The sequence below is a fragment of the Brucella tritici genome (assembly GCF_008932285.1).
Taxonomy (GTDB): Bacteria; Pseudomonadota; Alphaproteobacteria; order Rhizobiales; family Rhizobiaceae; genus Brucella; species Brucella tritici.
In genome coordinates this window covers 112,367-225,705 of record NZ_WBVY01000001.1, presented here as the reverse complement: position 1 = coordinate 225,705, position 113,339 = coordinate 112,367, and the positions used below count along the sequence as shown (strand labels likewise).

The window sequence follows — 113,339 nt, the reverse complement described above, 5'->3', positions numbered from 1 at the left end:
GACTGTCTTACGTTCCAATAGCTGCAGTTGCTGAACGTCCATTATGGACCCCTCTATGTTCAAAGGGCTGCGTTACTGCGAATGAGAAAATATGAGCATGTTTCGATGTAATAGTACAGCCCGAAGACAGTAAAATTAGTAGGTTGTCGACCAATCGCCATCTTCCAGTTTCAGCCAGCTTGTGGAGGTGATGCTGGAACGCAGGCTGAGTTGCGCTACCAGCGCCTCGACCATCCGGTCATCTTCCTTGCCGGCAAACAGCGTGGCCTCCACTTCAACCTCATTACTTCCCTCGATGTGATGGCTCCGTATAGCGTGGAAGCGCAATTTCTTCAGATCGAGCGTCTGGATCAGCAGTGCCCTGACCGAAATTTCGCTTTCCGCAGGACATCGGAACTTGACCAGGTAGAACTGCTCTATTTCCGGCTCCACAAAGGAATAGCGGTTCACGAGCACCGCAATCCTCGGCAGGGAAACGTTGAGGCAAACGATGAAAAACGCCGTCTCCACGGCGAGAAGCCACAGCCCATAGCCTGTCAGAACGCCAACTGCGCCAGTGCTCCAGACAGTAGCAGCCGTGCTCAACCCCTTGATGCTTGCGCCGTCCTTGATAATCAGGCCCGCACCGAGAAAGCCGATCCCTGTCACAACCTGCGAACCCATTCTGAGATCGCCTTCAAGTCCAAGCGCGTAAGGCAGCGAAGCATAGGCTGCCGCGCCAAGCGCCACGAGACCATGCGTTGCAAGGCCGGAATGGCGTTGTTTGATCTGACGCTCCAACCCGATTGCAGAGCCAAGCAAAAGCGCCAGACCGAGATTGATCATGATGGATGGGATTGCAACGACTTCCGGCATGCAGGTCCTTTTATGCCTCGGACAACTAGTGTGGCGAATCCGAAATTCGTATCACTCTGGAGCGGGGTTGCGAACGAATTTCGGATTCAAAGCCACACCAGGAACCCAATGAATCTAGTGTGGTTTACGGATTTGAAGTTCCTGAACGTTGATGCCATGCAAATGACAGGAATTTCAAATCCACCACACTAGGCAAGCAATTACTTGAATGACGACCACCAAAGCCGTTGAAACGAGCAAATTGCACTATAGACATTATTTGAAGGAGTTAGGAAGTCTTCCTGTATCACCCACATCATATTTAATTATAGTACTTGAATTATGCCAACTAAAGTAGTTTCATCGACACGTTCCGGACGCATTCTTTCCTACATCGACTGAGGGGTCAGATAGCATGGGTTTGCTTGGAATACTGCTCGGACTAGCTCTACTCATGTGGTTTGCCTATCGCGGCTGGAGTGTGCTTCTGCTTTCTCCCGTCGCAGCACTGCTCGCCGCGCTTATTTCCGGTGAGCCTCTTCTGGCAAACTGGACATCGACTTTCATGGGCGGGACAGCCAGTTTCGTAGGCCGATGGTTTCCACTTTTTCTGCTTGGCGGTATTTTTGGCAAGCTGATGGACGATAGCGGCTCCATCACTTCCATCGCACGATATCTGACGGAGAAACTGGGCGTAAAGCGCACGATGCTTTCTGTCGTGCTTGCATCGGCAGTTGTCACCTATGGCGGCGTCAGCGTCTTCGTTGCCTTCTTCGTTCTGGTGCCGATGGCGCGTGAAATGTTCAAGGCCGCCAACATACCGGCGCGGCTGATGCCAGCGGCCATCGGTCTTGGCGCCTTCACCTTCACCATGTCTGCAATGCCGGGCACGCCCTCGACAAACAACGCCATTCCGATGCCCTATTTCGAAACCACGACCTTTGCGGCACCTGGGCTTGGGATCATCGCTTCCATCATCACGCTGGCCTTCGGCATGTGGTGGCTGCAACGCGCCGAAGGCAAGGCACGAACTGCGGGCGAGAACTATGTCGATGACACCGGCGATCTTGAAATTACGGAGAAAGTCAGAGAACAATCGACACTCTCGGGTGACTTCGACCCGGCTGAATTCGAACACGGCGCGCGCACCGACAACCAGCCGCCGTTTTTCTTTGCGGTACTTCCCCTACTTGTCGTCATCGTCGTCAATTTCCTGATGGCGCTCATCATCCTGCCCCGCATCGACTTCTCGTTTCTGGAACAGGAGCCATGGGGGATCGATGTCGGCTCATCAATCGGCCTGTGGGCGGTTCTGATCGCACTGGCAGCAGCCATCCTAACCCTGATAGCGGTCAATTTCGGGAGGCTGCGGGCAATCCGGGAAAGCCTCGACGCAGGCGCCAACTCCTCAGTTCTGCCGATCCTCACCATAGCAAGCCTTGTCGGCTTCGGCGCAGTTGTGGCGGCGATGCCTGCTTTTGCGGTGGTTCGCGATGCAGTGCTTGAAGTGCCAGGCGGCCCGCTTGTGTCGCTGGTCGTCGCCATGAACGCGCTGGCAGCCCTCACCGGAACGGCATCCGGCGGCATGGCCATCGCACTCAATGCGCTGGGCGAGGAATATATGCGGCTTGCCATTCAATACGGGATCAATCCCGAACTCATGCACCGTTTGACTGTCATCAGCGCCGGTACGCTGGACGCGCTACCGCATAATGGAACGGTGCTGCTACTTCTACAGATCAGCAAGCAGACCCACGCATCGAGCTATTTCGACATGGTCATGACCGTGATTGTCGGTGTGATCATATCGCTCGTCGCGGTTTTCGTGCTGGGATCAATGTTTGGTTCCTTCTGAGCATGGCCATTGTTGTTGAAAGGAAGTTGAAATGAAAAGGACTTCTCTCCTGATTGCCGTCCTGCTCTCTTTGATGGCAAGCCCTGCATTCGCGCATCTCAACCCCGCAGAACATGGTTCGTTCGCCGCCGGGTTTACGCATCCCCTCTCGGGCGCTGACCATATACTTGCAATGGTCGCCGTCGGTCTCTGGGCGTCAATGCTTGGCGGACGTGCGCTCGTCATCGTGCCGCTAAGCTTTGTGGGTGTCATGCTCCTGGGCTTCGTGGCAGCGCTTGGCGGCGTATCCCTCCCCTTTGTCGAACCGGTCATCCTTGCATCGGTGATTGTGCTTGGCCTCCTCGTCGCCATGGCATTCCGCGCATCAACCCTGACCGCAGCACTTATCGTTGGGTTCTTTGCATTCTTCCATGGCTATGCTCATGGCGGAGAAATCGGCAGCGCTGCGTTTCTTTCCTATGGTGCCGGTTTTGCTCTTGCGACAGCATTGCTCCACGCGGCAGGCATCGGTGTCGGTCTTGCAGCGGGCCGTATGCTGCAGGGACGCACGGGACAGATAGTGATGCGGATAGCTGGCGGATTTGCCGCCCTTAGCGGACTCTACCTGATGGCCGGGTGATGTGAGCATCATCTTGCTGGATCATTCGAAGAGACACGCAGAAGCTGATATTGAAAATGACGGGTCGGGGCCGGAAATGCCTGTGCATTCTCCGGCACTTCCCCTGCTGCATCTCATGCGGCTTGTCAGCCCCAGCCAGCCAGTCGGCGCATTTTCCTATTCGCGCGGCCTTGAATGGGCAGTCCATGCGGGAACGGTGACGAACGAGGAAAGCTGTGCCGGATGGGTGTTCGGCCTTCTGGAACACAGCTACGCTGCGCTAGATGGAGCGATTTTCTGGCGCATGATCGCGGCATTGAGGCGAAACGATAACACCGAATTCGGTCGCCTGAATGACTGGCTTGGAGCAAGTCGTGAAAGCAGCGAGCTTGAGCTTGAAGATCGCCGCATGGGTGAATCCTTGCTCACGTTACTGTCGGAACTTGGTGTCGAGCAGGCACGCAGCTTCGCGTTGGAACAGCGAGCCACCTATCCTGCAGCCTTCGCCATTGCAGCATGTCATTGGAATATCGAGCCTGTCGATGCGCTGCGCGGTCTCATGTGGAGTGTGGTTGAAAGCCAGATCATGGCTGCAATCCGTCTCGTCCCCCTCGGCCACACAGCAGGCCAGAGGATACTTATCGCCGGAGCGGCGAAGATCGAGCGGGCCGCCGAAAAGGCCCGGACGCTGGATGACGACGAAATCGGCAACACAGCTCCCGCACTGGCCATGGCCAGTGCCTGGCACGAAACACAATATAGCCGCCTATTCCGGTCGTGAGCGAAGCGATTCACGGTATCGCTTGAGATTGTCCTCCGCCGAAGTCGCATCGGCCGGAGCGACTGGCACCAGCGCCTTGAAAGCATACTGACCGATCAGCATGACCCAGGTGACGAGCACGAATGTCGAGGTCAGCACCGGCATTCCAATCGGTTTCAGGAATATGGCGACCGAAGCCCACAACCATGTCGCCACGATAGCGCCGAAGATAGCGTAAAGAAAACTGCTCCAGCTAAAAACAAGGAAGAAGCCGCCAAGCGCAATCGCCGTCAAGGCCGCGTTATAGCCGAAAAGCCCATCGCGAATGGCGCCTTCCGGACCACCGAATGCGGCGGCAACCACTGCGCCGGTTACCGCTCCCAGAAGGCCCATAAGAGCGCTTATTCGCGAATGGATCGCGATACCGGCAAGGATGATGTAACCGGTGATCCAGTTATCCTGAAAGAATATCTGCCCGATGGCAGTACCGATCCCCATATACCAGGTCGGAAGCACATAAGGGACAGCATAGGAAAACTGTTCCGGCGAAACCGGCTTTGCCATCGGACCGGCATCTATGGCGTCGAATTTGAGTATCGCGAACAGAAAGAGCCAGCCGACCAGAACGAATGGCATTGTCAGCGGCGCGACCTTGTGCGGCCCCAGCAACGTAGCGATGCTGGCGAAAGCCATGGTGGAGAAACCAGCGCCACAGATGAGATAGATCGTCATGGCAGGCGACGGCAGGGCGCCGCTGCGGAAATCCGCACTGGTGAAGGCAATCAGCGCAAGGGCAACCAGAGCGCCGTTGAACCCGAACAGGCCATCCCGGATCAGCCCCTTGTCAGCCTTGAGGATGATTGCCGTCAGCGTGCTGGCAACAACGCCAAGCACGCAGATAATGGCATAAATCCAGGAATTGACCAGAATGGCGAACAAAATGACCAGCCCCGACAGAGGGTTGTTCTGGAACACCACCTGCCCGATACCGCGCAGCGTCCAGTCGACAAACCCCAGAGAAGGATGATCCTGCAAGGCATTGAGCTGCATGAACGTTACCCCTTCTTCGCCGTTTAAAGCGGTTCTCACTTTCGGGAGACATGCTCTAAAACAGAAAATAGCGCTGCGCCATCGGCAGGACATCAGCCGGTTCGCACGTGATCAGCTCGCCATCCACCCGCACCTGATAACTCTGCGGATCGACCTCCAGCTTGGGCGTCAGACCGTTATGGATCATGTCCTTCTTGCGGATCGTCCGGATGCCCTTCACGGCAACCAACTGCTTGCTGAGTTTCAGCTTCTCGCCGATGCCGTCATCCAGCGCCGCTTTCGAGACGAAGGTAACGCCGGTGGAACCCAGCGCCCGCCCCAATACGCCATACATTGGCCGATAATGAACCGGCTGGGGCGTCGAGATCGATGCGTTCGGATCGCCCATTGGTGCAATCGCAATCATGCCGCCGATCATGACGAGGCTTGGCTTCACGCCGAAAAATTCCGGCTTCCACAACACCAGATCGGCCCGTTTTCCGACTTCGACTGAGCCGATTTCATGGGCAAACCCATGCGTAATTGCGGGATTGATCGTATATTTGGCGACATAACGTTTAGCGCGGAAATTGTCATTCCGGCTGCTGTCCTGACTCAGCGGACCGCGCTGCACCTTCATCTTGTGAGCGGTTTGCCAGCACCGCAGCGTCGTTTCACCGATGCGGCCCATCGCCTGAGAATCCGAGGACATCATCGAAAACACGCCGAGATCGTGGAGAATATCTTCGGCGGCGATGGTTTCACGCCGGATGCGGGATTCCGCGAATGCCACATCCTCGGGAATTTTCGGGCTGAGATGGTGGCAGACCATCAGCATATCGAGATGTTCATCGACTGTGTTGATGGTGTAGGGACGGGTCGGATTGGTCGAGGACGGCAGGATATTTTCTTCGCCCGCCGCCGTAATGATATCCGGCGCATGCCCGCCACCGGCGCCTTCCGTGTGGAAACTGTGGATGGTCCGCCCCTTCATGGCAGCAAAGGTGTCCTTGACGAACCCACTCTCGTTCAGCGTATCCGTATGGATAGCCACCTGAATGTCTTCCTCATCGGCGACGTTCAGGCAATTATCGATGGCGGCGGGTGTGGTTCCCCAGTCTTCATGCAGTTTCAGGCCGACAGCACCGGCCCTGATCTGTTCACGGAGCGGTTCGGGCTTGCTTGCATTACCCTTGCCGAGCAGTCCCACATTGATTGGAAGTGCTTCGACAGCCTCAAGCATACGATGGATGGCCCAAGGCCCCGGTGTAACCGTGGTTGCGAGCGTGCCAACCGTCGGCCCCGTTCCGCCGCCAACCAAAGTCGTTGTACCGCTGGCCAAGGCTTCTTCGGCCTGTTGCGGCGCGATGAAGTGAATATGTGTGTCGATACCGCCAGCAGTGAGAATCTTGCCTTCGCCCGCAATGACGTCGGTAGCAGGCCCGACGACGATGTTGACGCCGGGCTGAATATCGGGATTACCGGCCTTGCCGATCCCCGAAATACGACCATCCTTGATACCGACATCGGCTTTGATGATGCCCCAATAGTCCAGAATGATGACATTGGTGATAACCAGATCGACAGTTTCGGACGAGGGCCTCTGCCCCTGCCCCATACCGTCACGGATGACCTTGCCGCCGCCGAATGTTACTTCTTCGCCGTAGATACAATGATCTTCCTCGACCTCGATGATGAGCTCGGTATCCGCCAGACGCAGACGGTCACCCTTTGTCGGGCCATACAGTTCGGCATAGGCCTGTCTTGAGATCCTTCCCATCTGTCCCTCCTAGAGTTTTCCGTCGATTTTTGCGTTGAAGCCGTAGACTTCCCGGTCGCCATCCAGTGCAACCAGTTCGACTTCACGGTCCTGCCCCGGCTCGAACCGTACCGCGGTCCCGGCCGGAATATTGAGCCGGAAACCTCTCGTCCGTTCCCGGTCGAAGGCAAGCGCCTCGTTCGTTTCATAGAAATGATAATGCGATCCAACCTGTATCGGCCTGTCGCCCGTGTTCTCCACGGCGATGGTGCGCGTTTCGCGACCGTTATTGAGGTCGATCGACCCGTCTTCGATGAAATATTCACCCGGTATCATGATCGTCTCCTGAGGCACATCCCGAAAACTGTAGAATGGTTTTCGGACAAGATGCGCGTAAAAACCAAAGCCAGAGCGTTTCCAATGTTTCGGGAAATGCCCTACGGAATGGGGTTGTGAACGGTCACAAGCTTGGTGCCGTCCGGAAAGGTGGCTTCCACCTGAATGTCGTGGATCATTTCAGGCACGCCCTCCATCACCTCGTCACGGGTGAGAAGCGTGGCTCCATAAGACATGAGTTCTGCAACCGTCTTGCCGTCGCGTGCTCCCTCCAGAATTTCAGCGGAGATATAAGCCACGACTTCCGGGTAGTTCAGTTTCAGCCCTCGGGCCTTGCGTCGCTCCGCAACCAGTGCTGCGGTGAAAATCAGAAGTTTGTCCTTTTCACGTGGCAATAGTTCCATTTTTAGGCCCTCTCCAAAGTGAGTTATGTTGCCCAGATGCGTGGCGCAGCCGCCGGTTTCCCCAGTCCGGTTTCGCGCAGAACTTCCCAGGCTTTTCGAAACAATGTCTTGGCTTCCGACATGCGTCCGCCGAGATAGCGACAGACGATTACCCGCTCGAGCCGCGATACCGAAAACAGGTTTTTGGCTGCACTGCCGACCGCTTCACGAATAGCGCAAAGCGCGCTTTCATCTGCCGGACCGGCGTAAACCATCGTGGCGACAATCGGCCTGGCGCAAAAAGCGAAAGCTGCACTCATCGCCGGATCGGCGCCATGAAGGCGGAACTGCTCGAACCAGATCGGCTTTCCGTCCCTGAGTATTTCGACCCTTTGACGAACTTCTCCCTTGTCGAAACTTTCCTGACAGGCAGGCCGCCCGAGGCTGATAATGTCCCAGCCCAGATAGATCGCATCTCCGCTCAGCGAGACTTGCGTGCTTATGGAGGCCTTTGCGCCGTCAAAAACGATTGTTTCCTGCGGGAGATATTCGCATATGCCGCCCTCGCCCACCTCGATCCTGGTCGTTTGGCTGCTACGGCCCCGCTCGCTGCGATAGAATTTGGTGGCACCCGGCGTCGTCAGGACTGCCCTGGCGCTACGCCCCAAAAAGCAAGAAATATCAAGAACATCTTCACCAGCAACACCGCCCGGCGGATGAAGAAGATAGACATGCGCGCTGCCGTCTTTTTCAGGATAAAAGGGTTGTTGCACTGCAAGCGGCCCTACGTGGCGTCGCCGCATGAGCCGCGTCACTTCACGATTATGCTCGAACTGCAGTTCAAGCTCGGCATGCCAACCCGCACTCATTAGCGATTGCCACCTTTGCGTTCTCTGAGAACTACGATGCGTTATCGATAACGAACAATAAAACCAAGGCAGGATGAAATATTCAGACAGAGTAACTCGGCAAATCAACATAGACAAGTTCAAATAGAGACTTGGCTAATGTTCCCTTCACCTTGTTTCGATGCCAAGCCGGGAAAGAAGCTTATGCCGGTTATCCCCGACGGTTCATTACGAAAGACTAGCGGATTGAATTTGACGTTTGATACCCGCCCGATATCAATCCCGTTTCAAACGTCAAATTCAATCCGCTAAATTCATAAAGTTGCCAGTGGTTTTTTGCTTCCGACATTTGCTCGGCGCTCATATCCGGGGGATACAAATGTCGGAATCAGACCACCAGTTAGCGCGAACTCAACCGGTCGATAACACGGGCTGGAAGATGAAGAGCCAGTGACGCCTGCTCGAACGTACCCTGTCCAGCAGCCAGGAAAGTATCGTCCATGCCGGCATATTCGTCTGTAATAAGCCTACGAAGCAAATGGCCTGAGCCCAGAAACTTGATCAACGTATTTGAGCTCGCAAACAGACTGTGACCGCCGCTGTCGACCTGAGAAATATCAAGAACCTGAATATTCTTGTTCTGCAGGAAGGCGATATCAAATCCGCTGCCGACCCGCGGCGCTCCTCCGGCCAGCCTGCGCGAAATATCCAGAGCCCGATCGCGCCGGGATACAACAATCGTGAATGGCTGCGGCAGGTAGTCGATATCATCGACCTGCCCGCGGAAAAGATCGGGATCGAGATCAGGCGCCGCGAGCAATACCCCCTTGATACGTTTCAAAACGTCGTTGCGTTTATCGCCCGAAAGCGTTCGCAAGGCTTCCATGACGACGACTGCGCCCATTGAATGGCCGACAATAACGATGCCGTTGGCATTCGTCTGTGCTGCCATTTCAAGTATTTCCGCCAGTCCCCTGCGTGCGATGATCGCGCTGTCACGGTCGTAGAGATATCGTGTAAATGCAGCGGCAGACGCCCAGGAAAAATGAACCGGCACCGAAGAGACGTCATAATCGTGGACGATCTGCGCATTACGGAAAAGTCCTTCGGCAAAATTATTGTTATAGCCGTGGACGAAAATGAATATTTCGCGCTTCGCTGCCGGGCGGCTCGCCAAACGTCGGTTCAGTTCTGCGATCATTGCCTGCCGGTCCCGTAGCGGGGCATAGTTTGAGGCTATGAAATTCCTTCGAGGGTCAGGTTTCACCGATGCAGTCTCGACATTTCCGGGACGGTGCATTTCGGGAATATGCACGTCAATTGTCGAGAAATTCAGCACTTGAGACCTGTCGCGCGAATAGGCGATACTTGGATCGTCCACTCTCTCCCGCACTGTCGCAACCGTAAACGGAACCACCGCACCGGAATGGGCGCGATCAGCCACGTCCATTCCCAGGCCGGTGACAGCCCTGTTGCCGGCGCATCCTGTTACAACAAGCAACACAAATGCGATGGTGAAAATCTGCTTCAAATCATGCCCTCGTTCGAGAATCGAGGCATAGCGGCCACGTTGTGGCGATGGTCTCGCATTGTCGCTCCTCAGGCAACGCCATACTATGAGGTTTTTGGCAATGTTCCTTCGAGCGCCTCCTTGAGACGCTGTTCCTGTTCGAGAGACAAGGATGTCTTCAAGACCCGTCCCCGCAGGTCAGGGAAATCGGCCATAACCCTATCCCATTGGATCTTGCGCAGGAGGACGAACAAGGCCGACGAATTTTCAGGAATCGTTTCGCCAAGCGACACGATGAATTTGTCATCAATCCCATAATCGGCGAGCGAACCTGACAGCGCCCCGGCGCCTGCCCCGACCGCGCCGCCAAGCGCCATACCGGCGAGCGGATTGAGGAAAATAAGCCCTACCAATCCGCCCCAGATCGCACCGGAAAGCAGCCCCGATCCGGCGCCCATGGCGGGCAGATTGTACTTCTGCTTGAGATGAACCTTGCCCTGTTCATCCCGAACCACAATCACCGCATCCTCCAGATCGACGAGATATTCCTTCTGAAGCTGGTTGAGCTTCAGAAGAACAGCATCCGCCTCTCCCACCGTATCAAATCCAATAACAACCAGCTCCGACACAGCGGTGCTCCTTTCCTCGAAAAATCCGAAATGAAGACGGCTTCTGGATCAGCGCCGCCATCTCACCGTGCGAACGTTGGTAATTCTGCCGTCTCGGGCCCGAACGGTAATATCGTAGGTTCTGCGAGACCGATCCCCCCGGTAAAGAAAATGACTGCCGCGGCAATCCAGGGCACGAACATTGCGAAAGCCGCGCGATCTCAGCAGCCTGGTGCCATCGGAACAGCGTATCCTGTGGCCGTTGTTGATACGCACACCGACGGTAACCGAATGACTTTGGCTGAAAGCGGGGACCGTTTCCGCAACGGTTCCAATCGTAAAGATGGCAGTAAATGCAAGAATAGCGGCGACCGAATGCAGTTTCATGTTCCCCTCCAAGTCACAAAGAACCACAAGCCGAACCGGTTCACCAATCGCTCGAGCGGCGACACAGGCAGACACCACGGCGCAAAAGCGAAACGGTTCGGGAAATGCCATTAAAAAGCGTTTTCAGAGCGCCTCGCTCGACACAACCAGGTCAAAAGGCGCTCCAGATAACCAATGTATCGATGCCGCACCCAAAACTGGCGCAGCATCGCTATCTCATCATTACGAAGCAGGAAATCGGCCTGCTGGCCAACTTGGCTTCGCAAGTGTCTTAGCCTCTCACAATGCGTTCCAGTGGTCTTTTTGTTTCCGCCATTTGCTTAGTGCTCATATCAGGGGATGCAAATGTCGGAATCAGACCACTAGCGGCAACGCGCTTCAAAAACGCGGCCATGCTGATCGCGATAGCGGCAATACTGAACGCCATTGCGGGTCTGGGCAACGCCAACGAGCGTGCCTGCGGCTGCACCGATGGCTGCACCGGTGAGTGCGCCTCGCGTATCGCCACCAATGGCAGCCCCGGCAAGCCCGCCAATCGCAGCACCGCCCACACCATAACCGGCTGTTCTTCGCTCATCCGTCGTGCACCCGCTGGCGGCGGCGCCGACCACAGCCATCGTCAAGACACTGTACAGGATCATTCTCATAGAAATATCCTTCCCATTTTGTTTATGCCCTTTGTCCGACATTACATAGGCTGCATATTGAAAGGTCAAGATACTCCCGCGTGCAGCAGAATCTTTTTAGAACCGTTTTCTTCCAAGCTCTCAGATGTCAAGAAACAGGTATTTTGCTTCTCGCCGAACACCCGGAATTACAATTACAAATAGAATTTTCTGTACTTGATCTATGTTAACTTCGTCATCATTAACAGTCGATGGAAATAAATTTTATTGTAAGCCAACGGCAGCTATGATCAGATTGAAAGATAACGGCATTGTTTTTTCAAACGTATGCTTCCAGAATTCTGGAAAGGGAACTGCATGGAATTGCTTAATCCCCTTGTCAACCCTGATACAACATTCATCTCGACCGGCCGATTGCCGCCCGCTGATCGCGTCATAAAACTCGTAACTGAAGCGCACGAGCGGTTCGGCAGCGTTACGGTTGGCAAAAATTCACAAGTATACCCGGCTCTGGCAAACGTGTCTGAAAACCTGTTCGGCATATGTGTCGTCAGCGTAGACGGTCATGTATTCGCCGTGGGCGATGCCGATCATGAATTCACCATTATGAGCGTTTCCAAGCCATTTATTTTTGCGCTCATCTGCGATCTTATCGGTGCAACGGGTGCCCGTGAGCGGTTGGGCGTGAATGCGACGGGCTATACCTTCAATTCGCTTGCGGGCATCGAACGCGACAAGGATGGGCGCACCAATCCAATGGTCAATGCCGGGGCCATTGCAACCACAAGCCTGGTACCGGGCAAGACCGAAGACGAGAAATGGCGGTTCATTCAGGAAGGCTTGTCTCGTTTTGCCGGGCGCGATCTTTCCGTCAATGAAGAGGTCTATGTTTCAGCTTCGGAAACGAATTTCCGCAACCGCAGCATTGCATGGATGCTGGAGAGCACGGGACGCATCTACAGCGATCCCGTCGAGGCCGTAGAGCTCTACACGCGGCAATGTTCGCTGAACGTGAGCGCCAGAGACCTCGCAATTATGGGCGCGACATTGGCGCATGGCGGTGTCAATCCGCTGACAAAGGAACAGGTCGTCAAGCCTGATGTCTGTCACTACGCCCTCGCAGTGATGCTCACCGCCGGACTTTATGAAACGTCCGGAGACTGGCTCTACGAGATCGGGCTGCCCGGTAAAAGCGGCATCGGCGGCGGCATTGTCACTGTGTCGCCCGGCAAAGGTGGTCTTGGTACATTCGCCCCGCCGCTCGATGAAGCCGGAAACAGCGTCAGGGGACAACTGACCGCGCAATTTCTGTCACAACGGCTTGGGCTCGATCTGCTCATGTCGTCACCTGCAAACTAGAACCGGACTGAACACATTGATCTGACTCATTGCGAGAAGGGATATCGGCAATGGCAGTTTCTACTCCCGCTTCACATTCCGAAGAACGCAGTTCGTGGATTCCGATGGTGGCCATCGCTTTCGGTCAGGCCATCATGTCTTTCAATGTCGCCTCACTGCCGGTCGCAATGGGCGGCATGGTCGAGAGTTTCGGCGTTGCGCCAACGGTCGTGGCTACGGGCATCGTAGCCTATTCGATGATCGTCGCAGGCTTCGTGATGCTTGGTGCCAAACTTGTGCAACGTTTCGGTGCCTTGCAAGTCTTCCGACTGGCCGTCATCGTGTTCGGCCTTGCACAGATCTTGATGACATTCAGCCCCAACGCAACCGCCATGATTACAGCGCAAGCCCTGTGCGGTGCCGCAGGTGCCGTCATCGTTCCTGCACTCGTCGCCCTGATTGCGGAAAATTACCATGGCAATCAACAGGCAACTGCGCTCGGCGCATTGGGCTCCGCGCGGGCTGGTGCCGGTGTTTTGGCGTTCCTTATCGGTGGCGTGCTTGGAACCTATATTGGCTGGCGGCCCGTTTTCGGTATCCTCATTGCGGTATCCGCGCTGGTCCTCGTTCTCAGCTTTCGGCTGAAGCCGGATCGGGGACGACCGGACGTAAAGATCGATATGGTCGGAGTTGCGCTTGCTGCGGCAGCCATCATCTTCATCAGCTTCGGGTTCAACAATCTGAACGGCTGGGGGCTCATGCTTGCGCGCTCGACAGCTCCCTTCAATGTTCTGGGCCTCTCCCCCGCACCGATCCTCATCGTCCTCGGCATTGTATTGGGACAGGCTTTTTTTCTTTGGACGCGCCGCCGCGAAGCCAACAACAAGACTCCTTTGCTACCGCTGCAGGTTCTGGATTCACCGCAGGAACGCGCTGCGGTGTTTGCCATGTTTGCGGTCGTGGCGCTGGAAGCTGCATTGAATTTCTCGGTTCCGCTTTATATCCAGATCGTCCAGGGACGCTCGCCGCTCGCAACTGCGATCGCCATGCTTCCATTCAACCTGACGGTCTTTTTCGCCGCCATGCTGATCGTACGGACTTATGGAAAACTCACACCACGGCAGATCGGCCGTTTCGGGTTCGGGCTATGCGCTGCGGCTCTTATCTGGCTGGCCTTCGTCGTCCGCAATGACTGGAGTTCAGTTCCGGTTCTTTTCGGCCTGATCCTGTTCGGTATCGGACAAGGTTCACTGGTTACGCTTTTGTTCAACGTGCTGGTTACGGCATCGCCGAAGGAACTTGCCGGAGACGTCGGCTCCTTGCGCGGAACCACCAACAATCTTGCAGCCGCTGTAGGTACTGCCGTTGCTGGAGCCCTGCTCGTCGGCCTGCTCAGCAGCGCCGTTATGCGACAACTGGCTCAGAACCCAACCTTGCCGATAGAGATACAATCGGAAGTCAATCTCGACAGCATTACGTTTGTCAGCAACGATCAATTGGAAAGCGTCATTAACGCCACGTCTGCAACGCCGGAGCAAAAAGCCGAAGCATTGCGGATCAATACGGAGTCTCGCCTGCTCGCCCTTAAAATCGGCTTTCTCATCATGGCGGGTCTCGCCCTCGTATCGATCCTTCCGGCCAGCCGATTGCCAAATTATCGGCCCGGTGAAATCCCGGAGCCATAGAAGCAGGCAGAGCTGCTCTATCCGGCTCTTTTACCCACGCAATTCAACTAGAGCATTTCCTGTTTTGATTGAACCATTGCAAATGCTCTATCTGTTTGTTTTTACGCATGTCTCCCGAAACCGGTTCCCACTTTCGGGAGACATGCTCTAGAGCTGCTCCAGTTAAAGCGCAGTCGCTGGAACAGCCCTACTGTTCGCGGGAAAAGCCGAATATCTCAGCGAACCAGCTTGTTGCGGAATATTGCGCGCAGAAAGTCAGGGCAACGATCGTAATCGGAACGCCGATAAAGGCTCCGAAGACACCCCAGAGCGAGCCCCAGGCGAACACGGAAAAGAGCGTCGCAAACGGCGACAGGGAAATTGTCTTTCCTGTCAATCGAGGCTCTATCACGCTTCCGATGACGGACTGTATGATGTTCAGACCGACAAAGACTGCGAGCACCCATTGCCAGTTGGCAAAGTGCGTGAAGGCGAACGCGGTAATGAAAAGCGTAGCGATCAGCGGCCCGAGGAAAGGAATGAAGTTCAGGATGAACGCGACAAATCCCCAGGTTTCGGCAAATGGCAAGCCGATCAAACGGGTCAGAAGCCAGACAAGTGAGCCGGTCGCAAGGCTCATCAGGGCCCTGAGCAGCATGTAAAACCGGATTTTTGCAGCGGCTGACTGGCTTGCGCGCAGGAATGAATTCGCAGCCTCCTGATTTTTCAACTGCTTGATCCGCGCGCGAAACTCGTCCGTTTCGGCAAGCCCCAACAGAACATAGACCAGCGCCACGAGCCAGAAACTGAATGTATTGTTGAGGCGGCTTCCTATCGATTGGAGCGTCCGCAAAGTCCAGCTTACGCTGAAATTTTCCGACCACAGAACTGATGCCGCGATGCCATGCCCATCAAGCCACGTTGTAAGCTGCTCATAGAGGAGTTGATACCGAACTGCATCGATCAATATGCGGCGGCCAACCTGTCCGACTGTCCATGCGATCAGCCATCCAAAACCGAGCAGAAGGAAAACCACGAGAAGAAAAGTGACCACCAATGCCAGGTAGCGCGACATGAATGACGAAAGCCCGCGCTGAACCGGCCAGACGAGCATAATGATAAACAATGCAAAAACGACTGGTGCAAATACCGCGCCACCGTAATGGAGCAATGCAATCAGGACGCATCCCGCGATCAAGATCAGTGTTGCATTACCAGCCTTCAGCATGAAAATCCCCGTCCCCTGGCATGAAATCAACTCATGTTTTCAGGGTATTCTTGTGAATTTGACCGTCTTTCATGACGACCGCCAGCGTTTGTTCCGGCTTTTCAAGCACGTGAATATCGTCGAGCGGATTTTCATTCAGAACGAGAAGATCGGCAAAGGCACCCGGCTCTATGAGACCGAGCTTGCCGGGATAGGGATTGCGCAGATTGGAAAGTGCAAGCAATTCGGCGTTGACTGATGTGGCGGCGCGAAGCACTTCCGCATTCGAATACCACTGGCTCAAATGTGTCAGCATGAAGTTCTGGCGCGGGGTCAATGCCGGTGAAAACAGAACATCAGAACCCCAGGCGGTCTTGATCCCATATTTGCGGGCGAACTCGTAAATCCTTGGCGTACCGGCAAAAAGTTGCTGAATACGCTCGGCACCGGGGCCTGTCTGCGATGCCGCATCCTCCATCGTGAGGAAAGGCTGGGTGCTCAACCAGACCTCCTTTTCCGCGAGCATGCGCGCGGTTTCCTCATCCATCAGATGCGCATGTTCGACACATGCAACACCAGCCCTGATGGATCGCTGGACTGTATTCGAGGCATAGGCATGAACTGTGACATAGGTGTTCCAGTCCTTTGCCACATCGACCGCCGCGCGGATTTCATCCTCGCTGAATGTAGACATATCCAGCGGACTGCGCGGCGAGGACACACCACCGCCTGCGACGATCTTGATCTGCGATGCGCCCTGCAACAATTGTTCGCGCACGCGAAGCTTCAAACTGCCTGCATCATCGACGATGGCCGAAGCCCCCATCAATTCGCCGGTGCTGAGCTTTCCCCCGTCGCGCGGTATTTCGGTCGGTAGCCTGAGATCGCCATGACCGCCGGTTGTTGTTATCATCGCGCCTGCAGGAAAGATGCGTGGGCCGCTTATGATGCCCGTATCGATGGCGCGCTTGAATGAGAACGTCGGCCCACCCAGATCGCGAACCGTCGTAAAACCGCGCAAAAGCGTGCGTTCTGCCTCTGCCGTGGACGCCGCAAATATTATACCCAGATCCCCTTCCAGAAGGACCGGCAGCGGCACAGCCGCATAGACCGCATGCCAGTGAGCATCGATCAGTCCCGGCATCAATACGCGGTCGCCACAGTCGATGACCGTCGCGCCTTCAGGCGGCGCACTGTTTGTCGTGTCGACGGCGGTGATGCGATTGCCTTCGATGAGAACCTGAACACCGGATTTCAGCGCGTCAGCCTTGCCATCGAAAAGCCGCGCCCGTGTCAGAAGAATTTTGGCAGACTGCGCGAAAGAGCGATCCGCAATCATCGTCGCAGCAGCCGTCGCTGCGGCACCTGCGAGGAAGTGTCGTCGCGACAGACGATCCAGACGGCGGGAGACCTGTTGCAATATCGGGTTGGAGCAGCCGCAGCCGTCGCCATGAATGAAATGCTGATATTTTCCACCCAGTCTAAACATGGCAACTCCCAACTAGCGCGATTGCTAAAGACAGCTAGCGGATTGAATTTGACGTTTGATACCCGCCCGACATCAATCCGGCTTCAAACGTCAAATTCGAAAAATCCACTGGTTTCATAAAGTTACTAGTGGTCTTTTTGATTCCGGCATTTGCTCAGTGCTCATATCCGGGGGATACAAATGTCGGAATCAGGCCACTAGTTGACTATCTTGAAGTAGTTTACGTCGATAAATCTTCCGCGAACGTCGTTCTCGACGCGCCCCCGGATTTCAATCTTGTTCTTTGTATTTATTTCTCTGCCGCGCCAGACTTCTCTTTCGATCCGAACTCTTGTTCTGCCGGTATGATCCTGAAAGACATACTGGGCTCTTCTGACATTGCTTTTGATCGTACCGGTCAGCACCACACGGGTTCCGACTGGCGTTCGGGTTATTGCATCTGCCGTTATGGTGTTGCGGGCTTTGAATGAATCCAGAAACTGGGCATGGGAAACATCAACGAAACCCAGAGAGAAAAGGCCCAGTATCAATGCAAATTGAATCATATGCTGCTTTACCGAGGCCATAGATTTTAACCCTCATAGCAATGATCGAATTTCTTCTTCGGTATCTATTGGATTTTTCAAATTTGACGTTTGAAACAGCATCTCATTCAGTCGGGATTCAAACGTCAAATTCAATCCACTAGTCGACTTCTGATGAAGATTAACTTTATCGCGAGAAGACACAAGACATATTCCCCACAGAATTTCGAAAGCACAAGTACCCGATAATAATTCACCTTTTGCGAGCTCCGGTCTCGTCATCTCCAGAGCAATTCCAGCCCCTGTGCGGAAGAGCCAAGCCCGATGCCGATACCCCCACAGCTTCGCGCCTGAGTGTTTGCGCCCTCAAAAATCGCCAGGCGAACCATAGCCGACAATATGACGGCTGATTTCGGCAGGGTGCCTGCCAAGTCGGCATTTTACCGGATGAAGTGCGGCGGGAGATATGACAGCTTCGACGGTCAGTCGTGAGCAGAGCGGAAAAAAGCGGCCGGATCATCGAAAGGTGATGGAGACGACAAACAATGTGGGGGCGGAACTGAAAACGTTGGAATTGGCTCAGAATGAGCAAAACTATATGCGCGAATTGCGCAGGGAATTTCATAAACACCCTGAGCTTTCCCTGAACGAACGACGTACTTCTGCACGTATCAGGGAAGAACTTGATGCAATCGGCGTTCCGTATGTCTTAGTCGGCGAATTTGGAATTATTGCAACCATAACCGGATCGCAAAGCGAGCGGGTTATCGCCTTGCGCGCTGATATGGATGCTCTGCCGATAGAGGAAAACAACCCGCACCTGGAATACAGGTCTGGCACAGCTCACGTTATGCATGCCTGCGGCCACGACGGGCATGTCGCCATGCTGCTGGGAGCGGCGCGCGTTCTCATGAAAGCTCGCGACCAGCTCCACGGGACGGTCAAGCTATGCTTTCAACAAGCCGAAGAGGTTGGCGAAGGAACAGAAGACATTCTGAAAGAACTCGCAAGGCACCCCGTTGAAAGCATATTGGGCATTCATCTCTGGTCGGAGTTGGAGACCGGCAAGATCTCCATTGAATCAGGCCCCCGAATGGCTGCCGGGCAGTCCATCGATCTGACGATCCATGGCGTGGGTACGCACGGCGCCTACCCTAACAGAGGCATCGATCCTATCATCGCGACTGCGGCGATCATCATGAATTGCGCTGCACTCGTCAGTCGTGAATTTGATCCTACGGAACCAGTCGCGCTGACTTTTGGAAGTATCTGTGGTGGCAATGCAGATAACGTCATTCCGGATAGGGTCAGCGTCTCAGGCACGATGCGTGCAACGCGTTCCGAGACAATGAGCTATCTTGAAGAGGCGCTGAAGCGGACGATAACAAGCACCGCCGATGCCTATCGCACCCGAGCAGAAATCAGGTTCAGCGGCGGTGTTTCAGCAGTCACCAATGACCCCGCATGCAGCAATATTGCTCGTCGCGCCATTCAGTCTCTCGGCCTGGAAAACGACTGCACCAGTTTCAATACCGTAATGGCTTCGGAAAACTTCGCCGATTTCCTGAAACTATATCCTGGCGTCTTTGCTTTCATTGGCGTGCGGAACGAAGCGATAGGCGCCGCCTACCCCCACCACCATCCGAAATTCAACATTGATGAAGCTGTCCTTTTCAGAGGCGCAGCCCTGTATGCACAATATGCAATCGAATACTTCCAATCGGATAAATAAACAAAACACAATGATTAGTGTTCGCTCGAACACTTACTTAAGTTTCAAACAAAATGGGAGGAAACCATGAAATATTTGAAAACAGCAGCACTCACATCATCAATAACGGCGATAGCGCTTTCTATAGGAGCAGGCATTGCCCATAGCGAAGAGCCTTTGAAGCTCATCATTGGCACCGAAGGCGCCAATCCACCGATGAATTATCAATTGGCAGACGGCACGCTTGCCGGCTTCGAGGTCGACATCGCCAAGGCGCTTTGCGACCAGATGAAAGCGCAATGTGAAATTGTTGCTCAAGATTGGGATGGCGCCATCCCTGCTATTCAATCCGGAAAGTTTGATGCGTTTATCGCTTCCATGTCGATCACCGAGGAACGCAAGAAGCAGGTTGATTTCTCCGACAAGTACTTCAACCCACCTCCGGGAATGGTGGCATTGAAGGATTCAGACATCAAGGGCGTCACCAAAGACGACCTCGCTGGCAAGACTATCGGTGTGCAGGGCTCAACGACCCATGCAAATTATGCAGAGGCTTACTTTACCGACAGCACGGTAAAGGCTTATCCGACCTCTCAGGAATTCAAGCTGGATCTTGTGAACGGACGGCTTGATGCCGTTAATGACGACAGCGTATCTCTGGCAGAATGGCTCAAGACCCCGGAAGGCGCTTGCTGCAAGATGATCGGCACCTATCCGCCGGTTGCACAATATCATGGCGCTGGCGTAGGCGCTGCCATCAAGAAGGGTCGCCCGGAACTGGTTTCGAAATTCAACGAAGCGATCAAGGCGATCCGGCTCAACGGAAAGTATAAGGAAGTCAACGACAAGTACTTTGATTTCGATGCTTTCGGAAATGATGGCTAAATACCCCTGATGGCAAGGAAAGTGCCATCGGACCTAACTTGAAAGGGGATACGCGCCCCTTGAAAACGCAGCCATGCGCTATGGGCCTTTTATGGTTCATAGCGCATGGATTTCCTGGATTTCGATACTCCAGCAGAACCCGCTCATTTAGCGACCATTAACAGGATCAAAAGCTTTTTGCCGTAACCAGGCAGCCATGCTCTGGAGTAGATTTAGAAAAAGACTTCCTGCCGCCTTTTTGCTCCTGATGATGCTGGCGCAATTCAGCACCGCATCGGCTGGTGCGGCGGCATCTTCCGACATTCGCAGTTCCTGTTGGGCATCCGCCAGTCTGTCGGAGGATGTGGTCGCGATTGCACGCGAGGAAGAGCGATGGTCTTGCGGTGAGCGCAAATTCTCTATCGACGCCGAGCGCGTACTGCTTCGCTTTGACATCGCCCCTGACAAACTCCCTCCCCGTTATTTGCTCTCACGCCGAAGCGCGCTTGAAGCAATACATCTGCTTGCAACAGACCGCGACGGTGCTGTCCGGCAGACAGTCGTTCCTGCCGCCGATTTGTCCAGTTCAGTCGCTGGCGGTTACTTCAAGGCTTCCCTGCCGGATGTGACCCACGAGACTGCATCGGTCATCGTCGCATTTGATATGCCGAGCCATCGGATGACCCTGGAGAGGGCCTATCTAGCGCCGACAGATGCAGTCGACGGCATGGGGAACCCCCGGTTCCTTCTCATTCTGGCCGGACTTGCGGGAATGCTCGTCATGCCGCTGATTTTCAATGCAGCATTCTACAGGGCTTTGCGTGAACCATTTGTTCTCTGGCATTCGGCGCTTACATTCTCGCTACTGATGACCATTCTGGTTTCATCTGGCGTGTCGGTTGTACTTTTCGACCCTCCGGCAATGACGTTGAGCTGGGTGACGACTTTGATATTCGGGATAACGGTCGCATCGGGAGCGATGTTCACCTATAGCTTCATCGAGCCAGGAATGATGCATCCGCTTCTACGGCGCCTGCTCCCTTATTGTGCCATATGGGCGATACTCCTCAGTGTCTTTCATGCGGCATTCCCCTATGTCGCCCGCCCCATACAAGCGAGCGCATATACAGCTGCCTTTGCGCCGATCCTGGCTATTTTCATGCTGTCCATGATTGATGCATTGCGCCGCGGAAGCCGCGCTGCGCGATTCCAGGCAGTTGGTTACACGCCGATCATTCTGGTTGGGCTGATCCGTCTGGTGACGGGGGTGCTTCCCGGTTTGCATAGCACCGATGCTATGCTTCTATTTTTTATCGGCTGTGTGTGTGAAGTCCTTTTCACAACGCTTGGCGTGGCAGATCGCTTCGTGACTATGAAGCGCGAGCGAGACCGGGCACGCGACGAAGCCGAACTGCTCGAACGCCTATCCGAAACGGACCCATTGACGGGATTACTCAATCGGCGAGCAATCGAACGGCAGTTCGAGCAGCTTCAAAGCGAAGGCTTCGCCGCAATGGCTGTCATTGATATTGATTATTTCAAGACGATCAATGATCTGAACGGACACGGCGTCGGAGATGAGGTCCTGAAGGCCGTTGCCAGTGCGCTTCAAGCTGGCCCGGCAGTGCGCGCCTACCGACTTGGCGGAGAGGAATTCGTGCTTCTCCTGCGCGGTGCCGATGCCAATATCCAGGCTGAACTGCGACGTCAGGCCATTCCTGCGATTGTCGCTCATACTGTTTTGGGCCTCGAACGCCCGGTAACCGCGAGCATGGGCATAACAGAAATTGGTGACGGTGAAGATTTCGCAACACTTTACGACCGAGCTGACAAGCTGCTTTATGAAGCGAAGAGCGCGGGGCGAAACCGAACCCGCAGCGAAATCAAGCCGACTCCGTCGTTGAAAGCACTTGCGGGCGACAGTGCAATAATCGCCTAGACAAGAACAGTTCTTGTCCCTATCGCACCTACTATCGTCGTGTCTGGAAGCTCGGTTAAAACCGCGTTTCCGGACATTTTAGTCAGAAGATCGTGATGTCGCGAGAATGGTTTAAAGTATCGTACTCGGCTTCGGGCAAGGCATTGCCTGCCTTGATCGACGCTTATGCGAAGGTCGAGTTGGTCTGCGACATGCATGTGCCAGCAATGCCATTGACCATTTCTCGACTATCGCGACGACATTGACCGAGCCCTGTCCGCTTCAATGCCGAGACTATCGCCTGCCATAACGTCGGAACCGATGACATTCGGTCCCGTTCTGGCTTCACATCTCCAGGCCTGCCTTACGGCTTTCCAGCGTTGAGATAAGATTGAAGCCAATTGACCGGAAGGGCTCAGGTGCAATCCAACTTGCCGTACCCATTACACCAGACATTGCTGTATGCTCGCCCTTGCCCAGCATAAGTTCGGCAAGGTGTCGCCCAAGCATTGTACCTTTCGCGATACCACTGCCATTGCAGCCGCCCGATGCATAGAGGCCGTCCTCAACGCGACCCCACCACGGCGCCCCATTCATCGTGAACGCAGTCGTACCAGCCCACAAATATTCGAACTGCACATCTTTGAGATTAGACCATCGACGTTCAAAACGATCTCTGAGCTTGCTTACAGCTTCGCGCTCACCGAGTTCGGCCTCATGCGCATAAAGACTGCGCACCATAATTCGGTTACGACCAATGCGACGCAACGTCGTGCCAAGCCGATGCGAGGGCAACAATCCCCATGCCTCGGACTCGCCTAGTTCATCAACCCGGCTATCGGCAATTTCTTCAGTCACCGCAGCATAAGTATAAATGGTCGCCATACGTGATTTCAGATAGCCGAACTTTCGGATGAATGCGTTGGTCGCCAGCGCCAGATTCTTACATTTTACAACGCCACCTGGCGTCTCCAAAACCCAGCCGTCGCGCTTGGTCAATGTTGTAACCGGTGTGTTTTCATAGAGCGCAATGTCGTTTGGTAGTGCATCGGCAAGACCACGGATCAGGGCTGCGGGTTGTAGCAACCAAGTATCCTGCATGTGGATGCCAAAGCGATAATACGCGCTCCCGATACGACGATGAATGTCCTCGCACGACAGGAGAGTATGAGCAATATTATTGACGCGAGCTACTTCAGCGACTTTGCGTAAAGAGGCTTCGCCGAGTTCTGTTGCTGCACCGCGGATCGATCCCACCTGCCGCATGTCACAATCAATATTATTTTCACGGATGATCCGCATCAGCCATTCAAAAGCTTCGGTGAAGAAGCCCGACTGAAGACGTGCCTTTTCAGCCATTTCTATCGAGGCATTGCGCGGCAGCACGTCGGACCCCGTGAAACCCGAGTTTCGGGCGGAAGAACCTTCCCCCACCGTCGTCGCTTCAATCACTGCGATACTGGCGTCAGGGTCCAGTTCACGCAATCGACGTGCGATAGCGAAACCGGTGAACCCGGCTCCGACGATTGCGTAATCGACCGCAATGTCTTGATTCAGTGCAGCGCGCTGCTGGCGCGGCGGGAGCATGGCATTCCAACCGCACAGATTGGAATAGCGAGGATAGGTTAGCTTTGTCATATTGGTGCCTGAAAGATTTCGGGATAGTGCATCGCACCATCCCGATTGCTCTTATCATTCCTTGAAGTGAGCTTGTTCAGTGAGTAGCGGGCCCAGCGACATCGAACCCTTGAGTTCGAAGCCCCAGTCAAGCTTCTCGTTCCTGATCCAGACCTGTGCCGTTTCTGTCACCGGCACAGCACAAACATCAGCGACGATCAGCTTTTGTGCTTCCTGCCAGAGTTCCATCTGCTTTTTGGGATCAATCTCGGTGCGAGCGGCCTCGATCTGCTTATCGGCGACTGAGCAATGGCTGAAGTTCGTTACTTGCCCCGGAGCCCCAATCGCGCTGCTGGAATGATAGAACTGCGTCAGAAACGTATCCGCAACGGGGAAGCGTGCTGCGCCGTAATCAACAAGCGGGCTTAAATCCTTGCGGATCATCTGATGCCAGGTCGCGTGCTCAACCGGTTCAAGCTCAAGCTTGATGCCAGCCTTGGCAAGCTGCGCCTGCAAAAGCTGGTCCGTCGTCGCATAACTAGGCATCTGGCTTGAAATCATCTTGACGGTGAGACCGTTGGGATACCCCGCTTCTGCTAGCAATGCTTTGGCCTTCTCCACATCTGGCTGGATGAGGCCCGGATCGGGATTGAGCCCGAGATTGTTTGAAGGAATGACTGACTTTGCAACACGCGTGAATTCAGGCCCACGAAACTGTGCGATCTGTTCAGGATTGATCGCGTAAGCAACGGCCTGCCGCACCTTGATATCGTCAAAAGGTTTCTGATTGCGGTTGATATGCACCACTGTCAGTTCGGCGGGATCGAAGATGTCGACCTTGGCGCCGGGCGTTTCCTTCATCCGCTGCAACCAGCGCCGATCGGCATTGCCGGCGGATACATCGATTTCACCAGCGGTAAAGGCAAGATCACGGCCTGCCGCTGCATTAAGGAAACGATATGTCACCTTTTCGATCTTCGGCTTGCCACGGAAGTATTTTTCATGAGCGGTAAAATGGACCGCAACGCCGGGTTCGATTGATTCAAACTGGAAAGGCCCAAAGCCGACAGGATTGCGGGTAAAACCCTCTCCACGCTCTTCGTACGCCTTCTTGCTAATGATAAAGCCACCCGAATAGTTGGTCACCAGACCGAGCAAGCTCGGGACTTGATTTGCAAGCGTTATGCGCACAGTGTGCGGGTCTACAGCCTCGACGCTCTTGACGGCCTTATAGTCCGTTGCGAATGCAGAGCGCTTCGGATCGGCCGCCTTTTGCAGACTGAAAACGACGTCGTCGGCCGTCACTTCACCATAGCCATGTTGCCATTGCACGCCGGGCCGCAGCTTGAAAGTCCAGACCAGATTATTGTCTGTTGCTTCCCAACTCTCCGCAAGATCTCCTTCAATCGTTGCCGGATCAGTAGAGCCCGGCGCAAATCTGACCAGCCCTCCGAATATCCATGCGACAAGGGTACGGTCAGAGGTACTGGCGGCAAAATGTGGATCGAGATTGCCAATATCAGCAGCTGCCGCACCAAGCCGTAATTCGGTCTGTGTCGCGGAAGCTGAGAGCGTACCAAGTGCCGTAAAGGCCATAAGAGCGGCAAGTGCCGGTGGTCCCATGATGCTTTTCAGTTTCATGCCTGTTCCCTTCTTATTGCAGATTATTGTCTTGAGATTTGCTGAGCGCACTGAGCAGTGGGGTGAAGCCCGCTTCGTTCAGTTGGCTGATCGCGGAAATAATGCTGTCCTGACTTTGGGTACTCAGACTGACACGCCCGATATTCTTGAACTTGTGAGCGACCTGATCCCAGCTCATCGGGTTCGCCACATCGCCAAGCGGGTGGTCGATAACCAGCTCTTTTTCACCGTCGCCTTGATCGATCAGAACACGCGCCGGCGTGCGAACTGGAAACGCCGTGGCAAAATCGATCGACGTTTCAAGTTCGATCCGGTTCGCAAGGCCGAGGACCTCTATGTCTTTTAGACTGTCGGGATCGACGGGCTGAAGCGCCTCCTGCCCACGCAGCGCCGCAAGCGCGCAGCTGAAATAGAAACTATACTGGCCGCCCTCCAACGTGCTTGGGGTGCGCTCATTGGCGAGACGAAGCCCCTGCGGGAAGGTTTCGATGCGGAGCCTGTGAATGTGACGCCCATCCTGACGCATTTTCAGGATAGCATCGATGGCAGCATGCATATAACGACAGCATGCATAAGGCTTGAGATAACACTTCTGCAACTCCCACACCTCACCAAGCTGCCCCAGCAAGATTTTGGGATCATAGCGATCTTCATTGTTGAGCAGGTCTACCGGTCCGGTTGCTCCCGCCCTTGCGCGATAAGCCCCGGTGATACCGGCAACGACAGCAGGTGGGATCCCTTCTTTTACCGTGCTGCCCTGAAACTTGGAGGAGCCCGTCGGGAAAACGATAGGGCCTTCAGAGCCTGCAATCGCCAGCGCATGTGCCATTTCTTCAGCGTCAAGCCTGAGCAAGCGTCCGGCAGCTGCAGCCGCACCATAGCTGACCCACCTGCCACTGGCATAAGTTTCGATGGTGTTGGTCGGGCGTGATGTGGCAACACGCAGAGCGACATCATAGCCCAGGGCAATGGCATCCAGCATCTCCGCATCCGAGGCATTGATGGATTGGCCGACAGCAAGTGCCGCAGGAATGACGCCAGCCCCCGCATGGCCTGCCGCTCCACGATGGCCATCATCAATATCGAGCGCACTGGCCGCCGCACTATTGGCCATGGCAGCGCCCACAACGCTCAGCTTCAAATCCGTGAGCCAGACCTGAGCTACGCCTGAACCGTAGACATCGGATGCTGCTTGCCTCGCCGAAGCAGCCAGGCGTGAATGAAGGCCTGCTGCGGTTGCGCCCATCAAGTCGAGCAGCAGCAGCGAGATAGCTTCGCGCGTTTCCGATGGCAACGCGCCTTTGGGGTGGCCAGACACAAATTCAGCAAGTTGAGTTAGGGCATGCATTTCCGAAGGACTCCAATCTAGCTCGCCATACGAATGAAATGACCGTCCGCAGCCATGCTCCAGCGTGCCGCTGGTGCGCTATAACCGAGGGGTTTGAGCGGACTTCTGGGTGGACCGGCATCGGCAGCTCGCCGCCTTGTTCCCCGTTGGTCGGGATGTGTTATCGGGATCGCCGAAAGTAACCGTTGCGTATATTCGTGCCCCGGTCGTCCGATCACGTCGTCACGTGGTCCGATTTCGACGATTTCACCGAAATACATCACCGCAACGCGGTTGCAGATGCGCTCGACTGCGGACATATCGTGACTGATGAACAGATACGAAATGTCAAATTCCTTCTGAAGATCAATCATCAGATCAATAATTTGACCCTTGATGGCGACATCAAGCGCCGACACCGCTTCATCTGCGATGATCAGCCGTGGAGCCATTGCGAGAGCACGCGCAATACAGATACGCTGGCGCTGTCCGCCAGAAAATTCATGCGGCAGACTGGATGCGCGATTGGGATCCAACCCAACACGCTCCATCAACCATTCCATCTTCTGTTGTGCGGCTAGACCAGTCTCCAAACCATGAACCTTCATTGGTTCCATGATTGCCGAGCCAATGGTCTGACGTGCATCAAGAGAACCAAAGGGATCTTGGAAGATCATCTGTACTTGCCGTTTCAATGACGACAGGCTTTTGCGATCCAGATAGTCGATCGTCTCCCCACCAACTGTGATCTTGCCGTTGTGCACGGGTGCGAGATTGATAATCGCCTTACCAATGGTGGATTTTCCTGAACCGGACTCGCCAACCAGTCCAAGTGTCTCACCTTTGCCAATGCTGAACGACACATCTTCGACCGCATGCACTGCGCCTCTGGCACGGCCAAATAGGCCACCGTGGACCGGAAATCTTACCGAAAGGTCGCTCACTTCGAGAACCGGCGTTGCGGCATTTGTCATCAAGGGACTATCGACAGGTCGGGCCGGAATCGTTTTGGCCTGCAACTTGCCGGCCAAACTCGGGGCCGCTTCGATAAGGCTGCGCGTATAGGCATCTTTAGGATTGCTGAAAATTTCCATCACCGAGCCGTGCTCAATGACGCGCCCATGGCGCATCACCAGAACGTCATCAGCAACTTCGGCAACAACGCCCATGTCATGCGTTATAAATAGAACCGCCGTTCCAGTTTCCTGCTGCAACTCCTTCAGCAGTTGAAGCGTCTGAGCCTGCACAGTCACATCAAGCGCGGTTGTAGGCTCATCAGCAATGATGAGATCAGGATCGCATGCCAGTGCCATCGCAATCATCACACGCTGTCGCATTCCACCTGAAAACGTATGTGGATACTGATTGACGCGCTGCTCCGGATCGGGAATGCGCACCTTGCGCAAAAGCTCCAGAACCGCTTCCTGCAGTTTTTTCCCCTTGAGCTTCTTGTGAATTCTCAGAACTTCGGCAAGCTGTGCTCCAACAGTCTGTACCGGGTTAAGAGAGGTCATCGGTTCCTGAAAGATCATGCTGACCTTGCCGCCTCGCACGCCTCGCATGTCCGCTTCAGGCAGTTTTAGCAAGTCTTGTTGGCCAAGCATTACAGCGCCCTCGGCCATGGCGATGCGATCAGGCAGAAGACGCATGATCGCCAGGGAAGTAACGCTCTTGCCAGAGCCGGACTCTCCCACCAGAGCCAGTGTCTTGCCAGGCTCGATCTGGAAACTGATCCCATGGACAACCGGCTTTCTGGCGAATGAAATCTTGAGATCACGAACAATGATCGCAGGCTGGACAGTCATTAGCTGGCATCCTTCAGTCGTGGATCGATTGCGTCACGCAGACCGTCGCCGATCAGGTTGAGAGCGAGAACGAGCACCAGAATTGCAAGGCTCGGATAAAGAGCCAGATGGAAGGAGCTCAGAATATTGTCGAAGCCTTCGCGAACCATGCCACCCCAAGTCGGCGTCGGCGGGGCCAGCCCTAACCCAATGAATGCGAGCGACGCCTCGGTGCGAACTGCAGTGGCCATCCAAAGTGATGCCATGACCAGGATCTCAGGCAGAATGGCAGGCAGAATATGGCCGAACAGAATGCGCGTGTGGGAAAAGCCCATCGCGTGACAGGCCTGAACATATTCGCGGTCGCGCTGTGTCAGAACACCTGCACGGGCAATTCGTGCAAAGGCCGGTATAGCGGTGAATGCGATGGCAATGACAATATTCGTCAGCGTGGCCCCCATAAGGGCGACGAGTGCCAAACCAAGAATCAATGATGGAAATGCCAGTACGACATCCATGATCTGCATCACAATGATGTCGGTCTTGCGCCCCACATAACCAGCAATCATGCCCAGAAACGAGCCAATTATCAGCGCGACCAGAATGGCCAGAAATCCTATGGTTAGCGAATAACGGGCTCCATAGAGTAATCGCGAAAGAACATCACGACCGAACTGGTCCGTGCCCAGCAGATTTTCTGCACTTGGCGGCGACAGGTAAACGATGATGTTCTGTTCATTCGGATCATATGGCGCCAAGATCGGAGCAAAGGCTGCGCACAGAATGAGCGCCAGAACAATCGCTACACCCAGCCAGGTGGAGAAATTCAATCGACGTAGAAATTCCCATCGAGACTGCACGCGCGGCGCGGCAGATGAATTGGTGGTGATGGATGTCATTTGTACTGAACCCTCGGATCGAGGAAACCATAGGTCAGGTCGGTCAGCATGTTCACCGCAACAACCATAAGCGTATAAATGACGATCATCCCCTGCAGCAGGGTATAGTCACGCTGGGTCAAGGCGTTGAGAATTAGCTTACCAAGACCTGGGCGAGAGAAGACGATTTCGGTCAGAACGGAATTACCGATCAGAATACCGAGATAGAGCCCCACCACCGTCGTAATTGGGATCGTGCAGTTACCAAGCGCATGACGCCAAACAACTGCGTGATGTGAAGCGCCTTTGGCCTTCGCCGTGCGCACGAAGTCCTGATTCAAAACTTCGAGCATGGCCGAGCGGGTGACACGTGTAATATACGCCATCATGATCAGTGCCAGCGAAATGGTTGGCAGTGCCATTTGCCTCAAGCGGTCCAGCAATCCATCGCCGCCACCTGAACTAATCACAGGAAACCAGCGCAACTGGATTGCAAAAATCATGAGCAAAATGATCGCTGCAACAAACGCTGGAAGCGAAAGGCCCAACAGGGAAACAAGGCGCAGCAACAGATCAGCCGGCTTATTTCGTTTCACTGCTGCCCAAACACCTGCGGGAACACCCAACAACACCCCCAGTATGAGCGACGCGATTGTCAACTCCATCGTATAGGGCAGGACGTTCATGATCTCGGCCGTAATCGAGCGGCCGGTTATCATGGATGTCCCAAGATTGCCCTGGAGTACACCCAGCATGAAGCTCCCGTACTGGACAACGATCGGCTGATCCAGACCAAGCTTGTGATGCAGTGCAGCGATACTTGCGGGGCTGGCTTGATCGCCAAGGATCACAAGAGCCGGATCGCCCGGCAGAACACGAACGATTACGAAGACCAACGTCAACACGCTGAACAGCGTGAAGAGCGCGAAGCCCATTCGTTTGATCAGGAACGACACCATGCTGTTGTCCTCGCCTCAAACAGATGATGGGGGAGCATGACAGGGACGCGCGCCAGCAACCTGAAATCAGGTGCAAAGACAGCAATCTTTGAACGCTCCTCCCTCGGTTCAAAGACATAACGCCGTGGTTGAATGACAGCGAAAAATGTGACAGAAGTCAACCTATTCCTTTTATTGGAATGAATTTTATGAAATATTCTAATAATTAGAATTTTGGAGTTAGACGTGACTACGAACGCATCAAGCAATGCAGTACGCGCACTTGATATTCTAATAGTTCTGGGGGAAGCAGGCGCTGATGGCTTGGCTCTAGCAGAGATTGCTGAACGCATTGGCGAAGCTAAACCAGCCGTGCATCGTAGCCTCGTTTCGCTTCTTCAAAAGGGCTTCGCCGAACCGGCTGGCAAGCATGGCTGTTACCGGCTTGGACCTGCTATCCCAATGCTCGCGAGAGGGCAGGCCCGTCTTGAACCCCTGATTTCGAAGTTTCGGCCAGGGATGACCGAGTTTGCGCGGCGAAGCGGGCATACCGTTTATATGATGGTGCAGGCGGGCATTGATGCTGTCTGCGCGGAGATGGTTTCGCGATTTCCAGACCGCCAGTTTACTATGGGGGTTGGCGGACGCGTGCCTATGGGTGTCGCAGCCGGAAGCATCGCACTCATGTCCATAATGCCTGAAGCCGACTGCCTCGCACTGCTTGAAACAAATGCACCGCGTTATCTTAGTCACCCATCAGTTCAGTACGTCGATAAGAGTGTCGTAATTTCCCAGATTGAAGATGCTAGACGGCGGGGTTTTGCTGTCAATATGGCGTACTACCTGCCGGGAGAAGGCGGGCTCGGCTTACCGGTCCGCGCTACAAATCCTTATGAACTGAATGCTGCGATTTCGTTCACCGCACCGCTCGAGATGATGACGGAAGATTGGCTTCCCAAGATCATCGATGAACTGCGCGATTGCCTTGGCCACGCAATATAGTTTTCGCCTGCCTCATAAAGCCATGAAGTGAAATATTTCAACATCTTGAACCCTGAAGGAAACCAAATGCAGATTGAAAGACTTGACATAAATCACCGCCGCAGTCGTCTCGTAAAATACAATGGCATGTGTTTCTTATCGGGCCAATTTTCCGATTCTTCTGGGGATATTGCTCAGCAAACGATAGAAACACTCGCCAAGATTGACGATCTTTTGGCACGTGCCGGCACCGACAAATCTCGCCTACTTACCGCACAGATTTGGCTGAAAGACATGTCAGATTTCGCAGCGATGAATCAGGTTTGGGACAGTTGGGTAGATACAGCTAACCCGCCGACGCGATGCTGCGGGCAAGTATTCATGGCCGGCCCCGATATGCGTATCGAGATTGTGGTCTCTGCCGCGATTTAGAACGCGCTAGTCATCGACATCTAATGATTACAAAAGCAAAGATTTAACTTGTCTAGAAACAAACGCACGATGCGGAGACATATTTTGCGACTGTTAGCGGATGGACCAGTAATTCCCGATGATCTCCGCGCCGTAGGAACATGCCGTGATGTATCATGGCCTTTCTTAGGGAGCTAAGGGGCATTTGAAACCGTCAGATAGGTCTACAACTCTCGCCGCAGTCCTTTTTGTTCGGCATCTGCGGCGGCGGGTATTCTATAAACACAGCCATGACCGAACCGCCCATCGAGGCGGGCGGTATGCTACGAACCGAAAGTAATTCTTTCACCTGAGCGTTTCTGCGCAATGACGGACATCTCCGTTTGGCCGAGGATGGTCGCCTTGATCTGATTCTCATCCATCAAACTGAATGCGGTAGCCCAGGCGTCCGCTCTCGCTGCATCACGGGCCACAACAGTCAGCCAACGATAAAGTGCTGCTGAAAATCCGGTCTTTGGGTTGAGCAAATGGTTGAAGCGTCCGGATTCTTCGAATTGAAACCCATTGAAACTGGACGTCGCGAGCGCCTGATCGCGAATATCGACATGTTCTTCGGTTCTAGCTCCGGCTTCGAGATCGGCGATGCCAATGCGCCATGCCGTGCCGTCCGGCCTTGAGCCAAGCGCGCGATACTCCCCCATATCGACCAGCGCATGTTCGACCCCTTCCCTTTGCAACAAAGCCGTCACACGGTCGGTGACGTAGCCCTGCACAATACCGTTCAGGGTCAGAGCCATTGACGGCTTGGAGAAGGCAATACGGTTCTCATCAAAAAGAACGTGACCGAACCCGACCTTTGCCAGCGCTTCATCCCAAAGCTGTCGCGAGGGTCCTTCAGCAGACGGATGTTTTTGTGAAAAATGCTTCTTCAGACAGTTCCAAAGGGGCTGTACCGTCGGATCGAAAAGGCCGTCGCTGGCCTGCCAGCATTCATGACAGATACGCAAGACCTCAATCAGATCGGGCGAAGGCGACGCCAGCGCCCCATTGCGATTAAGTTTGGTGAGTTCTGAATCTGCACGATATAGGCTGAAGATGTTCTCCAGCCTTTCCGCCTCTTGAGCAGTTGCACGTAGCAGGCGTTCGGCGATCGAACGATCAGGATGATAGAGTATGATCTTGGCAGGCGCTCCCATCGCCTGGCCGCGCCAGACGATGGGCTCGGGAAGCTCAAGTGAAGCTGCACTTTTTGGAATAGCGTAGAGCATTACTCCAGCCGCACCGCCCGCAAGTACCAGGCGACGACTGACACGCCATCCACTTTCAATGCGCATGGCTTTCGGCTCCAAGATCGGTGGTCTGTACAGACTGTCCACCTAGAACGTAACTCTCCGGCATTTCGGCGAAAGTGCTGATACGCCCACCCTTTTCCGCGATGAATTTCTCTGCGGCTTCCCGTGTTGAAAACGGCACAGCCTCCTGTGCCCCCATTCCACCCACAGCAGCGCTTTCAATCACGAAAAAGGCCTTATGTGCATCGACCCAGTTTTCCGCTCCCGGTTCCCCCCAGCTTGGCGCTTTCGCCATGTCCGAAACGTAGATTGCTGCAATCCCCTTCGGCTCTTCGGGCAGCATTGTAAAGGCGAGTGTATCGCGGGCGGAAGAGAACCATACCGCCTCATTTGCCGGTTCGAGAATGATCTGGCCCTTGGGGCCAGGATGCTCCAGAACATTCATCCCGCAATAGCGGCCCATTGCGCTTTCTGTCAGGGCGAATGGAGCAACGACGGCATCTTTCTTTTCATCCGGAGAACATCCGGCAAGCAGAACAAGAAACAGAGGGGCCAGAAACAAAGCGCGTTTCATAATTCTTTCCTCGAGAAAACCAACATGGAAAGGGACAACGGCAGCATGACCCAAAGGCCGAGCGCCAGTGTCAGTGCCGGAGCCGAGAGCGTAGCGTTACCGGCTATACCGCCCATGCCGGTCAGAGATGCGGCCTGTCCGAGACCGAAATTGAGAAGCCGGTAGGAATCGGCTGGATTGAGAAGAAGCAGACCGTTGAGTACCCCGCCGCCAACAATACGGCCTTGATCGAAAACCAGCAGAGCAAGAAGTGCTGCGTCATAGATCAGCACGAAAAACAGCCAGATGCCGATGGCGATACCTGCTGCCGTGCTCCGCTCCCGCACCAGCGTACTTGCGAGAAAGCCAATGGCGATGAACACCGCTCCCAGCAGAACCGACGAGACGATGAGTTTCAATAACGAGAGCCAGCTCCCCGCATCCACGCCAGATCCGGTCACGATCAGCGCTACAGCAGCCACGCCGTAACCAAACAATGTCGCGAAAGCGAGAATGGCAAGCTGGCCGATGAACTTGCCCAGAACCAGCTGAATCCGGCTTATCGGATAGCTTAGAAGCAGCAACATCGTACCACGTTCCATCTCACCGACGATTGCATCATGCGAAATGAGAAGAGCAATGAGAGGAATGAGGAAGATGGTCAGGCTAGAGAGGCTGACGATCACCACGTCCAACCTGCTTGCTGCAACAGAACTGCCAGTGGGTGCGCTACCGAGAAAAGTCATGCTCAGAGCCAATGCTGCAAGCAGTAACGTGGTCGCCAGAACCCAGCGATTGCGCAGACCTTCCTGTATTTCCTTGGAAGCAATGATGAGAATATTGTTCATTCCGCTGCCTCCGCGCGAGCCGCCTCTCCGGCGTTGAGAAAGTGGGCGTACAGTTCGTCCAGCGTCGGCGGAACAAGATCGAGTTCCGTCAGATTGTCATTCATGGCCACGATTTCGCGGACAAGCGCCATCTTGCCTTCCGTCGGGGCTTCCGTTTCGAAGATATCCGGGCCGAGACGATGCCAGCACAATGCCGCATTGGCGGTTGTCGAAGGCAGCCGGGAAACGTCCGGCGTCTGCACGCGTATGCGAAGAGGCAGTTGTGAAATCCGGCGCAACGTATCGATGGAGCCATCGGCAATGATCTTGCCCTTGTTCGCGATGATGACGCGCCCGACCTTGGTTTCCAGTTCGGTCAAGGCATGGGACGACATGAGGATTGTCGTGCCTTTGCTCCGCAGCTCTTCGAGAATTTCATAGAAGCTCTGACGCAAGGCGGGATCGAGACCAGTCGTCGGTTCATCAAGCAGCAGAACGGATGGCTGACCGAGCAGTGCCTGAGCAAGCCCCAGTCGCTGGCGCATCCCTTTCGAATAGGTGCCAACCCGCCTGTTCGCAGCATGGGCGAGACCAACGCGTTCGAGCAGCTCAATATTTTGGGTAACCGGCATTCTCTTGAGCCGCGCATAGAAACCAAGTGTTTCCGCTCCCGTCAGCGCCAGATTGAAAGAGACGTGTTCAGGCAGATAACCAAGGCGCAATCTGGCGGCAAAAGCACCCGTCGCCGGGTCCTCACCCAGCACACGAACCGTACCCTTGGTTGGACGGATCAGCCCAAGCATGAGCTTTATCATCGTGGTCTTGCCTGCTCCATTATGGCCGACCAGCGCGATGCTTTCTCCAGCGTGAAGGCTGAAACTCGCATCGCTGATGGCGTCGAACCCGCCATAGGACTTTGTGACCTGATCAAGAATGACAGTCTCAGTCATTTGGTTTTCCTTTCGCCGGATCGGCCGGATGCGGCGGCTTCATTAGGGGATGGCTATCGACAACACCGCCCGGCAGAAGCGCCGGGAACTGGGTCTGTGCCCAGCGGATCGTCTCGATTGCTGGACTATTAATGAGAATTTTTGCCTGTGGCGCAGTCCACAATACCTTGTCGATCAGATCATTGGGTCGGTAAGGGCTGTCAGCGATACCATCGCCGTTGAGATCAAAGGCCGGATTGTCGCTCCAGTAATTGCCACGCCCATTGACCGACCAGTCGAGGTTGCGCGTGCCAACATATTTCACCTGATTGCGGTTATTGATGAAGGCATTGCCGCTCATGGCATTGCCCTCTGAACCGGCCGTAAAGTGAATGCCTATGCTGCAGTTCTCGAAACTGTTCTCGGTGAACTTGTTCTTGTTGGCATTGTAAATGAACACGCATTTTTCCGGGCCGAGCCGCGAGGTCTCGCCTGCCAGTGTCTCCGCCTGGTCTTCCGCAGGAAGGCCATGTTCAGCTTTCTGAACACCGGCATCAAGCCAACGGTCTATCGATTGCATTCGCCCGATCACGCGATTGCCGGAAATGACCGAGCTGTTTGCATAATTGAGCAACAAGCCGTGATCCCGATCGCCGTCCGACAGGTTATCCATCACCTTGAGGCGATTGGTGTACATGATCGCGAAACCGACAGAATTGTTGCGCGAAACATTGCCGATGACCTGGCTGTCGTCCGTGTACATGTAATGGACGGCGAACCTGACATCCTCCATCACATTGTCGCGGAAGACGTTTTTGCGGCTGGCATTGGTATAGATGCCGTCGCGCCCGTAGCGAATGACGTTGCCGATAACCTGTGCACCGGGGGCATTCCATATGGAAACGCCACTGCCGGTTTGCGCCATGCGCACGCCTCGACGGCCAATGATCTCATTGCCACTTGCGATGGAATTTGCAGCGCCGTGCAAATAAATCCCGTAGAGATTATCGATAAGGCGATTGTCCTCGACGCGTGCGCTCGTGGCGGTTTTTGTCACGAAAATCCCGGAATTGAGGTCGGGCATATTATCGCCCGAGCCGCGCACTTCCAGCCCACGCACGATAGCGTTCGGCGCGTTGACCGTTATGGCGTTACCCGAGCCAACTCCGTCTACAACGGCGCCCGGTTCGCCGGTCAGTTCAATGGCGCGGTCGATCGTAACCGCGCCATTGTGTTTGCCTTTCAGAAGCCGGACGACATCGCCCGGCTTCGCTTTGTCGATAGCCGCCTGTACGCCTTCGCCTGCCACGACATCGATCTGCCGTGCCTGCAAACCGTCGCACAGAACAACGGTCAGCAGCATTGCAGCGCTCAAGGACTGAAGCCGGCGGGGGAACTTCATGGCAGTCAGGCCTTCTTCGGTTCCACGAGCATCCGGCCCTTCATTTCCATGTGCATGGCATGGCAGAACCACGAGCAATAATACCACCACACACCCGGCTTGTTGGCTGTGAAGGTAACTGACGCGGTTGCCTGCGGACCCACCTCCATGTTGACACCATAGTTGATGATGGCGAAGCCGTGGGTGAGGTCTTCGATTTCATCGATGTTAGTGACATAAACCGTCACCTCATCGCCCTGCTGGACGGTGAACTCGGTGAGACCGAAGGCTGGCGCGGCAGACGTCATATAAACGCGCACCTTGTTGCCATCCCGGATCACCTCATTGGCGTCCATCAGGTCGAGACCATCGGCCTTAGCCTGAGTGACGGCATCGGCGAAGAATGGGTCCTCACGGCTCCAGAAGTTGACGGGATTGATCTTCGAGCGATGAACAATGGTCGCATCATGCGGCTCGGCAAAGCTCGGCCCGTCATGGACAATCGCCATCTTCTCACCGGAAATGTCGATGAGCTGGTCATTTTCGGGCTTGAGCGGTCCGACATTGAGATAGCGATCCTTGGAGAACTTGTTGAGTGAGATCAGCCACTGACCATCAGCTTCCTTGGTTTGCCCCATGGAAGTGTGGTTGTGACCCGGCTGATAATGCACATCGAGCTTCTGCCGGATCGGATCGACTTTCTCGCCCTTGAAGGCACGCTTGGCGTCCTCAATGTTCCATTTGCAGATCTGGCTGTCGATGAAGAGCGTCGTATAGGCGTTGCCCTTGCCATCATAAGCGGTATGCAATGGCCCAAGTCCGAGTTCCGGTTCCGCAACTACTGCATCGCGGGGCTGGATTTTGTCGTCGAAAAGTTCGTCGAACTTGCGAACGTCGAACACGGTAACGGTCGGCGACAGCTTACCGTTGGCGACCACATGGATACCGTCTGGCGCGGTGTTGATACCATGCGGGCTGTTCGGCACGGGAATGTAACGGGTATATTTGGAACCGTGACGCCCATCGATGACCGGTACGCCGTTGATTTCCTTGAAATCGCCCTTGGCAACCGCCTCTTCGATACGCTTCAGGTTGAAGATTACGATCCAATCCTGCTCGCTCGACATCATTTCGGCAAGCGTCGTACCTTCCTCCGAATTGTAGCAGGTGGCAAAAGCGTACTTGCCCTGATAATCGCAGTCGACATTGTCGAGATTGCCGTCAACCATGATCTGCCAGGCAACCTTCATCGTCTCGCCGTCAACGGCCGTGAAGATCGCGTGATATTGCTTGGTGTCGGTCAGATTGCTGCCATCGTTCGGGATCGGTGCGCGATCCTCACCATTACAGAAGACATAGCCGGTTTTCGGATATTTCTGCACGCGCAAGCCATGCACGGTATGCTGGTTCGGAAGCTGAATGATCTTGTCGCATTTCATCACATCAAGACGGATGCGGCAGACACGCGTATTGGCCTTGTCATTGGCATAGAGATAACGCCCGTCATAAGTTCCTTCGGTGAAGGACGGATGCGGGTGGTGCAAGTCACCATTCAGGAATATGCCGCCACGATCCTTGAGGAACTCCTGATCCTGCGGCAGAAGGCCCTCAGTCAGCACCTTCAGGCTCTCATTTGTCTGGCCCCAACCGGTCGCGCTATCGCGATTGAACACTGGAATGCGCATCAATTCGCGCATTGATGGCAGGCCGACGATACGGACCTCACCGCTCTGGCCGCTGGAAAAGAAGACGTAATATTCGTCCAGTTCTCCAGGCTTCACTTCCGCACTGTGACCAGCGCCGCCAGCAGCAGCCAATGCCGGCTCGGTTGAGCCTGCAAACAGCGCCCCACCTAGACCGCTTGCACCGGCGGCAGCCACAAAGGCCGACGTACCGAGCAGCTGTCTTCGACTGAGCTGCGTTTTCTTGGTTTCTTCAGACATGCTTCTCTCCTTTAGAAAAGTCAGGCAGCAGGACCGGTATCGGCAACGCCTTCAACCGGTTTTCCTTTGACTGAGATGACGGGTCTGGCCGGTCCACCGCCACGTTCGGCAGCCGCTGCGAGGGGGGCATTGCGGGCTGCGAATTTTTCACGCTTCACACGCACCTGGATCATGTGCGGGCAGCGCTGGTCGTCGTGATAGAGTTCCTGACAATGCATGCAGTAGATGCATTCATTGACGTTGATCTGGCCTTCAGGGTGGATCGCCTCAACCGGACATTCCTTGGCGCAACGGTGGCAGGGCGAACCGCATTCCGGCCAGCGTTTCAGCCATTCGAACATGCGGATGCGTCCGGGAATGGCGAGTGCCGCACCGAGCGGGCACATATAGCGGCAGTAGAAGCGCTCGATGAACAGGCCTGCTGTCAGAAGTGTCAGTGCATAAATGACAAACGGCCACTCACGTGCGAATTTGAGAATTATCGAGGTCTTGAACGGCTCGACTTCCGCAAACACTTCAGCCAGCGCAACCGAATAGAGCGACAGTCCAAACAGGCCGAGGAAGATCATATATTTGAGGGGCCAGAGGCGCTCGTGCAGTCCCCATGGCAGCTTGACTTGCGGCACCTTTAGCCATTGGGCGAGATTGTTGGTGAGTTCCTGAAGGGCGCCAAACGGGCACAGCCAGCCGCAGAACGGTCCGCGACCCCAGAACAGCAGCCCCGCCGCCACCGATGCCCACAAAATGAAGATCAGCGGCGATGTCAGGAAGAATTCCCAGTTGAAGCCGGTAATCAGGGAGTTGGTGAAGGTCAGGACATTGACCACCGACAATTGCGCATTGTTGTAGAAGCCAAGCCAGACAAGGATGAACAGGAGATAGCTACGCCGCAGCCAGGTGAAGAAGCGCGGATGCCTGACCAGACTATTCTGGAAGAAGAAAATACCGACAAGAACCGTGATGGCAAAAGCGGTGATGACCACATTGGCACGATTCATCTCCCACATCCGGACCCAGAGCGGATTGCCCTCGCCCAGAATGTCGGCTGCATTTGCTTCGCCGACCGGCTGCGGCTGACGCGGCGCATCAGCTCTTGGTGCAGCAGGCTGGACAGGCGCCGGTTCCGGTTGCTTCGCCAGATATTTATCCGGTAAACTATAACCGAGATCATAGCTGACATTGGCCTTGTCCCGCGCACCGAAGCCGCGCTGCACCAAGAGCTGCAAATCCCACGGTTCCGTTACGTCGAAGTCGAAGCCGTCCGGGACCTGAAACAGTGCTATCTCACGCAGACGCGGCGCGCCGTCGGCCATGATGTCGCCGATACGGGTGTGGTTCTTGTCACGGAAGCGTACGCCCTGCCCGTCCTGCATCAACTCGATGCGGTCAAAGATACCGCCGCGCACATATCCGGAGCCTTTGAAGGAATAGGCTCCGTCGCCAGCGACCAGGATCGCTTGACGCCCCGGCTTCAGTTGCTTTTGTAACCGTTCATAGCCATCTTTCCCGAGTAGGCTGATACCGATCGACGGTACTGAGACCGGCGCGACGTAAAGCTCAATGAATTCGTCGTCGGGATTGGTTGTTTCAGGGTTTTCGGCGGCGCGATCATGTTTGGCGTCACGAAACGCCTGCGTCACGTCACCAACCGACAGTTTCAGGCTGCGAACCGAGCCGTCGCCGGTCAATGTTTGCCAGTTGTGTTCTTCACGAATCTGCAAATCAACCGCGCGTTGCACATTGGCTGCGACAGCCTGCACAGGAGTATTTCCGAGCCTCCCACTGCGGATAAGGCCGACTGCCGAGCGTACGACGCTGTCCCCCATGACGAGCACGGTAACCGTGGCACCGCTGACGATTTCCACCTGTGGCGGCTTGCTCTGGCCAGCGGCAACAGCACTCATATCACTATCGACCAACGAGTTCAGTGCAGCCACAACCTTGGCTTCGGGAATGCCGATCAGCACGATCGGCTCTTTGTGGTCTACCAGTTTTATGCCGCGTATGACGCCTTTGGTATCGATGCCGACGACAATATGGATCGGTTTGCCGGAATAGCCGATGGAACTGGTGAAATCTGAATTCAGATAGGCATAGCCGATCACCTCGCCCCGCTTCATCAGTGGTGCGATTGGCGGCTCGCCTTGTGGCTTGCCTATAGCGTCAGCCTCTTTGAAGAGCGCGCTTGCTTCAATCTTGGGAATGTATTTTTCCAGATCGGCGGCAGATGCCGTGGTCTGCCAGCAGAGCGCCAGAGCAATCGCAGCCAATACGATGGACCTGACGGCTTCCAGTAAAAATGAAAATGGCTGCCTGACGTTTCGAAAACCCTGCTTCGGAAATCGAAAATCCGAAGCGACCATACGGCCCAATAATGCTATTTTCACGTCCAACCTGCGTTTGCTCTGCTATTAGTTGCGAGCATGTCTTTCGGTTGGAAATTATCGGATCAGGCAAAGAGTTCATTGATTTAGAACAAATAGAAGAAGAAATCGCCCCACGTTATCAACACTGGTAATCCAGAACCTCAACAATCCTGCCGACTCACCCGACAAACCGAACCATTGAACGTTTCGGTTAGATTCTCGATCCAAACGTCATCAAAACCTATGGATGCAAAGCGCGGATCGATCATGCGCAACTGATCATCCAAGGCGAGTAATTTCTGATAGTGCCGCTGCGCTATCCCTTCAATCGACATTGGATAGCGCATAGCGTTGAACGCTGTGGAGGTCGGCTTGGCGCGATTAGCTTCCGCTATTCCAATTCTCGCTTGAATGTCCGCGACAGCGCCGGAGGGTAATTTAATCGCTATGCGGCGATCTCCACATAAAGGCTCTCGCAGTTCACGCTTACCTTTATCGTCGCCTTGCAGATATTCGCGTAGGTCTAGTGGGACGGTGAGTCGCACAAAATAGCGTCGGTCCTTGGGTAGCAAACACCGGATTTTTCCCGGCCATATTGAAAGTCCATTTTGTAACGTCAAAATGGACAAAAAGGCTGGTAATGCAAGATTTATAAAGATTTCAAGGGGGATATAATGGTGGGCGATGAGAGACTCGAAAAGTCAATTCTCTCATCGCTAATCATCATAACGTATTGATAATACTGTTATATTAAGAATGTCTAATTTATTGTTTTGTGACGTTGTGAAGACCAAAATAATGGGAAATAATCTACGCTTTGCACCCCTTCAAAGCCATCAAGACTTGGCGTTTGACTGGAATTATTCTTCTGCGCACGTTTTAATTGAAAAGTCACTGATTCTTGCGCATCATTAGTGCGCTTTGGGGATTGCGGAGGGGGTATTAAATGAGAAAGACGATACACTATCGTCGAGTGGAGTGGTTTAACCAGCAGGCCAATGATAATGTAGTTGCCTTATTAGGTGACGTGCTGGCCGCGAGACAGCATATCGAGCAAACGCGATTTGCAATCGCTGATGAGACTTGTGAAATTCGCCATCGTGACCAACGAGGCAATTTAGTCTGTTTACACTTATCAACATATGTTAACGGTTCCCGTAAGGGAGTTACACCTCAAGCTCAAGGCGTGGCGAACGGCGATTTAGACGAAGCTCTTGCGCCAGACGGAGCGGAATTTACAGAGAGAGAAATTGCTCTGGTTATTGGTCAGCAAGCTGTCGCGTTTGTAACGCACGGTTTTGTTCACCCTAAATTCGTTGAACGTGCAATTCGGGGGTTAATATTTTTGGAACATGGCGCTGACGTTAGTAATCGGTTCTCTTTAGCGGCGCGTGCGGATCCTGCGGTCATAAATCGACTTCTAGAGGAAGGCGTCCAATATTTGGACATGGGTATTTCTCTCAATCAGGTGGACGCGATCAATCAAATAGAAGGCCAACCACAGCCCATCACAACTTACCTAGCCCGCACCATCAAAGACGCCATCTCGGCAAGATTTGAAGATGAGTTCTCGGAAGAGGAAGTAGACAACTTGGCAATGGCCAATGCGCATCTTGTGCTAAATTTTAAGAAAAGCGCGCCACTAGATCAAATAGAGAGCCTTACAACGCTTGCAGAAGACGTCATAGAGGGCGACGATGACTTCAAAATTAAAACAATAAAGGGAAACTATTTTACGAGAGATCAGCTTTTGCTTAAGAACAGTTACAACCAACCGGGCCGTGCAGCATATCTGAGCTATGCATTAGCATGGGATAACTCGGTTCAATTCTTGAATGACGTTGAATGACGACGAAGAAGCGAGACACGTCTTACGGAAGAATACTCTACGCCGTCATTGGCGTAGCAGTATCGCTTCTGCTTGCATATTTTTTCTCTGATCGACTGAAGAATGGTGCCGACATAATTTCCTACGTTGCTACCGTTTTTTCTATATTGGCAGGCGTTGTAATAGCTGTTGTCTCTATTCTGGGCGAGCCAAGCATGATTGCTGAGAGTTCGTGGCGGAAAGATTTTCTTGCTGCTCGGGAAACTCAAAGGAAGATTCACAGGCATACTGATCTATTCGTTGTATACATAATACTTCTTGCAACGTTGTTTTTATTCTCTCTCACCGACCCTTCAGATAAGATTTACAGATACACTCAGTTTGCCAGTTTCGCTTTGATTTGTCTCTCGTTTTGGATGTCATTAAGCCTTCCTTATTCCCTTAAACACATTCAAAAGAAAAGAATGGATAACGCTATCGACGCAAAGCGGACGGCCAAGTCGACAACTAACCAATATGACGCAACAGGAAAATAATCGAATTAGGCCTGTTATCTTCGAATGAAGATGATCTGAATATTGTCAGCCGTTACCGAGTTTAAGCTCTGAAGCTAATTGAAGGGATATTCTTCGCATTATCCGGCTCCAATTCCACACGAAAAGGAATTTCACCGAGTTTTAGTGCTTCTTTAATTCGATCACATGGCCAACGGAGGACAATTTCTCTCACGGATACGCCATCGTAGAGAGATTTTGATCTATAAACTTTCCAGCCCGCAAGTTGAAAGGCCTCATGAAGTTGCTCTGCAAGATGCGTTCCGAAAGAGCTAGTCAAATTTGTATCGATGTTGACCTCTCGCTGGTCCACTCTAAGATATTCAACAATCTTCCCAAATCTTTCGTCATCCAAGTCAAGGGCGGTCATGCGCTTTAACTTTGCTTCCATGTCTTTTAATTTTTTTGATGCCTCATCGGGCGACGCCCCATCAAGTTTTTCTTTATATAAATCCACTCTTTCCTTGAGCGTTGATATGCGCTCCCTGCAAAGAACTTGAGAAACCACATATCCGAGGACAAAGCAGATAAACGCCAGAGAAACGAAAGGGGTCGGCTGCGCTACAAATAACGCCCAATTTTCCGTAAGCCAGTTCGGTATCTGCATTGGTGAACGCCTCCCATTACTCGAAATATGATTGAGTCGAGTAAGAAGGGAAATAGAAAACCTGCCCGGCTCCACGGGGCTGTATGGCTGACGTGATTGCCCTCGCGCCAGCCATACAACGCGATCAAGTCGTCGCGTTTTATACGTCTTCACCTTCGAACATTGCCATGTCATGCTCGCGCACCATGACGATAAGCTTTTCAGCGAGATCGTATGCACTGATCGCGGGACCGGTAAGGGCTCCCGAAATTTCACCGGCAATAGAGACGGTCAGTAAGGCGTCAGCGGCCCGGGGATGAATCGGGGTAATTCCGCGCTTCACCGACATGGTTTTGGTCGTTCCGCTTACCATTGCCTTGAGTTCTGGAGATAGTGCCATTATGCGACCTCTCGCTGGCTCTTCTGGTATTCGACAAGCGACATCAAGAGGTATTCGGCAGCCGCTCGCATGGTATGGGCCATCATCTCAATATTCCACTGAAGTTCGCTGTCACCAGTCGCGCCGGGCGAAACAGCGTCAATGAGCGCCGTTGCACTCTCCGGGAAATCAAGGCCGTGATCGCCAAGCGCGCAATGAAAGTTCCCGATTTCATCATTCTTGCTATTCTGGTCGATAAGGAATTGCGCGAACGTTGCAGCGGGTGCCGGGGTCGTGGTATTCGTAGTCATATGAACCTCTTTCAGTCGTTGTTGGGGGTTTCGTTCTGCCGGGGCGGTTGCAGCCGCTTCCGGCAGTATTTCATCAAGCCGTGGGCTTGATGTTGCCCGCAAAGGGCTATTGATCGGATCGGCGCTATTCTGCCGGTCGCGTTCAATTTCGATTTGATTGCTCATGAGGTCGTCCCTTGAATGTTGCGGGACCTCCCATCTGTTCCATATCGAATTACTTTTCAATAGGATTTTATAGGTTAATACTCGCCTTTTGATTGCAATGCATGATCATACAACTTAATCGATTATCCGGTGAACGCATAAGCAGGCCAAGCGCCAAGTTCGCCCACGGCTTCAATGATACGCGTGCGTAGATCGTCGGGCGCTGCCGGATCGAACGTCCGGGCGATATTCTCAAGCTGGTCAATGACGGCTTCGTAAGTATGGGAATGAAAATAGTGGTCTGTCACTTCGGTCATGGTTTCCTCAATGGGTGATTTGCGAGGGAAGCATGACATGCGAAGAATCGCTGTGCAAGACAAATAATCCTTACTAATCAATTAGTTAGATTAAGTAAGCGCTTACTTATTTTTCGAAAAATTAAGCCCCATATCGCGACGGGATGCGATACGGGGCTTAACTTACTGACCAAGGATGCCAGCCGGAACGCCAATAACGGCTGACAATTCATTTATAGCGGGATCGCGATGCAGGCGCATACGATTGTTGAAAATATTTCCGATCAGGCTGCTTCCCTGCGAGCCAAGCGACCAACTTCGCGAGTCTTCTGTTCCGCCTGCTTCTTATCCTTCCATGCGGCGACTTTCTTGCGCTTCTGATACTCGTAAACGGTCAGACCAAGCTGCGCGGCTTTCTCTGCTTCGCTGTCGTTGAATGCCTTCTTGCGGGCGGACGCCTTCTTGCGTTCCAGATGCCCAGAGGCAAGCATCTTGGCGAGTTCAAGATCGCGAATACGGTTCTTCCGGCTCCAATAGTTTTCGCTAGGTTCGCCGGGAATTGGTTCAAACATCTTCACCGGAAGTTTCTGCTTAAACTCGCGCTCCCATTCGGCAATGAGTTCCACTTTTGCGCGAAACGGCAAATCGTCAATCTCGTTCACGAATTCAATCACTTCCGGGGAGGATGAAGTAAGTGTCGCCCGCATCCTTGCCATTTCACGCTCTTCCTTCTGCTTTTTGCGCTGGTTGCGCTTTCGGTCCGCTGCCTGCTTCCGTTTATGGTCGGCGCGTTCTTCAGGCGTCATTCCGCTTAGGTTTTGTCGCGCCATTATGGGGTCTCCAAAAGACTTTCATGCGACAGTTATAGCGGCCTGCCGGGGCAGATGCACAAAACGACAAAAGAAAGTTGAGGGTGGAAGCGTGACGGTTACTAACGTTCTAGGTAAGCGTGACCGGAAACGGCGTTCTACCACCGGAAGCGTGACTAGATTCAGCGTTCTAGGTTAGCGTGACCAATTTTAGCGTTCCTCATATAATATATATTATCTTCTAAGATAGAATTATAGAATTTAGCGGAACGCTTAAAACCGTCACGCTTGCGTTTGAATACCCTGCGGTGAACAAGGAAACTTCCTGCGGTGTATAAGGAACCGCTTCCGGTTCAAACCTACTGGTAATCGTCGGGAAATATCCCTCATCGAAAGAGAGGGTTCCGGCGCGGAACCAATCTCATATCGAACGGGGATCGTTCCGCCCTTCCGTGCTATTTTGCCCGAAATTGACTCACTGGCGCGCGTTTAGGATGCCGGAGAGGGGCAAACCACTTGCCAGCCGAGAAAACGCGCCAGTGACTCGCCATGGCGATTTTAGCGGCTGCGGCTGTTCATGTAGTTTCCGGGCCTCGTCTGGCGTCGCAATTCATCCGCAACCATGCCACGCATAGATTGCTCCATAGTGCGGGCAAGTTTGTTAGCCAAATCGTTATTCTGTTCCGGCGTGCCTGCGCTACCGTTTACGGTGATCGGGGCGGAAATGCTGATTTGCTGCACGGGTGCGTTACTGTTCGCGGCCTTCAATTCAGGATTGCGAAGCGTAGGCGTCGGGCCGACATAACCGCCTTCCGCATAACCGCGCTTGGCAGTCAGGTGAAGGCGTTCAAGGTTTTTCACGCCAAGGCGACGGGTCGCGGCTGCGGACATGACATATTCGCCCTTATGCACCACACCGGCAGGCTGGTGCTTGCCACCGGGGCCGGTATAGCCGCCTTCGGCCCATCCGAAGATAGCGCCGAAAAGCCCGCCACCACCTGCCGTGCCGAACAATCCGGCAAGCGGTCCCTGTCCCAGCAAGGAAGCCTGCAACACGGCGTCCATAAGCGAACTCGCAAGATTCCGCACGGCGTCCGTCAAACTCGTGGTGCCGGTCAGAAGGCCGGACAGCGATGACGTGAAGCTCTGCGCAAAATATTCTTGTGCCGTGCGCAAGCCCTGCGCTTCGTTCGCGGCCTGCGCCTGCGCAAGGCGAAGCTGTTCCGTCATGGTGATCTGTTCGCGGGCCTTCCTGATTTCCTCGTCAGTCAGGGTCAGGCCGTTGCGCTTGGCGTCCTGCTGATAGCGGTAAAGTTCCAGTTCGACACGCTTTTGACTTGCGGTCATGCCGGTCAGCGATTGTTCAAACCGGGCTTGGTCAAGCCCTTCCTGCACGGTCTGGTTAAGGCTCTTGCGGGCTTCATCCTGCCGTTTGATTTCGTCTATGGCCTTCTGCTGGCTTTCGGAAGGCTGCACTTTGACCGGCGCAAGATCGGTCTTGCTATAGAGGCTGCGGATCGTGTCGGGATCGACACGGCGAAGCCCTTCCCATTCGTTGCGAAGTTCTTCCACGTCATTGCCACGGCTGCGGGCCAGATAGCTTGCAATCGCGTCCTGCGTGGTCTGGTCAAACATGGTGTCGCCAGCCAAGCCAAGCGCCTTCATGGAGCCTTTCAGGGTCCGGCGCGTGATCTGGTAAGCACCAAGGGCGGACGATCCCAGCCCGTTTCCATATTTGGCGCGGTTCTCCGGGTTCGCCAGCATCTTCGATTGCAGGGCAAGGACTTGGTCAAGCGTCATGCCGGTCAGATTTTGCGGCCCGCCCGTCCACCGGCCATTGTCGAGGGTGGCATTATAGTTGCCACCAGACTCCACGCGTCGCACAAGGGAAAAGAAATCTATCTGGTCGCCGTAAGTGGCAACGGTGCGGGCGCGATCACGGATGCGGGCCGCTTCGTCAATCTCTGCCGGGTTCTTGGCGTTCCTGACTGCCTGTTGAAAAGCGGCGTCTATCTGGTCAAGCTTCGCAAGCTCGTCCAGTTCGGCTTTGAGTTCCGGCACCATGTTTTTCAGATCGGTAAGGGCCTGCTTAAAATTGGCCGCTGCGGCTGCGGTGCCGTTGAATGCACCGGACGCGCCAAGCGTGATATTCGACAACTCGCGAAGCGCTGCGGCAAATTCCTTGCTATGCGGGGTCAGGCTGGCAATCTGGTTGTCAACCGCCTCGAGATCGGCTTCCAGCCGCGACAAGGCAAGACCTTCAATAGCGTCATCGAAGTCAGGCTTGCTGCGAAGATCGTTAATGCGTTCCAGAATGTCGGCGCGGCGCTCAAGAAAGGTATTCAACCGGCCTTCATCGGAAAGGGCATAATCCCGCTTGGCTGCGATGTAGTTATTCCCGGTAATGGTATTGATTGCGTCTGCAATCTGGCGAGCATAGCCGACGCTTTGAATAGCGGCCTGCTTGGAATACACCAAGACGTTACGCCACATGGTTTCCCGTTGAGCATCAATCTTTTTTGCGGCCTCAAGCTGTTCGTCGGTGAAAAGTGCCGCTTCGCTGCGAAGCTTCTGAATTTGGTCAACAGAAAGACCAAGCACCTTGGAAAGTTCTTCCGCGCCCGTGCCGCCGAAAAGCTCGTCAAGATTGCGGGCCTGTGCGGCCTTGTCCATCTTTTGCAGCTTGGCAATAATCTCATCAAGGAAGGCGGAAGGATCACGCAAGCGTTCGGCAACATCTGCGGCAGTCAGGCCGAGCCGTTCAAAGGCTTCCTGTGCGCTACCCTTGCCAGTGCGGGCGAATTCGTCACCACGAATATTCAGTTCCTTGAGGGCGTCGGTTACGCCGTCCACGCTCGCGCCGGTCGCCTTGGCAACATAGGTCCATTGCTGCCAAACCTTGGATGATACGCGGGCCTTGTCAGCTTCGCGGCTGACTTCCGCGACCGTGGAAGCAATCTGCTTGATGCTGGTCGCAACTGCGGCAACCGCACCACCGGCAAGGAAGGGCGCGAACATGCCAGAAAGCTTGTCGCTGATACTGCCAGCGGCTTTCCCCATGGTCTTGTCCATATTGTCAGCGGCCTGCTTCGTCCGCTTTTCCATTGCGCTGGTTCCACGGTCAAGCGCCTTCTGCCCGCGTGCAATCTGCTTTTGCAACTGGTCATATTTCAGTTGCATCACAATCGCCAAGCGTTCTTCGTCAGTAACCGGGTTTGCCATTACGCGGCCTCTTTCATAGCTGCGGCTTCCGCTTCGCGGATAAGCCGTTCAAATTCTTCGGGATCGTCGTGAATAGAGCGCTGATTATCGTTCGCGGCTGCACGGAAAACCGCGAGCGCCGACGCGATAGCGCCGTCGATATGGTTGCTATGCCGGGTGCCCTTGTGCATCGTGGTCAGTTCCCCGGCATTGGTCGCCCGCTTCACCACCACGCTTTCAAAATGATTGCGCAAGATCGGGTGCGCGCCGTGCCGGATGCGCTTCCCGTTGACGACGCGCTCAAGATCGCAAATCGGGCCGTGCATGTTCTTCGGCGTCTGTGGAAGCTGCAAAACGTTAATGCCCGCGTCCGTAAGCTTCGTCATGATCGGCCCGGCAAGCGACGGGTCAAAAACCACTTCCCGCACGTCATAAGTGCCGCAAAGGTCAATAATCTGGTCGGCTATGGCGTCCGGTTCGATGACGGAACCGTCAATGACGCGCAAAAGCCCATCGTCACGCCACCGGGGATAGGGAACCTGTTCAAGCCGCGCTTTCTCGTCCAAGCCTTCAGACGGCAGGAAGAACCAAGGGTAAACCGAAATGCGACCGTCATCGTGCTTCCATGCGCCAACGATTGCAGTCAGATCGCCGGATCGGGACAGGTCAACGCCAAGGTAACAGGGAAGCGGTTCAAGGTCGGCAAGGTCAAAGTGCGGATCGTAACCGGCGTCATAAACGGCCATATCAAACAGGGGATCGCGGGAAGCGGCCTGCCAGATGTTCAAATGATATTGCTGGAAAGCGAAACGTTCGGCAGGCCGATGCTCTGCCTCTTTCGCCATGGTGCGCAAGCCGCCGAGGTCAGGAAAGCCGTGTTTCAGGCCGGGATTGGCCTTGTGCCAGATGGCTTCATCTTTCCAGTCGTCGCCGGGTTCGGCCTGAAAAATGATCGGCAGAAAAGACGGGTCGTCAATCTCGCCGGTCGCGACCTTATAGGCGTAATCGTAAAGCTCGAAACCGATGTTCTCCTGTCCCCTGCCTGCCGTGGTGGCGATAATCATTAGGGTATCAGGAACCTTCGCCATACCAGACTTGAGCGCTTCCCATAGGTCGCGGCCTTTCCAAGCGTGAATTTCATCGACAAGAACGAATGAGGGCGTCTTGCCGTGCTGCGCCGCGCCGTCGCTGGATACGGCTAGCAATTCGGCCTTGTTTGGTTTCGAAATGATCTTCTTTGCGCTGTTGTGCGCGTCATAGATGCGCGTTGCCGCTTCAAGCCGCCTGTCCTCGCGAACGATATTCGCGGCCTCTTTGAAGCCAATGCCTGCTTGCTCGCGGTCAGAGGCGGCGAATATGGCCTGTCCTGCCGAGCGAGCTTCCGGGCCGATGGTATGAAGCAAAGCCCATGCTCCGGCGATGCTGGTCTTTCGATTGCCACGCGGAAGCATAAGAAACACGGTGCGCACAATACGCGACCCGTCAGGATTACGTGGGCCGTAAATGCGGCGCGTAATACGCTCCTGAAAATCATAAAGCTGGAAACGGCCTTTCGGTGCCGTGCTTGCCGGATGCTTCAGCGCTCGAATGAAATCGACGGCTTCCTGCCCGTATCCGAAGGGGTCCGCGATCGCGGAGCCGTCATAAATCCAATGCGGGAAAGCGCTCTTGCTCAAGGGCGGCTCCTGCCGATCATAAGCGGATTGTCGTCGTCATCGTCGGCGGCTTCCATCATGGCCGCACGGGATCGGGCGGCAGGGGTAAGGCCGAGTTCGCCAGCCGCACGCAATTGCTGTTGCTGCGCCTGTAGCAGGATCGTCGAAAGCGGATTGCGTTTCCCGGCGATTAGCAGGCCAGTCGCATGAAGTTCCTTGTGTGCCTGCCGCATGGTTGCGACGGCAATCACATAGTTTTCCAGCGCCGCAAGGTCGGCTTCGGTCAAAACCTTGCGTTCGTCTATCAGGATCGGCGCCACGCGGCGCCATTCCGCCTTCGCCTCTTTCGAGAGATAAGACGGGGTTTTCGGGATCGCTGTAACCGGCGATGTTCCCGGAATGATGGTTGCGGGCTTCACGCCACGGGTCATTTCAATGCCTCCCCGCGAAGTTCCAAGCCGTCGCGGTTGCCAAGTTCCTTGATTTCCTTCAAGCCGTAGGCGCTGCCGTTGTAGGTCACGCGGTCGGCGGTCGTGATGCCAGGGCGATATCGGACACGGAAAATCATGGTGCCGGTTTCGGCCTCTCCATAGCCGGTGAAAAATTCGGTTGCCGTCTGTTGCAGGACTTCCGCCCAAACGGTTGCAAGCGGCGTCCACGTCTTCACGACACTGCCGGACGGCTTCACGATTTCGGTTTCGCGCTCAATGGCGATGCGGCGATTCAGTTTTCCGATATTCAGCATCAGACAATCCACCTGATAAGGGCTTCCACTGACAGGATGCCATGTCCGTATGCGAGGTCAGGATCACGCGGGAATATTGATTTCGTGACGCGGAAATGATCGCAATAGCCGCCTTCGATCTGGATATTTTTCTTGTCGAGCGCAGCCATAACCGCGCCTGCGATTTCCTTGACTGCATCCTGTCCGGCGTCGAGCGTCCAAATGTGCAAATCGAGATAAACCCACGCCGTGCGCTGCGCGGTATAATCGTAACCATGCAGGGCCGTGCTACCATTGCTCATTATTATTGCGGGCGTCTTGTCAGGCCGGGTGCTACCGCTGCGGATATGGTCAGCCGGAACAACCGCAACCACGTCCGACGATGAAACCAGCCGGGAACGGATAGCGGTTTGGAGGGCCAAGGTCGGCTCAATCATTGGTCGCTTCCTTTCGGCGGGGTTCCCTTGCTCCAAGTCTGGCGGATGATCTTGCGGCCCGCCCGGTTGATACGGTTCACGGCCTTCTTTTTGCCAAGCAGATAGCCGGGCCAGAAGAACGGTTGCGCTTCGGCTTTGCTGGTTCCGTATTCGACAAGGTGCGGATATCGAACTTCCTTATTGCCTGCCGTGATCATGACAGCGCCTTCCGGCACGGTATGACTACCACCCGGCTGCGAATATGGCGGGGTCTGTTCGCCGGGGCCGGTCACGGTGATGCTGTCAATGAGTGCGCCGGTATCACGGGACGTTTCCGCAAAGCCACGTTGAAGGCTGGCGATTTCTTCCGCACCCTTCATGAGTTCCGGCTTGATCTGCTGGCGAATGGCTTCCGGTATGGCGTCCAGCTTCGCGAAAATGCGCTGCAAATCTTTATTCCGTGCCATCGTGGAACCACTTCTCGCGATAGCTATCTAGAACCGAAGCGACACTTTGCGGCGCGATCTGCATAGAAAGGCCGAACGTTGCAACCGAACGGGCTTCAAAATAGAAAGAAACAAGGCGCAAAATCGCAAGTTTCACGTCTGCCGGGACGGTATCAAGGTCAGCAATCGGCTTGCCGATGTAATTCCCGCACCACGTTTCTGCCGCTTCGATGTAAAGCGAAATAAGCTCATCTTCGGCGGTTCCGTCTACCTTCATATGAGCCTTTGCGAGTTCAAGGCTAATTGCTGACATTCTGATTTCCTGAAAAACTTATATTCGGTGTCTCTTGTGCAGTGCTCCCCGCGCCGGTCCCTTTTTCTTTAGGTAAATTGAAGACTACCCCCTGTGAGCGGTTCGAATGCTTGCGAGCATGGGTGTTTTTGCTAAGGGTCAGGGCTTGCTCAACGGTCCATCCGAGATTAATCCGGTTGCGGATCGTGTTTCGTGACATGCCTGTTTCCGCTGCCCATTCCTTGAGGGTGCGCCTGTGGCCGAACGCTTCGTAAAGCTTGGCGTTTGCAGCATGGGTGCGATTTGACCTTTCAATCGCATTGCGGTGCTGTCGAGGTGTGGCAAGGCTGAACTTGTGTTTCGGTTCGGTGCGTTCAATCCATTCCCGCACGCGTTTATCGGGTCGAGGTTTAACGTTGAAACGTGCATAGGCACGCTGTCGAATAGCCGCGCATTCGGCTTCAAATTCTTCCCTATCGATCTGGCGAGCGCGTTCTGCCGGGGTCATACTAAAACCTCATCCGGCAAATGGGACGTTCGACATACGGCGATTGAATCAGATACGTATGTGCTCTCACAGAGTTGGAGGGCATGAGACAATGGATATTGAAGAACACGGCAACTTTTACATACACAGACAGACAATCGCTGATCGTGACGGACGTATTACGGAATACTTTGATGTCGGGCACATCATCGATGTGAATGGCCGACGCATCCATAAGGTGAATTCCGATGTTGGCTTCTCCAATCGAGCCGAAGCTCTCCAATGGATACAAAAGCAAAAAGCCTAGCGTCATAGGTTGCGCTCCTGCCGCTGCTTGGTTGAGTTGTGGCAGGGTTCGCAAAGCGGTTGCCAATTGGCGCGATGCCAGAAAAGGCGCTTATCGCCACGGTGCGGAATGACATGGTCAACAACGGTAGCAAGGCGGGTCAGGCCATGCCGTGCGCATTCCCGGCAATGAGGATGCATTCCCAGATATTCCTTGCGGGCCTTGCGCCATCCATAGTTATAGCCGCGTTGTGCAGCGGTCGGGCGTTGGGCGTCATGCTGTGCGCTACGCTCACGCTTTTGCTTGATCTGGCAAGAGCAAAGCTGACTATGGGGAACGATATTGCCGCAAGAGCAGATGCGGGGCGGTTTGGTGATCATGAGCCGCCCGCAATCTTCGCCTTGAGTGCGCGAAGGCCAGCGCGGTCAAATTCAGGATCAAGGCCAGCCGCGATATTACGAGCCGCCTGATCAGGATCGGGCTTGCGGGCTTCCTGCTTGTCTTTCTCGTCGTCGCTGCCGTGAATGGCCTTCAACTGTTCAATATGGGCTTGATAGGCGCGGTCGATTTCGGTCGGCGTGGCATTCCACGCCTGTTCCGGCGTCCAGCGAAGCCAGCCGGTCGCACGCTCATAAAGGGCGATATAGATTTCCTGCCACGTTGCAGGCTTGCCCTTGCCGGTTGCGGGCTTGGCTTTCGGATCGGGTGCCGGGGCGAACATAATCAGAAGTTCGGCAAGCGGCTGTCGCACGGCGCGAAAGAAGGGGGCGAGCGGCTTTCCGGGTATGCCAGCCAGAAAAGCCGCTCCATCCTGTCGAGAGGACGAACAAGACAGGATGATTTCGGAAATGATCGTGAAATTCTGTTCGTCCAGCGCCTTATAGAGCGCCGGGAAGCCATAACGGGCTTCAAGGGTGCAAGCGGCCCGCAAGGAAGGGCGAAGCGACACAGTGTTTCCACTGTGCGCAATCGTGACTTCCTCATATGCGGGCCGCTTGAAGTTCATGGCGATTAAGCTGCAATCTTCAGCTTGGTCAGGGCTTCGCCAAGGACAACGCGGCCACCTACACGGCGACGTGCATGCAGCTTGATGATGCCATTGCCTGCGCCGGTCAGTTCATCGCGAAGCGTGGAAAAACCTACGCGGTCAGCAATGGTGTAGCCGGATGCGAAGTCACCGAAGACAATGGGCGTTGCTTCAGCGGCAACGTTCGGCATGTCAATAGCTTCGTAAACCGGACGGCCAAGAAGGGTCGGCGGAACGTCTGCGGCAATCGAAGGCTGCCAGAGATAAGAGCCATCCGCGTCCTTCAGCTTGCGCACAACTGCCATCGTGCCACGGTTCATGAGCCAAGCGCCACGGGCCGAATAGCCGGTCTTGATCGAATAGAACAAATCAATGAGTGCATCGGCGTCGATCTGTTCAACTTCATGGGCCGAGACTTCTGCCGAAGTAAGAACGCCTTCGGCCTGTGACGTGCCGTTGCCCTTGACGAACCATGCGGCTTCCTTCTGGCCAAAACGGCGAGCAATATGGTTCGAAAGATAGCTTTCAAGGTCAATCTGGGCGTCTTCCAGAAGGACACGCGTGACCGGCACGACAACAGCCATTTCAAACGGCTTGAGATCAATCTGTTCGAAAGACGGTTCGCTTTCTGGGCGGTCGCCGGTTTCGGTGACTTCTTCCGGTTCCACTTCATCGACAAGGCGCGGAAGCTGCAAAAGCGGGCCGCTCATGCTGATAGACGCTGCAAGCGAGCGAACCGGCGAGAATTCGGCAAGCTTTTCCAGAATGGTCTTGGCCGTTTCATCCGGGGCTAGAATGCCGCCCGTGGAAGGGGTGCCAAATGCCAGGGCCTTTTCTTCAACGCGGCCCGTGCGCAGATAATCGGTGAATGCCTTACGCTCAAAGCCGTTATCATTGACGGCACGGGGCTGGTTATTGTTTGCTGCGGACGGACGATTGAGCTTCGCCTTGATCGTGGCAACGTCGTTTTTCAGGGCTTTGAGTTCTGCCAGTTCGTCCGGCGAGATAACCGGATCGGCCTTCGTTTCGATGTTTTCGAGTTCGTCTTCCATAAAGGTTTCCTTATTCAGTGCCGTCGCATCAGCGGCTTTGATAGAAGTGATCTGCGCGCCCGGATGCGACGGGACGGCGACAACGGAAATTTCGTGAAGGTCTAGGGCCGTGATCATGCGCCCGCGCTGGCGTGGCTTTGCGGACTTGGTGACGAAACCGATAGAAAGGCCGGTGACGGCCTTTGCGCGGATCATGGCGCGGACTTCGCGGGCGCGCTCCACTTCATCAACCAGCAAGCGGCCCTTGACGCTCAGGCCATTCGGCGTTTCTGCGATCTGATCCCAAACGCCGATAACTTGCGCCTGATCATGTGCAAACAGCATGGGAAGTGATGCCGGGGCAGTAATTGCGCCCTTCTGAATCATGTCGCCCACGCGGTCAGGAGTGCTGAACGGCCATGCAATGCCCGTCACGGTCCCGGCGTCATCAATCGACAAGGCGGCTTTAACTTCAAGGCGCTGCTTCATTCGGCAACGTCCTGTCCAGTTTCGTCCTGGCTAATTTCTGCCGATGCCGGTTGACCACTCCAACGCGTTTCCAGAATGTCAAAGGCAAGGCCATAGATTTCGACAATCGGCGTCGGCTTCGCATAGGCTTCGATAAGTTCCGAAGCGCGAACCGGGGAAGTGCCACCGCCGATCAGACCAAGCCGAAGGACTTCAAGAGCGTCGCCGAAGCGGAATTGCATCGTGACAAACTGCTGATAGAGCGCACCAATGCCGAAACCGGCCTTGCGCTCAAGTTCATTGATTTGTTCGTCGGCAAGGGTGAAGGTCTTTTCGCCGTCGCCAAAGAAAGCGCGATGTTCGGTCATGCGGATTCCTTATCCGGCCCGCTCTTGGCGGGGCCGGTCGTGGTCGTGGTGATGTAGGGATTTGCAAGCTCGTCGCCGCCTTCGATTGCCGGAAGGTTTTCGCGGGCGCGGACTTCGTTCGGCGTATAGACGCGAGCGGCAATCAGCTTCGTGTAAATATCGGCGCGGCCTGCGGCGTCTGCGCGCTCAAGGTCTGCCGTGACGAATTCAAAATAGTGGTTGTCGCGCTCGTTTTCGGACAGCAACACCATGGCGTAAGCGTCTTGCCAGCGGTCCAGCCACGGGCGAAGGCACATTTGCAGGAAGCTTGCGCCCATCTGTTCGGCGTTGCTCCACGTGGCACGGTCTAGCTGATAAAGAAGATGCGGCGGGACGCCAAAGACGCGGGCAACTTCATTGATCTGCTCAAGGCGGTTTTCAATAAACTGCGCGTCGGTAGAGGTCATGGCAGGCTGTTCGTATTTCCAGCCTGCATCCATGACCAAGGGATCGCCCTTGCTGCCGTTCTGCCAATTGCGGAATGAAGCCAAAATATTGGCTACGGTCTTTGCGCCCGCTTCACTTCCCTGCGATTTCTCATTGGTGATTATGCCTGAAGGGCGAGCGCCAGAGCTAAAAAACTGTGCGCCGTGGCGTTCAAGGATCGCGGCAAGGCCAATTGCTTCCTTGCCAAATTCAATAGGCGACGTGCCGAGAAAAGACGGGACATGAAGAATTTCAGTGTGGGGATATTCGCGCGAACCGCCCTTTTCGGACACGCGGAAAACAGGCGCGCCGGTATATTCGTCCTCAAGGATTGAGACGGTGCCGGGTTTCAGGCGATGAAGCTCAAAAGGTTTGCCATCATCGAAACGAACGACTTTCGCGAAACCGTTTCCGTGAACTAAGGCGTCGGCAGTCAGGACTTCGCGAAGCTTGCCCGCGCCGATCCATTCGTTTGCCCACCTGTGTGCAAGGCGATACGACGAATGGTCCTTTGCCGGTTGTTTGCCGTCATCAGTTTCCTGATAGACCTTGCAAGGTAAAGACCCAATAGTTTCAGAGATAAGGCGAACGGCTTGCAGGACGGCTGGAACATAAAGCGCATTCGTGCCGCTCATGTTTACGCCTGAATAAGTAGGGCGAACGCCGAATATTCCGGCAAGGGAAGGATCGGAGGTCGAATACGCCTTTCGATCCTTCACAATACCAAAGGCCTTAGCTACGCGGCCAAACTCTCTACGCAACAAAACTGAATCCACGCCAGATTTAACTTGACGTGGATTCTCTCATATCGAGAATCAGATGTGAATCCCTTTTTATGAATTAATTCATATTTTATGAGGATTTTCCTATTTTATCGTCGTTTCAATCCTCAGATAGCGGCAGAAAGTGATTGGCAATATCGATACACACAGTCAGAAATTCGTCGACGTTAAGCCAGACGTCCCACTCGCGTTTGCCTTGTTTGCCGGAAAGCTCCACCATACCTGTCATGCCCCAAGCAAAATTCTCATCTCTCGAATTTCCGTCGTTGTCGTAGACAGGGCGCACATCACAAGCATGGATTATTTTGTTACATGCTTCTCGAAACTCCAAATCTACGTTCTTATCGCCATCTTTGTCTTTCCAAATCAAATTTCCAATACCATCTGAATCTGATATTATCTTCTTATATACTTTCTCATCATCGCCGCTTGACAAAATATCATCAAATACTCTCATTCTAATGGCAATATCTAACAAAGAAGCTGACAACCTTTCTTCCGCTACTCGAAAAAAGTATCGGTTTAGAGAGTTTGATACATCTTCTTCCTCTTGACCAGAAAGCGCGTTACTTGAAGAAACGATCAAATATGCGTCAATACATAAATCCCTAATCTCATCAAAATCTATTACGTGGGGTTTTTCGTATTGGTGCCAGTAAGGGTTTTTCATTAGTCATTTGCCTCATTTGAAAAATGTGCTTGAGAACTTATCGCGACGTTTCCGGTCGTGATTTCGAGAGCCTGAACTTGATCCATTGCATCGGCCAGTCCCGGCAACATGATATCACTACGCCCATACAACTCTTGCGAACTGCCATCTGACCGGCCCGTCATGTAGTTTCTGGCATCTTCCGGCACGCGGTCGCGTCTGCATAGGTCTTCGAAAAGGTGACGCCAGCCGTGATTAGGAGATAGTTCGGGGTGCTTTTCCATTGCAATTAGCTCACGAACCCAAGTTGATACACGCGGCTGCACCGTGATTTCTTGCTTGGTTTCACCTCGGAATAGGCGTCCGCCGGATGACGCTTCAACAAATTGAATAAGCCCTTCATCCGCCAAAGCCTTATGAACGGGAATACGGCGCTCACTACTATCGTTTTTGAGCGTCCGATTGCCTGCACTGGTCACTTTCCAAAACCAGCGTTCGCCCACTTTGAAAAAGTCTTCCTTATGCAAACTTGCGGCTTCGCTCACGCGCATACCGGAATAGGCGCAAAGCCACGGTATCCAGCGAAACATAGGTTTCGCTTCCGCCCGTGCTGCATTCAAAACAAGCTTGGCTTCGTCCATAGTGTAGGCGCGTAGATAAGACGGGATGGTTTTGTAGTCCGGTGTTTTGATCCCATTGAGCGGATTGCCAGCCGGAAAAAAGTTTTCAGGGTCATTCTGACGGCCCCAATTCATGACGGTGCGAACATTTTGAAACTTGGCTTTGACGGTTCTGTTGCTGTTTTCGCCAGCGTCCTGCATAGCCTCAATCCAGCGTTTTCCCTCAATCGCTGTTACCGTGGCAGCGTTATTTGATTTCCGGTGCTTCGCAAATTCCTTTGCAGCGTCCCGATACTTCTTCACCGTTCTTTCCGGCAAGGGCTTGGCGCTCTTGCCACGCGAGCGCCGCTTGGTTTCGTCGTCAATAATCTGATCAAAGGTAACGATATGAGCCGGGGCGGCTTCTTCCTGAATCGCAGCGCTCAAAAGTGGGTGCGTGGACTGACCATTAAAATCACCTTCGTTGCGCTCATACTGACGTGCCATTGCCTCATAGCCGGAAATGCACAACGCACGGGCAATTTCTCGCCATTCGGGTGATCCCTTTTCAGCAATAGTGTTTCCGCGAAGCTGCGCACGGCGGACGCGTGTTCCCACAATTCTGTCGAGTTCGTCATCTGTAAGCTTGCCTGAATATCCATCCCGGAACATCGTGGCTATGTCGGCATCGACTTCAAATTGTGCGTAGTTATGATCATGCGCCCGGATTTCAGCATCAAAGACAATCTGGCTTTCGTAATCACGTAGCGCGATCTGCTTGGCCGTCAGCGGATAAGATGGTTCTCTCGCTTGCTGCCCGGTTGCTGCTTCATACTTCTGTCGAGCAATACCGATTTGCTTCTGGATGGAAGCGACCGCTGCCGCGTGCTTGCGCAAGGCGTCACGCTTATCGCCGCCTAGCTGAATTTCAAGCTCCGATTTACCGTCAAGATAGATTCGCAGATAAGGCGGAATAACAACGCGGGCCGAATAACGCCCGTTCCGTTCTTTCCAATGTCGCAGCTTGCCAGCCATGCTCAAACCCATTTTGTGACGCAATTTGTGACGTCAATATGGGCGAAAAGCCTTACAACGCAAGGGGTTCTAATGATTTCAATAGGATGGAATGGTGGGCGATGAGAGACTCGAACTCCCGACATCTTCGGTGTAAACGAAGCGCTCTACCAACTGAGCTAATCGCCCGACTGCTTCGCCAAGTGTCTGGCCAGTCGCTGTGAGAGCCGTTTAGGCAATTCGTGCGACAAGCGCAAGTGCAAAAATCAGCATTCGGCGTCTTTCTTGTATTTTTCTACAGCCCCTTCCGTGTCTCCGCCAACGGATAAGCCAACAAAAGAATAGCCAACCGAAAAACACCGCGAAAAGGTCCAGCGAGATCGGCAATCTGGCGTCAACAATGTCACAAAAAGCAGCTGAACTGGATTGTCGGGGCGGCGAGTATCACGCCGCCGCCTGAATAACTATCCGGCCAAGCGGTCGGGGGAGCAGAGGATGGATGCGCCACCTGCTGCCTGTACGGCGAGGCTTCCATATTCGATACCGGCTACAAGCGCCCGATAGGCATCGTGACCTTCTAGCCATGCATCGATGAAGCCGGCATTGAAAGCATCGCCTGCCCCGGTCGTATCAATCACCGGCACGTCCTTTGCCGCCATATGAAAATCCGCTTCAGCCGTGCGCAGCCACGCCCCTTCTCCACCGCCTTTGAGAGCCACAACTGGAAAGTGCTTGGCAAGCGCATCGAGCGCCTTCGCCGGATCATCATGGCCTGTGATAGCCTGCGCTTCCTCGCGATTGGGCAAGAATATATCAATGCCTTCGCAGGCAGCGAGCAGGCCGGGGTCGTAGATCAGCGTTTCATCCCAGCTGGGGTCGAGCGAGACGGAAAGACCTGCCGCCTTTGCCTGCTGGACGAGATAAGGGATTTCATGCAGCGTTGCGAATTCAGCAATGTGCAGATGCCCCGCATCCTTCCATTGCAACGCGGCTTCGAGCGTCGAGGGAAGCGCGGAACCGGCGCGACGCGACAAGAATGCGCGATCATTGCCAATCACACTTGCCACCGTCACCTGTGGCCCAGCATCGTCGGCCCGTTCCAGAAAGCGCAGATCGACACCGTCGATCTTCAAGTCCGGTTCAAGCCCGCGCGACAAACCATCGAAGCCGAGACGTGCGACCAGCGCCACCGCCCTGCCTGCATGGGCAAGATGGGCGGCAGAGATGAAGGCCCCGCCACCTGCCGCCATCTTCATGTTCTCGGCAAAAACCTCGCGTCCGGGCTGTGGCAGCGATTGCAGCCCGGTAAAGATGAGGTCACAGTAAATCCGCCCGATACTGAGGACAGCCGGAGACTTGAACTGCCGTTTGAATTGTTGCGGCATCATAGGCGGCCCAGACTTTTCTCGGTCCTGGCATCGAAGAGATAAAGGCTTCCAGCAGGCGCCGACACGGAAAGCGTCCCGCCCGTTGCGGGAATGACCTTGCCAGGAGCCGTTGCAATCACCGATACGCCGTTGACATCCAGATGGACCAGCGTTTCCGCACCGAGCGGCTCTACCGCGGTCACCGTACCTGTGAGCGACACGCCGCCGGGCGTTCCGTCCGTGACTTTCAGGTCATGCGGACGAACGCCGACCAGAATGTCGCCGTCAGATGCAAGTTCCACGCCTGATCCACTGCGGCGCCCCGCAATCAGGTTCATTGACGGACTGCCAATGAAGCGTGCCGTGAACACGTCCGTCGGATTCTCATAAAGCTCGGTCGGTGTTCCGGTCTGAAGAATGCGACCGTCACGCATGACGACGATACGATCGGCCATGGTCATGGCTTCAACCTGGTCATGTGTCACGTAAACGGTCGTCGTCTTGAGACGCTGATGCAAGCGCTTGATTTCGATACGCATCTGCGCGCGAAGCTGAGCATCGAGGTTCGACAGCGGCTCATCGAAAAGGAAGGCCGACGGATTGCGCACCATGGCGCGACCGATGGCGACGCGCTGGCGCTGTCCACCGGACAATGCCGCCGGTCGACGGTCGAGATAAGGTTCCAGCCCGAGCGCCTTGCCGGTTTCTTCGATGCGCTTGTCCTTCTCGGCTTTCGACAGTTTCGACGTGTAAAGCCCAAAGCCGATATTCTGACGCACTGTCATATGCGGATAAATCGCATAATTCTGGAACACCATGGCGATGTTGCGCTGCTTCGGATCACGTTCGTTGACGACCTCGCCACCGATCTTCAGGTGACCGCCAGAAATATCCTCAAGCCCGGCAATCATGCGCAAGGTCGTAGACTTGCCACAGCCCGAAGGGCCGACAAAAACGACGAACTCGCCATCCTTGATCTGGAGATCGATTGCCCGGACCGCCTCGACCTTGCCATAACGCTTGACCAGCTTTTCAAGTTCGATGGTTGCCATCAGCGTGCCTCCACAAGTGCACTGAATTTTTCATTGAGTTCGCGGGCAGCCTTTGCTTCGGCGGCTGCATGGTCGAAAGCGGCGGCCTTGAAGCGATCGGCTCCCGCCCTATGCCGCGCAAGTGCAGCATTCATCGCTGTCGGTGCCGGACCGCCAAGACGGTCGCGCACAGCCACGAAATGTTGCGGGGAGACCAGTTCCTCAAACTTTTCGCGCCCGAAGGATGGCTCGCGCCCGGCGGACTCGCGGAAAGCGTCAAGGAAAGGTTCAAAACCGTCCTTCTCCAGACCGCCGCCCATGGCGACGACAGCGCGCGCAACCTTGGCCGCGATTTCATGCGCCTGCCGGAACGAAAGGCCTTCGAGGCGCACCAGAGAATCCGCCAGTTCGGTAATCGTGATGCAGGAGCGGCGGATATTTTCCGCCACACGGGCCGGATCGATACGGATCGCGCCGATGAAAGCGGCCAGAAGATCAAGCACGCGACCAGCGGAGGCGAATGCCTCGTAGCCCATCGCTTGAGTCTCGCCCTCACTGTCATTCATGTCGGTGAACGGCGTATTGTGCATGACGTCCAGAACGGTGCGGGCACGGCCCATGGTCTGGCTCGCCAGATGGCGCATATGTTCGATCGGAACCGGATTGCGCTTCTGCGGCATGATTGATGAAATCTGCACGAAGGCATTCGGCACGTAAATCTGGCCGACCTCGAAACTGGTCCAGAACTGGAAGTCCTGGATGAGGCGTCCCAGATGCACGAACATCAGCTCCAACGCCGAATAGGTCGAGGTGATGTAATCCACCGCTGCAATGCAGCTGTAGGAATTCGGCAAGGGGGCAGCAAAGCCCAACAGGCTCGCCACTCGTGCGCGATCGATCGGGAAGCCTGAGGTGGTGATGGCCGCCGCCCCCATGGGTGACAGGTTGACGATGGCGCGCGCGGCTTCCATCCGTTCCATATCCCGGATGAGAACCTCGACTGCCGCCGAAAGATAGTGACCGAAGGTCGATGGCTGCGCAGGCTGACCATGCGTATAGGCGACGATCAGTGTCTCCTTTTCACGCTCGGCAGCAGCAATCATCGCATCAAGCACATTGCGCGCCTGCGTCATCAGCGTATCGATACGATCCTTCAGACCAAGCTTGAACAGCGTGTGGTCAATATCGTTGCGTGAGCGCGCCGTGTGAAGGCGACCGGCGGTGTCGGCACCAATGCGCGCCTTCAGCTCCTTCTCGATGAGGAAGAAAAAGTCTTCCACCTCACCCGTATAGGTGAGCTTCGAAGGATCGATTTCCTTGTCGATAGCTTCCAGAGCACCCGCAATGGCCGCTGCCTGCGCACGGTCGAGAATGCCGGTTTCGGTCAGCATAACGAGATGGGCGCGGTCGATGCGGCGGAAGCCGTCGACATGATGGGTCTTGGCGCCGTCAAAAAGCGGGCGAAGCACGGTTTCCTTGTAAACCGGATCGGGGAAGACGCTTTTATCGGACAGCCGTGGATCGAAATCGGACATGGTTCAACCCTTGAGGCCAGCAAGCATGACACCGCGCACGATGTAACGCTGGAGAAGAAGAAAGACGACGAGCGTGGGAAGCGTGGCGATTGCCGCGCCGGTCATGATCATTTCCCACTGGATGGATTGCTCGACGGCGAAGCTCGAAAGCCCGACCGGCAGCGTGTAAAGCTCCGGGCTGGTCGCAACAATCAGCGGCCAGAAGAATGCGGTCCAGTTGCCGAGGAAGGTGAAGATCGCGAGCGCCGAGAGTGCTGGCGTCACCAGCGGCATGGCAACTTTCCACCAGATCTGGAATTCGTTGAGGCCGTCGACGCGGGCAGCTTCCAGAAAGTCGTTGGGAACGCCTTCGAAGAATTGCTTCATGAGGAACGTGCCAAAGGCAGTCATCATGCCGGGGAACATGATACCCCAGTAGCTGTCCAGCCAGCCGAGCTTGCTCGACATCAGATACCATGGGATCACCAGCATTTCGGTGGGGATCATCAGCGTGGACAGGATGGCGAGGAAGATGAAATAGCGACCGCGGAACTGGAATTTCGCCAGCGTATAGCCGACGAGACTGTCGAAGAAGACATTCGACAGCGTGACCACGACCGCAACGATCATGGAATTCAGGAACCAGCGCAGGAAGCGCCCATCGGCAAGGATAGTGACATAGTTCTGCAATGTCGGCTCTGCCGGGATCAGGCGCAGATCGTAGACCTGACCTGCCGTCTTGAGCGAGGTGGAGAACATGAAGGCCAGTGGTGTGACCATGATGAGGCCGCCGATGAGCAGCAGCGTCCATGTCAGGATGCGGCCGGGCCGCAGATTCTGGAATGGTAGCGGTTTGTTTTGAGCGGACGCTGTCATTTCTTTTCCCTCAGGATCCAGAGCTGCAACAGCGAGACGCAAAGCAGGATGGTGAACAGAACGACGGTTTGCGCGGCCGCATAACCCATCGCATAGGAGGAGAAGGCCGTCTGATAGATCATCAGCACCAGCGGCTTGGTGGAGCCGAGCGGTCCGCCAGGATCGTTCGTGGTCATGTTGTAAACCTGATCGAAGATGCGCAGGAAACCGATAGACGAGAAGACGACGAGGAACACCGTAGTGGGCTTCAGAAGCGGGATCGTGATCTTGCGCAGGATCGCCCATTCACCGAGGCCGTCAATGCGTGCGGCTTCATAAAAAGTGTTGGGAACAGCGCGCAGGCCAGCCATGAAGATAATGATCTGGAAGCCAAGACCGGCCCAGATGGACGTTGCCATGATGGCATAGAGACCCTGATCCACCGAGCGCAGAAACCCCTGCTGCGGGAGCCCCACTGCACTCAGAATATTGTTGATGAAGCCGATGGGTGCGGGCTGATAGAACCAGCGCCAGACCCATGCCATGGCCGCTGCCGTGGTGAGATAAGGCAGGAAATAGAGTGCACGGATAAAGCCGTGCATGATGCGCACGCGATCCAGAAAATAGGCGATTGTAAACGCCACCACGAGGCTTATCGGCGTGCCGACTAGCAGATAGGTGAAAGTGTTCTTGAACACTTTCCAGAATTCCGGATCAGCGAAGAGCTTCTGGTAATTGGCGAAGCCGATGAACTTCGGCGGGTTCATCAGGTCCCAGTCGGTGAGAGAGAGCCAGAAAGCCTCTATCGTCGGGTAAAAGCGGATGACCGAATAGAACAGGATCGGGAGGGCCAGAAAGCTCCATACCCAGATCAACCGTCTTGTGCGCATGGAAAGGCGATCCGTCAGGCGGTTGCCCGAAGGCCCCTTCCCTGTGCCGCCTGTTTCAGCCGTCCCGGCTACAGACATTGTCATGTTTCAAATTCCTTCGGCTACGGATGAGCCGTGCCGCGAGAAGAACGGCGAGGCCCTGCCCCGCCGCATTTCAAGCCTTTTACTCAGCCCTTACTTGGCTGCGTCGAGCACTTCCTGCTCAGTCTTTGCCGCCTGATCGAGGGATTCCTTGACCGGCTGCTTTTCGAGAATAACGCGATTAGCCATATCCACAGCGATCTGGCGCTGCTTCAGTTCATCCACGAACATGGTCGTGTGGGCATATTCCAGACCTTTCAGGAACGGGCCGTAGATAGGATCGGCAAGGTTCGCTTCCGTCAGAGCTGCCGAACGGCGCGCAGGCAGTTCGCCCACATCCTTCAGCCAGATTTCCATGGCTTCCGGCGAGGAGATGTAGTTCAGGAACTTCTTGGCAGCTTCAAGTTTTTCACCGCTTGCCTTGGCGCTGATGCCGTTGGCGAAATAGCTCGCATAGTTGGAGCGCACGCCTTCCGCATTGGCCGGAAGCTCTGTCACACCCCATTCGAAGTCCTTGATGGTGCGGAACGAACCGAGGCGGAAGGTGCCGTCGATAGTCATGGCTGCCATGCCAGCGCGGAAAGCAGCCTGGCCTTCATCCATGAACTTGACTTCGCCGACCTTATGTTCGGTCTGGAGGCCAGTATAGAAGGCAAGTGCCTTTTCGCCTGCGGCGTCATTATAGGCGACCTTGCGGTCATTGTCGGTATAAGGCTGACCGCCGAACTGGCGCACCAGAACCTCACGCCACCAATGCTGGTCCTGTCCCGGCATATCGAGCGTGATGCCTTCTGCCAGAAGATTTCCAGAGGCGTCGCGCTTCGTCGTCTTCTTGGCAGCTTCGACCATTTCATCCAGCGTCTTGGGCGGATTGTTCGGGTCGAGGCCAGCGTCGGCGAAGAGCTTCTTGTTGTAGAACAGGGCCAGCGAGCGCACAGCAGTCGGCAGACCGTAATATTCATCGCCGCGCTTCATCGCCGAAACAATCGGGAAGAATTCGCTCTCAATCTTGTCATGCGGGAACGTGTCCTGCGGCAGCGGCTGCAGAATGCCGCCAGCCACGAACTTGTCCAGCCAGCCGTAGAAAAGCTGCATCACGTCCGGGCTCTTGCCCGCCATCTTCGCTGCGATTACGCGCGTCTGATAGTCGTCGTAAGGGAACGTGACCTGCTTGACCTTGATGTCCGGATTGGCCTTCTCGAAATTCTCGATCAGCTTGTCCATCGCCTTGACGCGTGTCTCGAAGACATACTGCCAATATTCGATTTCGACAGCCTGAGCGGCATTGATCGCAAAGGTGCTGAGCCCCGCAACCAAACCTGCCAATAACAGCTTACGCATTTAGACCTCCCTAATGCCCCGCCCACCGGTACTCGAATGCGGTCGCCAGGCACGGCTGCGGCAGTGCTTCGCACAATCCGCATATTCCACCACATGCCGCGCAGATCGTGCGCAGCGCCCATTTCTCCCCATGCGGGAACCCACTTCCCCAACATGAGCCAAGGCAGTCTTCACCACCCTGCCTTTACGGTTCAATGTTGCGAGCCTTTTGTCAATAAGATAATTTAGTTGAATTAATATATTGCTGTTAAAAGCGGCTCGCGTTATCTCTTTTGACGGGAGACAGGAGGGACCATGACATCAAAATCAGATGGGCAATCCGAAGACGAACGTGGCATTACGCCTGTGACTGCACAGGGCGGGTCGCTTGCGGTTACCCTCGGCAAGAATCCCGAGCGAATCCGCGATCATAACCGGCGCGTGGTGCTTGATGTCGTTCGCCGTCATGGCCCTCTTGGCCGGATGCATATCGCCCGTCTTACCCATCTGACGGCACAGGCCATCGCCAATATCGTCGACGAGTTGGTTTCAGAGAATCTGCTCATGCAGCTTGGGCGACTGAAAACCGGGCGTGGCCAGCCGCCGATCCAGTTTGCCGTCAATCCCGAAGGCGCGATGACCATCGGTGTCGAAATGGGTTCGACGCATATGGTGACGACAGTGCTTGATCTGTCCGGCAAGCCGCGCACGCAGCACGTGCGCCCCATTCAGGATGTCGGCCCCGACAGACTCTCCGCACAATTGCGAAGAGAAGTCGATGCGGTGAAGGCTTCGTTTTCCGCGCGCCTGCTCGGCATAGGCGTCGTGATGCCGGGTCCGTTCGACATCGAAGGCATGAGTTCTGTCGGTCCGACCACCCTGCCCGGCTGGTCGGGGATCGATGCTGCGGCGGTTCTGAGCGAAGCCTCCGGCGAATCCGTTCTGGTCGAAAACGACGCCAATGCCGCCGCCGTCGGCGAACGCCTGTTCGGCGCCGGACACGCGATTTCCAATTTCGCCATGATTTATTTCGGTGCCGGTATCGGGCTTGGCATGATCCAGGACGGCGCACCGTTTCGCGGCGCTTTCGGCAATGCCGGTGAAATCGGTCATATCGTCATCACGCCCAATGGGCGCAGCTGCGCCTGCGGCCAGAGGGGTTGCCTCGAAACTTATGCCTCCCTTCATACCTTGCGGGAAAAGCTTCACGCAGCAGGGATTGAGGACACCGATTTTGACGCACTGGAAAAGCTGCATGAACAGCGTAATCCCGTCCTGATGGGCTGGGTGCAGGAAGCTGCCGACCATCTGGCACCAATGATTGCCATGATCGAAAACATTCTCGATCCCGAGACGATCATTCTGGGCGGCATGTTACCCGATGCGATCATTGATGACCTAATTTGGCATATGGGCGGCCTGCCGATTTCGGTCGCGAGCCGCCGCGCCCGTGCATTGCCGCGCGTCATCCGCGGACAGACTGGCCAGTTCACTGCCGCTTTGGGTGCTGCATCGCTGCCGATGTTCGAGGCCATGACGCCGAAGCTCGATACCAATCCGGAAATCTGACCATGCTCACCGCCCTTCAGCGCATCGAGCGCCAGAAGTCGTCTCCTGCCCTCGTCCGTCTGCATCGCGCTCTAAGCAGGCTGCGCTCGACCGTCACGCTGATGCATACGGGTGCGCACCCAGACGATGAGCAAAGCGGCCTGATGGCGTATTTGCGGTTCGGACTGGGTATGCGGGTGGTGATTGCCTGTTCGACACGCGGCGAAGGCGGACAAAATGCGCTTGGCCCCGAACGTGGCGGTGCGCTGGGCGTCATCCGCAGCCGCGAGATGGAAGAGGCAGCGCGCATTCTTGATTGCGATGTGCATTGGCTCGGCCATGGCCCTGATGATTCCGTCCATGATTTCGGCTTCTCCAAGGATGGCGACGGTACATTCACCCATTGGGGCGAGAAAAAAACCGTCGAACGGCTGGTCCGTGCCTATCGCACTGAGCGTCCGGATATTGTGCTGCCGACCTTTCTGGACGTGCCTGGCCAGCACGGTCACCACCGCGCCATGACACGGGCCGCGGAAACGGCGATATGGCTCGCTGGCGATCCCAACGCCTTTCCGGAACATTTTGCCGAGGGACTGATGCCATGGCAGGTGGCGAAGTTTTATCTTCCTGCCTGGTCGGGCGGCGGAGACACCTATGACGACGAGTTTCCTCCACCCGATACGACATTGATGATTCATGCCGCCGGCCGTGATCCAGTGACCGGCGCTGATTTCGACCGTATCGGCGAGTGGTCACGCGCCTGCCACGCCACGCAGGGCATGGGGCACTGGCCTGAGACACCAAAGGTCGAATGGCCACTGCATCTGAAACTACCGGAAAGCCGTGCTGAAACGACAATCCTTGAGGGATTTCCGGAAACTTTGGCCGCACTTGCTGAGGCCGATGGACTGACACTTGAAACCCGGAGGCAGCTTTTTGACGCTCACTCATCCATTGAGCAGGCAATCGTGGCTTTCCCCGACCGCGAAACCATTATCAAAAACCTGGTCAAGGCTGCGGAAAGCCTGAAGGCTGCTCTGGCCAGCGCACCAGAAGATTTCCTTTTCCGGCACAGACACAGGCTCGAACGCAAAAGACAGGAAATCGATACCGCCCTGATCCAGGCAGCGTCTCTATTCGAGCGGGCTTATCTGGAAGAAGCCATATTGCCTAGAGGTGGAGAAACCCGCCTTGTTGTCGAATATGGGCCTGGAGCAACAAAAGTCGCGGTAGAGACCGAACCCGCATTACCAGAAAGCTGTTCGATCACCTACGAGCAGCGGAATTCAGAACGAGAAATTCTGGCCGTTTCACTGGCGAAGAGCGCAGCACTTTCCCCGCTTTTCGAACCGACGTGGCGGTCACTCGGCTGCAACGGACAGGCCTACATCCGGCTAAGGGCGCAGTTTGACAATCATCTGGCAGCGTGCAGCTTCGATCTCGAAGAGCCGTTCACCATCGTTCCACCTGCCTCGGTGAAGATCGATCCGCCAGCCGCTATCATATCGGGCGAACAGCCCCCTTTGCCGATCCGGCTTATGGTGGATGGCGAGGCAGATCAAGTCACATTCACATCGCAAAACGGCTGGAATATCAGCTCGAACGGGCAGAATGCTGTCTTACATGGACCTTCCGATCCAGCACCCGACCTGACCTATCTGCAGGCATCGGTTGACGGAACTCCGGCGTGGCAGATAAATGTCACCAGCTATCCGCACATCGGCAGAACCGTCTGGCGCGAGCCAGCAGTGCTGCCGGTGCTCACGCTCGACGTGAAATTACCCGATGCGCGCATAGGCTATATCGGCGGCGGCGCTGACAATGTTGGCTTGTGGCTGAAACGCATGGGATTTGAGGTCACGGACATCGAGCCGCATCATCTTGCCGGTGATCTGTCAAAATTCACGACTATCGTGGTCGGCATATTTGCCTTCGGTCTGCGTGATGATCTTACAGCTGCGACGACCAAACTACACCGCTTTGTTGAGGATGGCGGGAATCTGGTAACGCTCTATCATCGGCCAACCGACGGTTGGCAGCCGGATCGGACACCTCCGCGAAAACTCACTATCGGTTCCCCGTCGTTGCGCTGGCGCGTTACAAACCCGAACGCACCGGTCACCATGTTAGTGCCTGAACATCCCCTGCTTGTCGGCCCCAACATTATTAACGAGCACGATTGGGAAGGCTGGCAAAAGGAACGTGGACTCTATTTCGCTTCTGGATGGGATGACGCCTACCAGCCGCTGCTTTCCATGCATGATGACGGGGAGCAACCGCTTTTCGGCGCACTTGTTTCAGCGACAATCGGCAAGGGCCGCCATACCCATACAAGCCTGGTCCTGCATCATCAGCTCGACAAGCTTGTTCCCGGCGCATTCCGGCTTATCGCCAATCTGGTACAACCTGCGGGATAGTTTCGCTCATGTCTGTTTCTTGAAATATTCATGACATCGAAGCTATCTTGGATGGAAAGTATTTCCTTTATATTTCATTTCACTAATTAATTTTTCTTGAGTTCCCTTCGTCGGGAAATTCGCTCTATCTCAACGTGTATTTGACTCATGGAGATGAATTATCATGCGCAATCTGGTACGTGTTTCTTTGACCGGTCTTTTCCTCGGTGCAAATTTTACAATGGCCTTCGCACAGGCAACGCCTGAACAGATGGAAATGGCTTATAATGCCGCCCGCAACCAGCTTGGCGTACTCCAGTACTGCCAGGAAAAGGGTTATACCGATGGCGGAGCCATCGAAATCCAGACAAAGATGATTGCGCTTATCCCTGCCCCATCCGACACGAGCAAGGCCGAGGCTGCTGAGGCAACCGGCAAACAGGGCAAGGTCTCTGCGATGGGCATGGAGCAGGACATTGCCACCAGCGCAAAGGCACAGAATGTCTCTGAGGAAAAGCTCTGCCAGACCATGGCCGATGCCGTTAAGCAGGCTGGCGCCCAGCTTCCGCAATAAGGCGGATCAAAGCGACCTCAGGAAAAAGAGCCCCGCGCAAGCGGGGCTTTTTGTTGCCTGAGATTTATATTCCAATTTGCTTAAATATATCATATCCCAAGATCGCAGTTTTTGTTTTAAATTCAGTACTTTATTAATCATATGCAATACTCATCTTCCGTTTACCATGCAACTTAAGAGGGTGCACATAATTGCCGCGTAGTTTGCTCCCAGGTCACAGCGACCACTAAACAAGCAAGAATGATCTCAGGAGCAACACATGACCAAGTTTTTCGCACGCTTCCGTAAGGACGAATCCGGCGCAACCGCCATCGAATACGCACTGATCGCCGGCCTCATCGCAGTCGTCATCATCACCGGCGCAACAACGCTGGGATCGAAAATCAGCGCGAAATTTACTTCGATCGCGACGACTGTGGAGAATGCTGGCGGCACCACTCCTCCTGCTGGCAATTAATAAACGCTACACGATTTAGAAAATGCAACCGCCCTTCGGGGCGGTTTTACTTTTGTGGGTCCTGTTGTCGCCTTCATGGGCAACTTTTGAAATCCCAAAGCGTTTAGTAAATATGTACCGTGCATATTTCACTGCCAGACGCGGAGATTTAAATACAGCTAGCCAAGCTAACACTCTGCAATCTTTATTGATTATGGGCTGCATATAGAAACGCGCATAATCCCTCTAAATAGTGGTTCGCCGCGTGGTTTTTGCGTATTCCAGCGCTGACCCCGGCCATTCGGGAGTAGCGAACATGTCATTGAAATCCATTTTACTGGCACTTGGTATCGGCGTCGCGGGATTAACACTCAGCGGCTGTGTTTCCGAGGGCTATTACGGCTCAGGCAATTACGATCCGTATTATGTTCGCGGCGGATATGTAGGCACGGGCGTCGTCTACGACAGTGGCGGCTATTATCGGAACTATCCACGCTATTACCGAAGCTCGCGCTACTATCGCGACCGCGATTATTATCGCTATCGTGACCGGGATCGCCCGGGCCGTCCGCCTCACAGCAGACCGGATCGCCCCCGTCCGCCACGGCCGGATCGTCCACCGTCAGGCAATGATGGTGGAGGTCGTCCGAATCCGGGCAATCTGCCGATTATTGAGCCGATCAAGCGTGGTCCTCATAACTGAAACAAAACACCCGCCGAAAGCCGGCGGGTGTTTTGCATAGAAGGAACCAACGTCAGAGCTTGATGACATATTCCTTACGGGTGGTCTCGATGACTTCCCAGCTTCCCTTGAAACCCGGTCGGATGACAAAACTGTCCCCCACCCCGACTTCCCGGCTTGGTCCGCCTTCTTCGCTGAGGACAGACCGGCCTGACAGGATGTGGCAGAACTCCCATTCGTCATACTCGATACGCCATTTTCCGGGCGTGCTCTCCCATATGCCTGCAAAGAGTGTGCCCTCGGCATTCTCCTCCAGATTCCACGTGCGGAATTTCGGATCACCGGAAAGAACGCGCTCCGGTAATGGCGCGCCGTCCTCCGGTTCGAGGCCGGTCAGGTCGAAATCGAGAAACCGGCTCATGGATCAAACCTTTGCCAGCGCCTGCTCGATATCGGCGATAATGTCGTCGGCGTCTTCGATACCAATCGACAGACGCACCACATCCGGCCCGGCACCTGCCGCCACCTTCTGCTCGTCGCTGAGCTGACGGTGGGTGGTAGAGGCCGGATGAATGACCAGCGAACGCGTGTCCCCAATATTGGCGAGCAGCGAGAACAGGTCGAGGCTGTCGACGAACTTCACGCCCGCGTCATAGCCACCCTTGAGACCGAAGGTGAACACCGAACCGGCGCCTTTCGGTGCATATTTCTGCTGGAGCGCATGGAACTTATCATGCGGCAGACCGGCATAGTTCACCCAGGACACTTTTTCATGACCATGCAGCCAGGAAGCTACTTTCAAAGCGTTGTCGCTGTGGCGCTGCATGCGCAGCGGCAGAGTTTCTGCACCGGTCAGAATCTGGAAAGCGTTGAACGGCGAAATTGCCGGGCCGAAATCACGCAGACCCAGCACACGGGCCGCAATGGCGAAGGAGATATTGCCAAAGGTCTTGTGCAGTTCCAGACCGGCATAATCCGGACGCGGTTCGGTCAGAAGCGGATAGTTGCCGGACTTCGCCCAGTCGAACGTACCGCCATCGACCAGAATGCCGCCCATGGAATTGCCATGCCCGCCGATGAACTTGGTCAGCGAGTGAACAACGATATCCGCGCCGTGTTCGATCGGGCGCACCAAGTAGGGCGATGCCAGCGTGTTGTCCACGATCAGCGGCAGGCCATTTCTATGGGCGATTTCGGCGATAGCCTCGATATCCACCACGATGCCGCCCGGATTGGCAAAGCTTTCAATGAAGATGGCGCGCGTCTTGCTGTCAATCTGCTTGGCAAAATCGGTTGGGTTGGTGGCATCGGCCCAGCGGACCTGCCAGCCGAAGGACTTGAACGACTGACCGAACTGATTGATCGATCCGCCGTAAAGCTGCCGCGCGGCGACGAAATTGTCGCCCGGCTGAAGCAACGTATGGAACACGAGTAGCTGCGCTGCGTGACCGGATGCGGTCGCAACCGCCGCCGTACCGCCTTCGAGTGCGGCAATGCGCTCTTCCAGAACAGCGGTCGTCGGATTTGTGATGCGCGTGTAGATATTCCCGAATGCCTGTAGGCCGAACAGCGAAGCGGCGTGGTCCGCATCGTCGAATACGAACGAAGTCGTCTGATAGATCGGCGTTGCGCGGGCACCAGTCGTCGGATCGGGCTTTGCCCCTGCGTGAACGGCAAGTGTTTCAATTCCGGGAGAGCGTTTCGACATCATTTCCTCCTATGTCCCAAACCCTAAATCAGGTCCGGACGTTAGGCGTTGCCACCAGGAAAGCAAAGGAGGATTTTCCGCCAAATGCCGGAATCGCAGAAATTAATTCCGAAAGTTCTTATTTGCCGATCAGGCGAGGATATTCGATAGCAGGACAACGATCCATGATGACGGTGACGCCTGCTTCTCTGGCCCGGTTTCCAGCTTCTTCATGCACCACGCCGAGCTGCGTCCACAAGACTTTCGGGCGATGCTTCAATGCAAGAGCTTCATCCACGATACCCGGCAGCGAATATGGTTCGCGGAACACATCCACCATATCCACCGGCTCTTCTATATCGGCGAGACGCGCCACGACATGCTGGCCATGAATATCCTTTCCTGCCTGCCCCGGATTCACCGGAATCACGCGGTATCCCTTGGAAAGCAGGAATTCCATCACGCCATTGCTCGGGCGCTCCGGCTTCGGTGATGCACCAAGAAGCGCGATCGTTTTGACGGAAAGAAGGATATCTCGGATCTGTTCGTCAGAAGGGTTTTGCATCTCAGTCTCTTTCAAGTGGCCGGAGCCAGCGCTTGCATGAAGGTAGCCGCTCCCTCTATTGATAAATAGATTTGGGAGGAACGCATGAATATCAATACCGCGCAGGAGCAGAATGTCGATATGGCGACGAAGCGCCAATCCTTAAGCCCCGTTATGAGCATTGAAGAGCTTCGCGCATTCATGAAGCGCGAGTTTCCGCAACTCGGAGACGCCTTCGAGATCACGGCAATTGATGGCGGTTCTGCATCCATGCGGCTTCATGCCGATGAACAACATCTGCGTCCCGGTGGCACGATTTCTGGCCCCTCGCTTTTCGCACTCGCCGATGTGACAGCCTATGCCGCCATATTGGCCCATATCGGCCCGGTGGCGCTGGCCGTGACGACGAACCTCAACATCAACTTTCTGCGCAAGCCCTCCCCCGGTACCGTCGAGGCCGTCGCCCATCTCCTGAAACTCGGCAAACGCCTTGCTGTACTCGATATCAGCCTGACCGACGGTACAAGCGGCGAGCTGGTGGCCCATGCAACGGCAACTTACTCGATCCCCCCGCATAAAAGCACCTAAAAAGACAAGGTATTATAATACCAAACTTATAACCACTTGAATTTATTGAATTTTTAAAACAAAGCTCCAAATATAAGGCTTGACGCCCCCTCGGACATTGTGTATCGACCCGCCAGCAGTGAGTAGAAGTTATCTTTTGCCCACTCGTTCGGGTTGGACACGATCCAACACAAGCAACAAAAAAAGCCCTGATTTTCAAGATCGGGGATTAAGTCAAGGAAGACTTCAATGGCAACTTTCTCTCAGAAGCCGGCCGAAGTGGTGAAGAAGTGGGTGCTGATCGACGCCGAAGGCCTCGTGCTCGGCCGTCTCGCCACCATCGTCGCCAATCGCCTGCGCGGCAAGCACAAAGCAACCTTTACCCCGCATGTTGATGATGGCGACAATGTCGTAATCATCAATGCCGACAAGGTTGTTCTGACCGGCAAGAAGTACACCGACAAGGTCTATTACTGGCACACCGGCCATCCGGGCGGCATCAAGGAGCGCACTGCTCGCCAGATTCTCGAAGGCCGTTTCCCGGAACGCGTCGTCGAAAAGGCCATTGAGCGTATGATCCCGCGCGGTCCGCTCGGCCGTCGCCAGATGAAGAACCTGCGCGTCTATGCAGGCCCGAACCATCAGCAGGAAGCTCAGCAGCCGGAAGTCCTCGACGTCGCCGCGCTGAACCGCAAGAACAAAGGGAATGCATAATCATGGCTGAGCAGCTCAACTCGCTCGAAGAACTCGGCACTGTTGCCAAGACCGAAGCTGCCGCTCCGGTTCACGTCCAGAAGCTGGACGCACAGGGCCGCGCTTATGCCACTGGCAAGCGTAAAGACGCCGTTGCACGCGTATGGGTCAAGCCGGGCACCGGCAAGATCACCGTCAACGACAAGGAATTCGAAAAGTATTTCGCACGTCCGGTCCTGCAGATGATCCTGCAGCAGCCGATCGTCGCTTCGAATCGCGCTGGTCAGTTCGACATCGTTGCCACCGTTGCCGGTGGTGGTCTTTCCGGTCAGGCCGGTGCTGTTCGTCACGGCATCTCGAAGGCCCTCACCTACTACGAACCAGGCCTGCGCACGGTTCTCAAGAAGGGTGGCTTCCTGACCCGCGACAGCCGCGTTGTCGAACGTAAGAAGTACGGTAAGGCCAAGGCTCGCCGTTCGTTCCAGTTCTCCAAGCGCTAACGCGCTTAGGGCCAGTTCTCCAAGCGCTAATATCTATCGCTTCAGAGCTTACGGAAAAGCGGACCTTCGGGTCCGCTTTTTTGTTTTCGCTCATTGTCGGATTTCAGCAACCCAACTGCGGATAGACTTGCCGTTTATCTCGAGCTGTTTCTCGGGCGATTGTTTATAATAATCGGGCGCCATCCCGGAAATCCAGTCACCATAGCTCGGATTGGGCAGCATGAAGTATTTCGTTCCGAAAGCTTCCCGGCTGGCCTCCACGAACGCGCGCCGCTGCTGATTACTCTTGTGATAGGTTGCAGTTCCAAAGTCGTTGAGATTATCCCCGACATAGACAACAACCTCATATCCCTCAGCCTTAATACTATCGAAACGGCCCTGCTTGTTGGACTGACCGCTATTCAGCAAAAGGGTTTTCGCTGACACGCCGGGAAAACCCAGTTTTCTTATATTTGCTGCAGTTGGCGCGTAGGATTTCACATCCCGGTTTGTTACATAGAACATCGTCCCGCCGTTTGAATTGACATGCCTCGCAAACTCTACGGCACCCGCGATGGGACGTGCTTGCTCTGCTGCCATCCAGCGCGCCCAGGTCTTCTCCGTATATGGCGCGCCTTGCTTGACGCGCCATCCCGCATAGGCGGTATTATCGATCATTGTCTCATCGAGATCGACAATCACAGCCTTTCGCCGTCCCTTCGTCGGTTTAGCCGCGTCGAAAGCCTGCCGCGCACCATTGAACGCCTGATAAGCCAGCGCATCATATTCGCCCGACTGTTGCATCCAGTTGATTGCGCTTACATTCTGCTGTTCCAGCTGATAACCGGCGCTAAGCTGGTTCGTTGCGCAGCCCGAAAGTGCAGCGGAACTAGTCAGAATGGCCGAGATCGCAAGAAATGTTTTTCGCATTATGTCCCTCCATGAAAGAGAGCCATTAGCGCCGAAGGTTTCCCGTACCTCAATTGCCGTTATGTGCCCTCAATATATTGGGCGACAGTGCGGCTTCATCACAGTTGCAAGCCGGTCCGATAGTCGTCATGAGTAGGAAAGTCCGAAGCATCTTCACGAACGGATAAGTACATGTCCTCGTCTGCAGCATCCAACCGCTTTGCGGTCACACCGGAGCCTCCCTATCTGATCGTCACCTTTGCGTCGCAGCGTGTCGCTGGCGACGACGATGGCTATGGCGACATGGCGGTACGGATGGGGGAACTTGCGGCGAAACAGCCCGGCTATCTCGGCATTGAAAGCGCGCGCGACGCGGAAGGCTTCGGCATTACAAATTCATTCTGGGCCGACGAGCAAAGTATCCGTGCATGGAAGCGCGATGTGGATCATCTGGTGGCGCAGAAGTTCGGGCGCCAGAAGTGGTACGAAACCTATCGTGTGCGTATCGGTCGTGTCGAACGCGCATATGGATTTGATGCCAAGAGCGAATGAAGACGCTATAGAAGCCAGACTATCATCGGGGAGACGACCATGCCCTCAAAGACCATCGACCATGCGATCACTGCCCGCAGCCTGACGAGTGCTGCAACGGATCCTACGCATGCCGGTGTGCTGTCGTTCATGCGGCGCGTATACACGAAATCGCTGAAGGGCGCAGAGGCGGTCGTCTGGGGTATTCCTTTCGATGCAGCCGTATCCAACCGGCCCGGCGCGCGTTTCGGACCTCAAGCGATCCGGCGAGCATCGGCGATCTTCGACAATGACCCGCAATACCCATTTCAGCGTGATCTCTTCGAAAAGCTGGCCGTCATCGACTATGGCGACTGCCTGCTCGACTATGGCAATCACCACAAAACCCCAGCCACCATCGAGCGTGAAGCAGCAAACATCCTGAAATCGGATGCATTCCTGCTAACCCTTGGCGGCGATCATTTCATCACATGGCCACTGCTCAAAGCCCATGCCGCAAAATATGGCCCGCTGGCACTTGTTCAGTTCGATGCGCATCAGGATACGTGGTTTGACGACGGCAAGCGGATCGATCACGGCTCTTTCGTGGCCCGCGCGGTGTGCGATGGCATTATCGATCCCGCTCACTCGATCCAGATCGGTATCCGCACGCACGCGCCGGAAGATTGCGGTATCAAGATCATTTATGGCCATGAGGTCGAAGACATGTCGGCGGCGGCGATTGCCGATGAAATCCTGAAACGCACCGATGGCAGGAAGACCTATCTGACCTTCGACATCGACTGCCTTGATCCGGCCTTTGCGCCGGGAACCGGTACACCGGTCGCAGGCGGACCGTCGTCTGCAAAGATGCTGTCCATCCTGCGCAAGTTGACGGCTCTTGACTTCGTGGGCGCGGATGTGGTCGAGGTTGCACCGGCTTACGATCACGCCGATATAACAGCAATCGCGGGAGCGACGATCGCAATGTACTATCTGGGCCTTCTGGCCGAACGGAAAGAACGACGATGAAGCGCGTTGCTTGTTCATAGATTGATTCAAGCAGCTCGAGAACTGATTCCGAATACTGTCGTAACTTTCTGAATTCAAAGGCAAAACGCATGAAACCGAAAATCTTCATCGATGGCGAGCACGGCACCACCGGCTTGCAGATTCGCACCCGTCTGGCCGAGCGCGACGATCTTGAAGTGATCTCCATCCCGGAAGCCGAGCGGCGCAACAAGGATTTGCGCGCCGACTATCTGCGCGCCGCCAATATTGCGATCCTGTGCCTGCCGGACGATGCCTCCAAGGAAGCGGTTTCCCTGCTCGAAGGCCATAACTCTACCCGCATCATCGATACATCGACCGCTCATCGCGTCCATCCGGACTGGGCTTACGGTTTTGCTGAACTGGCCAAAGGTCAACGTGAACGCATTGCCGAGGCGCGCCTCGTCGCTAATCCGGGCTGCTATCCTACCGGTGCAATTGCACTTGTCCGGCCGCTGCGCGATGCGGGCTTGCTGCCTGCCGACTATCCGGTCAGCGTCAATGCTGTCTCCGGCTATACGGGCGGTGGCAAACAGATGATTGCGCAGATGGAAGATGCGAACCATCCCGAGCATCTTGCCGCAAACAATTTCCTCTACGGCCTGCCGCTCAAGCACAAGCATGTGCCTGAGTTGCAGATGCATGGTCATCTGGATCGCCGCCCGATCTTTTCACCCAGCGTCGGACGCTTCCCGCAGGGCATGATCGTACAGGTTCCGCTGTTCCTGACCGAACTTGAGGGAACGCCATCGCTTGCAAAGGTTCATGCCGCGCTGACCGATCACTATGCCGGTCAGGACATCGTCGAAGTCGTACCGCTTGAAGAAAGCACTGGACTGGCGCGTGTCGATGCGGAAGAGCTTGCTGGCAAGGACGGCATGAAGCTTTTCGTCTTCGGCACCGAGGGTGATGGAGAGGTCAATCTGGTGGCGCTGCTCGACAATCTCGGCAAGGGCGCATCGGGCGCAGCCGTCCAGAACATGAATCTCATGCTTGGTAAAGCCTGATGACGAAGAAGCCGGTATTTCCAATAGAATGGAATATCGGCTCCTATGAGCCTCTGGCAGATACGCATTCAAGCCTCGTCTGGAAGGTCGAACGCATCGATCATTCGGACGAGGTTTTTGTCGTCAAGCAATTAAAGCCAGCCGGAATGGAAGAACTGCGCGGCGCGCATTATCTGGATTGGCAGGACGGCCATGGTGCTGCACGACTATACGGCCTCAAAGGCACATCGATGCTGCTCGAATATGCGGGCGACTATCACCTTGATGAGCACCTGAAACGCGGCAAGGATGCCGAATGTCTGCAGATATTCGGCGAAGTCCTGAGCGCGCTGCACACGCCCTCTCCTGCCTCTATACCGGCTGACCTGCAACCACTGGACAGGCACTTCTCCGGTCTCTTCGCCGTGGCGCACGAAAGTCCGATCTATGCAGACGGAGCGGCAACTGCAAAGCGCCTTCTGGCAACGCCGCACAAGGCCATTCCGCTGCATGGTGATATTCACCATGAGAACATCATCAGGGGACCACGTGGTTGGCTCGCCATCGACCCGCACGGGCTTGTCGGCGATGCCGCCTTCGATGCAGCAAATATATTCTACAATCCGCTCGACCGGGATGATCTCTGCCTCGACCTCGAACGAGCCCGGCACACGGCAGAGCATTTCGCACCGATCATCGGGCGCGAACCCGCCTACATTCTGGATTATGCCTTCGCCTATGGCTGTCTGTCAGCCGCGTGGCACCGCGAAGACGGCAATGACACAGACGAAGCGCGGGAACTGAAGATCGCGTCCGCGCTCAAGCACCTGCGCCAGACGGCTTATCCTTCATAGGCACCTTTGGTTGCACGCCAGTGCGCAACCGCGAAGGCCAGCACGATCAGCGCAAAGAACTGGTGCGTCAGGCCCAGATGCAGTGGAACGCTCATCAGAAGCGTGGCAATGCCGATGACAGCCTGTATGAGAACCAGTCCGACGAGAACGATAGTGCGGCGCGCATGGGTCGTGCCCGGAACCTGCTTCCAAACCTGCAAGGAATGCAGGACCGTCAGAACCAGAACCGTATAGGCGAACATGCGGTGCACGAACTGCACCGTCTTCGGGTTTTCGAACAGGTTGCGCCACCATGGCGACTGAATGAACAGATCGGACGGGATGACGGCGCCATCCATCAGCGGCCAGGTATTATAGGTCAGGCCGGCATGAAGCCCGGCCACCAGACCACCCAGATAAATCTGCACTAGTACGGCAAACACGATCCATCCGGCAAAGCGCTGGATCGACCTTTCTGCCGGTCGCTCACTGTAGGTGACAAGCCCGCGCGCAATATAGAACACCGCTGTGATGATGATACAGGCTGTCGTCAGATGGATCGCCAGACGATACTGGCTAACACTTGTCAGCTCACTGAGACCGGAAGCGACCATCCACCAGCCGATAGCGCCTTGCAGGCCGCCGAGTGCAAGCAGGCCCAGCATGCGGTATTTGAGGCCGCCCTTGAGACGCCCTGTCACCCAGAAGAAAGCCAGCGGAACAGCAACCAGAAAACCGACAAAGCGCGCCAGCATACGGTGCGCCCACTCCCACCAGAAGATCGACTGAAAGGCTTCAAGGGACATGCCCTTGTTGATCTGCTGGTATTGCGGAATCTGGCGATACTTGTCGAACTCCTCCAGCCATTCGGCGTGGTTGAGCGGCGGAATGACACCGTGAATGGGTTTCCATTCGGTGATGGAGAGGCCTGAACCTGTCATGCGGGTAGCACCGCCGACCATGACGATGGCAATCAGCACGACGAAAACCGCATAAAGCCAGTAACGCACAAGGCGACGGTCGCGATCCTCTTTCGATGATCTGGAACCCTGCCCTATACGCTGCGCCGTCGCTGCCGTCATGCCATTCACCCTTCGATAATAAGATGGAGGATACATGCCGCATAGGCGAAGCCGTTACAAGTTCGCCTCACGCGACATGCCGCCGCGTTTTTGCCCTTTCACTACCCCTTCTCACGCGCTAGTGGATTGAATTTGACGTTTGGTACCCGTCCGATATAAATCTCGTTTCAAACGTCAAATTCGAAAAATCCACTAGATTCATAAAGTTACTAGTGGTCTTCTTGATTTCGACATTTGCCCGGCGCTCATATCCCAGGGATGCAAATGTCGGAATCAGACCACTAGTGATGTGCCGGGAAAAGGAGAACTGCACCATGCCCGTTCGGCTGAAGAAACTGATCGGCACTTTTTTGCTGGTTTCACTGGTCATCATTTATGCAGTGTTCGCGACCATCATCGCAGTGGCGCATCTTGCTGAATCGAGCGCCTGGGTGCATCTCCTGTATTTCTTCGTGACCGGTATTCTCTGGGTTCTGCCAGCCATGGGCATCATCTGGTGGATGGCGCAGCCGCCACGCAAGAAACAACATTAATCCCGTTTGAGGATGCTGCAGACTATGGCGGGTGACGTTGCAGCGCGAATTCTGAAAGATTTCAAAGAGATCGGCCAATTCTGGAACGATGCTGCAGCCATTCATGGTGCGCCGCAATCGTTTGCGTGGATCCATAATTGGCACGCGGTAGTCAATGCTGACAGTTTCGTCGTCGGACTTTTTGACAGCGATGGTCCAATCCTGCTTGTGCCGCTGGAAATCGTTAGCCAGAACGGCGCGAAAGTCGCGCGTTATCCCGGCGGAAGCCACGCCAATTGCAATTTCCCGTGGCTGCGAAAGAAGTATGGCGGTGTCCTCACACACGGGGCAATCCGGCAACTGATCGAGATGATCCGCAAAGCACGGCCTGACATCGATGCGCTGTCACTGACACGCCAGCTTTCTGAACTGCAAGAGGCGGCCAATCCTCTGCTCACTCTCGGAAAAGCACCCAATCCAAATCCAGTACTCGCCGCGTCACTTGATAGCGGCTTCGATGCCGTGCTTGATCGCGCCAACCGCAAGCGAAAACTGAAAAAGCATCGTCAGCACAGTCGCCGTTATGAAGAAAGCGGTGGCTGGAGAGTCGCCCGGCCGCAAACTCTCGCGGAATCCGACACGGTTCTCGACCTCTATTTTGCGATGAAGGCACAGCGCTTCCGAAAGATGGGAATCCGTGATCCTTTCGCCGATGAGAATGTGCGCAATTTCTTCAAAGCTTTATTCGGCGAAGAATTGGCAAGGGGACAGAATCTGAATGAACTCCGCTTTCTTGAAGTAGGCGGAACCGTGCGTTCAATCATCGGAAAACTGTTCGGCGATACAGGCCCTACCGTCGAGTTCGCCGCAATCGCAGAAGACGAGCTGATGACGGCAAGTCCGGGTGAATTTCTCTTCTTCGAGGATATCAGCCACAGTTGCGGTGAAGGCCATTCGATCTACAGTTTCGGTATTGGTGATGAGCCGTACAAACGCGAGTGGTGCGATCTCGAGTTTACGATCTATGACACGCTGATACCGCTTTCCACCAAAGGGAAACTCTTCACAGCGCTGCAATCAGCCCGCAATACGATTGCAGGAAGTATCAAGCGCAATCCGCACCTTTGGGGGCTTGCCAAGACACTGCGCAGCAGGTTCGCAAAAAGGTAGAGAGTGTTAGCAATCTGATTCAGGAACGCCACCTAAAGCACTGTTCCAGAATCAGATTCGACAATCAGGCAGTTTCGTCCATCAGAATGACAACGTCTTCATAACCACCCTGATCGAGATCGAGAGCAGCCAGCGCAACGCCCTTATCGTCCGGATCGACGATACTCATCACCACGGCAGCAGGTCCATCGGCAATGCGTCGGATTTGTTCCGAAGATGAAGGACCGCATTCCACAACGACAAAATCATAGACCGTTTCCAGTGCGTCCAGAATGAGCGGCAGGCGATCAGCAGAACGCATGGCGGTTTCAGGATCAGCCTCGCCCAGCGGAACCACATGAGCCTGCGAGAACCGGTCACTGTGGATGACCTCATTGAAGCGGCGCTCGCCGGACAGAAGATCGGTAATGCCCGGCAGATGAGTACCGTCCAGCATGGCAAGCCCAACGGTTCCCTGTGCGGTCATATCCACGAGAATTGCACGTTTGCCACGGTCGGCGAATTCACGCAGCAGACGCACTGTTCCTGCCGATGCCTTATCGCCCTCGGGAGAGACCACCACGATACGTTTCAGCTTTCCGCCCGACAGAAGATCGGCAACAGCTTCCACACCATTTGGATTGCGTGGTTTCGTCTGACGCTGCCCGATCTCACTTTGCTTGATCTCACCTTGCTTTACCATGGGAAACTCCTCCACGGATTTCCTCGTTTCGGAAACCGGCGGCTTCGCCGCAAACGGCATAGTCCATGAACGGCGTGGCGCTGCAATTGTTTCCTCGGAAACGCCATCACGGCGTTCGGTACGGGACGGCGGCACGGCAGCCGCTTCCACAGCGGCGGCAATGACCGGCATTTCGATTTCCTCGACGGCAGCAATCCGCTGGCCATCCGCAGTCACGAATGCACGCCCGCTGAACAACTCACGCAAGAGAACGAAAATCGACAGCAAGAGCAGGCCAGCAGCAAAAGTTGAGCCGACAATCGGCAATATCATTGGATAATAGGGCACCGCCGGTGCTTCGGCGGAAGAGAAAACCCGAGCATCAACCGGCACATAATTGCGGTCGGTGCGCGACGCGGCTTCGCGATAGCGCGTCAGATAGGTTTCAAGAAGCTGACGCTGTGCCGTCGCCTCGCGCTCCAATGCGCGCAATTCAACTTCCTGATCGCCGGCCTGTGCTGCCTGTGCTTTCACGCGGTTGAGTTCACGATTGAGTTCGTCCTCGCGAAGTTTTGCTGCGGAGACTTCGTTGTCGAGGCTTGCAACAAGCTTGCGGCCTTCGATCCTGATCTGCTGGTCGAGATCGGCAAGCTGCGAACGCAATGCCTTGATCCGAGGATGGCCCTCCAGAAGTGTCGTTGAAAGATCGGCTATCTGGGCGTTAAGTTGAATGCGTCTTTCGGCAAGACGCTGCATCATGCCGGAAGCAACGACGTCCGGCAGCGTGTCGATGGGAGCGCCGGAGGCCAGCGACTTACGAATGCTTTCCGCCTTGGCTTCTGCCGAAGCGCGGCTGGTGCGAACCCGCGTCAGTTCGGTTGAGACCTCAGAGAGCTGCTGTGTCGCTATCGTGCTGTTGCTCTGGCCGGTCAGGAGCCCGCGCGAAGCACGATAATCCGCAACCTTCTTTTCCGCATCGCGGACGCGGTTGCGCAGGTCGTCAATCTCGGGCGCGAGCCAGCCGGTAGCATCGTCGTTCGACTCCAGCTTCGCGGCCTGTTGAAACAGGATGTACTGATTGGCCAGCGCATTGGCGACGTTCTTGGCCGTCTCAGGGTTTGCCGAATTATATTGCACAACGATGACGCGCGAAGCGGTAACGGCAAAAACCTGCATGTTCTTGCGCAGCTTCTGTAGAACACGCTCTTCCGGGGTCAGTCGTGCGGGATCAGTGCGCATGCCAAGCATGATGAGAACGCGGGTCCACGGCTTCACTTCCGTCGTCGTGAAGGTTTCATTGCTGGTCAGCTTGAGTTCGTCGGAAACTTTCTTGAGAAGATCACCGGACGAGAACACCTCAACCTGGCTCTTCACACCTTCGGCGTCAAAGACAGGCCGCTCGGCAGCTGTTTCGCCATTCGGGCGGGTATAGATGGATTCGCGGGCCTCGATCATGATGCGCGCTTCAGCGCGATAATCCGGCGTCAGAAGAAGGCAGATGGCCCACGCAAGCGCCGCCATGAGAAGTGCGCCAACGACAATGAACAGCCAGTGACGGCGCAGGCTGGAGAACAGCGCGCCGATATCAATATCTGCGTCCCTTGATAACGGATCGACTTCTGCCATTCCCCATTCTCCATGGACTTCGCGAGTGCGCTTGCGCGCGTGATCGCTCTCGCCCGCGTGGGGTAAAGCACCCCCGAATCTGGAGCGCGTTTCGATCTGATTACATCAGATCGGCGCTCTACACGTTTCTTTTCAAAGCGCATCTTGTCCGAAAACCGCTTCACACTTTTCGGGATGCGCTTTACTGGAAAGTAAAGGAACAAGGTAACCAGAGGGTTAAGCAGGGCAAGTTCCCAACAGTTGGCGAACCGTAAAGATTTTGCGCCAAACCCTGTCTTCTTTACCAGCCATTAACCCTAATCAATCGATAACGCTTGCAACCGATATTCGTAATCGCGCTGTCAGTACCGCGTCGATTGCGTTCGTAAGAAATATTGCTTTTCGGAAGAAACCGAGGCGGAAGATGACGGCGAAGACAATTCATAACAAGCGCAAAGGCCACGCTCTGCTCGTGGCGCTCGGCCTTGCCGCCATGACGCTTTCCGCCTGCTCCAGCTATCGCCCTGCCCCGCCTGCTTTCCACGAAGCGCTGAACCAGCCTTATATGCTGGATGCAGGTGATCGCGTGCGCATCACGGTTTTCGAACAGCCGAGCCTCACCAATACCTATAGCGTCGATCAGGCAGGCTATATCGCCTTCCCACTCGTTGGCAGCATTCCGGCACGTGGCAAGACATCCAAGCAGCTTGAAGGCATCATCGCATCCAAACTGCGTGGCGGCTACCTGCGCGACCCCGACGTCAGCGCGGAAATCGACCGCTATCGCCCGATATTTGTGATGGGTGAAGTCGGCGCCGCTGGCCAGTATTCCTATGTTCCGGGCATGACCGCGCAAAAGGCTATCGCCGCTGCTGGTGGTTTCAGCCCACGTGCCAATCAGGAGAATGTCGACATCACGCGTCAGTTCAACGGCAAGGTTCTGACCGGTCGCGTGCTGATTTCCGATCCTATCCTGCCGGGCGACACGATCTATGTGCGCGAACGTCTGTTCTGATGGCGATTGATGGCTGATGACACAAATGTCTCCCCACTGCGTATCGTCCACTGTTTCCGCGAACCGACCGGCGGGCTTTTCCGCCATGTTCGCGACCTTGTGGACCTGCAGGCGGGAAAAGGCCACGCAGTCGGCATCGTCTGCGATGCAACGACCGGGGGGCCGCGTGAAGACGCGTTTCTGGAAGAATTACGGCCAAAGCTCGCACTCGGCCTTCATCGCATTGCCATGCAGCGCCACGTCGGACTGGGCGACGCAGCGGCGGCATACAAAGCATATCGCATCATCAAGAAATTGCGGCCGGACATATTGCACGGACATGGCGCCAAAGGCGGTGTCTATGCACGTTTGTTCGGCTCAGTCTTACGGGTTTTTAAGTCTCGCGTAGCCCGTATCTATTCACCGCATGGCGGTAGCCTGCATTTCGACCGGAAGACGCGCCGCGGCGGCGCCGTCTTTCTGGTCGAGAAAATGCTGGCTCCGATGACCGACGCGGTGATGTTCGTTTCCAACTTCGAAAAGCGTATCTATGAAGAAAAGGTAGGGCGGCCCCATGGCCTCCATGCCGTCGTCTACAACGGCTTGGCCGAAGACGAGTTCATACCCGTCGCTGACGCAACCGATGCCAGCGATTTTCTCTTTGTCGGCACGATGCGCGAACTGAAGGGACCCGACCTGCTGATCCGGGCCCTTGCGCGCCTACGCGACCAGCACCAGCGCAGTTTTACCGCAACGATGGTGGGTGACGGCGCGGAAAAGCCCGATTTCGTCAACCTGACCAACGAGCTTGGTATTTCCGCGCAAATCCGCTTTCTGCCCGGAATGGCTGCGCGAGAAGCTTTTGGTTTGGGGCGGATAATGGTGGTTCCATCGCGCGCCGAAGCGTTCCCCTATATTATTCTGGAGGCGCTCGCCGCCGGAAAGCCCGTTATCGCCAGCAATGTCGGCGGGATTCCAGAAGTGTTCGGGCCTCGTTCCTCGGTACTGGTGGAACCCGAGGACGAGGCACTTGCGAACAAGATGCTGGGCGTCGCAGATGATCCAGTTGCGTTTCGTGCCGCGATGCCGGATGCGATACGGCTGCACGAGCGTTTCAGCCAGCAATCCATGGCGCACTCAATCGAGACAATCTATTACGAAGCGCATCCGGACCGGGCCGTACCAGAAGACTAAGGGTTACTCCCCTCAGTCCACCATCGCAACGAAGGCTTCGGATGCAGATACGGACCGTTCGAACTTTGACCGAAACCCACCCCGCGCCGCAAAATAGATATAGTGGAACGCATCGGCCCGCCCGCCGATAAGCGAGATGTCCTCGCGTTGCCATTCCCAAGGCAGCATGTCGAGCTTATCTTCGAACGGGTCTGATATGGTTGCCGACCAGAATGCGGCAATACCATTTGGCTTCAGCGCCCTTTTCACCAATCTCAGACCATCATCTTCATAGATGGCTCCGTTGGCCGCGCGAACTGTAAAGTCAGGCCCATTATCAGTATCCATCAATATGGCATCGTATTGGCCGGGTTCGGCGCGAAGAACATCCATAACGTCAGCGACCCGAACATCGACACGCGGATCGTTCAATGGATGACTGCCAAGATGGCCGATATAGGTCCGGTTCCAGTCCACAATCTCCGGGACGAGTTCGCAAACCGTCACCCTGGCATCAGGTCCGAGCAAATCAAGAGCCGCCCGAAGGGTAAAGCCCATACCGAGCCCGCCGATAAGCATATGCGAAACCTGCCGCCCGTGCAGGCGAAGCGACCTTTCAGCCAATACGGTCTCGGACTGGAAATTGACGTTCGACATCAATTCCAGGCCGTTATAGCGAATTTCATAAATGTGATCGCGTTTTCGCAACAAAATTTCATCGCCGGCATGATTGCCCGCTCTAGCCAGTTCGGCCCAGATAGTCATGATCAACCCTAGAGCGCCCTCCAAAATAGCAGAACGGTTGGATAAAGCGCATTAAAACAAACAGTTAATGCGACCGGCTAGGTCGCAGCGTGAATTGCTCTCATCAGGATTTTTTGGGTCGCTGTGCGGTCAGGCGCGCAGCAACCCCATGACATCGTCCGATCTGGTGCCGATCAGAAGTGGAAACAAAGCTGGCCTGTTGGCGGCAACATGTACCGAACAGTTCGACGGCAAAATGCCGCTTGCAGCTTTTTCTTCCAACGGTTTCATATCACTGTCCTAGGCAATATAATCATGCAAGGCAAGCTTTGCATCGGCTTGGATTGCGACAACTGGCGTCGCTCTTTCCCGTCGTCAATGCTATAGCTGTACGGGCATCAAACATGTTATTTTAGCCGTTACTAACAGTAACGGTTTTCGACCGAGTATTTAATTGAGTGTTTACCTAAGTCAAAAGCTTGCCATGCGATGTTTATATTCTGCTTAGGACTCTCGGTCTAATTACGAGGCTATCAATTTACGATCAGGGGCAATGTTGTGCGAGACAATGATGCGCTTTCTCCTTTTGGCCGCAAAGCCATGGAAGCCAGCAGCAAGCCAGATTCCGGGCCAGATTCCAAACCGCGCGGTCCGGTAGAGCTCAGTCCACTGGCGCGCCAGATGGCCGAGCAATATCAGCGCGATACGTTTTCGCCGCTGATGTTGAGTGGCGTCATGCGTATGGCGGAGTTTGGGATTGTCTTTTTCTCCGGCATTCTGAGCTTCCTGTTCTATGTCGGTATCCGTACGCATCTGATCTTCTATTACCCGCTCATCATGGTCGCTGGCGGCGCGCTTTTTGTCCTGCTGATGGAAATCAACGATGGCTATCAGATCAACGTGCTGCGCAGCCCGGGTCGATATCTGCGGCGGCTTTTTATCAGTTGGGCAGCCGTGCTCGGCACCCTTGCCATTGCCGGTTTCCTGCTGAAAGCTTCGTCCGACTTCTCACGCGGCTGGTTCCTGTACTGGGCACTCAGCGCCTGTGTGCTGCTATTGATTTCGCGTGTTTTCATCGCATGGAAGATCAAGCGCTGGGCACGTAATGGCACGATGGAGCGCCGCGCCGTCATCGTCGGCGGTGGTCCCAATGCAGAAGCGCTCATCCGTTCGCTCGAGCAGCAGCCCGACAACGATATCCGTATCTGCGGCATCTTCGACGACCGCGATGACAAACGCTCGCCGCCTATTGTTGCGGGCTACCCAAAGCTTGGCAATATCAATGAGCTGATTGAATTTGCACGTATCGCTCACATCGACATGCTGATCGTGTCGCTCCCGATCAGCGCCGAAGCCCGCGTGCTGGCTCTGTTAAAGAAGCTCTGGGTTCTCCCGGTCGATATCCGGCTGTCCGCGCTCAACAATCACCTGCGCTTCCGTCCGCGTGCCTATTCCTATGTCGGCGCGGTGCCGATGCTGGATATTTTCGACAAGCCCATCAATGATTGGGATTCAGTCGCCAAACGCATCTTCGACGTTGTCTTCAGCATTTTGGGCATCATTCTTCTGTCGCCGATCATGATCGGCACGGCAATTGCCATCAAGCTCGACAGCAAGGGTCCTGTGATTTTCAAGCAGAAGCGGCATGGCTTCAACAATGAAGTCATCAATGTCTGGAAATTCCGGTCCATGTACACCGAGATGTGCGACCCGACCGCCAAGCAGGCCGTTACCAAAGACGATCCTCGCGTCACCCGCGTCGGGCGCTTCATCCGCAAGGCCTCCATCGATGAGCTGCCGCAGTTCTTCAATGTTCTGGCTGGTTCCTTGTCGCTGGTCGGCCCGCGCCCGCACGCGGTCGCAGCTCATTCGCATAATGTGCTCTATAACGAGGTGGTCGATGGTTATTTCGCGCGTCACCGTGTGAAGCCGGGCGTTACCGGCTGGGCGCAGATCAATGGCTGGCGCGGCGAAATCGACAATGAAAACAAGATCCGCATGCGCACGGAATTCGATCTTTATTACATCGAAAACTGGTCGCTCTGGCTTGATCTCAAAATTCTGTTCCTGACGCCGGTACGGCTTCTCAACACGGAAAACGCCTATTGACCAGCGTGGCACAGCGGTTTGACGGCAATTCGCGTCCAGCCGTAGTGCTGGCCGCGGATGTATCGCGCAAACGCGCGCTTAATCGTCTTATCGTCAATATTGCAATTGGCTTCGGTGTTTTTCTACTCGGTTTCGTGATGAGCGAGCCGGCCCCTTATGAACTCTATATGGTTGGCCTGATTGCGCTGGCATTGTTGTTCGGGCTGCGATTGACCCGCACCAGCCTTGTGCTGCTGGCGCTCCTTGTAGTGTTCAATTTCGGTGGGATGATTTCAGTCATGCAGATGGCTGACGTCAAGAAAGCCCCACTCTACATTGCCGTTTCGCTGTTTCTGGCTTTCACGTCGGTATTCTTCGCCGCTGCCATCGAAGGGGACTATCGGCGTTTAAAGACCATATTCAACGCCTATCTTCTTGTCGGCGTGCTTTCTTCCGTCCTCGGCATTGCCGGTTATCTCGGCCTTTTTCCGGGCGCAGAAATCTTCACGCGCTACGGACGTGCGCAGGGCGCATTTCAGGACCCCAACGTCTATGGACCCTTCCTGATATTGCCCCTGACCTGGACGCTTTACCGCATCATGCGCGGCAGTCCGCGTGATGTCCTTGTCTATCTGCCTTTCTGCGGCCTGCTCACGCTCGGCGTTCTTGTGTCCTTCTCGCGTGCGGCATGGGCGATGGTTCCTCTCTCCTTCGCCATCCTGTTCGGCATCTTTTTCCTGCAAAGCAACAGCAATCGTTTTCGGCTACGCCTGATGGTAATTGGCCTGCTTGCTGTTGTAACAATTGTTCTCGCGATCCTGATTATTCTGCAAATTCCCGGCGTCGGCGATTTCTTCCGAGAGCGCGCACGCCTCGAACAAAGCTATGACAGTGCAAGACTTGGACGATTTGCGCGGCACTGGCTTGGAATGATCCTCGCTACACAACATCCGCTCGGCATCGGCCCGCTCGAATTTGGTCCGATGTTCGGTGAGGATACGCATAATATCTGGCTCAAAGCCGTACTCGACTATGGCTGGATCGGCTTCATCGCCTTTCTGACGCTGACATTCCTGACACTCGGGATTGGCTTCAAGCTTGTACTTCGCAATCGTCCCTGGCAGCCATTTCTTCTCGTTGCTTACGCGACCTATCTCGGACATGTCCTGATCGGCAATGTCATCGACACGGATCACTGGCGTCACTTTTATCTGCTTTTCGGGATTATCTGGGGTTGTGCAGGGCTGGAATACAAGTATCAGCTTCTACCCAAGCAAAAAGACCCATCAGGAGAGCAGCATTTTGCAGTTCGCGATATACGCCGCAGCGGCCCTCTTTGAAATTGCCGGATGCTTCGCCTTCTGGGCATGGCTGAAGCTCGACAAGTCACCGCTTTGGCTGGCACCCGGCATGGTGTGCCTCGCATTGTTCGCCTATCTTCTGACCCTGATTGAAAGCAATGTCGCCGGTCGCGCTTATGCAGCCTATGGCGGCATCTATATTATCGCGTCGATTTTGTGGATCTGGTTTGCTGAGGGTGCCCGCCCCGACCGTTGGGATGTCGTCGGTGCATGTACGGCTTTTGCAGGAACATGCATCATCCTCTTTGCGCCTCGATCCTGATGGCTGAAACGATGCATGAATGTCATGTGCAATTTGCCAGTTTCGGCAAATTAGCCCTTGCGTGCCAAGTCGTTATAATCTACGGCTTTCCCCGGCTCGGAGCGTAGCGCAGCCCGGTAGCGCACTTGACTGGGGGTCAAGGGGTCGTGGGTTCGAATCCCGCCGCTCCGACCATTTTTCTTCCCCAAACCTTTATTTTCATACGATCTTTCCTTTGCACCGAAAGTGCAAATCGGATTAGCTCTGCCATGCATTGCATGGAGGAAAGCATGAAGAACGCCTTGATCACTGGCGGCAGTCGCGGCATCGGCCGCGCCACCGCTCTGCGCAGCGCGGCGCAAGGCTGGTCTGTAGCCCTGAACTACGCGGGGAACGAACAGGCAGCCCAGCAAGCGGTGACTGAGGCAGCAAAGCTGGGTGCGAAAGCGCTTGCGATCCGGGGTGACATATCCAGCGAAAGAGATGTTATCGCCATGTTCGACAAGGCAGAGGCTGATCTTGGTCCGCTGAAAGGTGTCGTCCTGAATGCCGGTATCGTGGCTCAAACCATGCCTCTTGCGGATATGAGCGCTGATCGTCTGAAAAACATGTTCGATGTAAATGTTTACGGCACCTATCTATGCGCCCGCGAAGCAGCGCGGCGCTTGCAGCCGGACAGTGCAATCGTCATCGTTTCATCCATGGCCTCGCGGCTTGGATCACCGTTTGAATATGTGGACTATGCCGGAGCGAAGGGCGCCCTCGATACGCTGACCACCGGTCTCTCTAAAGAGCTCGCGCCGAAAGGCATTCGCGTCAACGCGGTGCGTCCCGGCCTGATTGATACCGAAATCCATGCCAGTGGCGGCAATCCGGATCGCGCGGCAAGGTTAGGCGCCGGAACACCCGCTGGAAGAGCCGGCAAGGCGGAGGAAGTCGCGGAAGCCATTTTCTGGCTGTTGAACGACGCCCCCGCCTATGTGACCGGAACATTCATCGACGTTGCCGGTGGGCGTTAATCCTGAACCGCCTCGACCTATTTCTCGCGCAACTGATAGGTTTCCGCGACGTAGCGATAGCCCTCGCCTTCCCGCTTGAGATAGGCCAGCGCCGGAAACGGCATATGATAGCCGATGAACGGTAGCCTGTCGGTCGCGATCATGTCGAACATGCGTTTGCGGGTCTGGACGGCGGCTTCCTTGTCGATATCGAAGGAAACGTGCCATTCGGGCCGCTGCAACGTTATGACGAAATGGTTCGCCGTATCCGAAACCAGCATCAACGACTTGCCTCCCGTTTCGACCCGGAAAGCCAGATGGCCCGGCGTGTGGCCATAAGCTGCCACAGAATGAATGCCGGAAACGACTTCGCTGTCGTCATCCAGAAACGTCATCTTCTCGGCTAGTGGCTTCACGTTTTTGGCCACCATTTCGGCAACTGTCTTGGCGGGGCTGTCAAGCCTTGCGGGATCTGTCCAGAAGTCGAATTCCTTCTGTCCAGCAGCGTAACGCGCATTGGCAAAGGCCGGCTTGCCGTCCTCCATCAGTCCACCGATGTGATCGGGATGGAAATGGCTCAGCACTACCAGAGACACATCGTCCGTCTTATAGCCCGAAGCTTCGAGCGCGCTGGTCAATTTGCCCAATCCCGCCTTGCGGGCTCCTGCTCCCATGCCGGTGTCAAACAGGACAAGCTCCTTGCCCGTATTGATGAGTACCGGCGTGAAACTGTTGACGAAACGGTCGGTGGGCAGAAGATTTTCCTCAAGAAGTGCGGCGACCACTTTCGGGTTCTGATCCACCGCATATGTCTTTTCGGGCGCTTGGCCTGCCCTGCGTCCATCGGAAAGCGTGGTAATCTCGAAATCACCAAACTGAAAACGATGGAAGCCCGGATTTTCTACCTGTGACGGGGTTTTCACTTTGGAACTGCCTGTTTCGGCTGCGGCCTTGGTGAGTTCCAGAGGCGACAAGGCCAATCCGGCACCGGCAGCAGATGCTGTAACAATGAAATTACGTCTTGAGATGCTCATTGATCGATCTCCCGGCATAATCTTTGGATAAGATCGACAGGATACCCGAAAAAGCTCCCTGATACATGGGATGTGCGATCAAGTTTCTGTTGGCGCGACAAGGGCGGCATCCCTCTTGCCTCTCCGTTCAAGAATCACTATTTACAGGGCCGCGCGGGACGACCCGTGCCAGTGTTCGCATCGGGGACGGCCCCATAGGAGGGTGTCCTATGGCAGGGCCGATCGAACAATTCGCAATCAAGCCCATCGTTGAACTTGGTGAAATCGGCGGTCAGCCGATTGCTTTCACCAATTCGGCGCTCTTCATGGTGCTGACAGTGCTGGGCACAGCTGTGTTCATGTACCTTTCGGCCCGTCGGGCTGCCGTTGTGCCGGGGCGTTGGCAATCCTCTGCCGAGATTCTCTACGAATTCGTGTCGAAGACATTACGAGAGAACGCCGGTGAAAAAGGCATGACCTTCTTTCCCCTCGTCTTCTCGCTGTTCCTGTTTATCCTGTTTGCCAATCTGATTGGCATGTTTCCCTATGCCTTTACGGTGACGAGCCACATCATTGTGACCTTTGCGTTGGCCATGCTCGTATTCCTGACAGTTACGATCTACGGTCTTATACGAAACGGTTTCGGGTTCTTCCGGCTGTTCATGCCTGCGGGCGTGCCAGTCGTGCTGGCGCCTATCATCGTGCCAATCGAGATCATGTCCTATATCTCGCGCCCGGTCAGCCATTCGGTTCGTCTGTTCGCTGTGATGCTTGCGGGGCACATCACGCTGAAGGTTTTTGCGGGGTTCGTCATCGGTCTGGGCAGCCTGGGCACGCTTGGCATGTTGACTGCTGTACTGCCGCTGGCAATGACCGTCGCGTTGACAGCGCTCGAATTGCTGATGGCAGTCATTCAAGCTTACGTATTTACTATGCTGACCTGCATGTATCTCAACGATGCGCTACATCCGTCGCACTGATTACATAGTTCGCGGGAGGGACGGCCTTCCCGCTTTTTCAACGAACGGGACGGCCCGTTCAGAACCCTCGTGAGGGAGCATTAAAATGGCATGGCTTTATCTGATCGTGGCCGGAGTTCTTGAGGTTGTCTGGGCTTATTTCATGAAAAAATCGGAAGGCTTTTCCCTTCTGACACCGAGCGCTATTACCATCGTAACCATGATCGGCAGTTTCATTCTGCTGTCCATCGCCATGCGCAGCCTGCCGCTTGGCACGGCCTATGCAATCTGGACAGGCATTGGCGCGGTGGGTGCATTTGTGGTGGGCATCTTCATTCTTGGTGAGGCTGCAACCTTCTTCCGTGTTGCAAGCGTGACGTTGATTCTAGCCGGTATCATCGGGTTGAAACTCTCATCCAGCTGATCCAGTCGGCTAAAAGAAAAGGGAGGCAAAAGCCTCCCTTTTTTCATGCGATCCAAAGTCGATCAGCGCACCTGATCGAGAAGACGTTTGCATTCCAGAAGATCGAACAATGCCTCCTGCAAAAGCGAGCGGTTGTCCTTTGAAGGCCGCTTTCCATCAGCTCCGATGGGGCCATCTTCCTCGCCCTTCAACAAGCCGAAAAGTTTGCGCGCCGGTTGCGGCGCCTTGATGCCGCTCGGCAAAGCCATTTCATTGTCTGCCGCCTCTTCGGCAGCGCGCTTATCGGCGGCAGCTTGCTTCTGGCGTGTGATTGCCTCGATGGCCTGAACATCGCCATTGCCGAGCGCGATGATGAACTGCGCATTGTTTTCGCGGAGCAGGCGCTGCACGCCCTTGATCGTGTAGCCCTGATCGTAGAGCAGATGACGAATGCCCTTGAGCAATTCGACATCAAGCGGTCGGTAGTATCGGCGACCGCCGCCCCGCTTCATAGGCTTGATCTGGGTAAAGCGCGTTTCCCAGAAACGCAGCACATGCTGCGGAAGATCAAGATCATCCGCTACTTCACTGATCGTCCTGAATGCATCAGGGCTCTTGTCCATTCCACTTGCCCTTTCCAGTGGTTCAGGTTTCGCCGTTGCGGCGCAACCTCGCCGATCCAGATAGTTCAACTCGCTGCCAACGCGGACGCGTCTGTAACACGAAAGGCGCTTGTTACCATCGGATTTTAAAAGACGGGAGTTAACAAACTCCAGCGTGTGGAAAGACACGGCGCAAACGTCATTCAAAACCGGACGGCGTGCAACACGAACTCGTTCTGAAAAGCCAGCCGCTTTCCAGATTTCAATATCAGCGAAGCGATTCGCTCCGCTGAATCCATTATATAATATCAGAGCTTTATAAGCATCCCTTCACACATGGCCGAAGGTAGCGTGGCCAATTCGTGGCCACCCAGGTCAACAGCGACCGTCCCCTTGAAGGGGCTGGCGGTCGAAGCAACGTTCTCCGCGCATGGTCTCGAACCAGACGCAGAAAACTGTCAACGATTTGCAATGATGGTGCCAAAAACAAAATGCTGCCCGATGGGCAGCATTCTAGCAATTACTTCTGGCTTTTGGTTTCACGCTTCTGGTGTTCCTGCAGAATGCGCTGCTTGAGAACATTGGAAGCTTTGAAAGTCATCACACGACGGGGAAGAATTGGAACCTCCTCGCCTGTTTTCGGATTACGGCCAATGCGCTCGTTCTTGTCACGAACCTGAAATGTCGCGAAAGACGACAATTTCACGGTTTCGCCGTTGACGATAGCGTCACAGACTTCATCGAGGATCATCTCGACAAGAGCCGCCGACTCCGTTCTGGAAAGGCCTACCTTCCGGTAAACAGCCTCTGCCAGATCAGCTCGCGTGACCGTTTTACCTCCCATGACCGAACCTGCCTGGTTAGCGTTTGAACAGATAATATCCTTACGTGACAGGACGTTACACAAATAAAAGCGCAACGGTCAAGCCGCGAGTTCCCTCACGGCAGATCAAATTTGTCACTTACCAGCGCAACAGAACCGCGCCCCACGTGAATCCGCCGCCCATCGCCTCCAGAAGAACGAGGTCGCCCTTCTTGATACGGCCGTCCGCTACAGCGGTCGCGAGCGCCAGCGGAACCGACGCCGCAGAGGTGTTACCATGGCGATCCACGGTGATGACCACCTTGTTTTCAGCAATATTCAGCTTCTTGGCGGAAGCATCGATAATGCGTTTGTTGGCCTGATGCGGGACGAACCAGTCGATATCCTCAGCTGTAAGGCCGGTTTCCTCGAAGGAGGCCTCGATAACGTCCGTAATCATGCCAACGGCATGCTTGAAGACTTCGCGGCCTTCCATGCGCAGATGGCCGACCGTCTGAGTCGTGGACGGACCGCCATCCACAAAAAGTTTTTCCTTGTGATTGCCGTCCGAGCGCAGATTGGCGGCGAGAACACCGCGATCCGAGGTCAGCCCGTTGCCTTCGGCAGCTTCGAGAACCACCGCACCGGCACCGTCGCCGAACAGAACGCAGGTCGTGCGATCATTCCAGTCGAGGATGCGCGAGAAGGTTTCCGCGCCGATGACCAGAACCCGCTTCGCCATGCCGCCGCGGATATAGAGGTCAGCCGTCGTTATGGCATAGATGAAGCCGCTGCACACGGCCTGCATATCGAAGGCAAAACCCTTGGTGATTCCCAGTTCGCGCTGAATTTCCACGGCACTTGCCGGAAAAGTATGGTTGGGCGTCGAGGTTGCCAACAGAACGAGATCAATATCGGTCGGCTGAAGACCGGCATTCTCGATTGCCGCGCGGGCCGCAGCCGCGCCGAGCGAAACTGTGGTTTCGTCATCGCCTGCGATATGGCGCTCACGGATACCCGTGCGCTGCACGATCCACTCGTCCGAGGTTTCGATAATACCTTCGAAATCGGTATTCTTCATGACCCGCTTCGGCAATGCCGAACCGATACCCCGCACGACAGATCTTATCATCTCTTATTTCCTGTCCTTACATGCGACCGGCGCGACGAGCATTCGCGCGCGCAGCCGTGAATTCTGGCCCTACACATATTCGGTAAAAGTTACTTCACCGCTTCGGCACCGAAAAAATAATCGGCAAACCGCAAATCTTATCCAATTCCGTCTTCCGCTTGGCGTTGCCGGAATTATGCCTTCGCAGCCTCGCCACCTTCATTCGAAACATGCGGATGACTGTGGTGGAAATGTGCCAGATCGGCTTCGATCTTTTCCAGAAGGCGATTTCTCACCATGTCATAGCCGACTTCCACTGCCGAGCAGAAGCCTTCGGCGTTCGCGCTGCCATGACTTTTGATAACAATTCCGCTGAGACCGAGGAAAACGCCGCCATTGACCTTGTTCGGATCCATCTTTTCACGCAGGCGGTCAAACGCGCCCTTGGCGAAAACATAGCCAATCTTGGCAAGCAGCGTCCGGCGCATGGCTTGACGCAGCAGTTCTCCCATCTGGCGGGCCGTACCTTCCGCGGCCTTGAGTGCGATATTGCCGGTGAAACCTTCGGTCACAACCACATCCACAGTACCTTTACCGATGTCGTTGCCTTCAACAAAACCGGAATAGGCAAGTCCGTCGAGCGGTGTGTCGCGCAGAATCTGACCTGCCTCCTTGATCTCGTCGAGACCTTTGACCTCTTCCGTGCCGACATTGAGGAGCCCTACGGTCGGTTTGCGCACCTCGAACAAAGCGCGCGCCATACCGGCTCCCATAACGGCATAATCGACAAGCTGACGCGCATCGGCACCAATAGTGGCACCAATGTCGAGCACGATGCTTTCACCGCGCAGCGTTGGCCAGATGCCCGCAATCGCCGGGCGCTCAACGTCCGACATCATGCGCAGGCAAAATTTGGACATAGCCATCAGGGCGCCGGTATTACCGGCAGAAATACACGCCTGGGCATCGCCGGTCTTCACCGCCTCGATGGCCTGCCACATGGATGATTTGCCCCGACCGGCGCGTAGCGCCTGGCTCGGCTTGTCATCCATGCTGATGGCAACCTGACTCGCGCGAAACTCTGATGCGGCCTGCAGTTTCGGGTAGCGTGCCAGCACGGGCTCCACCTGCGCGGGGAGACCGAAGAAAATGAAGCGAATGTCAGGATGGCGCTCAAGCGCCTTCGCTGCGCCGGGGATGACCACTTCAGGGCCAAAATCACCGCCCATCGCGTCGATCGAAATTTTGATCACTCTTGATTATTCCTGTGCGATCCCTGTCCCTGCCCTGCCTTTGCAGCAGACAGGTTTTCGGCGAAAATAGTGTTTTTGCGTTTCCGCACAACCAAATTCTATCAAACTCATCGTGAATTACGGCTTCTTCTGCCATTCTGAAAGCTTTGCAAACGGCGAAACGGGCTGCTCATCACCATCGTCGCCCCCGAAAACCTTCGGCTCACTCTCGTCAGTCAGCCCCGGCTTGCGGGGATATGGATCAATCGCGAGATCGAAGAATTCCTCCGCAATCGCACCGACATCGATCTTATCACCGACAAAGACTTCCGGACTGTCCGCACCTTCCGCATCGAGCAGCATTTCACCGCTTTCATCAAGCTGAATCCGAGCGAGCCGCGAATTTTCCGGCACGAAGATCGTATCAACCTCTTCAGCGACGCTGTTGGTCAGCGGCTCCAGTGTCACGACGCAGGATTGAACGATTTCCGCATCGATGCGACCGCGCACCCGGATACCGTCCTTTTTCCAAGGCGTAATCAGAAACTCTGCGGCAAAGGCATTCACGGCCTCAAGCCCATGGTCTGCCGCAAGCGCTGCGCGCTCCTTCTCATCCGTGCCTATTTTCACCGTTACGCCTTTTTGCGGCAGGTGAAGAACCGGAACAGGATAGGTGAGCGCCGGTTTGTCAGTCATTCTCATTGGCCTTTTCAGCATTGTTTTTTGGCGCAAAGTCCATCTTTGACGCGCATCTTGTTCCGAAAACCGTTTCACACTTTTCGGGATGCGCTCTCATCTGCATCCATATAGGAAATGTCGCCTGCCGCCAAAGCATCGTCTGCAATTTTTTGCAGGCGGTCGCGGCATCCGAAAACATATTCACTTAAATGGTGGGCATGTGGCCAGAATTCGAGGTCCGGGCGGATATTTCGCGTGAGTGCCGCAGCCAGCGCGTCGGCATCATTTGCATCCAGCGCCTCACCATAAGCCGCAACGCGCCCATAGAACATGCGCGCAAGCTTCTTCATACGCTTCGGCACCCCCTGATCGCCGATGCCGAGTTCGCGCAGCGAATGGTCGACATCCTTGAAAAACTCGTCCGCAATTTCCTGCGCCAGATCGGCAAGCGCCTTGTTTCCTCCCCTCATGCGGTGCAGGGCGAGAAAAATATGCAGCGAAAGCATTTCATAGCGGCCAAGCGGCGTATCAGGCACCTGAAATTGTGCATAAAACCGCTTTTGCCGCGCCGCCGCCACGATCACCTCGTAAACGCGAAGCATAATTGCCTCGTTTGCTTTCGATTTGCGGCGGAATAGTTGGAGAATCATGTCCGTACGACCGTTCCAGTTGCATAAATTAGCAAGGTGGTTTACCGAAGTTCACCCGACGGCGAAAGTGCCGCGCTGATCTAGAATGTATGGAGAGGTCTTTGTTGCAGCGATTTTTTCCAAGTGTACGCAAGCAGCGTACTCTTCTCGCCGGCACGGCAATTCTCGTCTCAGTGGCTCTTGCCGGATGTAACACTGCATCCACGCTCAATCCATCCGAAACGCTGACAGAGGGTTACGTGCTCGATCAGGGTGCGCTTGATTCGGTTCCTGTCGGCTCCAGCCGCGAGCAGGTGCTTCTGGCACTCGGTACGCCGTCCACCACCGCGACCTTCGACAATGAAGTGTTCTATTACATTTCTCAGAAGCGTTATCGCGCTGCGCAGTTCATGAAGCCGAAGATCGTTGAGCGGCAGATTCTCGCCATCTATTTCGACAAGGACGGCAAGGTCGAGCACATCGCCAATTACGGCCTGAAGGACGGCAAGCTGTTCGACTTCGTGTCGCGCACCACGCCGACAGGCGGCAAGGACCAGACCTTCCTCGGCCAGATCATTCAGGGCGTTTCCAAGGCCCCGACATCGTTGCCCGGCGCTGCAGGCGGCCCCAGCAACTGATCTGGATAATATCTTCAAAACAGAAAACCCGCCTTTACGGCGGGTTTTCTTTTTCAAGCGTTCATTCCATCAAGACATATGCGCCAGCACAGCCAACAGAAGAAGGGCTACGATGTTGGTGATCTTGATCGCCGGATTGACAGCCGGTCCGGCTGTATCCTTGTAAGGATCGCCCACCGTATCGCCTGTCACCGATGCCTTGTGCGCTTCTGAACCTTTCAGGTGCTTAACGCCATCGGCGTCCGTAAACCCGTCTTCGAAGCTCTTCTTGGCATTGTCCCATGCGCCACCGCCGGACGTCATGGAAATCGCCACAAACAGGCCGTTGATGATGACACCGAGAAGCGATGCGCCGAGTGCTGCAAAGGCCGCAGCCTTCGAGCCAGAGATAAGCAACACGCCGAAATAAACGACTATCGGCGCCAGCACAGGTAAAAGCGATGGAATAATCATTTCACGAATGGCCGCTCTGGTCAGAAGATCGACCGCACGGGCGTAATCCGGGCGTTCCTTGCCGGTCATGATCCCCGGCTTTTCGCGGAACTGGCGGCGTACTTCCTGCACGACCGCGCCCCCGGCCCGGCCCACGGCCGTCATCGCCATGCCACCGAACAGATAAGGGATCAGGCCACCGAAGATCAGACCCGCAACCACATAAGGGTTGGAGAGATCGAAGGAGACAGGTCCCATATCTGCAAAATAGGGATAGGTCTGCCCGTTGGCGGCAAAATAGGCCAGATCGTTGGAATAAGCCGCAAACAGCACCAGTGCACCGAGACCCGCCGAGCCGATGGCATAGCCCTTGGTGACGGCCTTGGTCGTATTGCCGACGGCGTCAAGCGCATCGGTAGCCTTGCGGACTTCCGGGTCGAGACCGGCCATTTCCGCGATGCCGCCCGCATTGTCCGTAACCGGTCCAAATGCATCAAGCGCTACGATCATGCCCGCAATGCCAAGCATGGCAGTGACGGCAATAGCCGTACCGAACAGGCCTGCGAGCTGATAGGTCGAGATAATGCCACCTACGATCACGATTGCCGGCAGCGCGGTCGATTCAAGTGAAACCGCCAGTCCCTGAATGACATTCGTGCCGTGGCCGGTGACGGAAGCCTGCGCGATGGAATTCACCGGGCGCTTGTTGGTACCGGTATAATATTCCGTAATCACGACGATCAGACCGGTCACTATCAGACCGATCAGACCACATATGAAGAGATTGGTGCCGGTAATGCTTTTTCCGGCCACGGTTCCGATTTCACCCCAGCCGATGGTCAATGTATTGGCAATGGCAAGACCGACAATGGAAAGCAGGCCTGTTGCGATCAGCCCCTTGTACAGAGCACCCATAATGGAGCCATCGACGCTGAGCTTGACGAAGAAAGTACCCACGATCGACGTAATCACGCAGGCCCCGCAGATCATCAGCGGATAGAGCATGACACTCGGCAGGACGTCCGATCCGTTGAAGAAGATTGCGCCGAGAACCATGGTAGCAACGACCGTCACTGCGTAAGTTTCGAACAGGTCAGCGGCCATGCCCGCACAATCACCGACATTGTCGCCGACATTGTCTGCAATCGTCGCAGGATTGCGCGGGTCATCCTCGGGAATACCTGCTTCTACCTTGCCGACAAGATCGCCGCCGACATCTGCGCCCTTGGTGAAGATGCCGCCGCCAAGACGCGCAAAGATCGAGATCAGCGAAGCGCCGAAGCCGAGCGACACCAGCGCATCGATAACGGTGCGGTCAGAGGGCGAGTAACCAAGCCAGACGGTGAGAATGAAATAGTAGACGGAGACGCCGAGCAGCGCGAGCCCTGCTACCAGAAGGCCAGTGATGGCCCCGGACTTGAAGGCCAGCTCTAGCCCTCCGGCGAGGCTGAGCGAAGCCGCCTGCGCAGTGCGCACATTGGCGCGAACCGAAACGTGCATTCCGATGAAACCGGTGACGCCCGACAAAACCGCACCAATCAGAAAGCCGATTGCGGCACTGATCGACAACAGATACCAAGCTGCCAGAAAGACCACGACGCCGACGATGGCAATTGTTGAATATTGTCTTGTGAGATAGGCTGAGGCACCCTCGCGGATGGCTTCAGCAATTTCCTGCATGCGCTGCGTCCCCTGATCGGCTGCAAGAACCGAACGGATCGCCCATATGGCGAAAAGAACGGAAACTACGCCGCAGGCAATGACGAGAACTAAGACTGCCACTCCCATTTGCATAAAGGCCAACTCCCATTGAGCGCATCCCGAAAAGTGTGAAACGATTTTCGGGAAAGATGCGCGGCCAATCAGACAATTGGAACGCCGATCTGTTGCAAACAGATCGAAACGCGCTCCACAGCTCGCGCCAGCTACCGTCAGACCGCGAGCCGCGATTGTCGGCAGGCAAATGCGCAGGATAGGCCCGAAAACCCCTCCCCGGACCCGATTGAGCGGCATGGAAGTGCCTGAAGCCAATACAAGATACCGGGCTTCTTCGGTATATTCACGTCTGGAACTTACGCCTAAAGCGGATCGCGATCTTTCAGATTCGCTCTCAGCGCTTTATGTCTCTGATTTTAGGCCTGTCGTTCCCGCAAAACCGCTACGCACTTTTGCGCGACATGCCTGAGAAATCAATCAATTGGCGCGATTCCTTGCATTTCAGCATTCTCAATGCCGCATGTCCAACATGCGAAACGGTTTAACAAACGTCAAGTCGTTCTTTGCCAGCGTACAATGAAAGAAGGGCTGCGATTTCTCACAGCCCTTCTTTCATCATTATTGTCGGGGAAGCCGGATCAGCGTGGTTTCACGCCGCGGCTCTCGCCACGAATGACAAACGCCAGGCGATCAAGCACGGCATTGACCAGCTTCGGCTCTTCTTCCGTGTAGAACGCCTTGGCGATATCGACATATTCGGACACGATCACAGCCGTTGGCACGTCTTTGCGCGTCTGCAATTCCCATGCGCCCGCACGGAGAATGGCGCGCAGGGTCGAATCGAGACGCGACAATGGCCAGTCTTCAGTCAGCGCCTGATGGATCATCGGATCGAGCTTAAGCTGTTCATCGACGACACCGGCCACGATCGCGCGGAACCATTGTGGATCGGCATCGAGATACTGAGTGCCATCCACTTCCTTGCCGAGACGGAACGCTTCGTACTCAGCCACCACTTCCAGAACACCGGTCCCGGCGACATCCATCTGATAGAGTGCCTGGACTGCGGCAAGACGGGCAACGCCGCGCTTGTTCGCCGTGCGTGGAAGATTAGGGGTCGGTCGGCCTTCGGTAGAAGAAGTCATGGTAATCAGACTCCGAACTTCTTGCGCAGGTCGATCATGGTCAGGGCGGCACGAGCGGCAAAACCACCCTTGTCCTTGTCTTCACGGCGAGCGCGAACCCACGCCTGCTCTTCGTTTTCGACGGTCAGAATGCCATTGCCGATAGCGATGCTTTCCTCGACCGCAAGATCGGTGAGCGCACGGCAGGATTCATTGGACACGATATCGAAATGATAGGTCTCGCCACGGATAACCGTGCCGAGCGCGACAAAGCCGTCATATTCCTTGCCGCCATTGTCTTCGCCATCGAGTGCGAAAGAAATGACCGCCGGAACTTCCAGTGCACCTGGAACCGTCACGACATCATAGGTCGCCCCTGCTTCATCCAAGGCTGCCTTTGCGCCATCCAGAAGCGCGTCAGCGAGATCATCGTAGAAACGCGCTTCAACAATAAGCAAATGCGGCGCATGCGCCTCGTGCTTGGACATAAGAGACTCCATGACAAATTTTGCGGACCGCAACGATTGCGGTCAACGCTCAAAATCGGGAAATGCTGTTACAGCTTTAGAGTTCTAGGCTCTAAGCCTATTTCTGATATTGCGCAAGCCTTGCTGCGTATCGTGCCAGCTGGTCAATCTCGATATTTACCTTGTCACCCGCTTTTCGCTCTCCCCAGGTCGTGACTTCAAGCGAGTGGCGGATGAGGAGCACATCAAACTCGTTTCCGTTGACGCCATTGACCGTCAGCGACGTTCCATCGAGGGCCACCGAACCCTTCTGGGCGATAAATGGAGCCAGTTCTTCCGGCGCGCGCAGGGTGAAGCGCACTGCATCACCTTCTTCCTTGCGCTCGACGATTTCAGCCTGTCCGTCGACATGCCCCGAAACGAGATGACCGCCCATTTCGTCACCAAGTTTCAACGAACGCTCCAGATTGATGTTTCGTCCGCTCTGCCATTTGGAGATCGTGGTCAGGCGCAGCGCCTCTTCCCACGCCTCAACCTCGAACCAGCGGGCATTCGTGCCCTTTTCCGGAAGCGCCACGACCGTGAGGCACACGCCAGAACAGGCAATCGATGCGCCAAGCTCGATCGTTTCAGGATCATAGGCAGTTTCGATACGCAGAAGAACGCCTTCATTCAGCGGCTTGATCCGGTCAACCTTGCCGATATCGGTGATAATGCCTGTAAACATCAATTCTTCCTTACATATTCCGCATAGGCATCGTCACCATAGCGAGCCTGCTTCAGAATTTTGAATTCGTCTGCGATATGGGTTTCTAGCCCGTCAACGGCAACCCCAAGTTCTGAGCCAATTTCAATCGGTGAACGGAAGATGGCAAGCCGATCTACAAGCCCTTCTCCGAGAAAGCTTTTGGCAACGCCTGCTCCACCTTCAACGAGAACCGAGGAAATACCTTGCGCCGCGAGATCGTCCATCAGTTCAGGCAAGGCAATGCGGCAGTCATGGGCTTCGGTTGCGAGGATGCGGCAACCGGTGGCCTTCAACTCATAACGCCGTTCCGGCGATACCTCCTCACCACAGGCAACCCACAAGGGTTGGGCATCGGCTGTCTGCACAAGTTTTGAGGAAAGGGGCAGACGCAGCCCGCTATCGAGCACGACGCGAACAGGCGAACGCTGTTCCAGCCCCGGCAGGCGGCAGTTCAAAACGGGATCATCAGCCAGCGCGGTTTCGATACCAATGAGGATCACATCGGTCTGGGCGCGCAGAATATGCGACTGCGCACGTGCAATCGGTCCCGTTATCGAGACCTGCCCTTCGCCCCGGCGTCCGATCATGCCATCGGCAGAAAGCGCAAGTTTCAGAATCACTTCCGGGCGCTTCTTCGCAGATCGATTCAGATAACCTGCAAGATCATCGGCAGCCTGTTCGGCGAGAATGCCCGGCACAACCTCAATTCCTGCCTCGCGCAGTATGGCAAACCCTTTTCCGCTGACCCGGTCGTCCGGATCCGTCGCGGCAACCACGACACGCGCTACCCCTGCCCGCACCAGCGCTTCCGCACAAGGCGGCGTGCGTCCGTGATGCGCGCACGGCTCCAGCGTCACATAGGCCGTTGCACCACGTGCCGCTTCTCCCGCGTCGGCTAGTGCCTGCGGCTCGGCATGGGGCCTGCCGCCCAATGCAGTGACACCGCGCCCGACGATGACGCCATCCTTGACGAGGATCGTACCAACAGAGGGATTGGTGGCGGTTAGCCCCTTGTGGCGACGAGCATAGCGGATCGCCGCTTCCATGAAGCGGACGTCATCCGCAGTTGCGTTCGAAGGCGGAAACTTGCTGCCACTCATGCCTAGGAGTCCAGATCGTCCTCGGTTTCAGCGACTGTCAGTTCGTCGATGACATTGTGGAAATCAACGGCCTTGCTGAAATTACGATAGACCGATGCGAAGCGGATATAAGCAATGTCGTCAATGCCTTTCAGCGCATCCATGGCCAAACGCCCGATTTCGTCGGATGTCACCTCCGCCTCGCCCGAACTTTCAAGCTGGCGGACAATGCCGGAAATGGCGCGCTCAACCCGGTCATTATCGACGTCGCGCTTGCGCAGCGCCACTTCGATGGATCGTGTGAGCTTGTCGCGATCGAAAGGAACCCGACGCCCGCTTTTCTTCACGACCATCAGGTCACGCAACTGTACGCGCTCAAAGGTCGTGAAGCGACCTCCGCACACCGAGCAGACACGACGCCGGCGAATGACGGCACCATCTTCCGCCGGACGGGAATCCTTCACTTGCGTATCTTCAGACTGGCAATAGGGACAACGCATGGAACACTTTCGATTTCAATATCGGCAATTTCAATTCCGGCAAGTTTGCACTGGCGACGAATGGCTCCTATGTGGGGATACCCCCATCCAAAACTCAAGAGCTTTGCCATCGACGGCCGATTCCCGGTCATCATAGCTCATAAGCGGCAAGCTACCTACCGGATGCGACAATGAAAAAGCCCCGCTCAACAGAGTTGAACGGGGCTTCATTTCAATCATGGAGACGGGCTTAACCCTGATAGCCATACATCGGGAAACGGTCGGTCAGGGCGATAACCTTTTCCTTCACGGCCTGTTCGACAGCGGCATTGCCTTCGTCGGAATTGGCAACCTTGAGACCATCGAGAACTTCGGCAATCAGCGAACCGATTTCCTTGAATTCAGCAGCACCAAAGCCGCGGGTCGTGCCTGCTGGCGTGCCAAGACGGACGCCGGACGTGACAAACGGCTTTTCAGGATCGAACGGAATGCCGTTCTTGTTGCAGGTGATGTTGGCGCGGCCAAGAGCAGCTTCTGCACGCTTGCCGGTTGCGTTCTTCGGACGCAGATCGACCAGCATCAGGTGATTGTCGGTGCCGCCCGAAACGATATCCAGGCCATTCGACTTCAGCTCTTCGGCCAGAGCGCGGGCATTGTCCACGACGTTCTTGGCATAGAGCTTGAACTCCGGCTTCAGCGCTTCGGCGAAGGCAACGGCCTTACCGGCGATGACATGCATCAGCGGACCGCCCTGAAGACCCGGGAACACAGCCGAATTAATCTTCTTGGCAATGTCGGCGTCGTTGGTCAGAATCATGCCGCCGCGTGGACCGCGAAGCGACTTGTGCGTCGTCGTGGTGCAGACATGCGCATGCGGAACCGGCGAAGGATGAACACCACCGGCAACGAGGCCGGCGATATGCGCCATATCGACCATGAGATAGGCACCGACTTCATCGGCGATCTCGCGGAAACGCTTCCAGTCCCAGACGCGCGAGTAAGCGGTACCGCCTGCGAGGATGAGCTTCGGCTTGTTTTCACGTGCCAGACGGGCAACTTCGTCCATGTCGAGCAGATGGTCGTCCTGGCGAACGCCATAGGACACGACATTGAACCACTTGCCGGACATGTTGACCGGCGAACCGTGGGTAAGGTGACCACCCGAATTGAGATCGAGGCCCATGAACGTGTCGCCCGGCTGAAGCAACGCGAGGAACACGGCCTGGTTCATCTGACTGCCGGAGTTCGGCTGAACGTTGGCGAACTCGGCGCCAAAGAGCTTCTTGGCGCGTTCGATGGCCAGCTCTTCAACAACGTCGACATACTGGCAGCCGCCGTAATAGCGCTTGCCCGGATAGCCTTCGGCATATTTGTTGGTGAGGATGGAACCCTGCGCTTCGAGAACAGCGCGCGAAACGATGTTTTCAGAGGCAATCAGCTCGATTTCATGACGCTGACGACCGAGTTCGTTGCGAATTGCACCGAAAATCTCGGAATCTATGTCCTCGAGGCTTGCATTGAAGAAAACGTCGGACGACGCATTCTTGGCGGCGGCGTTGGCTTGAGACATGTTTCACACCCTCCGGGTTAGCCGGTAAAAGCTATATGGATGAGGCGCATTATCACACTTGGAAGCACAAGGCCAATGGCCGCAAAGCGAAAAGCTTATTCCAAAATGCGGCAAACCGATTTGATAATTCAGCGGAGACGAAAAAGCCGTCCGAAACGGGTCCGGACGGCTTCGAAAACTCAAACTCAAGATAAGAATCAGGTGTCGGTGCCGAGTGCGAGTTCGGTCGCGCCATCCATCTTGTAGATGTCATCGCGGAACTGCACCACACCGTCGCCAGTGGACCAGGCGGAAATGTAGACAAAGTGCAGCGGAACCGGATCGGCAAGCTGGATCGGGGTGTTCGTGCCGGACTTGATCGTGCTTTCGATGTTCTGGCGGTCCCAGCCAGCAGTGTTTTTCAACAGCCAGACGTCGAGATCGCGCACGTTCTGGACGCGGACGCAGCCCGACGAGTCGAAACGCATGAGCTTGTTGAAGTAGCTCTTCTGCGGCGTGTCGTGCATATAGACCGCATACTGGTTGTGGAAATTGATCTTGGTCGAGGACATGGCGTTGATCTTGCCGGGGTCCTGACGAAACATCAGCTTCACCGCATCGTCCGTATTCCAGTCGATGCTTTCCGGCGCCACTTCCTGACCGGACTGGTCGTAAAGACGAATCTTGTTCTTCGCCAGATATTGCGGGTCTTTCCGCATCAGCGGAATGATGTCCTTCTGGATGATCGACTTCGGCGCGGTCCAGTAAGGATTGAGAATGACTTCGTGAATCTTCGAATTGAGGATCGGCGTCTGACGATCAATCTTGCCGACAACCGCCGTGTGGCGCTGCACCACGCTGCCGCCTTCAACGGCCTCGATGCGCGCGGCCGGGATGTTGACCATGACAAAACGCTGTTCCTGCATACCCTGATTGGCCAGAGGCGAAAGGCGTTGCAGATTGGTCTGGAGCTGTCCGAGGCGCGTATTGGCGTCCACATTCATGGCAGCATAAGTAAACTGCCCCATGACGCCATCGGCAGGCAAGCCGTGACGGGACTGGAAGCGCTTTACGGCAGCATCGACATAGGTGTCGAAAGAGCTGGAAAGCCCCGCTTCCTGCGGCAGGTCGCCGGAGATCATGAGACGCTTGCGCAGTGCCTGCACAGACTGGTCGGTGGCGCCGATCTGGAGCTTTGCATTGCCCGGAACGCTCGGCCAGCCGCCGCGACCGGCAATGTCGGTATATTGCGCGATAGCAGTCTGGAGATAGCCGACCGTCTGCGAGCTCAAAACCGGCTGGTTGGTCGCAACTCGCTGGCCACCCGTCGCACGGGCGTCGAACTGGTCAGCCCAGTTGCCGCGGCGTGACGATCCGATAACGTCGGTCAAAGCTTGTTGAGCGTAAGCCGAGGAAACCATGGCGGAGGCTGCCACGGAAAGGCCGGCGGTTGCCGCGCCGCGCAGGAAACTGCGGCGATCTACTCTGAAAGCATCGGCTGGTCTGTCGGTCTTGGTCATTTTGCTTAGTCCCAAAAGGCTAACCGCTCGCGCGGAATCTTCCCAGAGAATATCAGCAATAGGTCAACAAGGCGATATCCGGATTGCAAGCAATGCAAAGCTGCTCGCTTATCCGAAATTCGATTTCGAGCCTATTCCTGACTGAAGGTGGCACAATATTGCCCGTGCCGTTTTAAAACGCTTATGTCGTTTTTTATGGCTTAATCATGTCGCATGGCCGGAATTTCAAGCCATGCGCCTTACGATTGGCAGCTTCACAGTACCTTATTCTTCTCAATGACAGCCTGTTGTGACAGTTCTGCAACTACTTAGAGCCGATATGCGATGCTGTCGTTCCAGAAGCGGTCGAGACGCTGCAGCGACTTGTTCATCGCCGTGAATTCTTCGACCTGAATGCCGCCGACCTGCTCGATCGAGGAGATATGGCGTTCGTAGAGCGAAGCCACCTGATCGGCAATCGCATTGCCCTTGTCTGTCAGGCTGACGCGTACCGAACGACGGTCGACGCGCGAACGCTGATGATGGATGAAGCCCATTTCGACCAGCTTCTTCAGATTGTATGAAACATTGGAGCCGAGATAGTAACCGCGCGAGCGCAGTTCACCGGCGGTCAGTTCGGAATTGCCGATATTGAAGAGCAGAAGCGCCTGCGTCGCATTGATGTCGCTCTGGCCATTGCGGTCGAACTCATCCTTGACGACGTCTAGCAGGCGACGATGCAGGCGCTCGACCAGCTGGAGAGCCTCCAGATAAAGCGAACGAAGTGCAGTTTCCGGTGTCGTGAGCGGAGCGGATATGTCCGTCTTACGCTGTGCGTTGATCATTTCTTTTGCCTCTCTGTCGGAGCCACATTTCATGAAACCATGATGCAGCTCTCTGTCCTGTTTTATGCGGTGTATTGTTCTCACCGTGTCTTGAGAGGAATTTAGGGGAGATGCATAAAATTCGACTTAAAAGTCAGCCTTAACAGTAACTTACCGGAGAGATTGCGCATTCAGGCTTAATGTTTGCTTACTCCGCGCCGTTTTTGAGGCTTGATCCGGATGCATGGTTTCAGTGCAAGAATCCCGGTTTTCCAGGCATTGGAACCGCGTGCCACATTAAACTTTCGTCATTTGAGAAGTAGCCGGATAATGACTAGATACCAGCCATCAACAATCCATTGGAGGGACCATGGCGCTTCGTCTTGCCCATTATTTCGTGGTTGGCGGGCTGTTAAGCTTTACCGGCTTTACGAGTTTCGCTCACGCGGAACCGGTTACCGCAGCTCCACAGATGACGATGTATAAAGACCCTTACTGCGGTTGCTGCGAGGGCTGGGCTGAACATATGAAAGCCGCTGGCTTCAATGTCACAGTGAAGGTCGAGGAAGCGATGGATACCGTAAAGGCAAAGTATGGCGTCGGTGCCAATCTTGCCTCATGCCACACGGCAGTCGTGGATGGATATGTCATCGAGGGGCATGTTCCAGCCGGTGCGGTCAAGCGACTGCTGGCTGAACGTCCGCAGGCTACGGGACTGACGGCACCCGGTATGCCGATGGGATCACCCGGCATGGAAATGCCAGGCAGCAAAGCCGATACCTATGATGTTCTGCTTTTCAAAGGCCAGATGACGAAGCCATTTGCCCGCTATGAAGGGACACAAGCGCTATAAAAGCTAGATCGGCAGGTTCGCACGGGCCTGCCGCCTCTTCTCGAAGAAGAGCAGAATGCGAAAAGCGATGAAAATGACGATACAAGCCGCGTTGAACCCCACAGTCAGCGGCTTGTATTCGAAATGTCGCGAAAAAACGGAATAAATGGCAATTTCGCCGAGCGCTGCCACAAACCAGAGCACAGGCCCCCACGGTGCGCGCATCCACAGCCCCGTCGCGGCAACGGGCATCAGCACCGCCAGAGCCACAACCGCTGTCTGCCACGGCCATGGCATGAGATCGAAACGCCAAAGAAGCCCCGGGTGAATCCCGATCAGCCTGATCCAGTAGAAAACGCCGCTGGCCAGCGCCACAAGAGCGAGTATCCGAACGAACCATGTGAAGGCCCATTCGGTTCCGCTCGGCTGGGTATGCTGGCGCAGCTCGTTCATATGCATCAAAAGGTCAGTTCCTTGTCACCCAGATTTGCAAAATAGGCATTGACCTGTTCAGGCTTCACTTCATCGAGCGTTGCCGGTTTCCACGCGGGCGCACCGTCCTTGTCTATAAGCAATGCGCGAACGCCCTCATAGAAATCGTGCGCTTCCAGCATGCGGTTGGCAATGCGGTATTCCATGCGCATGCAATCATCGAGATCGAGCGGGCGACCATCTGCAATCTGGCGGAAAGTCACCGCGACACTCGTTGGCGAGCGGGTGGCGATCACCTTCACGATGTCCATCGCAGCCTTGTTGCCCGCTTGCGCTTCTTTTTCCAGAGCAGCCATGCAATCGCCAAACGTCGCGCCTGAAAAACATTCAGCGATGATCTGGCGCGTTTCGATAGAGGTTTCAAAATCGGGATACTGGCTGCGCGTCAGTGCCGCGTCGATGTCGGCGGTTGCGATGATGTCTTCGCGCAAATCATGCAGATCGCTTGCAGCTACGCCGTGTGTTGCAATCCCGCTTTGCAGGCAGTCGCCCCAGCGAATGCGGTTACCGGTCAACG

The 113,339-nt window shown here is 55.2% G+C and carries 117 protein-coding genes and 2 tRNA genes (2 of these 119 running past the window's edge); 38 read left to right on the top strand and 81 right to left on the bottom strand.

Annotated elements, in window-relative coordinates; genetic code table 11:
* A protein-coding gene (locus F9K94_RS01180; RefSeq protein ID WP_061345476.1) for an HdeD family acid-resistance protein crosses the window boundary here: on the bottom strand, positions 1-42 show its 5' end (the start). Its footprint begins 516 nt before the window's first position; the window shows 42 of its 558 coding nt (coding positions 1-42); the start codon lies at positions 40-42; the stop codon falls past the left edge of the window.
* A 93-nt stretch (positions 43-135) separates the two neighbouring features.
* A complete protein-coding gene (locus F9K94_RS01175) occupies positions 136-855 on the bottom strand; it encodes an MgtC/SapB family protein (RefSeq protein WP_151643173.1) in 720 nt (239 codons plus the stop codon).
* 394 nt (positions 856-1,249) lie between these two features.
* On the opposite strand from F9K94_RS01175, the gene F9K94_RS01170 reads away from it, so the two are divergent.
* The 3 genes from F9K94_RS01170 to F9K94_RS01160 are packed head-to-tail and all read left to right on the top strand — an operon-like array spanning position 1,250 to position 4,068.
* Positions 1,250-2,689, top strand: a complete 1,440-nt coding sequence (locus F9K94_RS01170; protein ID WP_151643171.1) for a GntP family permease — start codon at positions 1,250-1,252, stop codon at positions 2,687-2,689.
* A 31-nt stretch (positions 2,690-2,720) separates the two neighbouring features.
* The gene (locus F9K94_RS01165) at positions 2,721-3,308 is read left to right on the top strand and encodes a HupE/UreJ family protein (protein ID WP_151643169.1); all 588 of its coding nucleotides are present in this window, start codon (positions 2,721-2,723) and stop codon (positions 3,306-3,308) included.
* A 1-nt stretch (position 3,309) separates the two neighbouring features.
* Positions 3,310-4,068, top strand: coding sequence for an urease accessory protein UreF (locus F9K94_RS01160; RefSeq protein WP_151643167.1), 759 nt, complete (start codon positions 3,310-3,312; stop codon positions 4,066-4,068).
* Here F9K94_RS01160 and F9K94_RS01155 read toward each other — a convergent pair.
* The 8 genes from F9K94_RS01155 to F9K94_RS01115 all read right to left on the bottom strand — a co-directional run bounded on the left by F9K94_RS01155 (position 4,054) and on the right by F9K94_RS01115 (position 11,554).
* Positions 4,054-5,097, bottom strand: coding sequence for an urea transporter (locus F9K94_RS01155; protein ID WP_151643166.1), 1,044 nt, complete (start codon positions 5,095-5,097; stop codon positions 4,054-4,056). The two genes, F9K94_RS01160 and F9K94_RS01155, sit on opposite strands and share 15 nt — an antisense overlap.
* 55 nt (positions 5,098-5,152) lie before the next feature.
* Positions 5,153-6,856, bottom strand: a complete 1,704-nt coding sequence (gene ureC / locus F9K94_RS01150; protein WP_151643164.1) for an urease subunit alpha — start codon at positions 6,854-6,856, stop codon at positions 5,153-5,155.
* Between the two features lie 9 nt (positions 6,857-6,865).
* Positions 6,866-7,171 carry an urease subunit beta gene (locus F9K94_RS01145; protein ID WP_061345482.1) on the bottom strand — a complete coding sequence of 102 codons (306 nt, stop codon included), beginning with the start codon at positions 7,169-7,171 and terminating at the stop codon, positions 6,866-6,868.
* 101 nt (positions 7,172-7,272) lie between these two features.
* Complete coding sequence (gene ureA / locus F9K94_RS01140; RefSeq protein ID WP_021584970.1) at positions 7,273-7,575, bottom strand: urease subunit gamma; 303 nt, start codon at positions 7,573-7,575, stop codon at positions 7,273-7,275.
* Between the two features lie 23 nt (positions 7,576-7,598).
* On the bottom strand, positions 7,599-8,423 hold the full coding sequence (locus F9K94_RS01135) for an urease accessory protein UreD (RefSeq protein WP_061345483.1): 825 nt from the start codon (positions 8,421-8,423) through the stop codon (positions 7,599-7,601).
* Between the two features lie 379 nt (positions 8,424-8,802).
* The gene (locus tag F9K94_RS01130) at positions 8,803-9,924 is read right to left on the bottom strand and encodes an alpha/beta hydrolase (protein WP_407922027.1); all 1,122 of its coding nucleotides are present in this window, start codon (positions 9,922-9,924) and stop codon (positions 8,803-8,805) included.
* 92 nt (positions 9,925-10,016) lie between these two features.
* On the bottom strand, positions 10,017-10,541 hold the full coding sequence (locus F9K94_RS01125; RefSeq protein WP_061345485.1) for a DUF1269 domain-containing protein: 525 nt from the start codon (positions 10,539-10,541) through the stop codon (positions 10,017-10,019).
* Between the two features lie 728 nt (positions 10,542-11,269).
* Positions 11,270-11,554, bottom strand: a complete 285-nt coding sequence (locus tag F9K94_RS01115) for a glycine zipper 2TM domain-containing protein (protein WP_061345487.1) — start codon at positions 11,552-11,554, stop codon at positions 11,270-11,272.
* Between the two features lie 336 nt (positions 11,555-11,890).
* Between F9K94_RS01115 and glsA the strand changes: the two genes are divergently transcribed.
* On the top strand, positions 11,891-12,892 hold the full coding sequence (gene glsA / locus F9K94_RS01110; protein WP_151643162.1) for a glutaminase A: 1,002 nt from the start codon (positions 11,891-11,893) through the stop codon (positions 12,890-12,892).
* Positions 12,893-12,942: 50 nt separating this feature from the next.
* Positions 12,943-14,556, top strand: coding sequence for an MFS transporter (locus tag F9K94_RS01105; protein WP_192799424.1), 1,614 nt, complete (start codon positions 12,943-12,945; stop codon positions 14,554-14,556).
* A 187-nt stretch (positions 14,557-14,743) separates the two neighbouring features.
* On the opposite strand, the gene F9K94_RS01100 is transcribed toward F9K94_RS01105, so the two are convergent.
* The 3 genes from F9K94_RS01100 to F9K94_RS01090 form a co-directional block, all read right to left on the bottom strand.
* Positions 14,744-15,763, bottom strand: coding sequence for an AI-2E family transporter (locus tag F9K94_RS01100; RefSeq protein WP_151643160.1), 1,020 nt, complete (start codon positions 15,761-15,763; stop codon positions 14,744-14,746).
* Positions 15,764-15,794: 31 nt separating this feature from the next.
* Positions 15,795-17,231, bottom strand: coding sequence for a metal-dependent hydrolase family protein (locus F9K94_RS01095; RefSeq protein WP_151643158.1), 1,437 nt, complete (start codon positions 17,229-17,231; stop codon positions 15,795-15,797).
* 197 nt (positions 17,232-17,428) lie between these two features.
* Positions 17,429-17,797, bottom strand: coding sequence for a YgiW/YdeI family stress tolerance OB fold protein (locus tag F9K94_RS01090; protein WP_151643156.1), 369 nt, complete (start codon positions 17,795-17,797; stop codon positions 17,429-17,431).
* Between the two features lie 424 nt (positions 17,798-18,221).
* Here F9K94_RS01090 and F9K94_RS01085 point away from each other — a divergent pair, with 424 nt between their 5' ends.
* On the top strand, positions 18,222-19,487 hold the full coding sequence (locus F9K94_RS01085; protein WP_235920555.1) for a M20 metallopeptidase family protein: 1,266 nt from the start codon (positions 18,222-18,224) through the stop codon (positions 19,485-19,487).
* 66 nt (positions 19,488-19,553) lie between these two features.
* Positions 19,554-20,351 (top strand): transporter substrate-binding domain-containing protein, encoded by a 798-nt coding sequence (locus F9K94_RS01080; protein ID WP_151643154.1) that lies wholly within the window; start codon positions 19,554-19,556, stop codon positions 20,349-20,351.
* A gap of 147 nt (positions 20,352-20,498) precedes the next feature.
* Here the strand turns inward: F9K94_RS01080 and F9K94_RS24345 are convergent, their stop codons facing one another.
* A complete protein-coding gene (locus tag F9K94_RS24345; RefSeq protein WP_192799449.1) occupies positions 20,499-20,654 on the bottom strand; it encodes a hypothetical protein in 156 nt (51 codons plus the stop codon).
* 40 nt (positions 20,655-20,694) lie between these two features.
* Between F9K94_RS24345 and F9K94_RS01075 the strand changes: the two genes are divergently transcribed.
* The gene (locus F9K94_RS01075; protein WP_235920554.1) at positions 20,695-22,269 is read left to right on the top strand and encodes a sensor domain-containing diguanylate cyclase; all 1,575 of its coding nucleotides are present in this window, start codon (positions 20,695-20,697) and stop codon (positions 22,267-22,269) included.
* A gap of 324 nt (positions 22,270-22,593) precedes the next feature.
* On the opposite strand, the gene F9K94_RS01070 is transcribed toward F9K94_RS01075, so the two are convergent.
* The 6 genes from F9K94_RS01070 to F9K94_RS01045 are packed head-to-tail and all read right to left on the bottom strand — an operon-like array spanning position 22,594 to position 30,454.
* A complete protein-coding gene (locus F9K94_RS01070) occupies positions 22,594-23,886 on the bottom strand; it encodes an NAD(P)/FAD-dependent oxidoreductase (RefSeq protein ID WP_151643152.1) in 1,293 nt (430 codons plus the stop codon).
* Positions 23,887-23,940: 54 nt separating this feature from the next.
* Positions 23,941-25,506, bottom strand: coding sequence for an ABC transporter substrate-binding protein (locus tag F9K94_RS01065; protein WP_012092305.1), 1,566 nt, complete (start codon positions 25,504-25,506; stop codon positions 23,941-23,943).
* A 13-nt stretch (positions 25,507-25,519) separates the two neighbouring features.
* Entirely contained in the window at positions 25,520-26,854 is a 1,335-nt protein-coding gene (locus tag F9K94_RS01060; RefSeq protein ID WP_043062555.1) for an MmgE/PrpD family protein, read from the bottom strand.
* Positions 26,855-26,871: 17 nt separating this feature from the next.
* Positions 26,872-28,638, bottom strand: coding sequence for an ABC transporter ATP-binding protein (locus F9K94_RS01055; RefSeq protein ID WP_151643150.1), 1,767 nt, complete (start codon positions 28,636-28,638; stop codon positions 26,872-26,874).
* Complete coding sequence (locus F9K94_RS01050; protein ID WP_151643148.1) at positions 28,638-29,516, bottom strand: ABC transporter permease; 879 nt, start codon at positions 29,514-29,516, stop codon at positions 28,638-28,640. The genes F9K94_RS01055 and F9K94_RS01050 overlap by 1 nt, the downstream gene beginning before the upstream one ends.
* A complete protein-coding gene (locus F9K94_RS01045; protein ID WP_151643146.1) occupies positions 29,513-30,454 on the bottom strand; it encodes an ABC transporter permease in 942 nt (313 codons plus the stop codon). The genes F9K94_RS01050 and F9K94_RS01045 overlap by 4 nt, the downstream gene beginning before the upstream one ends.
* A gap of 225 nt (positions 30,455-30,679) precedes the next feature.
* Here F9K94_RS01045 and F9K94_RS01040 point away from each other — a divergent pair, with 225 nt between their 5' ends.
* On the top strand, positions 30,680-31,435 hold the full coding sequence (locus F9K94_RS01040; RefSeq protein ID WP_151643144.1) for an IclR family transcriptional regulator: 756 nt from the start codon (positions 30,680-30,682) through the stop codon (positions 31,433-31,435).
* Positions 31,436-31,501: 66 nt separating this feature from the next.
* The gene (locus F9K94_RS01035) at positions 31,502-31,846 is read left to right on the top strand and encodes a RidA family protein (RefSeq protein ID WP_151643142.1); all 345 of its coding nucleotides are present in this window, start codon (positions 31,502-31,504) and stop codon (positions 31,844-31,846) included.
* Between the two features lie 302 nt (positions 31,847-32,148).
* Here the strand turns inward: F9K94_RS01035 and F9K94_RS01030 are convergent, their stop codons facing one another.
* From F9K94_RS01030 to F9K94_RS00995, 8 genes are all read right to left on the bottom strand, one after another.
* Positions 32,149-33,159 (bottom strand): FAD:protein FMN transferase, encoded by a 1,011-nt coding sequence (locus F9K94_RS01030; protein ID WP_151643140.1) that lies wholly within the window; start codon positions 33,157-33,159, stop codon positions 32,149-32,151.
* Complete coding sequence (locus tag F9K94_RS01025) at positions 33,149-33,691, bottom strand: nitrous oxide reductase accessory protein NosL (RefSeq protein WP_151643138.1); 543 nt, start codon at positions 33,689-33,691, stop codon at positions 33,149-33,151. Before F9K94_RS01025 ends, F9K94_RS01030 begins: the two co-directional genes overlap by 11 nt.
* Positions 33,688-34,518, bottom strand: a complete 831-nt coding sequence (locus F9K94_RS01020; protein ID WP_061345500.1) for an ABC transporter permease subunit — start codon at positions 34,516-34,518, stop codon at positions 33,688-33,690. Before F9K94_RS01020 ends, F9K94_RS01025 begins: the two co-directional genes overlap by 4 nt.
* Positions 34,515-35,447 carry an ABC transporter ATP-binding protein gene (locus F9K94_RS01015; protein WP_151643136.1) on the bottom strand — a complete coding sequence of 311 codons (933 nt, stop codon included), beginning with the start codon at positions 35,445-35,447 and terminating at the stop codon, positions 34,515-34,517. Before F9K94_RS01015 ends, F9K94_RS01020 begins: the two co-directional genes overlap by 4 nt.
* Positions 35,440-36,828 (bottom strand): nitrous oxide reductase family maturation protein NosD, encoded by a 1,389-nt coding sequence (locus tag F9K94_RS01010; protein ID WP_151643134.1) that lies wholly within the window; start codon positions 36,826-36,828, stop codon positions 35,440-35,442. Before F9K94_RS01010 ends, F9K94_RS01015 begins: the two co-directional genes overlap by 8 nt.
* A 5-nt stretch (positions 36,829-36,833) precedes the next feature.
* A complete protein-coding gene (gene nosZ / locus F9K94_RS01005; RefSeq protein ID WP_061345503.1) occupies positions 36,834-38,750 on the bottom strand; it encodes a TAT-dependent nitrous-oxide reductase in 1,917 nt (638 codons plus the stop codon).
* A gap of 20 nt (positions 38,751-38,770) precedes the next feature.
* Positions 38,771-41,113, bottom strand: coding sequence for a regulatory protein NosR (locus tag F9K94_RS01000; RefSeq protein WP_235920566.1), 2,343 nt, complete (start codon positions 41,111-41,113; stop codon positions 38,771-38,773).
* Positions 41,114-41,277: 164 nt separating this feature from the next.
* Positions 41,278-41,661 carry a hypothetical protein gene (locus F9K94_RS00995; protein WP_151643132.1) on the bottom strand — a complete coding sequence of 128 codons (384 nt, stop codon included), beginning with the start codon at positions 41,659-41,661 and terminating at the stop codon, positions 41,278-41,280.
* Between the two features lie 401 nt (positions 41,662-42,062).
* On the opposite strand from F9K94_RS00995, the gene F9K94_RS00990 reads away from it, so the two are divergent.
* Together F9K94_RS00990 and F9K94_RS00985 are read left to right on the top strand one after the other, a co-directional pair.
* Positions 42,063-42,965, top strand: a complete 903-nt coding sequence (locus F9K94_RS00990) for a hypothetical protein (RefSeq protein ID WP_151643130.1) — start codon at positions 42,063-42,065, stop codon at positions 42,963-42,965.
* Positions 42,962-43,480, top strand: coding sequence for a hypothetical protein (locus F9K94_RS00985; RefSeq protein WP_151643128.1), 519 nt, complete (start codon positions 42,962-42,964; stop codon positions 43,478-43,480). The genes F9K94_RS00990 and F9K94_RS00985 overlap by 4 nt, the downstream gene beginning before the upstream one ends.
* Before the next feature lie 61 nt (positions 43,481-43,541).
* Here the strand turns inward: F9K94_RS00985 and F9K94_RS00980 are convergent, their stop codons facing one another.
* The 13 genes from F9K94_RS00980 to F9K94_RS00925 all read right to left on the bottom strand — a co-directional run bounded on the left by F9K94_RS00980 (position 43,542) and on the right by F9K94_RS00925 (position 53,265).
* A complete protein-coding gene (locus tag F9K94_RS00980; protein ID WP_151643126.1) occupies positions 43,542-44,105 on the bottom strand; it encodes a hypothetical protein in 564 nt (187 codons plus the stop codon).
* A 139-nt stretch (positions 44,106-44,244) separates the two neighbouring features.
* On the bottom strand, positions 44,245-44,484 hold the full coding sequence (locus F9K94_RS00975; protein ID WP_151643124.1) for a hypothetical protein: 240 nt from the start codon (positions 44,482-44,484) through the stop codon (positions 44,245-44,247).
* A complete protein-coding gene (locus F9K94_RS00970; protein WP_151643122.1) occupies positions 44,484-44,939 on the bottom strand; it encodes a hypothetical protein in 456 nt (151 codons plus the stop codon). Before F9K94_RS00970 ends, F9K94_RS00975 begins: the two co-directional genes overlap by 1 nt.
* A gap of 122 nt (positions 44,940-45,061) precedes the next feature.
* A complete protein-coding gene (locus F9K94_RS24340; RefSeq protein WP_192799422.1) occupies positions 45,062-45,235 on the bottom strand; it encodes a hypothetical protein in 174 nt (57 codons plus the stop codon).
* Between the two features lie 263 nt (positions 45,236-45,498).
* Positions 45,499-46,044, bottom strand: a complete 546-nt coding sequence (locus F9K94_RS00965) for a hypothetical protein (protein ID WP_151643120.1) — start codon at positions 46,042-46,044, stop codon at positions 45,499-45,501.
* Positions 46,045-46,581: 537 nt separating this feature from the next.
* Positions 46,582-49,245 (bottom strand): hypothetical protein, encoded by a 2,664-nt coding sequence (locus F9K94_RS00960; protein WP_151643118.1) that lies wholly within the window; start codon positions 49,243-49,245, stop codon positions 46,582-46,584.
* Complete coding sequence (locus F9K94_RS00955; RefSeq protein WP_151643116.1) at positions 49,245-50,900, bottom strand: terminase large subunit; 1,656 nt, start codon at positions 50,898-50,900, stop codon at positions 49,245-49,247. Before F9K94_RS00955 ends, F9K94_RS00960 begins: the two co-directional genes overlap by 1 nt.
* Entirely contained in the window at positions 50,897-51,310 is a 414-nt protein-coding gene (locus tag F9K94_RS00950) for a phage terminase small subunit P27 family (protein ID WP_151643115.1), read from the bottom strand. Before F9K94_RS00950 ends, F9K94_RS00955 begins: the two co-directional genes overlap by 4 nt.
* Positions 51,307-51,624 carry a phage head closure protein gene (locus tag F9K94_RS00945; protein WP_151643113.1) on the bottom strand — a complete coding sequence of 106 codons (318 nt, stop codon included), beginning with the start codon at positions 51,622-51,624 and terminating at the stop codon, positions 51,307-51,309. Before F9K94_RS00945 ends, F9K94_RS00950 begins: the two co-directional genes overlap by 4 nt.
* Complete coding sequence (gene gp17 / locus F9K94_RS00940; protein WP_151643111.1) at positions 51,624-52,040, bottom strand: tail completion protein gp17; 417 nt, start codon at positions 52,038-52,040, stop codon at positions 51,624-51,626. Before gp17 ends, F9K94_RS00945 begins: the two co-directional genes overlap by 1 nt.
* Positions 52,037-52,486, bottom strand: a complete 450-nt coding sequence (locus tag F9K94_RS00935) for an HK97 gp10 family phage protein (RefSeq protein WP_151643109.1) — start codon at positions 52,484-52,486, stop codon at positions 52,037-52,039. Before F9K94_RS00935 ends, gp17 begins: the two co-directional genes overlap by 4 nt.
* The gene (locus F9K94_RS00930; RefSeq protein WP_043062399.1) at positions 52,473-52,778 is read right to left on the bottom strand and encodes a head-tail connector protein; all 306 of its coding nucleotides are present in this window, start codon (positions 52,776-52,778) and stop codon (positions 52,473-52,475) included. Before F9K94_RS00930 ends, F9K94_RS00935 begins: the two co-directional genes overlap by 14 nt.
* Entirely contained in the window at positions 52,765-53,265 is a 501-nt protein-coding gene (locus F9K94_RS00925) for a hypothetical protein (RefSeq protein ID WP_151643107.1), read from the bottom strand. Before F9K94_RS00925 ends, F9K94_RS00930 begins: the two co-directional genes overlap by 14 nt.
* 91 nt (positions 53,266-53,356) lie before the next feature.
* Here F9K94_RS00925 and F9K94_RS00920 point away from each other — a divergent pair, with 91 nt between their 5' ends.
* Positions 53,357-53,551 (top strand): hypothetical protein, encoded by a 195-nt coding sequence (locus tag F9K94_RS00920; RefSeq protein ID WP_151643105.1) that lies wholly within the window; start codon positions 53,357-53,359, stop codon positions 53,549-53,551.
* A gap of 2 nt (positions 53,552-53,553) precedes the next feature.
* On the opposite strand, the gene F9K94_RS00915 is transcribed toward F9K94_RS00920, so the two are convergent.
* From F9K94_RS00915 to F9K94_RS00850, 14 genes are all read right to left on the bottom strand, one after another.
* Positions 53,554-53,910, bottom strand: a complete 357-nt coding sequence (locus F9K94_RS00915) for an HNH endonuclease (protein WP_407922017.1) — start codon at positions 53,908-53,910, stop codon at positions 53,554-53,556.
* The gene (locus F9K94_RS00910; RefSeq protein ID WP_151643104.1) at positions 53,907-54,536 is read right to left on the bottom strand and encodes a hypothetical protein; all 630 of its coding nucleotides are present in this window, start codon (positions 54,534-54,536) and stop codon (positions 53,907-53,909) included. Before F9K94_RS00910 ends, F9K94_RS00915 begins: the two co-directional genes overlap by 4 nt.
* Before the next feature lie 5 nt (positions 54,537-54,541).
* Positions 54,542-56,077 (bottom strand): phage major capsid protein, encoded by a 1,536-nt coding sequence (locus tag F9K94_RS00905; RefSeq protein WP_151643102.1) that lies wholly within the window; start codon positions 56,075-56,077, stop codon positions 54,542-54,544.
* Positions 56,074-56,424, bottom strand: coding sequence for a gene transfer agent family protein (locus F9K94_RS00900; protein ID WP_151643100.1), 351 nt, complete (start codon positions 56,422-56,424; stop codon positions 56,074-56,076). The genes F9K94_RS00905 and F9K94_RS00900 overlap by 4 nt, the downstream gene beginning before the upstream one ends.
* Entirely contained in the window at positions 56,421-57,524 is a 1,104-nt protein-coding gene (locus F9K94_RS00895; RefSeq protein WP_151643098.1) for a phage portal protein, read from the bottom strand. The genes F9K94_RS00900 and F9K94_RS00895 overlap by 4 nt, the downstream gene beginning before the upstream one ends.
* A 247-nt stretch (positions 57,525-57,771) precedes the next feature.
* Entirely contained in the window at positions 57,772-58,341 is a 570-nt protein-coding gene (locus F9K94_RS00890) for a hypothetical protein (protein ID WP_151643096.1), read from the bottom strand.
* Positions 58,341-59,954, bottom strand: a complete 1,614-nt coding sequence (locus tag F9K94_RS00885; RefSeq protein WP_235920553.1) for a site-specific integrase — start codon at positions 59,952-59,954, stop codon at positions 58,341-58,343. The genes F9K94_RS00890 and F9K94_RS00885 overlap by 1 nt, the downstream gene beginning before the upstream one ends.
* Before the next feature lie 92 nt (positions 59,955-60,046).
* Positions 60,047-60,122 (bottom strand) — tRNA-Val (locus tag F9K94_RS00880).
* Between the two features lie 275 nt (positions 60,123-60,397).
* Positions 60,398-61,321, bottom strand: a complete 924-nt coding sequence (locus F9K94_RS00875; RefSeq protein ID WP_151643094.1) for a carbohydrate kinase family protein — start codon at positions 61,319-61,321, stop codon at positions 60,398-60,400.
* Positions 61,318-62,352, bottom strand: coding sequence for an ABC transporter ATP-binding protein (locus F9K94_RS00870; RefSeq protein WP_151643092.1), 1,035 nt, complete (start codon positions 62,350-62,352; stop codon positions 61,318-61,320). The genes F9K94_RS00875 and F9K94_RS00870 overlap by 4 nt, the downstream gene beginning before the upstream one ends.
* Positions 62,352-63,866, bottom strand: coding sequence for an argininosuccinate lyase (gene argH / locus F9K94_RS00865; RefSeq protein WP_151643090.1), 1,515 nt, complete (start codon positions 63,864-63,866; stop codon positions 62,352-62,354). The genes F9K94_RS00870 and argH overlap by 1 nt, the downstream gene beginning before the upstream one ends.
* A gap of 3 nt (positions 63,867-63,869) precedes the next feature.
* Positions 63,870-64,721 (bottom strand): carbohydrate ABC transporter permease, encoded by an 852-nt coding sequence (locus F9K94_RS00860; RefSeq protein ID WP_010661134.1) that lies wholly within the window; start codon positions 64,719-64,721, stop codon positions 63,870-63,872.
* Complete coding sequence (locus F9K94_RS00855) at positions 64,718-65,668, bottom strand: carbohydrate ABC transporter permease (protein ID WP_407922026.1); 951 nt, start codon at positions 65,666-65,668, stop codon at positions 64,718-64,720. Before F9K94_RS00855 ends, F9K94_RS00860 begins: the two co-directional genes overlap by 4 nt.
* Positions 65,669-65,764: 96 nt before the next feature.
* Positions 65,765-67,012, bottom strand: a complete 1,248-nt coding sequence (locus F9K94_RS00850) for an extracellular solute-binding protein (protein ID WP_151643088.1) — start codon at positions 67,010-67,012, stop codon at positions 65,765-65,767.
* 294 nt (positions 67,013-67,306) lie between these two features.
* Between F9K94_RS00850 and F9K94_RS00845 the strand changes: the two genes are divergently transcribed.
* The 5 genes from F9K94_RS00845 (at position 67,307) to F9K94_RS00825 (ending at position 72,648) form a co-directional block, all read left to right on the top strand.
* Entirely contained in the window at positions 67,307-68,560 is a 1,254-nt protein-coding gene (locus F9K94_RS00845) for an ROK family protein (RefSeq protein WP_151643086.1), read from the top strand.
* Positions 68,561-68,562: 2 nt separating this feature from the next.
* Positions 68,563-70,956, top strand: a complete 2,394-nt coding sequence (locus tag F9K94_RS00840; protein ID WP_151643084.1) for a PIG-L family deacetylase — start codon at positions 68,563-68,565, stop codon at positions 70,954-70,956.
* A 163-nt stretch (positions 70,957-71,119) separates the two neighbouring features.
* Positions 71,120-71,509, top strand: a complete 390-nt coding sequence (locus F9K94_RS00835; protein WP_151643082.1) for a pore-forming ESAT-6 family protein — start codon at positions 71,120-71,122, stop codon at positions 71,507-71,509.
* A gap of 259 nt (positions 71,510-71,768) precedes the next feature.
* Positions 71,769-71,966 carry a Flp family type IVb pilin gene (locus tag F9K94_RS00830; RefSeq protein ID WP_061347409.1) on the top strand — a complete coding sequence of 66 codons (198 nt, stop codon included), beginning with the start codon at positions 71,769-71,771 and terminating at the stop codon, positions 71,964-71,966.
* A gap of 295 nt (positions 71,967-72,261) precedes the next feature.
* Positions 72,262-72,648, top strand: a complete 387-nt coding sequence (locus F9K94_RS00825) for a hypothetical protein (RefSeq protein WP_061347408.1) — start codon at positions 72,262-72,264, stop codon at positions 72,646-72,648.
* A gap of 52 nt (positions 72,649-72,700) precedes the next feature.
* Here F9K94_RS00825 and F9K94_RS00820 read toward each other — a convergent pair whose 3' ends face one another.
* The 3 genes from F9K94_RS00820 to F9K94_RS00810 form a co-directional block, all read right to left on the bottom strand.
* Positions 72,701-73,048 (bottom strand): cupin domain-containing protein, encoded by a 348-nt coding sequence (locus tag F9K94_RS00820; RefSeq protein ID WP_061347407.1) that lies wholly within the window; start codon positions 73,046-73,048, stop codon positions 72,701-72,703.
* 3 nt (positions 73,049-73,051) lie between these two features.
* Positions 73,052-74,335 (bottom strand): O-acetylhomoserine aminocarboxypropyltransferase, encoded by a 1,284-nt coding sequence (locus F9K94_RS00815; protein WP_041545197.1) that lies wholly within the window; start codon positions 74,333-74,335, stop codon positions 73,052-73,054.
* 118 nt (positions 74,336-74,453) lie between these two features.
* A complete protein-coding gene (locus F9K94_RS00810) occupies positions 74,454-74,879 on the bottom strand; it encodes a CoA-binding protein (RefSeq protein ID WP_151643080.1) in 426 nt (141 codons plus the stop codon).
* An 84-nt stretch (positions 74,880-74,963) separates the two neighbouring features.
* Here F9K94_RS00810 and F9K94_RS00805 point away from each other — a divergent pair, with 84 nt between their 5' ends.
* The 3 genes from F9K94_RS00805 to rpsI all read left to right on the top strand — a co-directional run bounded on the left by F9K94_RS00805 (position 74,964) and on the right by rpsI (position 76,618).
* A complete protein-coding gene (locus F9K94_RS00805) occupies positions 74,964-75,446 on the top strand; it encodes a PaaI family thioesterase (RefSeq protein WP_151643078.1) in 483 nt (160 codons plus the stop codon).
* A 228-nt stretch (positions 75,447-75,674) separates the two neighbouring features.
* The gene (rplM, locus tag F9K94_RS00800) at positions 75,675-76,139 is read left to right on the top strand and encodes a 50S ribosomal protein L13 (RefSeq protein WP_010661122.1); all 465 of its coding nucleotides are present in this window, start codon (positions 75,675-75,677) and stop codon (positions 76,137-76,139) included.
* A gap of 2 nt (positions 76,140-76,141) precedes the next feature.
* Positions 76,142-76,618: a 30S ribosomal protein S9 gene (gene rpsI, locus F9K94_RS00795; RefSeq protein WP_006466519.1), complete on the top strand. Its 477-nt coding sequence runs from the start codon at positions 76,142-76,144 to the stop codon at positions 76,616-76,618.
* Positions 76,619-76,708: 90 nt separating this feature from the next.
* On the opposite strand, the gene F9K94_RS00790 is transcribed toward rpsI, so the two are convergent.
* On the bottom strand, positions 76,709-77,527 hold the full coding sequence (locus F9K94_RS00790; RefSeq protein WP_061347403.1) for a 5'-nucleotidase, lipoprotein e(P4) family: 819 nt from the start codon (positions 77,525-77,527) through the stop codon (positions 76,709-76,711).
* Positions 77,528-77,698: 171 nt separating this feature from the next.
* On the opposite strand from F9K94_RS00790, the gene F9K94_RS00785 reads away from it, so the two are divergent.
* From F9K94_RS00785 to F9K94_RS00770, 4 genes are all read left to right on the top strand, one after another.
* Positions 77,699-78,058, top strand: coding sequence for an antibiotic biosynthesis monooxygenase family protein (locus F9K94_RS00785; RefSeq protein WP_061347402.1), 360 nt, complete (start codon positions 77,699-77,701; stop codon positions 78,056-78,058).
* 39 nt (positions 78,059-78,097) lie between these two features.
* Positions 78,098-79,048, top strand: coding sequence for an agmatinase (speB, locus tag F9K94_RS00780; protein WP_151643076.1), 951 nt, complete (start codon positions 78,098-78,100; stop codon positions 79,046-79,048).
* Positions 79,049-79,137: 89 nt separating this feature from the next.
* Positions 79,138-80,073 carry an N-acetyl-gamma-glutamyl-phosphate reductase gene (gene argC, locus F9K94_RS00775; RefSeq protein ID WP_151643074.1) on the top strand — a complete coding sequence of 312 codons (936 nt, stop codon included), beginning with the start codon at positions 79,138-79,140 and terminating at the stop codon, positions 80,071-80,073.
* Positions 80,073-80,906 (top strand): aminoglycoside phosphotransferase family protein, encoded by an 834-nt coding sequence (locus F9K94_RS00770; protein ID WP_151643072.1) that lies wholly within the window; start codon positions 80,073-80,075, stop codon positions 80,904-80,906. Before argC ends, F9K94_RS00770 begins: the two co-directional genes overlap by 1 nt.
* Here F9K94_RS00770 and F9K94_RS00765 read toward each other — a convergent pair.
* Entirely contained in the window at positions 80,894-81,967 is a 1,074-nt protein-coding gene (locus F9K94_RS00765; protein ID WP_012092325.1) for a COX15/CtaA family protein, read from the bottom strand. The two genes, F9K94_RS00770 and F9K94_RS00765, sit on opposite strands and share 13 nt — an antisense overlap.
* Positions 81,968-82,281: 314 nt before the next feature.
* Between F9K94_RS00765 and F9K94_RS00760 the strand changes: the two genes are divergently transcribed.
* Both F9K94_RS00760 and F9K94_RS00755 read left to right on the top strand, forming a co-directional pair.
* Entirely contained in the window at positions 82,282-82,500 is a 219-nt protein-coding gene (locus F9K94_RS00760) for a DUF2842 domain-containing protein (protein WP_010661115.1), read from the top strand.
* Positions 82,501-82,524: 24 nt separating this feature from the next.
* Positions 82,525-83,649 (top strand): GNAT family N-acetyltransferase, encoded by a 1,125-nt coding sequence (locus F9K94_RS00755; RefSeq protein ID WP_151643070.1) that lies wholly within the window; start codon positions 82,525-82,527, stop codon positions 83,647-83,649.
* 64 nt (positions 83,650-83,713) lie between these two features.
* Here the strand turns inward: F9K94_RS00755 and F9K94_RS00750 are convergent, their stop codons facing one another.
* Positions 83,714-85,936 (bottom strand): exopolysaccharide transport family protein, encoded by a 2,223-nt coding sequence (locus F9K94_RS00750; RefSeq protein WP_151643069.1) that lies wholly within the window; start codon positions 85,934-85,936, stop codon positions 83,714-83,716.
* A gap of 403 nt (positions 85,937-86,339) precedes the next feature.
* Between F9K94_RS00750 and F9K94_RS00745 the strand changes: the two genes are divergently transcribed.
* Together F9K94_RS00745 and F9K94_RS00740 are read left to right on the top strand one after the other, a co-directional pair.
* Complete coding sequence (locus F9K94_RS00745) at positions 86,340-86,930, top strand: polysaccharide biosynthesis/export family protein (protein WP_012092328.1); 591 nt, start codon at positions 86,340-86,342, stop codon at positions 86,928-86,930.
* Positions 86,931-86,939: 9 nt separating this feature from the next.
* Complete coding sequence (locus F9K94_RS00740; RefSeq protein ID WP_151643067.1) at positions 86,940-88,103, top strand: glycosyltransferase family 4 protein; 1,164 nt, start codon at positions 86,940-86,942, stop codon at positions 88,101-88,103.
* A 12-nt stretch (positions 88,104-88,115) separates the two neighbouring features.
* On the opposite strand, the gene F9K94_RS00735 is transcribed toward F9K94_RS00740, so the two are convergent.
* Both F9K94_RS00735 and F9K94_RS24335 read right to left on the bottom strand, forming a co-directional pair.
* Positions 88,116-88,847: a spermidine synthase gene (locus F9K94_RS00735; RefSeq protein ID WP_151643065.1), complete on the bottom strand. Its 732-nt coding sequence runs from the start codon at positions 88,845-88,847 to the stop codon at positions 88,116-88,118.
* A gap of 129 nt (positions 88,848-88,976) precedes the next feature.
* Positions 88,977-89,117, bottom strand: a complete 141-nt coding sequence (locus F9K94_RS24335) for a hypothetical protein (RefSeq protein WP_192799421.1) — start codon at positions 89,115-89,117, stop codon at positions 88,977-88,979.
* A 309-nt stretch (positions 89,118-89,426) separates the two neighbouring features.
* On the opposite strand from F9K94_RS24335, the gene F9K94_RS00730 reads away from it, so the two are divergent.
* From F9K94_RS00730 to F9K94_RS00710, 5 genes are all read left to right on the top strand, one after another.
* Complete coding sequence (locus F9K94_RS00730) at positions 89,427-90,935, top strand: undecaprenyl-phosphate glucose phosphotransferase (RefSeq protein ID WP_407922025.1); 1,509 nt, start codon at positions 89,427-89,429, stop codon at positions 90,933-90,935.
* Entirely contained in the window at positions 90,932-92,254 is a 1,323-nt protein-coding gene (locus F9K94_RS00725; RefSeq protein WP_151643061.1) for an O-antigen ligase family protein, read from the top strand. Before F9K94_RS00730 ends, F9K94_RS00725 begins: the two co-directional genes overlap by 4 nt.
* Positions 92,217-92,537 (top strand): YnfA family protein, encoded by a 321-nt coding sequence (locus F9K94_RS00720; protein WP_006466505.1) that lies wholly within the window; start codon positions 92,217-92,219, stop codon positions 92,535-92,537. Before F9K94_RS00725 ends, F9K94_RS00720 begins: the two co-directional genes overlap by 38 nt.
* A 97-nt stretch (positions 92,538-92,634) precedes the next feature.
* Positions 92,635-92,711: transfer RNA gene (locus F9K94_RS00715), tRNA-Pro, on the top strand.
* Between the two features lie 95 nt (positions 92,712-92,806).
* Complete coding sequence (locus tag F9K94_RS00710) at positions 92,807-93,535, top strand: SDR family oxidoreductase (protein ID WP_151643059.1); 729 nt, start codon at positions 92,807-92,809, stop codon at positions 93,533-93,535.
* Between the two features lie 17 nt (positions 93,536-93,552).
* Here F9K94_RS00710 and F9K94_RS00705 read toward each other — a convergent pair whose 3' ends face one another.
* A complete protein-coding gene (locus tag F9K94_RS00705; protein ID WP_151643056.1) occupies positions 93,553-94,548 on the bottom strand; it encodes an MBL fold metallo-hydrolase in 996 nt (331 codons plus the stop codon).
* 209 nt (positions 94,549-94,757) lie between these two features.
* On the opposite strand from F9K94_RS00705, the gene F9K94_RS00700 reads away from it, so the two are divergent.
* Together F9K94_RS00700 and sugE are read left to right on the top strand one after the other, a co-directional pair.
* On the top strand, positions 94,758-95,507 hold the full coding sequence (locus F9K94_RS00700) for a F0F1 ATP synthase subunit A (RefSeq protein WP_151643054.1): 750 nt from the start codon (positions 94,758-94,760) through the stop codon (positions 95,505-95,507).
* An 85-nt stretch (positions 95,508-95,592) separates the two neighbouring features.
* A complete protein-coding gene (gene sugE / locus F9K94_RS00695; protein ID WP_061347387.1) occupies positions 95,593-95,910 on the top strand; it encodes a quaternary ammonium compound efflux SMR transporter SugE in 318 nt (105 codons plus the stop codon).
* Positions 95,911-95,972: 62 nt separating this feature from the next.
* Here the strand turns inward: sugE and F9K94_RS00690 are convergent, their stop codons facing one another.
* The 6 genes from F9K94_RS00690 to F9K94_RS00665 form a co-directional block, all read right to left on the bottom strand.
* Positions 95,973-96,512, bottom strand: a complete 540-nt coding sequence (locus F9K94_RS00690; protein WP_010661103.1) for a MerR family transcriptional regulator — start codon at positions 96,510-96,512, stop codon at positions 95,973-95,975.
* Positions 96,513-97,011: 499 nt separating this feature from the next.
* Positions 97,012-97,335: an integration host factor subunit alpha gene (locus tag F9K94_RS00685; RefSeq protein ID WP_010661102.1), complete on the bottom strand. Its 324-nt coding sequence runs from the start codon at positions 97,333-97,335 to the stop codon at positions 97,012-97,014.
* Positions 97,336-97,453: 118 nt separating this feature from the next.
* The gene (locus F9K94_RS00680; RefSeq protein ID WP_151643052.1) at positions 97,454-98,425 is read right to left on the bottom strand and encodes a beta-ketoacyl-ACP synthase III; all 972 of its coding nucleotides are present in this window, start codon (positions 98,423-98,425) and stop codon (positions 97,454-97,456) included.
* A gap of 173 nt (positions 98,426-98,598) precedes the next feature.
* Positions 98,599-99,657: a phosphate acyltransferase PlsX gene (gene plsX, locus F9K94_RS00675; protein WP_151554767.1), complete on the bottom strand. Its 1,059-nt coding sequence runs from the start codon at positions 99,655-99,657 to the stop codon at positions 98,599-98,601.
* 117 nt (positions 99,658-99,774) lie between these two features.
* Positions 99,775-100,332, bottom strand: a complete 558-nt coding sequence (locus tag F9K94_RS00670; RefSeq protein WP_151643050.1) for a YceD family protein — start codon at positions 100,330-100,332, stop codon at positions 99,775-99,777.
* Between the two features lie 74 nt (positions 100,333-100,406).
* A complete protein-coding gene (locus F9K94_RS00665; RefSeq protein ID WP_061347384.1) occupies positions 100,407-100,964 on the bottom strand; it encodes a ubiquinol-cytochrome C chaperone family protein in 558 nt (185 codons plus the stop codon).
* A 101-nt stretch (positions 100,965-101,065) separates the two neighbouring features.
* Between F9K94_RS00665 and F9K94_RS00660 the strand changes: the two genes are divergently transcribed.
* The gene (locus F9K94_RS00660; RefSeq protein ID WP_061347383.1) at positions 101,066-101,581 is read left to right on the top strand and encodes an outer membrane protein assembly factor BamE; all 516 of its coding nucleotides are present in this window, start codon (positions 101,066-101,068) and stop codon (positions 101,579-101,581) included.
* A gap of 69 nt (positions 101,582-101,650) precedes the next feature.
* On the opposite strand, the gene F9K94_RS00655 is transcribed toward F9K94_RS00660, so the two are convergent.
* From F9K94_RS00655 to ldtR, 9 genes are all read right to left on the bottom strand, one after another.
* Entirely contained in the window at positions 101,651-103,807 is a 2,157-nt protein-coding gene (locus tag F9K94_RS00655) for a sodium-translocating pyrophosphatase (RefSeq protein WP_151643047.1), read from the bottom strand.
* Positions 103,808-104,367: 560 nt separating this feature from the next.
* A complete protein-coding gene (gene nusB / locus F9K94_RS00650) occupies positions 104,368-104,874 on the bottom strand; it encodes a transcription antitermination factor NusB (RefSeq protein ID WP_061347381.1) in 507 nt (168 codons plus the stop codon).
* 5 nt (positions 104,875-104,879) lie between these two features.
* On the bottom strand, positions 104,880-105,341 hold the full coding sequence (locus F9K94_RS00645; protein WP_061347380.1) for a 6,7-dimethyl-8-ribityllumazine synthase: 462 nt from the start codon (positions 105,339-105,341) through the stop codon (positions 104,880-104,882).
* Between the two features lie 97 nt (positions 105,342-105,438).
* Positions 105,439-106,047 (bottom strand): riboflavin synthase, encoded by a 609-nt coding sequence (locus F9K94_RS00640; protein ID WP_010661092.1) that lies wholly within the window; start codon positions 106,045-106,047, stop codon positions 105,439-105,441.
* Positions 106,047-107,168 (bottom strand): bifunctional diaminohydroxyphosphoribosylaminopyrimidine deaminase/5-amino-6-(5-phosphoribosylamino)uracil reductase RibD, encoded by a 1,122-nt coding sequence (gene ribD / locus F9K94_RS00635; RefSeq protein WP_151643045.1) that lies wholly within the window; start codon positions 107,166-107,168, stop codon positions 106,047-106,049. Before ribD ends, F9K94_RS00640 begins: the two co-directional genes overlap by 1 nt.
* Positions 107,169-107,170: 2 nt before the next feature.
* Complete coding sequence (gene nrdR, locus F9K94_RS00630) at positions 107,171-107,647, bottom strand: transcriptional regulator NrdR (protein WP_061347378.1); 477 nt, start codon at positions 107,645-107,647, stop codon at positions 107,171-107,173.
* A gap of 229 nt (positions 107,648-107,876) precedes the next feature.
* Positions 107,877-109,196, bottom strand: a complete 1,320-nt coding sequence (glyA, locus tag F9K94_RS00625; protein WP_151554774.1) for a serine hydroxymethyltransferase — start codon at positions 109,194-109,196, stop codon at positions 107,877-107,879.
* A 197-nt stretch (positions 109,197-109,393) separates the two neighbouring features.
* Complete coding sequence (locus F9K94_RS00620) at positions 109,394-110,695, bottom strand: L,D-transpeptidase family protein (protein ID WP_061347376.1); 1,302 nt, start codon at positions 110,693-110,695, stop codon at positions 109,394-109,396.
* Positions 110,696-111,003: 308 nt separating this feature from the next.
* The gene (gene ldtR, locus F9K94_RS00615) at positions 111,004-111,519 is read right to left on the bottom strand and encodes a transcriptional regulator LdtR (protein WP_010661087.1); all 516 of its coding nucleotides are present in this window, start codon (positions 111,517-111,519) and stop codon (positions 111,004-111,006) included.
* A gap of 349 nt (positions 111,520-111,868) precedes the next feature.
* Between ldtR and F9K94_RS00610 the strand changes: the two genes are divergently transcribed.
* A complete protein-coding gene (locus tag F9K94_RS00610) occupies positions 111,869-112,351 on the top strand; it encodes a DUF411 domain-containing protein (protein WP_061347375.1) in 483 nt (160 codons plus the stop codon).
* A 3-nt stretch (positions 112,352-112,354) separates the two neighbouring features.
* Here the strand turns inward: F9K94_RS00610 and F9K94_RS00605 are convergent, their stop codons facing one another.
* The gene (locus tag F9K94_RS00605) at positions 112,355-112,789 is read right to left on the bottom strand and encodes a DUF6163 family protein (protein ID WP_061347374.1); all 435 of its coding nucleotides are present in this window, start codon (positions 112,787-112,789) and stop codon (positions 112,355-112,357) included.
* Positions 112,789-113,339 carry the 3' portion of an enoyl-CoA hydratase/isomerase family protein gene (locus F9K94_RS00600; RefSeq protein ID WP_151643043.1) on the bottom strand. 499 nt of this gene lie beyond the right edge of the window, so the window shows 551 of its 1,050 coding nt (coding positions 500-1,050); its start codon lies beyond the right edge, outside the window — the gene reads right to left on this strand; its stop codon occupies positions 112,789-112,791. Before F9K94_RS00600 ends, F9K94_RS00605 begins: the two co-directional genes overlap by 1 nt.

Coding starts and splice junctions, on each gene's coding strand:
- F9K94_RS01175 (WP_151643173.1), bottom strand. CDS start 855: ATGCCGGAAGTCGTTGCAATCCCATCCATCATGATCAATCTCGGTCTG.
- F9K94_RS01170 (WP_151643171.1), top strand. CDS start 1,250: ATGGGTTTGCTTGGAATACTGCTCGGACTAGCTCTACTCATGTGGTTT.
- F9K94_RS01165 (WP_151643169.1), top strand. CDS start 2,721: ATGAAAAGGACTTCTCTCCTGATTGCCGTCCTGCTCTCTTTGATGGCA.
- F9K94_RS01155 (WP_151643166.1), bottom strand. CDS start 5,097: ATGCAGCTCAATGCCTTGCAGGATCATCCTTCTCTGGGGTTTGTCGAC.
- ureC (WP_151643164.1), bottom strand. CDS start 6,856: ATGGGAAGGATCTCAAGACAGGCCTATGCCGAACTGTATGGCCCGACA.
- F9K94_RS01145 (WP_061345482.1), bottom strand. CDS start 7,171: ATGATACCGGGTGAATATTTCATCGAAGACGGGTCGATCGACCTCAAT.
- ureA (WP_021584970.1), bottom strand. CDS start 7,575: ATGGAACTATTGCCACGTGAAAAGGACAAACTTCTGATTTTCACCGCA.
- F9K94_RS01135 (WP_061345483.1), bottom strand. CDS start 8,423: ATGAGTGCGGGTTGGCATGCCGAGCTTGAACTGCAGTTCGAGCATAAT.
- F9K94_RS01115 (WP_061345487.1), bottom strand. CDS start 11,554: ATGAGAATGATCCTGTACAGTGTCTTGACGATGGCTGTGGTCGGCGCC.
- glsA (WP_151643162.1), top strand. CDS start 11,891: ATGGAATTGCTTAATCCCCTTGTCAACCCTGATACAACATTCATCTCG.
- F9K94_RS01105 (WP_192799424.1), top strand. CDS start 12,943: ATGGCAGTTTCTACTCCCGCTTCACATTCCGAAGAACGCAGTTCGTGG.
- F9K94_RS01100 (WP_151643160.1), bottom strand. CDS start 15,763: ATGCTGAAGGCTGGTAATGCAACACTGATCTTGATCGCGGGATGCGTC.
- F9K94_RS01095 (WP_151643158.1), bottom strand. CDS start 17,231: ATGTTTAGACTGGGTGGAAAATATCAGCATTTCATTCATGGCGACGGC.
- F9K94_RS01090 (WP_151643156.1), bottom strand. CDS start 17,797: ATGGCCTCGGTAAAGCAGCATATGATTCAATTTGCATTGATACTGGGC.
- F9K94_RS01085 (WP_235920555.1), top strand. CDS start 18,222: ATGACAGCTTCGACGGTCAGTCGTGAGCAGAGCGGAAAAAAGCGGCCG.
- F9K94_RS01080 (WP_151643154.1), top strand. CDS start 19,554: ATGAAATATTTGAAAACAGCAGCACTCACATCATCAATAACGGCGATA.
- F9K94_RS24345 (WP_192799449.1), bottom strand. CDS start 20,654: ATGTCGGAAGATGCCGCCGCACCAGCCGATGCGGTGCTGAATTGCGCC.
- F9K94_RS01070 (WP_151643152.1), bottom strand. CDS start 23,886: ATGACAAAGCTAACCTATCCTCGCTATTCCAATCTGTGCGGTTGGAAT.
- F9K94_RS01065 (WP_012092305.1), bottom strand. CDS start 25,506: ATGAAACTGAAAAGCATCATGGGACCACCGGCACTTGCCGCTCTTATG.
- F9K94_RS01060 (WP_043062555.1), bottom strand. CDS start 26,854: ATGCATGCCCTAACTCAACTTGCTGAATTTGTGTCTGGCCACCCCAAA.
- F9K94_RS01055 (WP_151643150.1), bottom strand. CDS start 28,638: ATGACTGTCCAGCCTGCGATCATTGTTCGTGATCTCAAGATTTCATTC.
- F9K94_RS01050 (WP_151643148.1), bottom strand. CDS start 29,516: ATGACATCCATCACCACCAATTCATCTGCCGCGCCGCGCGTGCAGTCT.
- F9K94_RS01045 (WP_151643146.1), bottom strand. CDS start 30,454: ATGGTGTCGTTCCTGATCAAACGAATGGGCTTCGCGCTCTTCACGCTG.
- F9K94_RS01035 (WP_151643142.1), top strand. CDS start 31,502: ATGCAGATTGAAAGACTTGACATAAATCACCGCCGCAGTCGTCTCGTA.
- F9K94_RS01030 (WP_151643140.1), bottom strand. CDS start 33,159: ATGCGCATTGAAAGTGGATGGCGTGTCAGTCGTCGCCTGGTACTTGCG.
- F9K94_RS01025 (WP_151643138.1), bottom strand. CDS start 33,691: ATGAAACGCGCTTTGTTTCTGGCCCCTCTGTTTCTTGTTCTGCTTGCC.
- F9K94_RS01020 (WP_061345500.1), bottom strand. CDS start 34,518: ATGAACAATATTCTCATCATTGCTTCCAAGGAAATACAGGAAGGTCTG.
- F9K94_RS01015 (WP_151643136.1), bottom strand. CDS start 35,447: ATGACTGAGACTGTCATTCTTGATCAGGTCACAAAGTCCTATGGCGGG.
- F9K94_RS01010 (WP_151643134.1), bottom strand. CDS start 36,828: ATGAAGTTCCCCCGCCGGCTTCAGTCCTTGAGCGCTGCAATGCTGCTG.
- nosZ (WP_061345503.1), bottom strand. CDS start 38,750: ATGTCTGAAGAAACCAAGAAAACGCAGCTCAGTCGAAGACAGCTGCTC.
- F9K94_RS01000 (WP_235920566.1), bottom strand. CDS start 41,113: ATGGTCGCTTCGGATTTTCGATTTCCGAAGCAGGGTTTTCGAAACGTC.
- F9K94_RS00990 (WP_151643130.1), top strand. CDS start 42,063: ATGAGAAAGACGATACACTATCGTCGAGTGGAGTGGTTTAACCAGCAG.
- F9K94_RS00985 (WP_151643128.1), top strand. CDS start 42,962: ATGACGACGAAGAAGCGAGACACGTCTTACGGAAGAATACTCTACGCC.
- F9K94_RS00980 (WP_151643126.1), bottom strand. CDS start 44,105: ATGCAGATACCGAACTGGCTTACGGAAAATTGGGCGTTATTTGTAGCG.
- F9K94_RS00975 (WP_151643124.1), bottom strand. CDS start 44,484: ATGGCACTATCTCCAGAACTCAAGGCAATGGTAAGCGGAACGACCAAA.
- F9K94_RS00970 (WP_151643122.1), bottom strand. CDS start 44,939: ATGAGCAATCAAATCGAAATTGAACGCGACCGGCAGAATAGCGCCGAT.
- F9K94_RS24340 (WP_192799422.1), bottom strand. CDS start 45,235: ATGACCGAAGTGACAGACCACTATTTTCATTCCCATACTTACGAAGCC.
- F9K94_RS00965 (WP_151643120.1), bottom strand. CDS start 46,044: ATGGCGCGACAAAACCTAAGCGGAATGACGCCTGAAGAACGCGCCGAC.
- F9K94_RS00960 (WP_151643118.1), bottom strand. CDS start 49,245: ATGGCAAACCCGGTTACTGACGAAGAACGCTTGGCGATTGTGATGCAA.
- F9K94_RS00950 (WP_151643115.1), bottom strand. CDS start 51,310: ATGACCCGTGGCGTGAAGCCCGCAACCATCATTCCGGGAACATCGCCG.
- F9K94_RS00945 (WP_151643113.1), bottom strand. CDS start 51,624: ATGCTGAATATCGGAAAACTGAATCGCCGCATCGCCATTGAGCGCGAA.
- gp17 (WP_151643111.1), bottom strand. CDS start 52,040: ATGATTGAGCCGACCTTGGCCCTCCAAACCGCTATCCGTTCCCGGCTG.
- F9K94_RS00935 (WP_151643109.1), bottom strand. CDS start 52,486: ATGGCACGGAATAAAGATTTGCAGCGCATTTTCGCGAAGCTGGACGCC.
- F9K94_RS00930 (WP_043062399.1), bottom strand. CDS start 52,778: ATGTCAGCAATTAGCCTTGAACTCGCAAAGGCTCATATGAAGGTAGAC.
- F9K94_RS00925 (WP_151643107.1), bottom strand. CDS start 53,265: ATGACCCCGGCAGAACGCGCTCGCCAGATCGATAGGGAAGAATTTGAA.
- F9K94_RS00920 (WP_151643105.1), top strand. CDS start 53,357: ATGGATATTGAAGAACACGGCAACTTTTACATACACAGACAGACAATC.
- F9K94_RS00915 (WP_407922017.1), bottom strand. CDS start 53,910: ATGATCACCAAACCGCCCCGCATCTGCTCTTGCGGCAATATCGTTCCC.
- F9K94_RS00910 (WP_151643104.1), bottom strand. CDS start 54,536: ATGAACTTCAAGCGGCCCGCATATGAGGAAGTCACGATTGCGCACAGT.
- F9K94_RS00905 (WP_151643102.1), bottom strand. CDS start 56,077: ATGAAGCAGCGCCTTGAAGTTAAAGCCGCCTTGTCGATTGATGACGCC.
- F9K94_RS00900 (WP_151643100.1), bottom strand. CDS start 56,424: ATGACCGAACATCGCGCTTTCTTTGGCGACGGCGAAAAGACCTTCACC.
- F9K94_RS00895 (WP_151643098.1), bottom strand. CDS start 57,524: ATGAGCGGCACGAATGCGCTTTATGTTCCAGCCGTCCTGCAAGCCGTT.
- F9K94_RS00890 (WP_151643096.1), bottom strand. CDS start 58,341: ATGAAAAACCCTTACTGGCACCAATACGAAAAACCCCACGTAATAGAT.
- F9K94_RS00885 (WP_235920553.1), bottom strand. CDS start 59,954: ATGGCTGGCAAGCTGCGACATTGGAAAGAACGGAACGGGCGTTATTCG.
- F9K94_RS00875 (WP_151643094.1), bottom strand. CDS start 61,321: ATGATGCCGCAACAATTCAAACGGCAGTTCAAGTCTCCGGCTGTCCTC.
- F9K94_RS00870 (WP_151643092.1), bottom strand. CDS start 62,352: ATGGCAACCATCGAACTTGAAAAGCTGGTCAAGCGTTATGGCAAGGTC.
- argH (WP_151643090.1), bottom strand. CDS start 63,866: ATGTCCGATTTCGATCCACGGCTGTCCGATAAAAGCGTCTTCCCCGAT.
- F9K94_RS00860 (WP_010661134.1), bottom strand. CDS start 64,721: ATGACAGCGTCCGCTCAAAACAAACCGCTACCATTCCAGAATCTGCGG.
- F9K94_RS00855 (WP_407922026.1), bottom strand. CDS start 65,668: ATGTCTGTAGCCGGGACGGCTGAAACAGGCGGCACAGGGAAGGGGCCT.
- F9K94_RS00850 (WP_151643088.1), bottom strand. CDS start 67,012: ATGCGTAAGCTGTTATTGGCAGGTTTGGTTGCGGGGCTCAGCACCTTT.
- F9K94_RS00845 (WP_151643086.1), top strand. CDS start 67,307: ATGACATCAAAATCAGATGGGCAATCCGAAGACGAACGTGGCATTACG.
- F9K94_RS00840 (WP_151643084.1), top strand. CDS start 68,563: ATGCTCACCGCCCTTCAGCGCATCGAGCGCCAGAAGTCGTCTCCTGCC.
- F9K94_RS00835 (WP_151643082.1), top strand. CDS start 71,120: ATGCGCAATCTGGTACGTGTTTCTTTGACCGGTCTTTTCCTCGGTGCA.
- F9K94_RS00830 (WP_061347409.1), top strand. CDS start 71,769: ATGACCAAGTTTTTCGCACGCTTCCGTAAGGACGAATCCGGCGCAACC.
- F9K94_RS00825 (WP_061347408.1), top strand. CDS start 72,262: ATGTCATTGAAATCCATTTTACTGGCACTTGGTATCGGCGTCGCGGGA.
- F9K94_RS00820 (WP_061347407.1), bottom strand. CDS start 73,048: ATGAGCCGGTTTCTCGATTTCGACCTGACCGGCCTCGAACCGGAGGAC.
- F9K94_RS00815 (WP_041545197.1), bottom strand. CDS start 74,335: ATGTCGAAACGCTCTCCCGGAATTGAAACACTTGCCGTTCACGCAGGG.
- F9K94_RS00810 (WP_151643080.1), bottom strand. CDS start 74,879: ATGCAAAACCCTTCTGACGAACAGATCCGAGATATCCTTCTTTCCGTC.
- F9K94_RS00805 (WP_151643078.1), top strand. CDS start 74,964: ATGAATATCAATACCGCGCAGGAGCAGAATGTCGATATGGCGACGAAG.
- rplM (WP_010661122.1), top strand. CDS start 75,675: ATGGCAACTTTCTCTCAGAAGCCGGCCGAAGTGGTGAAGAAGTGGGTG.
- rpsI (WP_006466519.1), top strand. CDS start 76,142: ATGGCTGAGCAGCTCAACTCGCTCGAAGAACTCGGCACTGTTGCCAAG.
- F9K94_RS00790 (WP_061347403.1), bottom strand. CDS start 77,527: ATGCGAAAAACATTTCTTGCGATCTCGGCCATTCTGACTAGTTCCGCT.
- F9K94_RS00785 (WP_061347402.1), top strand. CDS start 77,699: ATGTCCTCGTCTGCAGCATCCAACCGCTTTGCGGTCACACCGGAGCCT.
- speB (WP_151643076.1), top strand. CDS start 78,098: ATGCCCTCAAAGACCATCGACCATGCGATCACTGCCCGCAGCCTGACG.
- argC (WP_151643074.1), top strand. CDS start 79,138: ATGAAACCGAAAATCTTCATCGATGGCGAGCACGGCACCACCGGCTTG.
- F9K94_RS00770 (WP_151643072.1), top strand. CDS start 80,073: ATGACGAAGAAGCCGGTATTTCCAATAGAATGGAATATCGGCTCCTAT.
- F9K94_RS00765 (WP_012092325.1), bottom strand. CDS start 81,967: ATGACGGCAGCGACGGCGCAGCGTATAGGGCAGGGTTCCAGATCATCG.
- F9K94_RS00760 (WP_010661115.1), top strand. CDS start 82,282: ATGCCCGTTCGGCTGAAGAAACTGATCGGCACTTTTTTGCTGGTTTCA.
- F9K94_RS00755 (WP_151643070.1), top strand. CDS start 82,525: ATGGCGGGTGACGTTGCAGCGCGAATTCTGAAAGATTTCAAAGAGATC.
- F9K94_RS00750 (WP_151643069.1), bottom strand. CDS start 85,936: ATGGCAGAAGTCGATCCGTTATCAAGGGACGCAGATATTGATATCGGC.
- F9K94_RS00745 (WP_012092328.1), top strand. CDS start 86,340: ATGACGGCGAAGACAATTCATAACAAGCGCAAAGGCCACGCTCTGCTC.
- F9K94_RS00740 (WP_151643067.1), top strand. CDS start 86,940: ATGGCTGATGACACAAATGTCTCCCCACTGCGTATCGTCCACTGTTTC.
- F9K94_RS00735 (WP_151643065.1), bottom strand. CDS start 88,847: ATGACTATCTGGGCCGAACTGGCTAGAGCGGGCAATCATGCCGGCGAT.
- F9K94_RS24335 (WP_192799421.1), bottom strand. CDS start 89,117: ATGAAACCGTTGGAAGAAAAAGCTGCAAGCGGCATTTTGCCGTCGAAC.
- F9K94_RS00730 (WP_407922025.1), top strand. CDS start 89,427: ATGGAAGCCAGCAGCAAGCCAGATTCCGGGCCAGATTCCAAACCGCGC.
- F9K94_RS00710 (WP_151643059.1), top strand. CDS start 92,807: ATGAAGAACGCCTTGATCACTGGCGGCAGTCGCGGCATCGGCCGCGCC.
- F9K94_RS00705 (WP_151643056.1), bottom strand. CDS start 94,548: ATGAGCATCTCAAGACGTAATTTCATTGTTACAGCATCTGCTGCCGGT.
- F9K94_RS00700 (WP_151643054.1), top strand. CDS start 94,758: ATGGCAGGGCCGATCGAACAATTCGCAATCAAGCCCATCGTTGAACTT.
- sugE (WP_061347387.1), top strand. CDS start 95,593: ATGGCATGGCTTTATCTGATCGTGGCCGGAGTTCTTGAGGTTGTCTGG.
- F9K94_RS00690 (WP_010661103.1), bottom strand. CDS start 96,512: ATGGACAAGAGCCCTGATGCATTCAGGACGATCAGTGAAGTAGCGGAT.
- F9K94_RS00685 (WP_010661102.1), bottom strand. CDS start 97,335: ATGGGAGGTAAAACGGTCACGCGAGCTGATCTGGCAGAGGCTGTTTAC.
- F9K94_RS00680 (WP_151643052.1), bottom strand. CDS start 98,425: ATGATAAGATCTGTCGTGCGGGGTATCGGTTCGGCATTGCCGAAGCGG.
- F9K94_RS00670 (WP_151643050.1), bottom strand. CDS start 100,332: ATGACTGACAAACCGGCGCTCACCTATCCTGTTCCGGTTCTTCACCTG.
- F9K94_RS00665 (WP_061347384.1), bottom strand. CDS start 100,964: ATGATTCTCCAACTATTCCGCCGCAAATCGAAAGCAAACGAGGCAATT.
- F9K94_RS00655 (WP_151643047.1), bottom strand. CDS start 103,807: ATGCAAATGGGAGTGGCAGTCTTAGTTCTCGTCATTGCCTGCGGCGTA.
- nusB (WP_061347381.1), bottom strand. CDS start 104,874: ATGACTTCTTCTACCGAAGGCCGACCGACCCCTAATCTTCCACGCACG.
- F9K94_RS00645 (WP_061347380.1), bottom strand. CDS start 105,341: ATGTCCAAGCACGAGGCGCATGCGCCGCATTTGCTTATTGTTGAAGCG.
- F9K94_RS00640 (WP_010661092.1), bottom strand. CDS start 106,047: ATGTTTACAGGCATTATCACCGATATCGGCAAGGTTGACCGGATCAAG.
- ribD (WP_151643045.1), bottom strand. CDS start 107,168: ATGAGTGGCAGCAAGTTTCCGCCTTCGAACGCAACTGCGGATGACGTC.
- nrdR (WP_061347378.1), bottom strand. CDS start 107,647: ATGCGTTGTCCCTATTGCCAGTCTGAAGATACGCAAGTGAAGGATTCC.
- glyA (WP_151554774.1), bottom strand. CDS start 109,196: ATGTCTCAAGCCAACGCCGCCGCCAAGAATGCGTCGTCCGACGTTTTC.
- F9K94_RS00620 (WP_061347376.1), bottom strand. CDS start 110,695: ATGACCAAGACCGACAGACCAGCCGATGCTTTCAGAGTAGATCGCCGC.
- ldtR (WP_010661087.1), bottom strand. CDS start 111,519: ATGATCAACGCACAGCGTAAGACGGACATATCCGCTCCGCTCACGACA.
- F9K94_RS00610 (WP_061347375.1), top strand. CDS start 111,869: ATGGCGCTTCGTCTTGCCCATTATTTCGTGGTTGGCGGGCTGTTAAGC.
- F9K94_RS00605 (WP_061347374.1), bottom strand. CDS start 112,789: ATGCATATGAACGAGCTGCGCCAGCATACCCAGCCGAGCGGAACCGAA.